Source organism: Haloarcula sp. CBA1115, from assembly GCF_000827835.1.
Lineage (GTDB): Archaea > Halobacteriota > Halobacteria > Halobacteriales > Haloarculaceae > Haloarcula > Haloarcula hispanica.
On sequence record NZ_CP010529.1, the window covers coordinates 1735194 to 1846630 of the forward strand.

General features: G+C 64.3%; 114 protein-coding genes, 3 tRNA genes, 3 rRNA genes, 1 other RNA gene and 1 pseudogene (1 of these 122 only partly in view). 67 read left to right on the forward strand and 55 right to left on the reverse strand.

Annotated features, from left to right (window positions below; genetic code table 11):
• On the forward strand, nucleotides 1-852 hold the 3' portion of the coding sequence (locus SG26_RS08620) for an ORC1-type DNA replication protein (RefSeq protein ID WP_008307001.1). It extends 276 nt beyond the left edge of the window; 852 of the gene's 1128 nt are visible here — the last part of the coding sequence; the start codon falls outside the window, past its left edge; the stop codon is at nucleotides 850-852.
• A gap of 43 nt (nucleotides 853-895) precedes the next feature.
• Here the strand turns inward: SG26_RS08620 and SG26_RS08625 are convergent, their stop codons facing one another.
• On the reverse strand, nucleotides 896-1681 hold the full coding sequence (locus SG26_RS08625; protein WP_050037362.1) for a hypothetical protein: 786 nt from the start codon (nucleotides 1679-1681) through the stop codon (nucleotides 896-898).
• Between the two features lie 167 nt (nucleotides 1682-1848).
• Here SG26_RS08625 and SG26_RS08630 point away from each other — a divergent pair, with 167 nt between their 5' ends.
• Nucleotides 1849-2235: a RidA family protein gene (locus SG26_RS08630; protein ID WP_050007590.1), complete on the forward strand. Its 387-nt coding sequence runs from the start codon at nucleotides 1849-1851 to the stop codon at nucleotides 2233-2235.
• A gap of 41 nt (nucleotides 2236-2276) precedes the next feature.
• Here SG26_RS08630 and SG26_RS08635 read toward each other — a convergent pair whose 3' ends face one another.
• Nucleotides 2277-3746, reverse strand: coding sequence for an MATE family efflux transporter (locus SG26_RS08635; RefSeq protein ID WP_050037363.1), 1470 nt, complete (start codon nucleotides 3744-3746; stop codon nucleotides 2277-2279).
• 84 nt (nucleotides 3747-3830) lie between these two features.
• On the opposite strand from SG26_RS08635, the gene SG26_RS08640 reads away from it, so the two are divergent.
• On the forward strand, nucleotides 3831-4277 hold the full coding sequence (locus SG26_RS08640) for a MaoC/PaaZ C-terminal domain-containing protein (protein WP_014039161.1): 447 nt from the start codon (nucleotides 3831-3833) through the stop codon (nucleotides 4275-4277).
• Here SG26_RS08640 and SG26_RS08645 read toward each other — a convergent pair.
• Complete coding sequence (locus SG26_RS08645; protein ID WP_014039162.1) at nucleotides 4267-4512, reverse strand: ferredoxin; 246 nt, start codon at nucleotides 4510-4512, stop codon at nucleotides 4267-4269. The two genes, SG26_RS08640 and SG26_RS08645, sit on opposite strands and share 11 nt — an antisense overlap.
• 116 nt (nucleotides 4513-4628) lie before the next feature.
• Here SG26_RS08645 and SG26_RS08650 point away from each other — a divergent pair, with 116 nt between their 5' ends.
• From SG26_RS08650 to SG26_RS08670, 5 genes are all read left to right on the forward strand, one after another.
• Nucleotides 4629-7025, forward strand: a complete 2397-nt coding sequence (locus SG26_RS08650) for an ATP-dependent DNA helicase (protein WP_050037364.1) — start codon at nucleotides 4629-4631, stop codon at nucleotides 7023-7025.
• Nucleotides 7025-7552, forward strand: coding sequence for a KEOPS complex subunit Cgi121 (gene cgi121, locus SG26_RS08655; RefSeq protein WP_050037365.1), 528 nt, complete (start codon nucleotides 7025-7027; stop codon nucleotides 7550-7552). The genes SG26_RS08650 and cgi121 overlap by 1 nt, the downstream gene beginning before the upstream one ends.
• A gap of 37 nt (nucleotides 7553-7589) precedes the next feature.
• Nucleotides 7590-7877 (forward strand): hypothetical protein, encoded by a 288-nt coding sequence (locus SG26_RS08660; RefSeq protein ID WP_050037366.1) that lies wholly within the window; start codon nucleotides 7590-7592, stop codon nucleotides 7875-7877.
• A complete protein-coding gene (locus SG26_RS08665; RefSeq protein ID WP_050037367.1) occupies nucleotides 7874-9178 on the forward strand; it encodes an NADH-dependent flavin oxidoreductase in 1305 nt (434 codons plus the stop codon). Before SG26_RS08660 ends, SG26_RS08665 begins: the two co-directional genes overlap by 4 nt.
• A 76-nt stretch (nucleotides 9179-9254) precedes the next feature.
• Nucleotides 9255-10097 carry an alpha/beta fold hydrolase gene (locus SG26_RS08670; RefSeq protein WP_050007573.1) on the forward strand — a complete coding sequence of 281 codons (843 nt, stop codon included), beginning with the start codon at nucleotides 9255-9257 and terminating at the stop codon, nucleotides 10095-10097.
• Here SG26_RS08670 and SG26_RS08675 read toward each other — a convergent pair whose 3' ends face one another.
• Nucleotides 10098-10643 (reverse strand): MaoC family dehydratase, encoded by a 546-nt coding sequence (locus SG26_RS08675; protein ID WP_008306979.1) that lies wholly within the window; start codon nucleotides 10641-10643, stop codon nucleotides 10098-10100.
• A gap of 300 nt (nucleotides 10644-10943) precedes the next feature.
• On the opposite strand from SG26_RS08675, the gene SG26_RS08680 reads away from it, so the two are divergent.
• From SG26_RS08680 to SG26_RS08700, 5 genes are read left to right on the forward strand one after another with little or no spacing between them, the layout of a single operon-like run.
• A complete protein-coding gene (locus tag SG26_RS08680; RefSeq protein ID WP_050037368.1) occupies nucleotides 10944-11246 on the forward strand; it encodes an AbrB/MazE/SpoVT family DNA-binding domain-containing protein in 303 nt (100 codons plus the stop codon).
• 7 nt (nucleotides 11247-11253) lie between these two features.
• Nucleotides 11254-11811 (forward strand): hypothetical protein, encoded by a 558-nt coding sequence (locus SG26_RS08685; RefSeq protein ID WP_050037369.1) that lies wholly within the window; start codon nucleotides 11254-11256, stop codon nucleotides 11809-11811.
• A gap of 45 nt (nucleotides 11812-11856) precedes the next feature.
• Nucleotides 11857-12402, forward strand: coding sequence for a poly(R)-hydroxyalkanoic acid synthase subunit PhaE (locus SG26_RS08690; protein WP_050007575.1), 546 nt, complete (start codon nucleotides 11857-11859; stop codon nucleotides 12400-12402).
• Between the two features lie 3 nt (nucleotides 12403-12405).
• Complete coding sequence (gene phaC, locus SG26_RS08695; protein WP_050037370.1) at nucleotides 12406-13830, forward strand: poly(3-hydroxyalkanoate) polymerase subunit PhaC; 1425 nt, start codon at nucleotides 12406-12408, stop codon at nucleotides 13828-13830.
• Between the two features lie 39 nt (nucleotides 13831-13869).
• On the forward strand, nucleotides 13870-14331 hold the full coding sequence (locus SG26_RS08700; RefSeq protein ID WP_014039172.1) for a TIGR00725 family protein: 462 nt from the start codon (nucleotides 13870-13872) through the stop codon (nucleotides 14329-14331).
• A gap of 8 nt (nucleotides 14332-14339) precedes the next feature.
• On the opposite strand, the gene SG26_RS08705 is transcribed toward SG26_RS08700, so the two are convergent.
• From SG26_RS08705 to SG26_RS08720, 4 genes are all read right to left on the reverse strand, one after another.
• Nucleotides 14340-14564, reverse strand: a complete 225-nt coding sequence (locus tag SG26_RS08705; RefSeq protein ID WP_014039173.1) for a hypothetical protein — start codon at nucleotides 14562-14564, stop codon at nucleotides 14340-14342.
• A 304-nt stretch (nucleotides 14565-14868) separates the two neighbouring features.
• Nucleotides 14869-16551 carry a thermosome subunit alpha gene (gene thsA, locus SG26_RS08710; protein ID WP_008306969.1) on the reverse strand — a complete coding sequence of 561 codons (1683 nt, stop codon included), beginning with the start codon at nucleotides 16549-16551 and terminating at the stop codon, nucleotides 14869-14871.
• A gap of 146 nt (nucleotides 16552-16697) precedes the next feature.
• Nucleotides 16698-17693, reverse strand: coding sequence for an ATP-binding protein (locus tag SG26_RS08715; protein WP_044951571.1), 996 nt, complete (start codon nucleotides 17691-17693; stop codon nucleotides 16698-16700).
• Between the two features lie 154 nt (nucleotides 17694-17847).
• Nucleotides 17848-18822, reverse strand: coding sequence for a DUF5784 family protein (locus tag SG26_RS08720; protein ID WP_050037371.1), 975 nt, complete (start codon nucleotides 18820-18822; stop codon nucleotides 17848-17850).
• A gap of 154 nt (nucleotides 18823-18976) precedes the next feature.
• Here SG26_RS08720 and SG26_RS21570 point away from each other — a divergent pair, with 154 nt between their 5' ends.
• Complete coding sequence (locus SG26_RS21570) at nucleotides 18977-19150, forward strand: DUF5786 family protein (RefSeq protein WP_175055150.1); 174 nt, start codon at nucleotides 18977-18979, stop codon at nucleotides 19148-19150.
• Here SG26_RS21570 and SG26_RS08725 read toward each other — a convergent pair.
• From SG26_RS08725 to SG26_RS08735, 3 genes are read right to left on the reverse strand one after another with little or no spacing between them, the layout of a single operon-like run.
• The gene (locus SG26_RS08725; RefSeq protein WP_014039177.1) at nucleotides 19137-19871 is read right to left on the reverse strand and encodes a hypothetical protein; all 735 of its coding nucleotides are present in this window, start codon (nucleotides 19869-19871) and stop codon (nucleotides 19137-19139) included. The two genes, SG26_RS21570 and SG26_RS08725, sit on opposite strands and share 14 nt — an antisense overlap.
• The gene (locus SG26_RS08730; protein ID WP_050037372.1) at nucleotides 19868-20806 is read right to left on the reverse strand and encodes an NAD(P)H-binding protein; all 939 of its coding nucleotides are present in this window, start codon (nucleotides 20804-20806) and stop codon (nucleotides 19868-19870) included. Before SG26_RS08730 ends, SG26_RS08725 begins: the two co-directional genes overlap by 4 nt.
• A gap of 54 nt (nucleotides 20807-20860) precedes the next feature.
• The gene (locus SG26_RS08735; protein ID WP_044951575.1) at nucleotides 20861-21847 is read right to left on the reverse strand and encodes an SDR family oxidoreductase; all 987 of its coding nucleotides are present in this window, start codon (nucleotides 21845-21847) and stop codon (nucleotides 20861-20863) included.
• A 110-nt stretch (nucleotides 21848-21957) separates the two neighbouring features.
• On the opposite strand from SG26_RS08735, the gene SG26_RS08740 reads away from it, so the two are divergent.
• Nucleotides 21958-22161, forward strand: coding sequence for a hypothetical protein (locus SG26_RS08740; RefSeq protein WP_008306949.1), 204 nt, complete (start codon nucleotides 21958-21960; stop codon nucleotides 22159-22161).
• 4 nt (nucleotides 22162-22165) lie between these two features.
• Here the strand turns inward: SG26_RS08740 and SG26_RS08745 are convergent, their stop codons facing one another.
• Nucleotides 22166-23149 carry a CPBP family intramembrane glutamic endopeptidase gene (locus tag SG26_RS08745; protein WP_014039181.1) on the reverse strand — a complete coding sequence of 328 codons (984 nt, stop codon included), beginning with the start codon at nucleotides 23147-23149 and terminating at the stop codon, nucleotides 22166-22168.
• 101 nt (nucleotides 23150-23250) lie between these two features.
• On the opposite strand from SG26_RS08745, the gene SG26_RS08750 reads away from it, so the two are divergent.
• The 3 genes from SG26_RS08750 to SG26_RS08760 are packed head-to-tail and all read left to right on the forward strand — an operon-like array spanning nucleotide 23251 to nucleotide 24216.
• A complete protein-coding gene (locus tag SG26_RS08750) occupies nucleotides 23251-23595 on the forward strand; it encodes a winged helix-turn-helix domain-containing protein (RefSeq protein ID WP_050007576.1) in 345 nt (114 codons plus the stop codon).
• Between the two features lies 1 nt (nucleotide 23596).
• Nucleotides 23597-23926, forward strand: a complete 330-nt coding sequence (locus tag SG26_RS08755) for a hypothetical protein (RefSeq protein ID WP_050037373.1) — start codon at nucleotides 23597-23599, stop codon at nucleotides 23924-23926.
• Nucleotides 23923-24216, forward strand: a complete 294-nt coding sequence (locus SG26_RS08760; RefSeq protein ID WP_050037374.1) for a hypothetical protein — start codon at nucleotides 23923-23925, stop codon at nucleotides 24214-24216. Before SG26_RS08755 ends, SG26_RS08760 begins: the two co-directional genes overlap by 4 nt.
• A gap of 56 nt (nucleotides 24217-24272) precedes the next feature.
• On the opposite strand, the gene SG26_RS08765 is transcribed toward SG26_RS08760, so the two are convergent.
• Complete coding sequence (locus tag SG26_RS08765; protein ID WP_004516469.1) at nucleotides 24273-24467, reverse strand: cold-shock protein; 195 nt, start codon at nucleotides 24465-24467, stop codon at nucleotides 24273-24275.
• A gap of 161 nt (nucleotides 24468-24628) precedes the next feature.
• On the opposite strand from SG26_RS08765, the gene SG26_RS08770 reads away from it, so the two are divergent.
• A complete protein-coding gene (locus SG26_RS08770) occupies nucleotides 24629-26356 on the forward strand; it encodes an ATP-dependent DNA helicase (protein ID WP_050037375.1) in 1728 nt (575 codons plus the stop codon).
• A 184-nt stretch (nucleotides 26357-26540) separates the two neighbouring features.
• Here the strand turns inward: SG26_RS08770 and SG26_RS08775 are convergent, their stop codons facing one another.
• From SG26_RS08775 to SG26_RS08785, 3 genes are all read right to left on the reverse strand, one after another.
• On the reverse strand, nucleotides 26541-27641 hold the full coding sequence (locus SG26_RS08775; protein ID WP_050037376.1) for a class I SAM-dependent methyltransferase family protein: 1101 nt from the start codon (nucleotides 27639-27641) through the stop codon (nucleotides 26541-26543).
• Nucleotides 27634-28785: a 60S ribosomal export protein NMD3 gene (locus SG26_RS08780; protein WP_050037377.1), complete on the reverse strand. Its 1152-nt coding sequence runs from the start codon at nucleotides 28783-28785 to the stop codon at nucleotides 27634-27636. The genes SG26_RS08775 and SG26_RS08780 overlap by 8 nt, the downstream gene beginning before the upstream one ends.
• 90 nt (nucleotides 28786-28875) lie before the next feature.
• Nucleotides 28876-29769 (reverse strand): NAD(P)-dependent oxidoreductase, encoded by an 894-nt coding sequence (locus SG26_RS08785; RefSeq protein ID WP_050037378.1) that lies wholly within the window; start codon nucleotides 29767-29769, stop codon nucleotides 28876-28878.
• A gap of 127 nt (nucleotides 29770-29896) precedes the next feature.
• Between SG26_RS08785 and htpX the strand changes: the two genes are divergently transcribed.
• The 3 genes from htpX (at nucleotide 29897) to radA (ending at nucleotide 32938) form a co-directional block, all read left to right on the forward strand.
• A complete protein-coding gene (gene htpX, locus SG26_RS08790) occupies nucleotides 29897-30775 on the forward strand; it encodes a zinc metalloprotease HtpX (RefSeq protein ID WP_050037379.1) in 879 nt (292 codons plus the stop codon).
• A gap of 362 nt (nucleotides 30776-31137) precedes the next feature.
• Nucleotides 31138-31755 carry a hypothetical protein gene (locus SG26_RS08795; protein ID WP_014039190.1) on the forward strand — a complete coding sequence of 206 codons (618 nt, stop codon included), beginning with the start codon at nucleotides 31138-31140 and terminating at the stop codon, nucleotides 31753-31755.
• A 133-nt stretch (nucleotides 31756-31888) separates the two neighbouring features.
• Nucleotides 31889-32938, forward strand: a complete 1050-nt coding sequence (gene radA / locus SG26_RS08800) for a DNA repair and recombination protein RadA (RefSeq protein WP_050037380.1) — start codon at nucleotides 31889-31891, stop codon at nucleotides 32936-32938.
• Nucleotides 32939-33363: 425 nt separating this feature from the next.
• Here the strand turns inward: radA and SG26_RS08805 are convergent, their stop codons facing one another.
• Both SG26_RS08805 and SG26_RS08810 read right to left on the reverse strand, forming a co-directional pair.
• A complete protein-coding gene (locus SG26_RS08805; protein ID WP_050037381.1) occupies nucleotides 33364-34416 on the reverse strand; it encodes an aldo/keto reductase in 1053 nt (350 codons plus the stop codon).
• Nucleotides 34417-34440: 24 nt separating this feature from the next.
• Nucleotides 34441-35454, reverse strand: coding sequence for a CPBP family intramembrane glutamic endopeptidase (locus tag SG26_RS08810; protein WP_014039193.1), 1014 nt, complete (start codon nucleotides 35452-35454; stop codon nucleotides 34441-34443).
• A gap of 138 nt (nucleotides 35455-35592) precedes the next feature.
• On the opposite strand from SG26_RS08810, the gene SG26_RS08815 reads away from it, so the two are divergent.
• From SG26_RS08815 to SG26_RS08830, 4 genes are all read left to right on the forward strand, one after another.
• The gene (locus SG26_RS08815; RefSeq protein WP_050037382.1) at nucleotides 35593-36498 is read left to right on the forward strand and encodes an acyltransferase; all 906 of its coding nucleotides are present in this window, start codon (nucleotides 35593-35595) and stop codon (nucleotides 36496-36498) included.
• A 51-nt stretch (nucleotides 36499-36549) separates the two neighbouring features.
• Nucleotides 36550-37257, forward strand: a complete 708-nt coding sequence (locus tag SG26_RS08820) for a hypothetical protein (protein ID WP_050037383.1) — start codon at nucleotides 36550-36552, stop codon at nucleotides 37255-37257.
• Between the two features lie 73 nt (nucleotides 37258-37330).
• Entirely contained in the window at nucleotides 37331-38017 is a 687-nt protein-coding gene (locus tag SG26_RS08825; RefSeq protein ID WP_050037384.1) for an ATPase domain-containing protein, read from the forward strand.
• Nucleotides 38014-38424, forward strand: a complete 411-nt coding sequence (locus SG26_RS08830; RefSeq protein ID WP_050037385.1) for a hypothetical protein — start codon at nucleotides 38014-38016, stop codon at nucleotides 38422-38424. Before SG26_RS08825 ends, SG26_RS08830 begins: the two co-directional genes overlap by 4 nt.
• A gap of 110 nt (nucleotides 38425-38534) precedes the next feature.
• On the opposite strand, the gene SG26_RS08835 is transcribed toward SG26_RS08830, so the two are convergent.
• Nucleotides 38535-38822 (reverse strand): DUF2795 domain-containing protein, encoded by a 288-nt coding sequence (locus SG26_RS08835; RefSeq protein ID WP_079980817.1) that lies wholly within the window; start codon nucleotides 38820-38822, stop codon nucleotides 38535-38537.
• Nucleotides 38823-38968: 146 nt separating this feature from the next.
• Between SG26_RS08835 and SG26_RS08840 the strand changes: the two genes are divergently transcribed.
• The 3 genes from SG26_RS08840 (at nucleotide 38969) to SG26_RS08845 (ending at nucleotide 40533) form a co-directional block, all read left to right on the forward strand.
• Complete coding sequence (locus SG26_RS08840; RefSeq protein ID WP_050037386.1) at nucleotides 38969-39745, forward strand: PHP domain-containing protein; 777 nt, start codon at nucleotides 38969-38971, stop codon at nucleotides 39743-39745.
• A 54-nt stretch (nucleotides 39746-39799) separates the two neighbouring features.
• Nucleotides 39800-39964, forward strand: a complete 165-nt coding sequence (locus SG26_RS21575) for a DUF6757 family protein (RefSeq protein WP_014039200.1) — start codon at nucleotides 39800-39802, stop codon at nucleotides 39962-39964.
• A gap of 101 nt (nucleotides 39965-40065) precedes the next feature.
• A complete protein-coding gene (locus tag SG26_RS08845; RefSeq protein WP_050037387.1) occupies nucleotides 40066-40533 on the forward strand; it encodes a cupin domain-containing protein in 468 nt (155 codons plus the stop codon).
• 23 nt (nucleotides 40534-40556) lie between these two features.
• On the opposite strand, the gene SG26_RS08850 is transcribed toward SG26_RS08845, so the two are convergent.
• The 7 genes from SG26_RS08850 to SG26_RS08875 form a co-directional block, all read right to left on the reverse strand.
• The gene (locus SG26_RS08850; RefSeq protein ID WP_050037388.1) at nucleotides 40557-41273 is read right to left on the reverse strand and encodes a type 1 glutamine amidotransferase; all 717 of its coding nucleotides are present in this window, start codon (nucleotides 41271-41273) and stop codon (nucleotides 40557-40559) included.
• Between the two features lie 172 nt (nucleotides 41274-41445).
• On the reverse strand, nucleotides 41446-41583 hold the full coding sequence (locus SG26_RS21580; RefSeq protein WP_004516449.1) for a hypothetical protein: 138 nt from the start codon (nucleotides 41581-41583) through the stop codon (nucleotides 41446-41448).
• Nucleotides 41584-41657: 74 nt separating this feature from the next.
• Nucleotides 41658-41843, reverse strand: coding sequence for a hypothetical protein (locus SG26_RS08855; protein WP_050037389.1), 186 nt, complete (start codon nucleotides 41841-41843; stop codon nucleotides 41658-41660).
• 6 nt (nucleotides 41844-41849) lie between these two features.
• Complete coding sequence (locus tag SG26_RS08860; protein ID WP_044952113.1) at nucleotides 41850-42644, reverse strand: aldo/keto reductase; 795 nt, start codon at nucleotides 42642-42644, stop codon at nucleotides 41850-41852.
• A gap of 118 nt (nucleotides 42645-42762) precedes the next feature.
• Nucleotides 42763-43746 carry a Gfo/Idh/MocA family protein gene (locus SG26_RS08865; RefSeq protein WP_050037390.1) on the reverse strand — a complete coding sequence of 328 codons (984 nt, stop codon included), beginning with the start codon at nucleotides 43744-43746 and terminating at the stop codon, nucleotides 42763-42765.
• Nucleotides 43747-43776: 30 nt separating this feature from the next.
• Nucleotides 43777-45072, reverse strand: coding sequence for a hypothetical protein (locus SG26_RS08870; protein ID WP_050037391.1), 1296 nt, complete (start codon nucleotides 45070-45072; stop codon nucleotides 43777-43779).
• A 107-nt stretch (nucleotides 45073-45179) separates the two neighbouring features.
• Nucleotides 45180-45467 carry a zinc ribbon domain-containing protein gene (locus SG26_RS08875; protein ID WP_004590026.1) on the reverse strand — a complete coding sequence of 96 codons (288 nt, stop codon included), beginning with the start codon at nucleotides 45465-45467 and terminating at the stop codon, nucleotides 45180-45182.
• Between the two features lie 166 nt (nucleotides 45468-45633).
• On the opposite strand from SG26_RS08875, the gene SG26_RS08880 reads away from it, so the two are divergent.
• Nucleotides 45634-46071: a DUF6735 family protein gene (locus SG26_RS08880; protein ID WP_050037392.1), complete on the forward strand. Its 438-nt coding sequence runs from the start codon at nucleotides 45634-45636 to the stop codon at nucleotides 46069-46071.
• 9 nt (nucleotides 46072-46080) lie between these two features.
• A complete protein-coding gene (gene nucS, locus SG26_RS08885) occupies nucleotides 46081-46800 on the forward strand; it encodes an endonuclease NucS (RefSeq protein ID WP_014039208.1) in 720 nt (239 codons plus the stop codon).
• 84 nt (nucleotides 46801-46884) lie between these two features.
• Here nucS and SG26_RS08890 read toward each other — a convergent pair whose 3' ends face one another.
• Nucleotides 46885-47136 carry a HalOD1 output domain-containing protein gene (locus SG26_RS08890; protein WP_014039209.1) on the reverse strand — a complete coding sequence of 84 codons (252 nt, stop codon included), beginning with the start codon at nucleotides 47134-47136 and terminating at the stop codon, nucleotides 46885-46887.
• A 120-nt stretch (nucleotides 47137-47256) separates the two neighbouring features.
• Here SG26_RS08890 and SG26_RS08895 point away from each other — a divergent pair, with 120 nt between their 5' ends.
• Complete coding sequence (locus SG26_RS08895) at nucleotides 47257-47973, forward strand: helix-turn-helix domain-containing protein (protein ID WP_023843070.1); 717 nt, start codon at nucleotides 47257-47259, stop codon at nucleotides 47971-47973.
• Nucleotides 47974-47982: 9 nt separating this feature from the next.
• On the opposite strand, the gene mutS is transcribed toward SG26_RS08895, so the two are convergent.
• On the reverse strand, nucleotides 47983-50757 hold the full coding sequence (gene mutS, locus SG26_RS08900) for a DNA mismatch repair protein MutS (RefSeq protein WP_050037393.1): 2775 nt from the start codon (nucleotides 50755-50757) through the stop codon (nucleotides 47983-47985).
• A 125-nt stretch (nucleotides 50758-50882) separates the two neighbouring features.
• Here mutS and SG26_RS08905 point away from each other — a divergent pair, with 125 nt between their 5' ends.
• Nucleotides 50883-51272, forward strand: coding sequence for a hypothetical protein (locus SG26_RS08905; RefSeq protein WP_014039212.1), 390 nt, complete (start codon nucleotides 50883-50885; stop codon nucleotides 51270-51272).
• Nucleotides 51273-51446: 174 nt separating this feature from the next.
• Complete coding sequence (thsB, locus tag SG26_RS08910) at nucleotides 51447-53126, forward strand: thermosome subunit beta (protein ID WP_050037394.1); 1680 nt, start codon at nucleotides 51447-51449, stop codon at nucleotides 53124-53126.
• A gap of 362 nt (nucleotides 53127-53488) precedes the next feature.
• On the opposite strand, the gene SG26_RS08915 is transcribed toward thsB, so the two are convergent.
• Complete coding sequence (locus SG26_RS08915; RefSeq protein ID WP_050037395.1) at nucleotides 53489-54364, reverse strand: hypothetical protein; 876 nt, start codon at nucleotides 54362-54364, stop codon at nucleotides 53489-53491.
• 76 nt (nucleotides 54365-54440) lie between these two features.
• Between SG26_RS08915 and SG26_RS08920 the strand changes: the two genes are divergently transcribed.
• Complete coding sequence (locus SG26_RS08920; protein ID WP_050037396.1) at nucleotides 54441-55436, forward strand: ornithine cyclodeaminase family protein; 996 nt, start codon at nucleotides 54441-54443, stop codon at nucleotides 55434-55436.
• Here SG26_RS08920 and SG26_RS08925 read toward each other — a convergent pair whose 3' ends face one another.
• The 3 genes from SG26_RS08925 to SG26_RS08930 are packed head-to-tail and all read right to left on the reverse strand — an operon-like array spanning nucleotide 55437 to nucleotide 56057.
• Entirely contained in the window at nucleotides 55437-55658 is a 222-nt protein-coding gene (locus SG26_RS08925) for a hypothetical protein (RefSeq protein ID WP_014039216.1), read from the reverse strand. It lies immediately after the preceding gene.
• A 46-nt stretch (nucleotides 55659-55704) separates the two neighbouring features.
• Nucleotides 55705-55872 (reverse strand): hypothetical protein, encoded by a 168-nt coding sequence (locus tag SG26_RS21585; protein ID WP_014039217.1) that lies wholly within the window; start codon nucleotides 55870-55872, stop codon nucleotides 55705-55707.
• Nucleotides 55872-56057 (reverse strand): hypothetical protein, encoded by a 186-nt coding sequence (locus tag SG26_RS08930; protein WP_014039218.1) that lies wholly within the window; start codon nucleotides 56055-56057, stop codon nucleotides 55872-55874. Before SG26_RS08930 ends, SG26_RS21585 begins: the two co-directional genes overlap by 1 nt.
• A gap of 198 nt (nucleotides 56058-56255) precedes the next feature.
• Here SG26_RS08930 and SG26_RS08935 point away from each other — a divergent pair, with 198 nt between their 5' ends.
• On the forward strand, nucleotides 56256-57647 hold the full coding sequence (locus SG26_RS08935) for a HAMP domain-containing sensor histidine kinase (protein ID WP_050037397.1): 1392 nt from the start codon (nucleotides 56256-56258) through the stop codon (nucleotides 57645-57647).
• Between the two features lie 153 nt (nucleotides 57648-57800).
• Nucleotides 57801-60488: a leucine--tRNA ligase gene (leuS, locus tag SG26_RS08940; RefSeq protein WP_050037398.1), complete on the forward strand. Its 2688-nt coding sequence runs from the start codon at nucleotides 57801-57803 to the stop codon at nucleotides 60486-60488.
• Nucleotides 60489-60517: 29 nt separating this feature from the next.
• Here leuS and SG26_RS08945 read toward each other — a convergent pair whose 3' ends face one another.
• From SG26_RS08945 to pheA, 3 genes are all read right to left on the reverse strand, one after another.
• On the reverse strand, nucleotides 60518-60970 hold the full coding sequence (locus tag SG26_RS08945) for a peroxiredoxin (protein ID WP_050037399.1): 453 nt from the start codon (nucleotides 60968-60970) through the stop codon (nucleotides 60518-60520).
• Between the two features lie 2 nt (nucleotides 60971-60972).
• Nucleotides 60973-61380, reverse strand: a complete 408-nt coding sequence (locus SG26_RS08950; protein ID WP_050037400.1) for an Hsp20/alpha crystallin family protein — start codon at nucleotides 61378-61380, stop codon at nucleotides 60973-60975.
• Between the two features lie 61 nt (nucleotides 61381-61441).
• Nucleotides 61442-62257, reverse strand: coding sequence for a prephenate dehydratase (pheA, locus tag SG26_RS08955; protein WP_050037401.1), 816 nt, complete (start codon nucleotides 62255-62257; stop codon nucleotides 61442-61444).
• Nucleotides 62258-62481: 224 nt separating this feature from the next.
• On the opposite strand from pheA, the gene SG26_RS08960 reads away from it, so the two are divergent.
• A complete protein-coding gene (locus tag SG26_RS08960; RefSeq protein WP_023843073.1) occupies nucleotides 62482-62814 on the forward strand; it encodes a DUF4234 domain-containing protein in 333 nt (110 codons plus the stop codon).
• Nucleotides 62815-62879: 65 nt separating this feature from the next.
• Here the strand turns inward: SG26_RS08960 and SG26_RS08965 are convergent, their stop codons facing one another.
• The 8 genes from SG26_RS08965 to SG26_RS09000 all read right to left on the reverse strand — a co-directional run bounded on the left by SG26_RS08965 (nucleotide 62880) and on the right by SG26_RS09000 (nucleotide 71403).
• The gene (locus SG26_RS08965; RefSeq protein ID WP_014039224.1) at nucleotides 62880-63509 is read right to left on the reverse strand and encodes a hypothetical protein; all 630 of its coding nucleotides are present in this window, start codon (nucleotides 63507-63509) and stop codon (nucleotides 62880-62882) included.
• 141 nt (nucleotides 63510-63650) lie between these two features.
• The gene (lpdA, locus tag SG26_RS08970) at nucleotides 63651-65069 is read right to left on the reverse strand and encodes a dihydrolipoyl dehydrogenase (RefSeq protein WP_050037402.1); all 1419 of its coding nucleotides are present in this window, start codon (nucleotides 65067-65069) and stop codon (nucleotides 63651-63653) included.
• Between the two features lie 39 nt (nucleotides 65070-65108).
• Nucleotides 65109-65417 carry a hypothetical protein gene (locus SG26_RS08975; RefSeq protein ID WP_050007658.1) on the reverse strand — a complete coding sequence of 103 codons (309 nt, stop codon included), beginning with the start codon at nucleotides 65415-65417 and terminating at the stop codon, nucleotides 65109-65111.
• Between the two features lie 145 nt (nucleotides 65418-65562).
• On the reverse strand, nucleotides 65563-67203 hold the full coding sequence (locus SG26_RS08980; protein ID WP_050037403.1) for a dihydrolipoamide acetyltransferase family protein: 1641 nt from the start codon (nucleotides 67201-67203) through the stop codon (nucleotides 65563-65565).
• A gap of 3 nt (nucleotides 67204-67206) precedes the next feature.
• A complete protein-coding gene (locus SG26_RS08985; protein WP_050037404.1) occupies nucleotides 67207-68205 on the reverse strand; it encodes an alpha-ketoacid dehydrogenase subunit beta in 999 nt (332 codons plus the stop codon).
• A complete protein-coding gene (gene pdhA / locus SG26_RS08990) occupies nucleotides 68202-69308 on the reverse strand; it encodes a pyruvate dehydrogenase (acetyl-transferring) E1 component subunit alpha (RefSeq protein ID WP_050037405.1) in 1107 nt (368 codons plus the stop codon). The genes SG26_RS08985 and pdhA overlap by 4 nt, the downstream gene beginning before the upstream one ends.
• Nucleotides 69309-69480: 172 nt before the next feature.
• Nucleotides 69481-70410 (reverse strand): lipoyl synthase, encoded by a 930-nt coding sequence (lipA, locus tag SG26_RS08995; RefSeq protein ID WP_050037406.1) that lies wholly within the window; start codon nucleotides 70408-70410, stop codon nucleotides 69481-69483.
• A gap of 159 nt (nucleotides 70411-70569) precedes the next feature.
• Nucleotides 70570-71403, reverse strand: a complete 834-nt coding sequence (locus tag SG26_RS09000; protein ID WP_050037407.1) for a bifunctional 2-polyprenyl-6-hydroxyphenol methylase/3-demethylubiquinol 3-O-methyltransferase UbiG — start codon at nucleotides 71401-71403, stop codon at nucleotides 70570-70572.
• 187 nt (nucleotides 71404-71590) lie between these two features.
• Between SG26_RS09000 and SG26_RS09005 the strand changes: the two genes are divergently transcribed.
• A complete protein-coding gene (locus SG26_RS09005; RefSeq protein WP_050037408.1) occupies nucleotides 71591-73960 on the forward strand; it encodes a DEAD/DEAH box helicase in 2370 nt (789 codons plus the stop codon).
• 205 nt (nucleotides 73961-74165) lie between these two features.
• On the forward strand, nucleotides 74166-74405 hold the full coding sequence (locus SG26_RS09010) for a hypothetical protein (protein ID WP_225306736.1): 240 nt from the start codon (nucleotides 74166-74168) through the stop codon (nucleotides 74403-74405).
• 270 nt (nucleotides 74406-74675) lie between these two features.
• Here the strand turns inward: SG26_RS09010 and SG26_RS09015 are convergent, their stop codons facing one another.
• Complete coding sequence (locus SG26_RS09015) at nucleotides 74676-75332, reverse strand: HAD family phosphatase (protein WP_014039234.1); 657 nt, start codon at nucleotides 75330-75332, stop codon at nucleotides 74676-74678.
• A 117-nt stretch (nucleotides 75333-75449) separates the two neighbouring features.
• Here SG26_RS09015 and SG26_RS09020 point away from each other — a divergent pair, with 117 nt between their 5' ends.
• The 5 genes from SG26_RS09020 to pheT all read left to right on the forward strand — a co-directional run bounded on the left by SG26_RS09020 (nucleotide 75450) and on the right by pheT (nucleotide 82788).
• Nucleotides 75450-76172 carry a topoisomerase DNA-binding C4 zinc finger domain-containing protein gene (locus SG26_RS09020; protein ID WP_050037409.1) on the forward strand — a complete coding sequence of 241 codons (723 nt, stop codon included), beginning with the start codon at nucleotides 75450-75452 and terminating at the stop codon, nucleotides 76170-76172.
• A gap of 263 nt (nucleotides 76173-76435) precedes the next feature.
• Entirely contained in the window at nucleotides 76436-77470 is a 1035-nt protein-coding gene (gene endA / locus SG26_RS09025) for a tRNA-intron lyase (protein WP_050037410.1), read from the forward strand.
• 141 nt (nucleotides 77471-77611) lie between these two features.
• Complete coding sequence (locus SG26_RS09030) at nucleotides 77612-79261, forward strand: tryptophan--tRNA ligase (protein WP_050038263.1); 1650 nt, start codon at nucleotides 77612-77614, stop codon at nucleotides 79259-79261.
• 273 nt (nucleotides 79262-79534) lie between these two features.
• Complete coding sequence (locus tag SG26_RS09035) at nucleotides 79535-81046, forward strand: phenylalanine--tRNA ligase subunit alpha (RefSeq protein ID WP_050037411.1); 1512 nt, start codon at nucleotides 79535-79537, stop codon at nucleotides 81044-81046.
• Nucleotides 81046-82788: a phenylalanine--tRNA ligase subunit beta gene (gene pheT / locus SG26_RS09040; protein ID WP_050037412.1), complete on the forward strand. Its 1743-nt coding sequence runs from the start codon at nucleotides 81046-81048 to the stop codon at nucleotides 82786-82788. Before SG26_RS09035 ends, pheT begins: the two co-directional genes overlap by 1 nt.
• Nucleotides 82789-82833: 45 nt before the next feature.
• On the opposite strand, the pseudogene SG26_RS09045 reads toward pheT, so the two are convergent.
• The 3 genes and pseudogenes from SG26_RS09045 to SG26_RS09055 form a co-directional block, all read right to left on the reverse strand.
• Nucleotides 82834-83312: pseudogene (locus SG26_RS09045) on the reverse strand (RDD family protein).
• Nucleotides 83313-83351: 39 nt separating this feature from the next.
• Nucleotides 83352-84404, reverse strand: a complete 1053-nt coding sequence (locus SG26_RS09050) for a quinone-dependent dihydroorotate dehydrogenase (protein WP_050037413.1) — start codon at nucleotides 84402-84404, stop codon at nucleotides 83352-83354.
• Nucleotides 84405-84509: 105 nt separating this feature from the next.
• Entirely contained in the window at nucleotides 84510-84707 is a 198-nt protein-coding gene (locus SG26_RS09055) for a hypothetical protein (protein WP_004516407.1), read from the reverse strand.
• A 248-nt stretch (nucleotides 84708-84955) separates the two neighbouring features.
• Between SG26_RS09055 and SG26_RS09060 the strand changes: the two genes are divergently transcribed.
• The 7 genes from SG26_RS09060 to SG26_RS09090 all read left to right on the forward strand — a co-directional run bounded on the left by SG26_RS09060 (nucleotide 84956) and on the right by SG26_RS09090 (nucleotide 92953).
• On the forward strand, nucleotides 84956-85264 hold the full coding sequence (locus SG26_RS09060) for a non-histone chromosomal MC1 family protein (protein WP_004516406.1): 309 nt from the start codon (nucleotides 84956-84958) through the stop codon (nucleotides 85262-85264).
• A gap of 660 nt (nucleotides 85265-85924) precedes the next feature.
• Nucleotides 85925-87396 (forward strand): 16S ribosomal RNA (locus SG26_RS09065).
• Between the two features lie 105 nt (nucleotides 87397-87501).
• Nucleotides 87502-87573 (forward strand) — tRNA-Ala (locus SG26_RS09070).
• A gap of 201 nt (nucleotides 87574-87774) precedes the next feature.
• Nucleotides 87775-90704 (forward strand): 23S ribosomal RNA (locus tag SG26_RS09075).
• A gap of 135 nt (nucleotides 90705-90839) precedes the next feature.
• Nucleotides 90840-90962, forward strand: a 5S ribosomal RNA gene (rrf, locus tag SG26_RS09080).
• The 16S, 23S and 5S rRNA genes sit together here with 2 tRNA genes alongside, the layout of an rRNA operon.
• Nucleotides 90963-91350: 388 nt before the next feature.
• Nucleotides 91351-91426, forward strand: a tRNA-Cys gene (locus SG26_RS09085).
• Nucleotides 91427-91840: 414 nt separating this feature from the next.
• Nucleotides 91841-92953 (forward strand): DUF5305 domain-containing protein, encoded by a 1113-nt coding sequence (locus SG26_RS09090; RefSeq protein WP_050037414.1) that lies wholly within the window; start codon nucleotides 91841-91843, stop codon nucleotides 92951-92953.
• Between the two features lie 10 nt (nucleotides 92954-92963).
• On the opposite strand, the gene SG26_RS09095 is transcribed toward SG26_RS09090, so the two are convergent.
• Nucleotides 92964-94178 carry a hypothetical protein gene (locus tag SG26_RS09095; protein ID WP_079980818.1) on the reverse strand — a complete coding sequence of 405 codons (1215 nt, stop codon included), beginning with the start codon at nucleotides 94176-94178 and terminating at the stop codon, nucleotides 92964-92966.
• 92 nt (nucleotides 94179-94270) lie between these two features.
• The gene (locus SG26_RS09100; RefSeq protein WP_218587540.1) at nucleotides 94271-94798 is read right to left on the reverse strand and encodes a hypothetical protein; all 528 of its coding nucleotides are present in this window, start codon (nucleotides 94796-94798) and stop codon (nucleotides 94271-94273) included.
• 163 nt (nucleotides 94799-94961) lie between these two features.
• Here SG26_RS09100 and SG26_RS09105 point away from each other — a divergent pair, with 163 nt between their 5' ends.
• The 3 genes from SG26_RS09105 (at nucleotide 94962) to SG26_RS09115 (ending at nucleotide 97443) form a co-directional block, all read left to right on the forward strand.
• Complete coding sequence (locus SG26_RS09105) at nucleotides 94962-95585, forward strand: hypothetical protein (RefSeq protein ID WP_175055151.1); 624 nt, start codon at nucleotides 94962-94964, stop codon at nucleotides 95583-95585.
• Nucleotides 95586-95746: 161 nt separating this feature from the next.
• Complete coding sequence (locus tag SG26_RS09110; RefSeq protein WP_050007652.1) at nucleotides 95747-96307, forward strand: hypothetical protein; 561 nt, start codon at nucleotides 95747-95749, stop codon at nucleotides 96305-96307.
• Complete coding sequence (locus SG26_RS09115; RefSeq protein WP_050007651.1) at nucleotides 96304-97443, forward strand: LamG domain-containing protein; 1140 nt, start codon at nucleotides 96304-96306, stop codon at nucleotides 97441-97443. Before SG26_RS09110 ends, SG26_RS09115 begins: the two co-directional genes overlap by 4 nt.
• An 8-nt stretch (nucleotides 97444-97451) precedes the next feature.
• Here SG26_RS09115 and SG26_RS09120 read toward each other — a convergent pair whose 3' ends face one another.
• Nucleotides 97452-98597, reverse strand: coding sequence for a signal peptidase I (locus SG26_RS09120; RefSeq protein ID WP_014039248.1), 1146 nt, complete (start codon nucleotides 98595-98597; stop codon nucleotides 97452-97454).
• 175 nt (nucleotides 98598-98772) lie between these two features.
• Nucleotides 98773-99186, reverse strand: a complete 414-nt coding sequence (locus SG26_RS09125; protein WP_014039249.1) for a hypothetical protein — start codon at nucleotides 99184-99186, stop codon at nucleotides 98773-98775.
• 79 nt (nucleotides 99187-99265) lie between these two features.
• On the opposite strand from SG26_RS09125, the gene SG26_RS09130 reads away from it, so the two are divergent.
• The 4 genes from SG26_RS09130 (at nucleotide 99266) to SG26_RS09145 (ending at nucleotide 101228) form a co-directional block, all read left to right on the forward strand.
• Nucleotides 99266-99574 (forward strand): hypothetical protein, encoded by a 309-nt coding sequence (locus SG26_RS09130; protein ID WP_050037417.1) that lies wholly within the window; start codon nucleotides 99266-99268, stop codon nucleotides 99572-99574.
• A 111-nt stretch (nucleotides 99575-99685) separates the two neighbouring features.
• Entirely contained in the window at nucleotides 99686-99865 is a 180-nt protein-coding gene (locus tag SG26_RS09135) for a hypothetical protein (RefSeq protein WP_014039251.1), read from the forward strand.
• 49 nt (nucleotides 99866-99914) lie between these two features.
• Entirely contained in the window at nucleotides 99915-100247 is a 333-nt protein-coding gene (locus SG26_RS09140; RefSeq protein ID WP_014039252.1) for a hypothetical protein, read from the forward strand.
• Between the two features lie 111 nt (nucleotides 100248-100358).
• Nucleotides 100359-101228 carry a hypothetical protein gene (locus SG26_RS09145; RefSeq protein ID WP_014039253.1) on the forward strand — a complete coding sequence of 290 codons (870 nt, stop codon included), beginning with the start codon at nucleotides 100359-100361 and terminating at the stop codon, nucleotides 101226-101228.
• Nucleotides 101229-101266: 38 nt separating this feature from the next.
• Here SG26_RS09145 and SG26_RS09150 read toward each other — a convergent pair whose 3' ends face one another.
• From SG26_RS09150 to SG26_RS21590, 4 genes are all read right to left on the reverse strand, one after another.
• The gene (locus tag SG26_RS09150; protein ID WP_023843081.1) at nucleotides 101267-101494 is read right to left on the reverse strand and encodes a hypothetical protein; all 228 of its coding nucleotides are present in this window, start codon (nucleotides 101492-101494) and stop codon (nucleotides 101267-101269) included.
• A 198-nt stretch (nucleotides 101495-101692) separates the two neighbouring features.
• Nucleotides 101693-101766 (reverse strand) — tRNA-Lys (locus SG26_RS09155).
• Nucleotides 101767-101800: 34 nt separating this feature from the next.
• On the reverse strand, nucleotides 101801-102478 hold the full coding sequence (locus tag SG26_RS09160) for a hypothetical protein (RefSeq protein WP_050037418.1): 678 nt from the start codon (nucleotides 102476-102478) through the stop codon (nucleotides 101801-101803).
• 128 nt (nucleotides 102479-102606) lie between these two features.
• A complete protein-coding gene (locus tag SG26_RS21590; protein ID WP_175055152.1) occupies nucleotides 102607-102753 on the reverse strand; it encodes a hypothetical protein in 147 nt (48 codons plus the stop codon).
• A 271-nt stretch (nucleotides 102754-103024) separates the two neighbouring features.
• On the opposite strand from SG26_RS21590, the gene SG26_RS09165 reads away from it, so the two are divergent.
• The 8 genes from SG26_RS09165 (at nucleotide 103025) to SG26_RS09195 (ending at nucleotide 111270) form a co-directional block, all read left to right on the forward strand.
• On the forward strand, nucleotides 103025-103366 hold the full coding sequence (locus SG26_RS09165; protein WP_050037419.1) for a hypothetical protein: 342 nt from the start codon (nucleotides 103025-103027) through the stop codon (nucleotides 103364-103366).
• 92 nt (nucleotides 103367-103458) lie between these two features.
• Entirely contained in the window at nucleotides 103459-105222 is a 1764-nt protein-coding gene (locus SG26_RS09170) for a nitrite/sulfite reductase (RefSeq protein WP_050037420.1), read from the forward strand.
• Nucleotides 105223-105549: 327 nt separating this feature from the next.
• Nucleotides 105550-106024: RNase P RNA component (rnpB, locus tag SG26_RS17040), an RNA gene on the forward strand.
• Nucleotides 106025-106085: 61 nt separating this feature from the next.
• Nucleotides 106086-106697, forward strand: coding sequence for a hypothetical protein (locus SG26_RS09175; RefSeq protein WP_014039258.1), 612 nt, complete (start codon nucleotides 106086-106088; stop codon nucleotides 106695-106697).
• Between the two features lie 49 nt (nucleotides 106698-106746).
• A complete protein-coding gene (gene uvrB / locus SG26_RS09180; RefSeq protein WP_050037421.1) occupies nucleotides 106747-108807 on the forward strand; it encodes an excinuclease ABC subunit UvrB in 2061 nt (686 codons plus the stop codon).
• 177 nt (nucleotides 108808-108984) lie between these two features.
• Nucleotides 108985-109590, forward strand: coding sequence for a precorrin-6Y C5,15-methyltransferase (decarboxylating) subunit CbiT (cbiT, locus tag SG26_RS09185; protein WP_050037422.1), 606 nt, complete (start codon nucleotides 108985-108987; stop codon nucleotides 109588-109590).
• Nucleotides 109587-110384 carry a cobalt-factor II C(20)-methyltransferase gene (locus tag SG26_RS09190; RefSeq protein WP_050037423.1) on the forward strand — a complete coding sequence of 266 codons (798 nt, stop codon included), beginning with the start codon at nucleotides 109587-109589 and terminating at the stop codon, nucleotides 110382-110384. Before cbiT ends, SG26_RS09190 begins: the two co-directional genes overlap by 4 nt.
• Nucleotides 110377-111270, forward strand: coding sequence for a cobalt-precorrin-4/precorrin-4 C(11)-methyltransferase (locus tag SG26_RS09195; protein WP_050037424.1), 894 nt, complete (start codon nucleotides 110377-110379; stop codon nucleotides 111268-111270). Before SG26_RS09190 ends, SG26_RS09195 begins: the two co-directional genes overlap by 8 nt.
• Nucleotides 111271-111437: the final 167 nt, after the last annotated feature.

Sequence of the window (111437 nt, forward strand, 5' to 3'; positions counted from 1 at the left end):
CAGATGGACTCGACGCGCTATGCCGTCTTCTCGCGCCTGTTCGCCGAGATATTCGACTACGAACCACCGTCCTCGGGCATCTCCTTCAAGAAATTGTTCTCACAGATCACCGACAAACTGGTCGAGGAAGACGAGGTACTCGTCGTCGCGCTGGACGACGTGAACTACCTGTTCTACGAGAGCGAGGCCAGTGACACGCTGTACTCGCTGTTGCGCGCCCACGAGGCCCACTCCGGCGCGAAAATCGGCGTTATCTGTGTCTCCTCGGACCTCGAACTGGACGTCATCGACGCCCTCGATACCCGCGTCCAGTCCGTGTTCCGCCCGGAGGAGGTGTATTTCAACCCCTACGGACAGGCCGAAATCGCGGACATCCTGGGCGAGCGCGCCGACCGGGGGTTCAACGAAGGTGTCGTCGGCCCCACGGTGCTGGACCGCGTCGCCGAACTGACCGAGGAGCAGGGCGGGGACCTCCGGGTCGGTATCGACCTCCTGCGCCGGGCCGGGATGAACGCCGAGATGCGTGCCTCCCGCTCTGTCGAAACGGAGGACGTCGAGGAGGCCTACGACAAGTCCAAATACGTCCACCTCTCCCGCCGGTTGCGGGAACTGTCGGATTCGGAAACCGCGCTTGTGGAGGTCATTGCCGCCCACGACGGCCAGCAGGCCGGCGACATCTACGACGCCTTCTCCGAGCAGACAGACCTGGGTTACACCCGGTACTCCGAGATCATCAACAAGCTCGACCAGCTCGACATCATCGACGCCGACTACACCAACGTCGAGGGTCGCGGTCGGTCGCGGGAGCTGACGCTCAACTACGACGCCGATGCGGTGCTGGAGCGACTGTAATACAACGTCGGAAAACGTATTCTATCGGCAAAACGGAACCGAGTCAGTCCATCTTCTCGAACGTCGTTTCGGCCCACTGGACAGCGTAGTCAGCGCCGTACTCCAGATAGGCGTCGGTGTCGAGCGCGGCAAACGGCGCGGGCAGGTCGAGTCCGTGCTTGACGCCGCTACAGGTGAGTTCGGCGGCCGCGGCGAACTCCGTCTGGCCCTGGGCGATTTCGCTGGGGAGGTCTTCGAGGCGGGGCTGGAGGCGCTCGCCGGCATCCTCCCATGCCGCGTACAGCTCGGGGTAGTCGTCGGCCCAGTCGGCGAACTCCGCGCGGGTCTGGAGGCCCAGATACGCTGTGTACACCGCCGATGCGAGCTGGTACCGGGCGTTGGCGTCGAGGTGGTCCTCGGTGGCGGCCACGAACTCCGGGTAGCGCTCGCCGAAGAAGCCAAGGAAATGCTCAGGTTCGTCGAGACTGACCTCGACGAGCGCCTCGGCGATGAGAAACGAGACGAAGTCGTCCGGTGAGGTCTCCAGCCGCGGCTTGACAAACACGCAGGGCGGGACTGTCTGGTGTGTCCAGGCGACACCGCCGTCCCCCGGTATCCCGATAGTCAGGTCGCTGCCGATGTACTCCTGTAGTACCTCCGGGGCTGTGGTCGGCAGCCACGCACCGTCGTAAGAAATCTGGTCGAGGCTGTCAGTCACCAGCAGGAGTTCCTCGGCGACTGCGGGGTCCAGCGTCTCGAAGTCACGGTCGCAGTTCAGTACGAGTGTCTCCGGGGCGTAGGCCGCACGTACTGCCGGCAGTTCGCCGGTCAGTGAACGCTCGGTGAACATCTACGCCGAGAACAGGACGAGGTTGATGACGATGCCGATTGACAGCAGTGCTGACACGCCGATTGTTCCGAGGACGATTTTCGTGGCCTTGCTCATGCCAATGAGTATCTCGGGCCGGACATTAAAACTTGAGAAACGATTTTCGGGGTCCAAAGTGAGTGTTGAGTATGCGCCGCGAACGCACTTCGACGGGCACCGTCTGGGAACAGCAGGTTGGCTACTCGCGGGCGATACGCACTGGCGATACCGTCCGTGTCGCCGGCACCATCGCTACGGATGACGGCGGGGAGGTCGTCGCGCCGGGAGACCCGTACGAACAGACGAAACACGCCTTCGGTATCGTCGAGGACGCGCTCGCTTCTCTCGACGCCGCTATTGAGGACGTGGTCCAGACCCGGATGTACGTCACCGATATCGACGACCAGGAGCGGGTCGGCGAGGCCCACAGCGAGTTCTTCGGCGACGTGCGCCCCGCGGCGACGATGGTCGAGGTGAGCGGACTGGCAACACCCGAGGCCGTCGTCGAGGTCGAAGCCGTCGCGCAGGTCGAGTGACGCGGTCGACAGCGGGCCGGTGTGGCTGATAGCCTCCGGCGTCAGTCGTCTATCGCACCGACGCCCGACCGTCTGGCGACGTCGCGCCACCCGCCGGACCAGAACCGGCCCGCGTTGACCGCGGCCTTCAGGTAGAAGTCGCCGACGAGCGCAGCGAAGATTGCGGGTAGTCCGAGTCCGAGGCCCGGCGAGACGGCGATGTCGAGAACGGGAACTGTCACGATGAACGACGATGGGAGGGCGAGCGCGGCCACCGGGAGCCGGTAGCAGTAGCCGCCCAGAAACGTCCCGTACAGCGGCCAGCGGGTGTCACCAGCGCCACGAAGGCTGCCCCGCATCGTCCGGGAGATGGAGAAGCCGGCGACGAGCAGGCCGAAGACGCGGACGAACGCTGCCGCCAGATCGGGGTAGGCCGTCCCGAACAGGGCGACGATAGGGCGGGCAAACACCACGAGCAGGACCGCCGCGACGAGCTGGACGGCGAGCGCGACGCGAAGCGTCTGCCAGCCGTAGGCGGTCGCTTCCCGCTCGTCACCGGCCCCCAGCGACTGCCCGACCAGCGTCGACGCGGCGGTCGCATAGCCCCATGCTGGCATCAGCGCCAGCAGCATCACCCGGCGGCCGATGGCGTAGGCCGCGAGCGTCGGCGTCCCCAGCACGCCGAGGATGAACAGGAACGGGAAGCGGGCGAACGTCTGGAGCAGTCGCATTCCGGACAGCGGGAGCGCGACGCGGACGATTTCGCGCATGAGGTCGGCGCTGAACTGCGTCCCGCCGGGCCGGAGCGTGACGACGTAGCGCCCGGACAGCAACAGCCCGAGGAAAATCACCGCCGCGAGCGTGTTGGCGATGGCCGTGCCCCACGCCGCGCCGGCGATACCGAGTTCGGGGAACGGGCCGACGCCGAAGATGAGGACAGCGTTGAGCGCGACGTTCGTCGGCAGCGTGAGCAGGCGGACGTACATCGGCGTCTTCGTGTCGGCGCTGCCGGCCAGCGCGCGGGCGGCGACCATGCTCCAGAACCGCGGGGCCAGCGACAGCATCACGATAGCCAGATACGTCGCGCCGAACCGGATGGTCGCCGGATCGTCGGTGAGAACCCCCACCAGAAGATCCGGATAGCGCCAGCAGAGCGCCGACAGCGGGATGGAGATGAGCAACGCGATCCACAGCGATTGCTTGACAGCGAGGTTCGCGCGCTCGGGCTGGTCGGCTCCCTGCAGCCGTGAGACGACGCTTATCGTCCCGGAGGAGACCGCCAGCGAGAGCCCGAACCCGACGAAGTAGTACTGGAAGCCGAGTTCGAGGCCGGCGATAGCTGCGTCACCGAGCGCCAGCCCGACCATCAGGAAGTCGGCGAGGCGCAGCAGGATCCGGAGCCCGCCGGTGACCATCACCGGCGCGGCGAGATCTGTCGCGGCAGTCGCCTTCTCTCGGTCGACGAGCCCTGCACTGGCCAGCAATGCCGGGAACGCAGTCAGAAGACGACGGAGGCGACCACCAGTCGACATCGCTCTGACCTGGGAAGTCCAGCCCCCTGTGGGTTTCGGGACGAGGCCATAGACTTTTCTCCCGTAACGCCGACAGGCCAGCACATGCCTTCCGTCGAAGCCGGCGAGACGTTCACCGAGACGCGGACGTTCCAGCCCGAAGATGTCGACCAGTTCGCCGCCCTCTCCGGAGACGACCAGCCTCGCCACACGGAGCCTGACGGAGATGGTCGGCGGATGGTTCAGGGGCTGCTCACCGCGTCGCTGTTGACCAGTATCGGCGGCGACCTCGAAGTGCTCGCCTCGCAGATGGACCTGCAGTTCCAGCGCCCGGTGTACACCGGTGAGACGCTAGTCTGCGAGCTGACGGTAGTGAACGTTGACCCACGTCCCGACGCCGGCGTCGCTCTCGTGGGCGACGTGACCGTCCGGCGCAGCAATCGCGGCGACGAACCCAGTCAGGCCGACACAGCCGCGGCGAAATCGACCGATGGCGACACCGCTGACACCGTCGTGCTCGAAGCGACTGTCGAGGGAATAATCAGGGAATGAGCTGTTCGCCGTCGTCGTCGTAAATCGTGATGGCGTCGACCGGACAGGACCGGGCCGCGAACTTCGCGTCCAGTTCGGCGTCGTCGGGGACCTCCCGGACAAACACGTCCTCCTCGCGTTCCTCGCTGTCCGCCAGCACCGCCTTGCCGGCGTCCTCGTCGCGCTCGAAGGCGTCCCACTCGGCGACACACTGGAACATCCCGATACAGGTGTCGTAGTCGTACTCGACTCGCATACCTCGTGTTGGCCGCTCGCGGGCAAAGGCGTTCCCCCTCGGTGCTCGATCCGCCAGTGAGTCGATGCGGTTGCAGTGCGACAGTTTAAATCGGGGCAGGACCCAAGCGGGGTGTAATGGACGTTGCGGACCTGCCGGGCGTGCCCGAGTGGCTCCCGGACCACCTGCGCGACGACGGCATCGAGGAGCTGTATCCGCCCCAGGCCGAGGCTGTCGAGGCCGGCGTCACCGAGGGGGAGAATCTGGTCGCGTCGATTCCGACGGCGAGCGGAAAGACCCTCATCGCCGAGCTAGCGATGCTTTCATCGGTTGCTCGCGGCGGGAAAGCGCTGTACATCGTTCCACTGCGAGCGCTGGCCAGCGAGAAGCAGGCCGACTTCGAGGAGTTCGAACAGTACGGCCTCGATATCGGCGTCTCGACGGGGAACTACGAGTCCGAGGGCGGATGGCTCGCCGACAAGGACATCGTTGTCGCCACCAGCGAGAAAGTGGACTCGCTGGTCCGCAACGACGCGCCCTGGATCGAGGACCTCACCTGCGTCGTCACCGACGAGGTCCATCTGGTCGACGACGGGGAGCGAGGGCCGACACTGGAGGTGACGCTGGCGAAACTCCGGCGGCTCAACCCCGACCTGCAGACCGTCGCGCTGTCGGCGACCATCGGCAACGCCGAGGCGCTGGCGACGTGGCTCGATGCGGGGCTCGTCGACTCTGATTGGCGGCCTATCGACCTCCAGAAGGGGGTCCACTACGGGCAGGCGCTGCACCTCGAAGACGGGAGCCAACAGCGGCTTTCGGTACAAAACAACGAGAAGCAGACGGCGGCTATCGTCCGCGATACGCTGGAAGACGACGGGTCGACGCTGGTGTTTGTCAACTCCCGGCGTAACGCCGAGGCGGCAGCGGGCCGGCTAGCGAACACGGTTCGGCCCCACCTCAGTACCGAGGAACGGGACCAGCTGGCCGACATTGCCGAGGAAATTCGGGATGTGAGCGACACGGAGACGAGCGACGACCTCGCGGACGCCGTCGCGGACGGGGCGGCGTTCCACCACGCCGGACTCTCCCGGGGCCACCGCGAACTCGTCGAGGACGCCTTCCGAGACCGGCTGGTGAAGGTCGTCTGTGCGACGCCGACGCTCGCGGCCGGCGTCAACACGCCCTCCCGGCGCGTTGTGGTCCGCGACTGGCGGCGCTACGACGGCTCGGCGGGTGGGATGGCCCCGCTGTCCGTGCTCGAAGTCCATCAGATGATGGGGCGGGCTGGCCGCCCGGGGCTCGACCCCTACGGCGAGGCGGTCCTCATCGCGTCCAGCCACGACGAAGTGGACGAACTGTTCGAGCGCTACGTCTGGGCCGACCCGGAGCCGGTCCGGTCGAAACTCGCGGCCGAACCGGCACTGCGGACTCACATCCTCGCGACGGTCGCCTCTGGCTTCGCACGCTCCCGCAAGGGACTGCTCGAGTTCCTCGAACAGACGCTGTACGCCAGCCAGACCGACGACAGCGGCCAGCTCGAACGCGTCGTCGACGACGTGCTCACGTACCTCCAGCGCAATGACTTCTTAGAAATCGAAGCTGGCGAACTCGACGCTACCTCGCTGGGCCACACCGTCTCGCGGCTCTATCTGGACCCGATGAGCGCCGCGGAAATCGTCGACGGCTTGCGCGACTGGGAGCGGGGAGCAAGCGACAGCACGTCGGCGAGCGGGTCGCCGGCTGACGCGCAAGCGGAACCGCCGGCTGACAGCGGCTTCACGACCGCTAGTGAACTGGCCGAGGACGCTGACGAGGACGCCGACAGGGACCCCGACGATATCTCCGCGCTGGGCCTGTACCATCTCGTCTCGCGGACGCCGGATATGTACCAGCTGTATCTCCGCTCGGGCGACCGCGAGGAGTACGAGATGGAGCTGTTCGAGCGCGAAGAAGAGTTGCTCGGCCCCACGCCGTCGGAGTTCGAGGAGGGCCGCTTCGAGGACTGGCTCTCGGCGCTGAAGACCGCCAGACTGCTCGAAGACTGGGCCACGGAGGTCGACGAGGCCACCATCACGGACCGGTACGGCGTCGGCCCGGGCGACATCCGCGGGAAGGTCGAGACGGCCCAGTGGCTGCTCGGGGCCGCTGAGTCGCTGGCCAGCGAGGTCGACCTGGACGCCGCCCGGGCCATCAGCGAGGCCCGCATCCGCGTCGAACACGGCGTGCGCGAGGAACTGGTTGACCTGGCCGGCGTCCGCGGCGTCGGCCGCAAGCGCGCCCGGCGGCTGTTCCAGGCCGGCATCACCGACCGCGCACAACTCCGGGACGCGGACAAAGCCGTCGTGCTGGCGGCGCTCCGGGGCCGCCGGAAGACGGCCGAGAACGTCCTCGAAAACGCCGGCCACCGGGACCCGTCGATGGAGGGCGTCGAGCCCGCGCCCGACGTGGAGGTTGACCTCGACGACGGTGCGGATACCGACACGAACGCTGAAACGACAGCCAACGAAGATCAGTCGAGCCTGGGTGATTTCTGATGCGGGTCGTCGAGGGCACTGCCGATATCGACGACGTGGAGGCGTTCGTGGAGACGCTCAGTGCAATCGGCGACAGCCACGGCGTCACAGTGCAGGCGTTCGACGCCCGCTACGTCGTGGACCGGGCCCACCTCGAACTGGCTGTCGAACTCGCAACTCGTGCCCACGACCGGGGCGACGCCATTGCTGAGGATTTCGGCGTGGAGATCCTGCTGTACGCGGCCGGTCGCCGCCAGATCAACCGCGCGCTGACGATGGGCGTCAGCAAGGGGACCTGTCCCGTCGTCGTGGCCGTCGTCGACCCCGACTCTGGAGATACGCACGAAGGAAATGAGGGCGATGACGCTATCGCGGCAGCTGTGGACGAGGTCCGTGACCACCTCACGCCCCGGCCGACGCTTGGCGCGTACGACGAAGACCGCGTCCGGTCGTTCTTCGACGTGACGGACACCGAGCTCGCAGCGACGGCGGGCGGGATTCCCGATGCCGTTCGGGAGCGCGTCGCGTTGCTTCCGGTCGAAAAGTAGCGATAGAATTTTGACGATCTCTGTGCCATTCCCACACATGGATCCACAGCGGACGGCACGGCAGCGGGCCAGCGAACGTGCCCGCCGGGTCAAAGCGTCGGTCGACCGCACCACCGGCGGGGCCGCGTACCCGGTCCGCGTGGAGGAACTGGCAAACGAGTACGGCAGCGCCGACCCGCCCGCCGAGGACCTCTCGGCCGCGCTCGCGGGCAGCACCGACGGCGAGTTCGACTCGCCGACGGAGGTCCGGGCGGCGGTTCAGCAGGTGACACCACAGCACTGCGGTCGTACTGTGGCAACGTTCGACGAGCGCGAGCAGTCGTGACCGCGCTGGAGACGCCGCTGTCTCTCGGTGGCGTCGAGGTCTCCCACCGGCTGTACCGCGCACCGGTACTGGAGTGTGCCGGCAACGGCGAGGCCGCCGTCGACACGCTCATCGACGAACTCGAACCCACGGCAGCCTCCGGTGTCGGCCTCCTCTTTCAGGGGGCGAGCATCGTCACCGACCGCGGCGGCTGTGCCGCGCCGAACATGACGCGGGTCCACGACCCCGCCTTCGTCGAGCGGCTCGAACGGCTCACCGGGGCGATTCACGACCACGGCGGTCGAATCTTCCTGCAACTGGCCCACGGTGGTCTCCGGAGCATGGCGACGTGGCACACCGAGTACCGCCGACAGCACCCGGACCAGCGCCAGCTCGCCGTCAGCCGCCCGCCGTGGCAGCTCCAGATGCTTGACCGGCTTGGCCTGATTTCGCTCCAGCCGGATGTGCTCTCGACAGAGGAGGTATGGGCCCTGGCCGAGCAGTTCGGGCGCTGTGCCGGCTACGCCGTCGAGGCGGGATACGACGGCATCCACCTTTCTGCGGCGAACATGAGCCTTATCCAGCAGTTCCTCTCGCCGTTTTACAACCGTCGGAACGACCAGTTCCGGGACGGCGTCCGCTTCCTCGAAGCAATCCACGACGCCGTTCGGGAACACGCCGGCGACGTGCCGCTGGTCACGAAGGTCCCAGCTGAGACCGCTGCGCCGAGTTTCGTTCGACGGCATCTCACTCGGAGGGATGGCGTGGCTATCGCGACGCGAGCGGCGGCTATCGGCTATGATGGTCTCGTTCCGGTCGAGGTGTCCCCGTTCTGGGACATGAGCATTGTCCGTGGTGCGTTTCCGGACCGGGCCTGGGACGCGAGTGACCTGCAGGACGACTACGCAGCAGTCTTCGGCGGCCGACTACGAGCGCGTGCCGTTCAGTTGCTTAATCGCCTGCAAGCCTGCCGTTTCAGCCGCGACCCGGGGTGGAACGCCGACTTCTGCCGGGCGGTCCGCGAGCGCGTGGACGTGCCGGTTCTGCTGGAGGGCGGACTTCGGACGCGGGCCGACTGCGATCGGTTCCTCGGAGCGACTGGAACCGTCCCCGCCGCCGATGCGGTCGGAATGGCTCGCCCGTTCTACGCGGAGCCGCGGCTCGGCGCTCGCCTGCTCAAGGGCGCAGACGCGCTGTGTGAGAGCTGTAACAACTGCACTGTCCCGCAGGTCACCGGCGAACCGGGTCGCTGTCGGACGCCGGCTATCGTCCGCGAGCAGGCTCGACTCCGGCGGGACGGCGCCTACGAGCGACCCGAGTGACCGATTTCGGACGCTCCCGCCGTGATAACTGGGCGGATACAAAGGCTCATACGCCCTCGGTCCCGAACGAACGCCGATGACGACAGGGATTTCGTCCGAGCGCGTCGAACTGTCCGTCGACGGTGAGGACGTCGATATTCACTACCGGACCGGCGGCGAGGGGCCGCCTTTGGTGTTTCTCCACGGCATCGGGCTGGACGCCGCGACAGTTTCGTGGCGTCACGCACTCCCCGCACTCGCGCCGGAACGGACGGTGTACGCACTCGATCTGCCGGGCCACGGCGACAGCGACAAGCCAGACCGCGCGTACACGACCGACTATTACCTTGAGACCGTGGCCGAGTTCATCGACGCGCTCGGTATCGAGGAACCCGCGCTGGCCGGCCTTTCGATGGGCGGCGCAATCGCGCTCGGACACGCGCTTGACGGCGGTCCGGTCGAACGGCTTGTATTAGTCGACAGCTACGGACTGGGTTCCGACGCCTACTGGCGCACAGCGGCCAGCAGCGTCTTGCAGACACCGATACTCGGAAATATGCTCTGGCAGGGTGTGGGATCGTCCCAATCGGCGATCAGAAACAGTCTCCGAAGCATGGGTCCCGGGGAGCCACCCCAGCAACTGGTCGAGGACGTCGACAGCGCCGTCGACCGCCAGACCGTCCGGGCGATGCGGCGCTGGCAGCGCAGCGAGTTCCAGTGGTGTGGCTTCCGGACCGACTACTCCGACCGGTTAGCGGAAATAGACGTGCCGACGATGTTGATTCACGGGGCCGTCGACCCACTGCTCCCCCGTCGGTGGTCCGAGCAGGCGGCCGGGACGGTCACTGATAGCACGCTGAAAATCTTCGAGAACTGCGGGCACTGTCCGCCGCGGGAACACCCCGACCGTTTCAACCGGGCCGTTCGAGCGTTCTGCTGACTATTCTGGCAGGTCGTCGATGAGGACGACCGCTTCGCCGTCGATGACGACTTCGTCGTCTGCGAGGACGCGCGTGGTTAGCCGGTACTGTTCGTCGCCGAGGTCCTCGACGATCTCACACTCGGCAGTGAGTCGGTCGCCGATACGGACCGGGTTGTGGAACTCCAGGTCCTGTGAGAGATAGATCGTCAGCCCAGGCAGGCGTGCCAGGGCCGCGCTGATGAGGCTGCCGACGAGCGTCCCGTGGGCGATGCGGCCGCGGAAGCGCGTCTGCTCTGCGAACTCGTCGTCCAGGTGAAGCGGGTTCGTGTCGCCGCTCGCGGCGGCGAACTGTTGCACGTCGTTCTCCGAGATCGTCTTCGTGAAATCGACGTGGTCGCCGACGCCGAGGCGGCCCGGGTGGTCTTCGGAGATCGAGACGTGCCACTCCGGGAGGTCTTCGTCCGGCTCGATACGGTCTGCGGGCGTGACGCCGTTCTCGTCCTCCTGCTGGACGCCGAACGCAGCGAACGCTGCCCGGTTAGCTGCAACGACGCTGTTGAACATATGTGACGATGTTTCAGTCCATGTGTCTAACAGCGGGTTTCGTGGCGATTCAGAACTCATCTGTTCTGCTAATTTATTGGTCGGAGTATTAAACCTTGGTGTTGGTTTCGCCTCAGATGTCGGTAAATACCGTCTAACGGGCGTCAGACGTGTATTTGGGGTTGAAGTTATCGGTGCTACAGAGCGTAGCACGTCCCTCGACGCTCCTCAATCGGTAATACCATTCTCTACCAATCAATGGTATTCAATGGGTTTCAGCGGAAAGTTTATATTGTTGAGGAGAGTACATGTAGTTGACCGATGGCCGACGAGGATGATGGCCTGCTGTGGCCTCCGATGTTCAAGGGGATGCAACAGGCAAGCGAGAACGCGATGGAACAGCAACAGCAGCTGATGAAACAGATGTTCGCCAGCGGTGGCATGCCGAGTTTCGATATGAATCAGCTCGGTGCCATGAGCCAGATGGCGACGTTCAAGACCCGCGTGCAAAGCGGGGGTCGGATCAGCATCCCCGATGCGGAGCGAGAGGCGCTGGGCATCGACGAAGGCGATATCGTTCAAGCCGTCGTCCTCCCGGTCACTAACAACAACAACAGCGAGTAATCCAACAATGGTAGACTACACAACCCCCGTCACGACAGCGTTCGAGATGCAGCGTACCACGATCGAGCAGAGCCAGAAGGCGCTCGAACAGAGCGTTTCCTTCCAGAAGAACGTCAACAGCGCGGTCATCGACAGCCTCGACACGCAGGAGTCGGCACAGCGCCGCGGCGTCGAGCTTCAGCAGACCGCGTTCCACAGCTACCTCGACGCGATGGCGTCGACGATGCCCGGCATGACCGAAACCGTCGAACAGATCCGCGAGACCGTCGACGAGCAGTTCGACTTCCTGCTCGAGAACCACGCCGAGATATTCGACAACATGGAAACGGAGCTCGAAGAGGGCGCTGACACCTACGACGAGATGACCGACGAGTACGTCACCGCCGTCAACGATCAGGTCGATATGCTCGTCGAGGCCCACGAGGAACTCGAAGCGCAGTCTGTCGAGGCCGCCGAGCAGTTCGGCGAGCAACTCGAAGAAGTGCAGGAGCAGGTCGAAGAGATTCAGGAACAGGTCGAGGAAGTGCAGGCCGAAGCCGCCGACGCTGTCGACGTCGAAGCGTAAATACGACAGTCGGTTTTTTTGTGCGCCCGCCGCCGAGGTACTATTATGAGTAATACAAACGACATTCAGGAGGAATGGACGGAGATGGTTGAGGAGATGAACAACGCGGTCGCTGACTCGATGGAGCAGAACATGAAGGCCCAGGCGGCCTTCGTGGAGTCGTGGGCCGACGCCGTCGAGGACACGATTCCCAAAGAAGAGGACCTTGCCGACGGGATGGATGGCTACAACCGCGCCTACGAGGAGTGGATCGACGCCGCCGAGCAGATGGTCGAGCGCTCGACCGACGCCGCACAGGGCGAGGACGTCGACCCCGCCGAGTTCCGTGATATCTGGCTGCAGTCCGCCAACGAGGCGTTCAAACACGTCATGGGAACCTCGGCCTTCGCGGCCGCCAACGGCCAGCTCGTCGAGTCGATGATGGAGATGCAACAGGAGGCCGACGACCTGAGTCAGGACGCTCTGGAGCAGATGGGTTTCCCAACGCGCAACGATGTCGACGAAGTTGCTGAGCGGCTCATCGAACTGGAGCGCCGTCAGCACGCGGTCGAACAGAAGCTCGACCGCATTCTCGAACACATGGAAGAGTAACTCATGTCCAGTAACCCGTTCAATCCGTTCGAGGCCGCGCTCAACTGGCAGCGCAAGACGCTGGAGAACATGACCGACGCCGCCGAGACCAGTCAGATCGCCGACGAGCGACTGGAGCTGATGGAGTCCGTCGAAGTCGGCCAGACGCCCAGCGACGTCGTCTACGAGGAGAACAAGCTCGAACTCCTCCACTACGACGCCGAGGCCGCCGGCATCGAGGTCGCCGAGGAGGACAAGGAAGCCGTGCCGATTCTCATCGTGTACGCGCTCATTAACCGGCCGTACATCCTCGACCTGCAGGAAGAGCGGTCGGTCGTCCGACGCCTGCTTGAGGCAGGCCACGACGTGTACCTCATCGACTGGAACGAGCCGTCGCGGCTCGACCAGCACCTCACGCTCGATGACTACGTCAACCGATACATGGATAACTGCGTCGACGTGGTCCGCGAACATTCCGGTCAGGACGCGATCAACATCCTCGGCTACTGTATGGGCGGCACGATGTCGGTGATGTACACCGCGCTCCACAAGGAGAAAGTCAACACCCTGGGCCTGATGGCCGCTGGGCTGTGCTTCGATCACACCGGCGGCGTCCTCGAAGAGTGGGGCTCCGAGGAGTACTACTCCCCGCAGGACGTCGTCGATACGTTCGGCAACGTCCCCTCGGACATGCTCGACATCGGCTTCGCGCTGATGGACCCCGTCGAGAACTACGTCACGAAGTACATCCGGTTCGCGGAGAACATGGAGAACGAGGGCTTCGTCGAGAACTTCGGCCGCATGGAGCAGTGGCTCGGTGACGGTATCGACGTCGCCGGCGAGGCCTACGTTCAGTTCCTCGAAGACGTGTATCAGGACAACAAACTCTACAAGAACGAGCTTGAGCTCAACGGCAAGCACGTCGACCTGGACAACATCGACATGCCCGTCCTCCAGCTCATGGGCGAGTACGACCACCTCATCCCGCCGGAGGCCTCCAAGCCGTTCAACGACGTCATCGCCAGCGACGACACGCGAACCATCGAGTTCTCGACGGGCCACATCGGTCTCTCCGTCTCGTCGTCGACCCACGCTGACCTCTGGCCCGAGGTCGCCGAGTGGTACTCCGAGCGCAGCAAGGGGAGCGAGGAAGTCGACATCGAGGTCGAGTCCCCTGAAGACGACACAGTGGACCAGTCGGAATCCACTGATATCGAGGTTGACGCGACTGACGATGTCGATGCCGACGCTACCGAGGACGACGCCGACGCAGCCGACGAACCCGCCGACGTCGATAGCGTCTCCGGTATCGGCCCCACCTACGCCGAACGGCTGCACGCCGCCGGCATTCACAGCGTCGCGGACCTGGCCGAGTACGACGCGGCCGAACTGGCCGATATCGCCGAAACCACCGAATCCCGCGCGCAAGACTGGCTCGACCAACTGTAATCCGGCGGCGTTTTTCTGTTTCCCGTTGCACGACCAGCTATGCGCGTCTCGGTCATCGGCGGCTCGACAGTTACCGACGAACAGTACCAACAGGCACGCGAGGTCGGGAAACTACTCGGTGAGCACGGCCACGACGTCGTCTGTGGCGGTCTCACGGGTGTGATGGAAGCCGTCTGTCGCGGTGCGAGCGAGGCGGGCGGTCACACTCTCGGTATTTTACCCGGCGAGCGCCGGGCCGACGCGAACGACTACGTCCAGACAGCTATCGCGACGGGGATGGGAAACGCCAGAAACGTCCTCGTCGTGATGAACGGCGCGGCCGTCATCGCCGTTGACGGCGGCACCGGAACGCTCTCGGAACTCGGCCACGCCCTCGACATAAATCGCCCAGTCGCCGGGCTCGGTACCCACCGCCTCGACGGCGTGGCCGACGGCGACGCCATCGAACACGTCGACACCCCTGCCGAGGCTGTCGCATACGTTGAGTCTGCCGTGCAGTAGCCGTCGTTTCAGTCGAGTAGCCGTCTCAGTACCGCCGCAACAACGAGGTTCCCAACGCCAAGCAGCCTGACCCGACGATGGGCCCCGTCCTGTGGCGTGAACTCCACCGACAGCACCCAGCGATAGCCCAGCCGCGCCAGCGACAGTAACAGCCCCGGAACGAGCAGATGAAGCGCGCCCGCTAGTGCTGTTCCGACCCACAGCAACCGCCGTTCGGTCCGTGTCAGGTCCATACCGACTCAAAGGGATACGTCGGTTTGACCGTGGCGTCTACTTCGTGATAGTAGGATTCTTAGGGGCGAGACGGCGTTCACCGCGGCTACGCTATCGTCATAGCGTCGTTATCCACCTATACTGAAAACAAAAATAGAGAATCGCACCGATTCTTCACGAGGTCGACGGGCGAGGCAGGCATCCGCGGCCGAAGGCCGCGGTTCTCGGAATCGCCGCTTTGCGGCGATTCCGCCTTTTTCGCCCACGTTTTTGCGCGGGGGTTGAGGGCGCGAAGCGCCCGAGGCCCCTGCGCAAAAAGGTGGCTTACATCATGCCGCCCATACCGCCGCCCATGCCGCCCATGCCGCCGCCCATTCCGCCGGGCGCGCCGCCTGGGCCGCCGGGTCCGCCTTCGTCCTCGTCGTCGTCGCCCTGGCCACCCTTGAGGTCGCCAGCAGCGATGACGTCGTCGATGCGGAGGATCATGACGGCTGCTTCGGTTGCGCTTTCGACGGCCTGGGTCTTGACACGGAGGGGCTCGACGACGCCGTCCTCTTCCATGTCGACGACCTCACCCGTGTACGCGTCAAGCCCGGAGGTGACTGCGCCACCGTCGTGCTTGCTTCGGAGGTCGACCAGCGAGTCGATCGGGTCGAGACCGGCGTTCTCCGCGAGAGTGCGCGGGATGACGTCGATGGCATCGGCGAAGGCCTCGACGGCGAGCTGCTCGCGGCCACCGACGGAGTCGGCGTGGTCTCGGAGACCGAGGGCGAGCTGCGTCTCGGGGGCACCGCCGCCGGGCAGGACCTTGCCGTCCTCCAGCGTAGCGGCGACGACGCCGAGCGAGTCCTCGATGGCGCGCTCGACTTCGTCGACGACGTGTTCGGTGCCGCCGCGGAGGATCATCGTGACAGCGCGGGCGTCCTCGACGTCCTCGACGAAGATGCGCTCGTCGCCGGCGATGTCCTTCTGGGCGACGGAGCCGGCGAAGCCGAGGTCGTCGGCTTCGATGTCGTCGATGTTCGAGATGATGCGCGCGCCGGTCGAGCGCGAGAGCGCTTCGATGTCGGACTTCTTGGCGCGGCGCACGGCCAGAATGCCTTCCTGAGCGAGGTAGTGCTGGGCCATGTCGTCGATGCCCTTCTGGCAGAAGACGACGTCAGCACCGGCTTCTTTGAGCTGATCGACCATCTCCTTGAGCTGCTCTTCTTCCTGGTCGAGGAACTGCTGGAGCTGGTCGGGGTCGGTGACGTTGACTTCGGTGTCGAGTTCCGTTTCCGGAACCTCGATGGCCGTGTCGAGCAGGGCCACGTCGGCGTCCTCGACGGCGAACGGCATGTTGTCGTGGACGCGTTCCTTGTCGACGATGACGCCTTCGACGAGTTCGGACTCATCGGTTGCGCCGCCGACGACGGTTTCGATCTGGATGTTGTCTGTGTCGACGCTGCCGTCGTCGTCGACGACGGACTGTGCGGCGCGAACGACGAGTTCGGCGAGGATGTCCTTGGAGGACTCCGCGCCCTTGCCGGTCATCGCCGTCGCGGCGACCTTTTCGAGGGTCTCCGTGTCGTCGGCGTCGACGTCGATGGCGTTGTCCTCGAGAATCTCCTTGGCCTTCTCTGCGGCCTGGCGGTACCCCTGAGCCAGGATGCTGGCGTGGATGTCCTGGTCGAGGAGTTCCTCGGCCTTCGAGAGGAGTTCGCCGGCCATGACGACCGCCGTGGTCGTGCCGTCGCCCACTTCGTCTTCCTGGGTCTGGGCGACCTCAACGATCATGTTGGCGGCGGGGTGCTCGATGTCCATCTCGTCGAGGATGGTGACGCCGTCGTTCGTGACGACGACTGAGCCCGAGTTGTCGACGAGCATCTTGTCCATGCCCTTCGGACCCAGTGTCGTCCGAACGGCCTCGGCGACGGCCGTCCCGGCCGTGATGTTCATCGACTGCGCGTCCTTTCCGGATGTCCGCTGGGACTCCTCGGAAAGTACAATCATGGGCTGGTTGCCCATCTGCTGTTGAGCCATAGTCAAACGATGATTGAATGTGATTCTATATAAAAGCTGTGGTGCCGGACGCTGTATCGCCCGACTACATGCCACACTCGTCGGTGTGATACCGTATCACGTAGGTGGTTTATATACCCTTTCAGGGGCGCTCAGCGGCCCATTCCGAACCGCCGGTGGCGCAGTTCGGGGGTAATCTGGATGCGAGAGATGTCCTGGCCGGTTCGGTACCAGACAAACGCCGCTCTGGTGAACAGTTCGCGACACTCGATGCGGACCTCACGGGGGTTGCCCTCGGTCCGCTCGTGGATGTCCTCGATTGCGGCCCGCGTAAACAGGTCCGGGGCCTGCCCCTCGTAGGGGTCGCCCCGGAAGTACGCCAGCGAGCGAGCGGCGTACTCGGCCACGTCGTCCGGCGAGAACGGGTCGATGCCCTCGTAGTAGCGAAGCCGTGAGTCGAGCGTTCCCCGGATCTCCGCCACCCGCCGCTTCCCCTCCGGTGTTCCGGTGAGGAACAGCCGGACGCCGGCGTCGCCGGCCACCTGCAGCGGCGACAGCAGGTCCGCCTCCAGCACCTCGATTTCGTCGACGACCAGCAGAAGCGTCTTGCCGTCCTCGCGTACGCGACGGACGATTTCGTGGACGGCGTCTTTCGCTTCAGCGGTCGCCCACGGAATCCCGTCTCGGACCTGCGAGTAGTTGCGCTGGTCGATGGAGTAGCCCGCGGCGTAGGCGGCGGTTAGCACCGTCTGGTACAGTTTTCGCGGCGTCGTCTCGCGTGGATTGTCCAGATGCGTGATGACAAAGCCCTCGTGTTTCGAAAGGTCACGCAGGACGATTTCCCGGAAGGCCGTCTTTCCGGTGCCGTAGGGACTCACTAATCCGATGTGCTGGTCCTGCAGGAGCCAGGACGTGACCTGATTCAGCATCTCGGTGTCGTGGCGGACGTACAGCGGCTCGGGCATGTGGTCCAGCCCGGCTTCCTCGGTAAACGGGAGGTCTGTCACGGTATCGGCGGTCCCGCCCAGCGCCTCGCCGAAGGCCAATAGTCGCTGTTCGACCTCCTGCAACTGGTCCAGTAACACGCCGGCGGTGGCGCTCTCGGAACGTTCTTCTTCCTCGGACCGGAGCGATTCGAGCCGGTCCATTACCTCGGAAACCGACTGACCCGCGCCGCTGGTCCCCGATTGCTCTGTGTCGTCCACCACGGCTATCTCTCTCAGTGTTGCCCGTCCGGCGCGTTATATGTTACGCCCCGAATTTCGGGGAAGATAACGCGACCTACCGTCAGTTGCGAACTGACTACAACGGGAGCGGGAACGGAACCGAGCCGTAGGCGTACCCTTCCATGCTGCCGTCCGGCCGGGCGCGGAAGACGATGGTCGGCGAGTAGCCGACATCGGGCTGTTCGCCGTAGACCCGCCGCCAGTCGTCGTCCGGGAAGGAACTGCAGTCGACGACGAGGACGGCTCCGGGGTGGGCCGCTAGCTGGTCGCGAGTCTTCGCGTCACCCGATGCTTTGACCGCGGCGATACCGGTGTTGACCTGCCGTCGGGACGGCGGCCGTGGGCGGGTGACCTCCACGAGCGTGTCCTCGACTCGGAAATCGACGGAGTGGCCCGAGTTCAGTTCGACCTCGGGTCTGATGTCGTTGCCCGCGTCGACGAGCAGTTTGGCGACGTTGAACTCGCCCATCGTCGCTCGCATCCGCGAGAGGTCAAAGCCCTCGCTGGTCCCGAGTTTGCTCGCCATCGTGTAGCGGTAGTCGTCGAGTTCGCCAGTCGCGAGGAAGTCGTCGTAAAACGCCAGCCCGTCCGCCCGGTCGGCGTCCGGGAAGCCGCTGGCGTGGTCCCGGAAGAACGTCCGTGTCGACTCCCGGCCGTCCTTCGAGAGAAACACGGGCAGGAAGAAGTGCGCCAGCGTCTCGTACTCGGTGAGCCACGGGTCCTCCACCTCTAACTGGGCGAACAGCTCACGCTGGACCCACTCGCTAATCTCGTCGGGCACCTCGTCGAACGTGTACTTCTCCGTTCGCCACAGCGTCTCCGGGGTCTCGGTGTTCCCGACCCAGTACGCGCGCTGGCCGTTCCAGCAAAACAGCGCCAGATCGCCGTTGTCCATCTCCAGTCGGCGCGCGGCCCACCCCTCCGGCGGGGCGAACCACGGACCGTTCATCGTCGCACCGAAGGTGTTCTGCAGCGGTGTCAGCAGGTCTGTCCGGACCCGCTTCTCGCTCCATCGCTCGTTCGACCGTCGCAGACGTAAGGGACCAGCCACAGGGCCGTGTAGACGGTCAGTGGTCTTGGGCGTTCCGCCCTATCGAGACACCCCGGTTCGGACTGCTCGCACACTCTGTAGGTCGTGTGGTACGGTTTCTGGGACCACCGTTACATTGATAGTCACTACCAGCCAAGTTTCACCGTGGTAACCTATGTCGATGGGAGCGTACGACGACGACGAACACGAACGCCGTGAACGCAAGAACAGCGAGGTCGACCTGTCGGAAGACGACGACCGGAGCACGTACCACGGGAGTGTTGACTACGACGGTGACGAGTCGACAAAAGAGCTGCTCGACCAGTTCAAGCAGATCAACTCTGACTGACGGCGGCCGTTCTCGACCGGTAGCGCAATAGCCCGACAGAGGCGGCCGTCACGGCTGTGACGGCTATCACATGGCCGACCAGCGCCGCGAGCAGTACCGGCTGGTCAAGCACGAACGGAACGAGCACGAGCTGGAGGACGCCAAAGCCCCAGATCTCCAGGTCGGCCCGGATGAACACCCGCGCCGTCTCGGGGTCGAACCGGTAGCGCGCTGATCGCCACAGACCCGTGACGCTGGCCCACCAGCCCGTACCGATACGGTAGCTCACGTCCCAGAGGATGAGTAGGGTCAGATACACCACCAGTACCGGCGGCTCCGACCCGAACAGTTGGCCCAGAAGTGGCGTCGAGCTGACCTGCGGGTCGAAGACGAACAGGTGGGTGAGCAACGCCACGTACGCGAGGACGGACAGCACGACCTCGACGTTCGAGGCGAACAGCAGCGCGCGGTAGGTCGGTGGAACGTCGATACGGCGGATAAGCGTGCTGATTCGGAGCATCTCGGCGCTTCCGATGGTGGCGACGAACACGACGACCGTTCCGGCGATTGCGGCGCTCCAGACCTCGTAGTACCACGACAGAGCGACGATGGCGACCTCGAAGATGAGGAGCTGTATCGCCATCGCTGCCCACGTCGGTAGCCGAATCCCCGGCAGCGCGCCGATGATGCTCTCGTACACCCACGTTTCGCCGTATTCCGGACGGGCGCTATCCCCGCTCATCTGCCTGCACCACCCGTGGCCGCGGCCGCCTGCGCCGTTTCGCGACTCCGCGGTTCACTGAGGGCCAGCCTGACCGCGTCCGCGAACGGCGTCAGGTCGACGGCGAACTGTGCCTGAGCGGCCTCGGTGTCCGCGACCACTGGCGTCTTCAGCCCGTGGATGAGCGGCCGGGCGACGCTCGATGGCACGTCGGTCAGTAGACCGACCCAGTACGCAGACAGCTTCGGCGTCAGCACCGGTATCGGCACGATTTTCGGCTCGCCCGTGCCCATGATTCGCCCTGTCCGCCGCAGTATCTCCGCGTAGGTCAACACCTCCGGGCCGCCAATCTCGTAGGTCTCGCCGGCCGTCTCCGGCGTGTCGAGCACGTCGACCAGGTACGCGATGACGTCGTCGATAGCGATTGGGTGGCAGTCCGTGCGCACCCAACGCGGCGTCACCAGCACTGGTAGCCGCGTCGTCAGTTCGCGTATCATCCGAAAGCTCGCTGAGCCCGCGCCGATGATGATGGCCGCCCGGAACGTCGTCAGGTCGTACTCGCCCTCCTTGAGGAGGAACTCGACTTCGCGGCGCGACCGGAGGTGCTCGGACAGCGTCTCGTCGTCCTCGCCGAGGCCGCCGAGGTAGACGACTCGGTCGACGCCGGCCGCGTCGGCCGCCCGACGGAAGTTCCGCGCAGCGCGCCGGTCCCGCTCGGCGTAGTCGGTCCCGGCACGCATCGAATGGATGAGGTAGTACGCGACGTCGATTCCGGCGAGGGCGGCGTCGAAACTGCCCGCGTCGAGCAGGTCGCCTGTCGCCACGTCGACGCCGTCGGGCGGGGCGTACTCGCTCGGGTCGCGAACGAGCGCGCGGACGCTGTGGCCGGCCGCGAGGAGCGCCGGGGCGAGGTGGCCCCCGACGAACCCCGTCGCACCGGTCACGAGGACGTGCATACCCTTCCTGCAGGACGGGACGGGGTTAAAACCGTGGCCTGTTCGTGTCGCCCGTCAGGACTGTCGAACGAGCGGCTCGTACCAGTCGCGGTTGTCGCGGTACCAGTCGATGAACTTCGCGACGCCCTCCCGGATGGTGTGGTCCGGGTCGTAGCCGAGCAGTTCCTCGGCGCGGTCGGTCGCGGCGTGGGTGTGTTCGGCGTCGGCGTCGTGGCGTTCCTCGTAGACCAGGTCGAGATCCGGGTCGATCTGGTCCCGGATCTCCGTCGCGAGCGTCTTGATCTCGATGTTGTCCGTCGAGCCGATGTTCACGGCCTTGCCGTCGGCGGCGTCCTCGTGAAGCAGCGTCATGTTTGCGTCGATGACGTCTTCGATGTAGGTGAAATCGCGCGTCTGCGTGCCGTCGCCGTAGATGACCGGCGGCTCGCCGTTGTGACACCGGGAGACGAAATTCGAGATGGCCATGTTCGGGCGCATCCGCGGGCCGTAGACGGTGAAATATCGCAACGCGACGGCGGGCAGGTCGTACACCTCGCTGTAGGCGCAGGCGTAGCGCTCGGCGGCGAGCTTCGACGCGCCGTAGGGTGAGACGGGCGTCGTGGGGTGTTGCTCGTCGTAGGGCAGGTACTCTGGCTTGCCATAAACGGAGGAGGAGGACGCCATCACGAACCGCTCGATGCCCTCGTCGCGGCAGGCGTCGAGGAGGTTCAGCGTGCCGTCGACGTTGACCTCGTCGTATTTGCGGGGGTTCTGGACGCTCGGGCGGACGCCGGCCTGGGCGGCCTGGTGGTAGACGTAGTCGGCGTCGGCGACGAGGTCCGTCACTAGCTCCGCGTCACGCACGTCGCCCTCGATGAACTCGTAGCTCCCGTCGCTGTTCCGGGCGGCCGCCTGTCCAGCTTCGATGTTGTGTTGCTTGATATCCAGATCGTAGAACGGGTCGCGGTTGTCCAATACGACCACATCGTGGCTGTCGGCGGCGAACCGCTGTGCCAGGTGGCCGCCGATGAACCCGGCACCCCCTGTGACCAGTATTTGCATTATCTGGACGGTGGCCATCGGACGACAAAAGTATGTCGAGAGTTAACTGTACTGAACTGTTCGAAGGGGCCAGCTACCTTGAAGTGTATACAGCGCATAAAAACTCGCTAATGGCCTCTAGAGCCTGCGACGGGTGCGATACGAACGTTTCGATAGCCGGCGGCATCGCCAACATCTGGTCGCAGGAGTCCAGACCGACCGAGGGAATCGTCCTCGAACTCGGCGACGACACCGAACACTTCCTCTGTTACGACTGCATCGACCAGCTTCCCGACGACCGCGAGGTGACGGCGGCGGACGTGGCCGCCCTCTAAGTCGTCACGTCTCCCGTTCGAATCCGGGCGTCCACCGCGTCACGCGCTCGTCGATTCCAAGGCGGCCGTCGCGCCAGCGGAGAAACGTCAGTAGCAGGAGGCCGCCGACGACCACGAAGAGCGAGTAGACGATCCCTTCTTCGCCCACCCAGCGTGCGGGGCCGACGATATCGACTGCGATTAGCTCGGGCGTCCGTTGTGAGTGGCCGAGACCGAACACCGCGCTCTGGGTGAAATTGTACCAGGCGTGAAAGCCGATCGGGAGGGCGAGGTCGCCGGTGAGGACGTACGCGCCGCTCAGGACCAGTCCGGCGAGCAGGTAATAGCCGTACTGGCTCGGGTGGTCGACCTTCCCGCCGTGCAGGAAGGCGAAGACGAGCGAACTCGCGAGCACCGCCACGCCGACCGCGGCCCACCGCGGGACGGGCCCGTCGGCCCCTTCGGCGAGGTTCTTCAGCATCGCCCCGCGGAAGACGATCTCCTCCCACGCCGACGCGAGGGCGACGTAGGTGAAGACGACGGCCATCGCCGGCAGAAACGGGAGATCGCCGGCTCCCTCCGCGACGCCGACGACAGTGGCCCAGCCCACGCCGACTGCGACGGCGAGCGCGCCGGCATTGATCACGGTCGCTATCGCCCCGCCGACGGCGAATGACCGCCACCAGTGACGGTCGAGCGACAGGCCGTACTCGCCGACAGGTCGGCGGTCGAGGACCCGCGCGCTGACGAACACCGTGGCGACGAGGACTGCCCCGATCCCGGCCGCTTCGAGCGGTTCTCGGATGGGGTGCGTGAATCGGGCCCGAACGACGCTCTGTAGCGCCGCGAGGGCGAGAAACGACAGTACCGCCGGGAGAACCGCACGCAGTGGCGCTCTGAGCCTGCCGTCCGCGCTGTTCCAGATCGGCCAGACGAGGCGAGAGACAGTCCGCTCGACGACGCTCGGGGTCGTCCGGCTGTCTCTTTGCTCCGGTGACTTCGGTGGCATGTCCGGACGACCGGCCGGGACCGACGTATCACCGCGGGCACTGCTTCTGATTCGGAAGCCAGTGGACCGATTTTATTGCGTCTCGCTCGCTTTCAGCGAGCATGGACGCGGTCGGCGACGATGAACTGCTCGCGCTGCTCGAAGACGAGTACGCGCGGGCCATCATCGCCGAACTCACCACCGGACCGATGTCCGTCTCCGAACTCTGTACGGCCTGCGAGATGTCCGACCCGACGGCGTACCGCCGCCTCGACCGACTGGAAGCCGCCGACCTCGTCGCCGAACGGCAGGCCGTCGACCCCGACGGACACCACTACAAGCGCTATGTCGCGACCGTCGAGGACGTGACCGTCACGTTCGCCGACGGGTCGTACGACGTGGCTGTCACGCGGTCCTCGTCGGACCCGGCGGACCGATTCACCGACCTGTTCGAGGGGCTGTCCTGAGATGTTCGCGACGCTACTGCAGATACGCACGGGTGGGACCGATCCGGAAATTGCGCTGGCCGTCGTCGCGCTGTCGATACTCTCCGTCTTGCTCTCGGCCGCCATCGCCGTCGTCCTCGTCCGCGGCTATCGTCGCGGGCCGGGTCGGACGGGCATGCTGACGCTCGCCGTCGGGCTTCTCCTGCTCACGACTGTACCGGAGATCCTCCGCATCGCGCTCCCCACGGCCACCGGCGTCGGTGTCGTCGGGCGCTCGCTCCTCGTGAGCGCCTGCGAACTGCTCGGGCTCGGAACGATCCTGTGGACCGTCTACGGGGGTGAGTCGTCGTGACGGTCCCGTTCGACCTGCTCGCGCCGGACGCCGTCGCGGAACTCTCGCGAGCCCTGACGGCCGTCGTCGGACTGTTCGTCGCGTCGCTGGCCTACCGGGGCTACCGGCGCAACGATGCGCCGAAGATGTGGTGGCTCGCCGTCGGAATCGGGTCGCTGACCGCCGGCGTCTACGCCACTGCCACCATCGCTGTCTGGGCGGGCGCTGGGGCTGGCATTGTGTTGCTCGTCAGGGGTCTCGTGACCGTCGCAGGGCTCTGTGCCGTGCTGTACGCGCTGTTCGTCGAGTGACTTCAGATAAGAACAAGTGTCAGATGTGGTCGCCCAAAGGCGACCGGAAATCTGCCTTAGTTGCGGACGACGTTCGTCGCGCGGGGGCCCTTGTCGGCCTGTTCGATGTCGAATTCGATCTCCTCGCCTTCTTCGAGGTCAGGGCCGCCAACGTCTTCCATGTGGAAGAAAACGTCATCGTCCGCGTCCTCAGTCGAGATGAAACCGTAACCGCCTGTGTCGTTGAAGAAATCAACCTTACCGTTTGCCATTGCAAATATACGTACAGGGGGTATATGTATAAGAGTTCCGAGAGTATCAGTACCACGACCGTGTGCCTGTGAACACGACACACCCCCGTCATCTCGGCTAGCCGCCGACGCTCATCCAACGACAAGAAAGGTTTAGGCCGCCTCGTCCGTTGCTTTCTCGCGTGTACCCCGCGCGGATTACCGACGAGTTCCCGGCCCCGTCCTACCGGGGCAACCAGAAGCAGGCCCTCGCTGACATCCGTGCGGCCTTTGAGAGCGGCAAGGACGTGGTCCTCGTTCGCGCGCCGACTGGGAGCGGGAAGTCCCTGCTCGCTCGGGCTATCGCCGGCTGTGCCCGGACCGCGGGTGAGGCCGCCCCGGAACAGGTCGTCGACGCCTACTACACGACACCGCAGGTCTCCCAGCTGGACGACGTGGCCGAGGACGCTCTGCTCGAGGACCTCTGTGTCATCCGCGGGAAGAACAACTACGACTGCATCCTCCCCGGCGAGACGGACACGCCGGTGAACCAGGCCCCGTGCGTGCGCGAACGGAAGTTCGACTGCCAGGTCAAACACCGCTGTCCGTACTTCTCGGACCGCGCCATCGCCTCGAACCGCCGCATCGCCGCGATGACACTGGCCTATTTCATGCAGACCGCCGGCAGCGACGTGTTCGGCAAGCGCGACGTGGTCGTTATCGACGAGGCCCACGGCCTGGGCGAGTGGGCGGAGATGTACGCCACCATCGACCTCTCGCCGCAGTCCATCCCGATGTGGAACGACATCGACGTGCCGGACATCGACGGCCTGGACGAGGCCGTCTCCTTCACTGAACGGGTCGAACACCTCGCCGAGCGCCGGGTGAAGGAACTGCGGAACAAGGCGGAACTCACCGGCGACGAGGTGGCCGAACGTGACTCGCTGAACACGCTCCGACAGGACCTCGGGTGGTTCCGCGAGGACTACACCGACACCGAGAGCGCGACCACCTGGGTCGTCGACCAGGCCGACGGCGAGAACGCCCCGGTGACGATCAAGCCGATGAACCCCGAGCGCTACCTCAAACACACCGTCTGGGACCGGGGCAACCGCTTCGCTCTGCTGTCGGCGACCATCCTCAACAAGGAGGCGTTCTGTGCGAACGTCGGTCTGGATCCCAGTAACGTCGCGCTCGTCGAGGTCGGCCACACCTTCCCCGTCGAGAACCGGCCGCTGTACGACGTGGCCCAGGGGAAGATGACCTACGAGCACCGCGACGACACGCTGCCCGACATCGCCCGGACCGTCGTTCGCATCATGGCACAGCACACGGACGAGAAGGGGCTCATTCACTGCCATTCCTACGCTATTCAGGAGCAACTGAAGGACCTTCTCGACGACTTCGGCGTCGGCGCTCGCGTCCGCACCCACGATAAAGACGGCCGAGACGGGGCGCTGTCCGCCTGGAAGCGCAGCGACAACCCCGACGTGTTCCTCTCGGTGAAGATGGAGGAGGCCCTCGACTTGGAGGGCGATCTCTGTCGCTGGCAGGTGCTGTGCAAGGCCCCCTATCCAAACACCCGCGACTCCCGCGTCGCCCGACGGCTCGAAGACGACCAGTGGGGCTGGTACTACCGGACGGCACTGCGGACGGTCATCCAGGCCTGTGGCCGCGTCGTCCGCGCGCCCGACGACTATGGCGCGACCTACCTCGCGGACACGTCGCTCCTGGACCTGTTTGAGCGCGCCGAGCACGATATGCCCGACTGGTTCCGTGCGCAGGTCGACCGCCTCTCAGCGCCCGACCTGCCACGGTTCGCACCGGACCAGGCGCTTTCTGCGCTCAGTTCGGGGACCAAACGCCGGCACGACCGCTCGCGCTCGCGGTCCGGGGACGGCAACCACCCGCTGTCGGACGTGTGGGACTAGAAGAAGGCGAAGGCTAACCCGTAGACCACCGACGACCCGACCATCAGACCGACGAGAATGATGGCGATAATCTGCTGTCTGTCCATGCCGTTCCCTTGACTACTCGCCTAATTAGGCGTTACGACCGTCTGCCCGGGGCATGCTACCTGTTCTCACTTGTCTGGATTGCGTGCGTAAAGACGCCCTACTGCACCCGAGCGTCGACGACAACGTGGGCGACGCCCTCGCTGTACTCCTTGACGCGTTGGGTATCCAGAATCTCGACGTCCCGGCCGGCCTCGGTGGCGGCCGCCTCCAGTCGCTCGATGGGACGGTCGAACACGAGCGCGTCCGGCGTGGCCTCGTGCATGTGGAGGACGCCGCCGGGCGTGAGCGCGTCGAGCGCGCTGTCGAGGTACTCGTGGGAAGCGTCGGGCGGAGCCCGACTGTCCTCCGCGCGCGGCGCGGAGGCCTCGTAGTATCCCATCACGATTCGGTCGGCGCGTGCCTCCTCGGCGAAGCCCGGAACGACATCCCGGCAGTCGGCCCGGTAGGGGTGGACCCGCTCGTCCACATCGTTCAGCATGACGTTCTCGACCAGAAAGCGAAACGCCGTGGGATTGCGCTCGACGGCGGTGACCTGCGCGCCGGCACGGGCCATCGGGAGCGTGAAGTAGCCGATGCCGGCGAACATGTCCAGCACCCGCTCGTCTGCCGCGACGATGTCGCCCATCCGCGCCCGCTCGGCCTTGTTGCCGGGCGAGAACATAACCTCGGCGAGGTCCATCGCGTAGCGCGTGCCGTGTTCGGTGTGGACCGTCTCAGTGTCGCCGTCGCCGGCGATGACTTCGACGCTGGGTTCGCGGTGCTCGCCGGAGATGCCGTGACGGGCCAGCACCGTTTCGGCCTCGCCGTGGAGCGCCAGCAGCGCCTCGCCGACTTCCGCCGGCCGAGGGCTGTCGCCGATGTCGACCAGCACGACGGAGCCGAGGACGGCCCAGGAACTCGGCGCGGCAGCGATCTCCTCGTCGCTCCAGCCGCGCTCCCGGAGGTGGTCATCGAGCGTTCGGAGACGGCGCTCGCCGACCTGCCGGACGACCTCCCGGAACTGCGTCTCCTGTGGCGGAGCCGTCACCGGAACCGCGACGCTGTCCGCGGTCCACTCGGTGATGCTTCTGGTATCGTCGTAGACGCCCTCGGCCCGCAAAGATTCGATAGCGACTTGCGAGCGAGGCTTGGCGACGACAGCGGCTAGCTGCTGGTCGTCCGTCTCGCTCGACTCGCGTCTGGCTCCGTCCTCACTCATCGGTATCCGTGTTGTCTCCCTCGGCCGGGAGAATGTGCAACCCGGCGTGGCTCTTCAGCACCGGAACTTCGTCGGTGTCGGTGTCGGTGTCGAGGTAGTCCGGCCGCGGGACGGTCTTGCTCTCGAAGGTTTCGGGGTCTAACACCTGGACGGCGTTGTCGTCCTCGACGGCGACGAGAGTGGTCGTCTGGGCGTCCTCGCGGAACCCCAGGCGGCGGGCGTCGGGCGTTTCGCCCTCTTCGAAACTGGCCTCGTAGTCTTCGCCCGTCGTCAGGCGGACGCCCTTGAGGTTCCCCTGCACCGAACGGACCAGCACCGGCCCGTCGCCGTCCTCCGGGTCGATGACCTCGCCCTGTCGGTAGCGGGGCAGGCGGACGGCGTAGGTCATCCGGTACAGCTCCTGGCCGTCCTCGTCCTCGGAGATGAGACGCCGCGAACCGGAGTAGGAGCCCCCAAGCTGGGCGGTGATGCGCTTGGCGATGCCCAGCCCCATCTGGTTGGTCGAGATCTTCATGTCCAGCCCGTCGTCGACGGACTTCGTCTCGGTGATGAAGGCGTTGCGGTCGCCGGTCGCTTCACGGGCGGCGATGTACTCTTCTGCGATTTCTTCGGCCCGCTCGCGCTCGTCGTCGGTCGGGTCGCGCCCGTCGGCCCGCACCTGAACGATGCTGGCGAATGACCCGCCGGCGATCTTCCCGCAGCGCTTGCACGTCTGCCGGGAGATGCGGACGGGGACGGTCACTTCCTCGGTGACTGGCGTTCCGCGGATGACGCCGGAGAACTCCGCGTGCATCCGGATGTTGTTCTTGTCGAGTTGTTCGGGGGCGACCTGCCAGGCAACTGACTGGGCGTCGACGTGGATACCGAGCGCCTCGCTGACCTGCTCGACGGCGATATCGGTGTAGTCCTCCGCGCCGATGTCGACCCAGCGGTTTCCCTTGTGGACCGCGCCGCACCGCGAACAGACCCGAACCTGGATGGTGTCGGGGGCGTCCACCAAGTCGAACTCCTCGAAGTAGCAGGCGTCACAGAGGACGTGCTCGGAGTTGCGCTGGCCGCCGGCTCCAGCCAGCTCCGGGCGCTCGTCGGTGCCCTCCGGTATTTCGTCACCGCAGCGTGGACAGAACTCTCCCGACCGGCTCATTACCGGCCTTACTGTACTGAACTGTTTAAGCCGTGTGTTCCGCCGCCGCGGCAGGACGCCGTCGGCAGGTCCAGCACTGCTCCCAAGCGCTCACTCACCCGTGAGGGTCGGCGCTGCAATGTCGGCGTCGACGGCCTCACGCCAGTCGTATTCCGGCTCCCAGTCCAACAGGCCCTGCGCTTTCGCAGTTGAGAGCGCCGACTGGTCGTCGTCCAGTTCACACTCTGCGGGAAGCTCCCCCCACTGCTCTTCCACGAGGTCAGCCGTCGGCCGGCCGACGTAGTTCTCGGCGGCGGCGACGTTGAACGCTTCGTGACCGCCGATGTCGGCATCGAGCGCCGCCGCAACTGCTGTCGCCACGTCGCGAACGTCGACATACGACCAGCAGTTGCCCGCACCGTCGGCGAGGTCGCCCGTGGCCACGTCCCGGCAGTTGTACTCGCCGGGGTACTGAATCCACGACGGGCGGATTGATGCCACGTTGACGCCGTCACGCCGGACGACCATCTTCGCTACTTCTTCGCCGGCGACCTTCGACGTGCCGTACGGGTCCTCCGGCGCAGTCGGATGTGCCTCGTCTATCGGGAGATACGCCGGGAGCGGCGTCTCCTCGGCGAAGGCCAGTCCGTAGGCGCTCTCCGAGGACGCCCAGACGACGTCCGCGCCGGCCCGACCCGCCGCGTCGACGACGTTGTACGTCGCGGAAACGTTGGTGTCGAACACTCGCGTGCCCGCGTGGCGCTCCGGCGCCGGCAACGCGGCCCAGTGGACGACGGCGTCCGGCTCGACCTCGCTGAACAGGTCACGGACCTCGACGCCCTCAGTCACGTCGACGGCTTTGAAATCGATGTGCTCCCGCGTCGGGACCTCCCAGCCTGGGTGGTCCAGGTCCACGCAGACGACGTGGTACTCGCCGGCGAGGTGGTCACAGATCCAGCGCCCCGAACGCCCGAGCCCGCCAGTGACGACGACTGTGTCGCTCATGCATCCAGTTGTTGCCCTGAGAGTAAATGTGTGTGGACAGTTGCCCCGCTGACGGTCCTCTGGCCCCGACGTGTGGCACTTTCCCACGATAGCGAGGTTTTAGAGTGTCGACCGTCTATCACTGGGCATGGAGTGGCAAACAGACTGGGGGCTCCGAGGCCGAATGGCCCTGACGATGTTCCTGCTGTTCGCGCTGTACATCGTCTTCCTCGGAGTGCTCGTTGTGGCTTTCGAGAACCTCGCGCTTATCGTGGTCGTCATGGGACTGTTCCTCGGTGCGCAGTTCTTCTTCAGCGACAAGCTCGCCTTGTATTCGATGGGAGCCCGGACGGTCGAACCGGAAGAGTACCCCGAACTCCACCGGACTGTCGACCGCCTGGCTCAGCAGGCCGACCTCCCGAAGCCGAAGGTCGCCGTCGCCGACTCTCGGGTGCCCAACGCCTTCGCCACCGGCCGGTCGAAAGACAGTTCGGCCGTCTGCGTGACGACGGGCATCATGGACACGCTCGATCAGGACGAACTGGAGGGCGTGCTGGCCCACGAGCTGGCCCACATCAAGAACCGCGACGTGATGGTGATGACCATCGCGTCGTTCCTCTCGACGATTGCCTTCCTCATCGTCCGGTGGGGCTGGCTGTTCAGCGGCGGCCGCGAACGTGGCGGCCAGCAGGTACCGGTCATCGTCGCCATCCTCATCTCGCTGGTCGTCTGGGTCATCTCGTTCCTCCTGATCCGGACGCTCAGCCGCTACCGCGAGTACGCCGCCGACCGCGGCGGCGCGATGATTACCGGCAAGCCCGCCGCCCTCGCCAACGCGCTGATGAAGATCGACGGCCAAATGGACAAAGTTCCGAAGGAGGACATGCGCGACCAGGCGGAGATGAACGCCTTCTTCATCATCCCCATCGACGTCGGCTGGATCGGCCGCCTGGCCAGTACCCACCCGTCGACGGAGAAACGTATCGACCGCCTGCAGGACCTCGAACGCGAACTCGAAGGCCGCTAGAAATAGCTAGTTTTCTGACTGTCAGGTATGACGGAGTGTGCCGTCTCGCAGTAGCTACTGCATAGAGCCAGAAAGCCCCGAGACGCTGGGCTCCTGTAACTCTCACGGCTCGCTTCGCTCGCCGTTCGAGTAGTCGCGGCGCGGAGCGCCGCACACTCGCTGCGCGCTTCGCTCATTCCATTCGCTCCAGTGCTTACGTCGTCTCGTACGCCCAGCGTCTCGCCCCTTTCAGTCCCACCGTTTCGGCTGCTCAATCAGCTACAGGGCGGGGTTTTCTGGCTGTTCTACTACCTGTTCCTGAATCCGACTCCTCCCGCCAGAGACACAAACCACCTTGGTCCCCGGCCCGTAGAGGCTCGCATATGGGATTGCTCGACGGACTCAAGAGCGTCCTCGGGGTGAAAGCCGAGGCCGACGCGACACGCGACGCCGACCCCGACGACCTGTTCGGGATGAGTACCGCCTACGTCACGATGGAGGCCGACCTGGGGTACGAGCCGACCGGCGAGGCGGCACTGTGTTTCGCCGACGTCGACAGCACGGACTTCCAGGACGCCGTCGACGAGGTCGAATCTATTCTCGACGCCGGGATGGTCGAGACGGGCACGCGGGCGACCTTCGAGACCGACGACCACGGCTACCAGTGGGTCGTGTTGCACGACGACGACTTCGAGGACCTGCTCACGTCGATTCACTTCGCCGCGGACACGCTCGTCGAGCGGCGCTACGGGTCGCGCCTGCTCGCAGCGCTGTTCGCGTTCGAGCACGCGCGCGAGAACCAGACTGTCTACTGGGTGTACTCGTTCCGCCGGGGCGCGTACTACCCGTTCGCGCCGGACCCTCACGACAGCCACGAACGCAACACGTCCGCGGAGTTCAAACTGGACAGCAACCTCAGCGACGAAATTACCGTGGAAGGCGACAAGGAGTACTGGTATCCGCTGTGGCCCGACCGTCCCGGCTACCACCCCTGGGAGTAGGACGACGCGCTCTTTCCCCTTTCCCATCTAAAACTCCCGATTCCGTCCCGAACGACACCGCTGCCGTCCCACACTTTCACTTTCACTCTGGTGTTAACGAGGCTTTATACCCCCGGACGCACAAGGCACGTCCATGTCCGCAAGTGAGGACCTCGAAGAGCTGCCGGGTGTCGGTCCGGCGACAGCAGAGAAACTCGAAGACAACGGCTACGATTCATACCAGGGGATTGCGGTCGCCTCCCCCGGCGAACTGTCGAATACGGCCGACATCGGCGAATCGTCGGCGGCAGACATCATCCAGGCTGCCCGCGAAGCAGCTGATATCGGCGGTTTCGAAACCGGCTCAACAGTGCTCGAACGCCGCGAGCAGATCGGGAAGCTCTCCTGGGGCGTCGACGAGGTCGACGACCTGCTCGGCGGCGGCGTCGAGACCCAGTCCATCACCGAGGTGTACGGCGAGTTCGGGGCCGGCAAGTCCCAGGTAACCCACCAGCTCTCGGTCAACGTCCAGTTGCCGGCCGAACACGGCGGACTGGAAGGCAGCGCCATCTTCGTCGACTCCGAGGACACGTTCCGACCGGAGCGTATCGAACAGATGGTCAAGGGCCTCGCCGACGAGGTACTGGCAGACACGATGGTCCTCCACGGCATCGTCGAGGAGGGGGACGACGCAGACCCCACCGATGAGGACCTGCTCGATGACCTCGTCGCCTCCGTGCTGGAGAAGATCCACGTCGCGAAGGCGTTCAACTCCAACCACCAGATCCTCTTGGCCGAGAAGGCCCAGGAGATCGCCAGCGAGAGCCAGGACGACGAGTTCCCCGTCCGCCTGCTCGCCGTCGACTCGCTGACCGCCCACTTCCGCGCCGAGTACGTCGGGCGTGGCGAACTCGCCGACCGCCAGCAGAAGCTCAACAAGCACCTCCACGACCTGATGCGGGTCGGCGACCTCAACAACACCGCCGTCGTCGTCACGAACCAGGTCGCCTCCAACCCGGACTCCTTCTTCGGCGACCCGACCCAGCCCATCGGTGGCAACATCCTCGGCCACACCTCCACGTTCCGAATGTACCTCCGCAAGTCCAAGGGGAACAAGCGCATCGTCAAACTCGTCGACGCGCCGAACCTCCCAGACGGCGAGGGCGTCATGCGCGTCGAAGAAGACGGCCTGCTGAACGAGTAGCCCGAGTCCTAAGGACTACTACCGACGCGACGATTCCAGACTTTTTCTCCGGCGGTTTTCGAGACCCGCAACAGCGTCCGCCCGAACTGGCATGTGGACTGCTCCCGCGCCTCGAACCCCTTCATTTCATCTCGAACCGCCTTCCGTCCCGCGTCTTGCGGCCGTCAGACGCACCGTGGTGAATGTGAAACTTCGCCACCCCAACCGCAAGACGGCGGTACATCTCCTGTCGAAACAGAGGGGTAACAGCCGGGAACCGACAGACAGCTGTCTGGTCGTCGATGTTCTCCAGGGGTCAGTTGTCGACTGGAGATGTCAGAGTCCAACCGCCATGTTTGGACGGTACGAAAGTCGGTGGACAGCGAGAAAATCAGTCGCCCGCTGATCTGCCGTGGCCTGTGCGTCGGCGCTCCGACACCTCGCCGTCAGTCCCCGGCAGATTTCATCCCGGTCTCTTCGAGGTCCGCACCGCCGACCGACGAGCGCAGGGCGTCCATCCCGTCGTCGCGGTCGATACCGAAGTTGTCCCGGTACAGTTCCTGCACGCGGTCGTACTCCTCGTCGCTGAGCGGCGGCGTATCGGGCGCGCCGGCCCACTCGTCGATGTCGGCGTTCGTCCGGAACGTCGGGGTGACTGACGCCACCTCGTCGTTGTAGAGGAGCCACTGGATGGCCGCCTGGCCCATCGTCCGTGCTCCGTCACGTTCTAGGAACCGGATTTCCTCGACTTTCTCCCAGCCGGTTTCGTACCACTCGCTCGGCCGGTGGGAACGGTGGTCGCCCTTGCCGAGTTCCGTCTCGGGGGTCACCTGCTCGTTCAGCAGGCCCGAGGAGTGCGGGACACGAGCGAGTACCGACGTATCGGCGTCCTGCTCGCGGATGGTGTCGATGAAATGCTGGCCGGGAGTCTGCTCGAAGAGATTGAAGACGGTCTGGAGCGCATCGAACTCGTTTGCGACCGCGGCGTCGCCCTCGGCGAGCCAGCCAATAGAGGGGCCGAGCGCCCAGCCGATGGCCTCGACTTTCCCTTCCTCGCGGAGTTCGTCCAGCGCCTCCAGCACGTCCTCGTCGACCTCGTCGACGTTGGCGTTGTGGAGCATCAGAAGTTCGACGTGGTCCATGCCGAGGCGGTCGAGAGAGCGGTCGACGGCGGTGTGAACCCACTCGGGCGTGACCTTCTTCGGGAGTTCGCCGTGGCCGGCCTGGGGGTTGTTGTAGAAGTCGTAGCCGATCTTCGTCGAGACGGTGACCTCGTCGCGGTGTTCCGCCAGCGCCTCGCCGATGATCTCCTCGCTGTCGCCGTGGCCGTACACGTCGCCGGTGTCGAAAAACGTCACGTCCTCCGCGAGTGCGTGCTGGACCATGTCGATAGCATCGTCGCGGGTGCGGTCGCCCCACCAGTCCGTGCCGACGACCCAGGCACCGAATCCGACTTCCGAGACCTCGACGCCGGAGTTTCCGAGTGTCGCGTATTCCATACCCGTTGTAGCGGCGCTGTCCACTTAGCCGTCTTGGTTTGCGGTGTCGGACCGCGTCCGAATCCGGAGCTCGGGGGTGGCGATAGCATCGAGCAGTTCGACCGTGCCGTACTCGCGGTGGACCCACCAGTATAGCGCGGCTCCGCCGACGCCAAGCAGCGGGAGCGCGATGAGGCCGCCTTCGGGGCCAAAGTTGCCGCCGGTCACCAGCGTCGGGCCGGTCGCATCGGTTGAGAGCAGGGAGACACCCATGCGGAGGCCGCTCACGGGGAAGCCAAGCAGTGCCAGCGTGTAGTTCCAGGCGACGTGGAAGCCGCTGGCGACCCCGAGTCGCCCGGTCAGGACGTAACACGCACCGAGCAGGAGGCCGTAGAGGGTGATGTTGGTCACGCTGAGCAGCGACGCGCTGGGGTTCGTCCAGTGGAGAACGCCGAATAGCGCGCCGGTCAGCGCCGTCGCGGCGATGACCGCGCGGCGCTTCCCGACCCAGCCAGCGAGCCCCTCGGCCGCATTCGTCAACAGGTAGCCACGGACGAGCACTTCCTCTGCAGTCGCCTGGACGATGAAGAACGCTCCCAAGAGGAGGACAGCGACCGGCGGTCCGAACGCGGTCAGTGGGAGCGGCCCGCTGTCGACGGTAGCGAAGATGACGCTGACTTCCACGAACCCTGCGCCTAGCTCGACAAGCAGGACGAGCGTGGGAAGCCCCGCCCCGAGCGCGAGGCCGAACGCAGCGTCGCGCCACCACTGTCGGTCGAACCCTAACCCGTAGTCAGAGAGCGTCCGTCGGTCCAGCAGATAGCCGAGTACGACAGCGACGGTGGTTCCGGCCGCAAAGAGCGCAATCTGGCGCGCAACTGCGACCGCTGGCGTCACGCCCACCACGGACGACACCACTGCGACCACTCCTGAGAGCAGAACGAGGCCGAATCCGGCGAGAAACACCCACAGCGTGACCCGCCACGGCGCTCGCAGCCGGCGCTCAGAGGGATTGACGATGTAGCGCCGTATCTCCATGATGAAATCCGACCTGACCATGTCGTCGTCTGGAACGGCGGCGTCTTAACTGTGGCTTGCTCGCCGAATTCCGTGGTATACGGTGTCGTGACACGGGTGTTACTGGGTAGGTTTCAGGTAACGGAAACCCCTATCTGCCCGCGAAGCCACGTACTCGACATGACGAAGCGTCACGTGTCGCTGCCACCGCTCGCTGAAGAGGGGCTCAGGGCGTTCATCGACGAGGTCGACGAGCGCCTTTCCGGTGACGAGGACACCTGCGATGTTGTCACTGACGTGTTGGTCGACCTCCACGGCGACCGGGACGCCTACGAGCGCTGGCAGGACGGCGCGGATATCTCCCCGGCCGAGCGGGTCCGGCTTCAGGGCTATGACCCCTGTAACACGACCCTCGAAAGCGAGTACTACGCCGAGAAAGACGAGGAGCGGTTCAAACGCTCGAAGCACCTCCAGTGGCTCTGGCGGCAGTTCGACGCGACGCCGATGGCGGACAACGTCGAGTTCGCGCTCCGGTTCCGGCGGATGCTCGCCGACCACCTCTTTGACTCCTGTGGCGAGGGCTGTCGCTTCTTCAAGGGTATCTCCTTTACCTACGGCCACAACATCGAGGTTGGTGACAACGTCGTGGTCCACGACGACGTCCACCTGGACGACCGCGGGAGACTCACTATCGGCGACCGCGTCTCTATCTCCGATGACACCCACGTCTACAGCCACGACCACGACGCCGTCGACCAGACCCACGTCGACAACTACCACACCATCATCGAAGACGACGTGCGCCTGACCTACGACTCGATGGTTCGGGCCGGCGTCAAGGTCGGGGAAAACGCCATCCTCGCGGCGAAGTCCATCGCCGGGAAAGACATCCCCGCCCATCACGTTGCTGCCGGCACGCCGGCGAAATCCCTGACTGTCAAGGACGGCTGGGAGTCCGTCGCGGAGCCAATCGAGGGGGCGAACGTCGACCGCCGTGCCGAGCGGCAACTGTCCGTTGACCTGCCCGACAATCTAGAACAGTTCGACGAGTTCCAGCGGGACCTCTCGCCGCCGGACCGCCAGTAGCCGGTGCGGCCACGCCGGCAGTCCTTTTGCCGCACCGACCGAACCTCTGGTATGCGAAGCGTCGCCATCAACATCGGGGCCAACACGAACGAGCCCGGCTTTCGCGGGCCACTGTTCTCCGACGGCTCCTTCGAATACATCCCCATTCCCGAGTCGAAACCGACCAGCGAGCCCGTGCCGACCTACGACGACCTCGACCTCCAGACCGACGTTTCTGCGGTGGCCGACCGCCCGGTTCACTTCGACCCGGAGTTCCCGGAGGCCGGCGGCGAACGCTACACGTACGGTGACGAACACGGCGTGAAGGCGGGGCCGCTCTCGGAACTGTCGACCGGTGACTACCTGTTTTTCTATGCGACGCTGTCGCTGGCCGACGAGCGCCCGGGCTGGGCGTCGCCGGAATGGGGTGCCCACGTCATCGGTCACTTCCGGCTCGCCCGTGACGCGGTGTCCGGCGAGGCGTACCGCACCCTCCCGTCCGAGGAACAGGCCCAGTTTGCCTCGAACGCCCACGTGAAACGCGACCCCTTCGACGCTCGCGTTCTCATTCGCGGCAACGCCGACGAGTCACGACTGTACGACACGGTCGTCCCGCTGTCGGCACCGAGCGGCGGCACCGACGCGAACGAACTGGTCACCGAACTGTCGTCTGACTCGGGGAAGGGGCCGTGGTGGCGGCGGCCGATGCGGTTCGACGAGGCTGGCACGGAGCGACTGCTCGAACTGGCCGATAGCAACCCCAGCGCTATCGAACGCTGACGCAGCCGAATGAGTTATCACCGGTGAAAATAGAAGGTGAAAGCATATGTCCAGACGGACTCAGGTAGCTGATATGCGTCTCTCTAGTGGGGTCCCCGGCTTCGACGAACTCATTGAGGGGGGGCTACTCCCGAATCGTCTTTATGTGGTCAGCGGCCCGCCGGGCAGCGGGAAGACTACTTTCTGCTCACAGTTCATTACACAGGGCGTCAAGGAGGGCGAGACGTGCCTGTACGTGACGATGCACGAGACCAAGACGGAGTTGATGCAGGACATGGCCGGCTACGATTTCGGGTTCGACCGAGCCATGCAGTCAGATGCCATCCAGTTCCTCAACCTCGTTACCGAGAGCGGGAAGCGAACAATCACCCAGTTCGGTAGCGAGGGTGGCCTGACGAACCGACTCGTCGCCTACATTAGACAGAACGACATCCAGCGGGTCGTCATCGACTCGACGATGCTGTTGCAGCACTTCATGAACGACGTCGAAGACGAGATTACGGGCTTTCTCTCCGCGCTGAAACAGACGGACGCGACGACGTTGCTCATCTCCGAGATGACTGACCCGTCCTCCTACAGCGACGAACACTACCTCGCCCACGGCGTGGTTTTCTTCCACAACTTCCTCGAGAACGGGAGCATGACCCGCGGCGTTCAGGTTATCAAGATGCGTGGCACCGCCATCGACTGCGATATCCGCGAAATCACCTTTTCTGACGCCGGACTGCAGGTCCATGCTGATCGGAAAGTGGAGACATGAGCCGCTACGAGCGTGAGTTCGGCACCGACTGGGAAACTCTCGACAAAGACGAGGCCACCGACCGGGCCTACGCCATCGGTGTCGCCGAGCGCCTCGGGGAGTACAACCGCGAGGAACTGGAAGCCATCTACGCCGAGATGAACTCGGCGTACCACAAGAGCATGGTCGAACTCGCGTACGACGAAGGACGCAACGAAGCGAAGGAAGCGGCAGAGACGACCAGTGCCGACCGGGACGCCCTCTGGGCTGACCTGATTAACGGCGAGAAGACGTACATCGACGAAGACGACGTGCCGACCGGCGGCCGCGACGGCCTGCCGTCGGCTCTTGACTCCTCGGAACTGCTGGATAGGCAATCAATCGACAGCACTGACGCCGTCGATAAGCCGGACTTTCTCGACCGGTAGAGTCCACACGTGCGTACTTACTGACTCTCGATAGCGCTGCTGCTCGCCTGTGTAAAACGATGGAGACGGGAAACCCGTCTAGAGCTGGGACCGCAGGCCGTTCTGGGCCGTTAGAAAGAGACTTGGTCCGGCCCGTCTTCGCCCATGCAGATCGGGTCGCGGTCGGAGTAGCCCTTCCGGCCGATGGCCTTGCTCGACACGCCCGAGAACGCCGCGAATTCAGCGTCTTCCGCGCTCTCGAAGGTTTCCGGGGCCGACCGGCTGAGCGCGTCGCCCAGGCGTTCGGTGCCGTTTGGCAGTTCGAGTTCCATGTCACCGTCGGCCTCGATGATTTCTTCGGCGGAAACCGGGTAGTCGTACGATTGGAAGGCGTCCGTTGCGTTGCTTAGCATTCGCATGTCTACCGAAAGTTCATGGTTCCTAATAAACCTTCACTATAGATAATCATAATATCCCTTAATGCGTATAAGGAACCCGCGTTTCGTGTACCCATGGCACACGATTTGACCAGAAGCGGCTTGCTGCTGGGGAATGTGGGAGAAGTATGGTTGTCGCTGACTTGCACGTACACACGACCCGCTCCGACGGGACGCTCTCCGTCGACGAGGTCCCGGCCGCTGCGAGACGAGCGGGTGTTGAGGTCGTCGCCGTCACGGACCACGACCGACTCCAGCCTGCACTCGACGGGCCCGTCACCGAACGGGACGGTGTGACGCTGCTCCACGGTATCGAACTCCGCGTCGAAACCGGGACCCAGCGACTGGACCTGCTGGGCTACGGCGTCGACCCGACCGACGAACTCCGGGCCGAGTGTGAGCGCATCCAGCGGAACCGCCGCGAGCGCGGCGCGCGCATCATCGAGTGTGTCGAGGACCGGTTGGGCGTCTCGCTCCCCGTCGAACCGCGTGACGGCCTGGGTCGCCCCCACATCGCCCACGGGATCGCCGAGGTGTCGGATCACACCTTCCAGTCCGCATTCGACGAGCTAATTGGCGACGACTGTCCCTGTTACGTCGCCCGGGAGGTCCCGTCCTTCGAGCGCGGCTGTGCAGTCCTCTCGGACGCGTGCGGGCTGGTCGGCCTCGCCCATCCGTTTCGATACCCCGATACGGCGGCCGCGCTGTCCAAGTGTGCGTCGCTCGATGCCGTCGAACGGTGGTACCCCTATGGCCGTACGGTCGACGACAGCCTCGTCGACGACGCTATCGAGCGATACGACCTCGTGCCGACGGGCGGCAGCGACGCTCACGGCGAGACGCTGGGTGACACCGGTCTGGACGCCGCCGCCTGGGGCAAGGTAGAAACAGCGCTCAGCGTCTGACAACCGGCAGACGGAACCCGAGGGTTCAATGTCGTCCGGGGCTACTATTCAGGTATGCAGTGTCACTACTGCGACCGTGAAGCCGACATCGCCGTCGAGAGCGACGGCATCAAGGTCGGTGTCTGCAAGACGCATTTCCGTGAACAGATGGCGGAACTGGAAGACGCCGACTGGCTCGAAGACCTCGACGAAGAACTCGACATCGACCGACGCGAGTGACCGACGCTCCGTTTTGCTGCTTCTGCCGTGGCGTGCCCCAGTGGCACCGATGTGACTCACCCTGACTAACGGTTAAGGACTGTCCGCTGTACATGGCAACTATGGAGAAAGTCAGTCTCGACGCCGTCGAGTCGCGAATGGGGCCGGCGTCAGTCAAGCGGGCGCTCGCCGGGCCGCTCGGCACCGACGCCATCGCGCTGAACTACTACGAACTGGCACCGGGCGAGTCCTTCGGCTTCGGCTACCACCGACACCCGGACCAGGAGGAGGTGTTTGTCGTTCAATCGGGCACAGCGACGTTCGAAACGGAGGACGGCGACGTGCGCGTCGGAGCCGGCGAGGCCATCCGCTTTGCCCCCGGTGAGTGGCAACGCGGCCACAACGAGGGCGACGAGCGCGTCGTTGCGCTTGCGCTCGGCGCGCCACAGGAGATGGGCGACACGGACATGCTTCGGCACTGCGAGGAGTGTGGCGGTCGCACGCACAACTACGTCGAGATGACGGACGACCGGGACGCGCTGGTGACACGCTGTGAGGAATGTGACGCCGAGACCGGCCGGTTCACCTGACCGTCAGAAGGTACTTCGACGGCTTAGTCATCGGAAGCAGCGGCGGTGCCGGTCGCGTCACCAGTCTGACGCGCGGCGAACTCGGTGAAGTTGTCGAACAGTCGCTTGGCCTCGCAGGCGGCGCGGTAGTTCTCCTCCGTGACGCCGTCCAGCACCGCCTTGATGCGCTCGTCGGAGAGTTGCTCGTCCTTGCCTTTCGTCACCGTCTCGGCCGTCCTGGGGTCGTACTCGGGGTGGAACTGCACCGAGAAGACGTTCCCCTTCCGGAACCCGTGGACGCCGTAGTCGTTCTCGGCGAACGTGGTCGAACCCGGCGGCACCTCGGCGACACGGTCCGAATGCGTCGTGAAGACGGTAAACGACTCGTCGACGCCGGTGAGCAGTTCGTTCTCGCCGTCGTGTTCGACGGTTCGGTAGCCGATCTCGTACTCGTCCATCGCCTCGACGGTCCCGCCGAGCGCGTGCGCCAGCAGTTGGTGGCCGAAACAGACGCCCAGGAACGCGATGTCGCGGTCGACCGCGTCGGTCACCCAGGATTCGAGGTCCCGTATCCAGGGCTCGTCCCAGTAGACGGACGCGCGGCTGCCCGTGACCAGACAGCCGTCGAACGCGAAGGTGTCGGGCAGTTCGCGTTCGGTCACGTCGTATTCCACGAGGTCGGCGTCGAGTTCCCGCCGGAAGTTCCGGCGGTTGTCATCGCCGTCGTGGGCCGCGTTCAGTAGGGCGATCCGTGGCCTCATTACCAGTATGCAGCGGCTCAAACGGTAAAAACGTACGTACTGACGGTAGTGATTGCCGCTCACAGTGACGGGACACCGGCGTCAAATCGACCACGGATACAGCGGCTATCGGAGATAACTGGCCATTCGGAACTGTCTCGCTACGGGGCGTCGACGACTGCGATACGTGCGTTTACGTCTGGTCCGCTTCCGGGTTGTTCGTCCGCCGATAGGAGCCCACCATCTTCCACAGCGTGTCGTTGAAGTCGTCGTTGTTGGCTTCGCTCTCGATCTGCCGGTACAGGTTTTCCGAGACTTCGATACGGGGCATCAAGTGCGTATAGAGAGCGGGAGTAAATAAATCTCCGCTGACACGGAATCGAGTAAAAGCTTCAACGACCTCCTCTAGGGGCCATATAACCATCTGGCACCGAAAGAGACGAACCAGGCCATCCAGACGCAGAATATGACCAGCCACGTCCCGTACTGGACTGTCGGGTTCGGAACCAGGACGTACGCCAGGACAAGCAAAGCGGCAATGCTCGCCGCGGCCGTGGCGTCCCAGCGGTCCAGTGCGGGCGGATCGACCATCTGGGACTACTGTGAAATGCCGTAAGTATCGTTGTCCCAGTCGTTGACGCCGGTGTCGTAGACCGCCTGCTCGCGTTCGATGGCATCGATTCGCTCGCGGTCGGCGGCGTCGAGTTCCCAGTCGAACAACGCGAGGTTCTGGCGGACGTGCTCGGGAGAGGAAGACTTCGGTAGCACCACCACGTCGTTCTCGACCGCCCACTTCAGGATAATCTGGGCCGGCGACTTGTCGTATTCCCCGGCTAACTCCTGAATCACGTCGTCGGCGAACACCTCGGTCCGACCCAGCGGCGCGGCCGCCTCGACGACGGTGTCAGTGTCGCGGCAGAACTCGACGACTTGGTCCTGGGTGTTCCAGGGGTGGTACTCGATCTGGTTGACGGCGATGGGCACGTCGGCGACGTGCTGAGCGGCCCCGAGCTGGTACGCGCTGAAGTTCGAGACGCCGACGTTGCGGATCTTCCCCTGGTCGTGGAGCGTCGCCATCGCGTTCATCGTCTCCCGGATGGAAGTCGCGGGGTTTGGCCAGTGGACGAGATACAGGTCGAGATAGTCAGTCCCGAGGCGGTCGAGCGACGCCTCGCAGGCCTCGATGACGGACTCGTAATCGAGGTGCTTGGGCAGCACCTTCGACGTGAGGAACACGTCCTCGCGGTCGTAGTCGGCCAGGGCCTCGCCGATTTCGGCCTCGTTCCGGTAGCCTTCGGCGGTGTCGACGTGAGCGTAGCCCGCATCGAGCCCCGCTCGAACGGACTCCTGTACGGTGTCGCCGTCGATGTCCCACGTCCCGACGCCGACCATCGGCAGTTCGTCGCCACTCGGAAGCGTCACTGTTGGGGGTGTCACAGTACGTGCCTCATCCGCCGCAGTCAAAACCGTTTCGCGCTCATCGTGTCGTGGCACACGCCCGATTTACGTTTCACTCGGGACTGGCGATGTCGACCGGCTGGCCGGTGTCCGCGCTCCGGGCCAGCGCGTCCATGGCGCGCATGTTCCCCAGCGTCTCGGCCCGGTCGATGGGCGGCGCTTCGCCGTTCTCGACGGCGTCCGCGAACGCCTCGACCTGCAACTGATAGTGGTCCACCGGGTCGAACGTCTCTGTGACCTCGCGGCCGTCGACGCTGTACGTCAGCGAGACTGACTCGTCGTGTTCCGGGCCGAAGCAGTTCGGCGCTTCGAGCCAGCCGTCGTCGGTCTCGACCCGGTAGTACTCCCGTCTCGGTCCGTCGAACCCGCAGGAAACCGAGGCGACCCCCCCGTCGTCGTACGAGAGGACGCCGCTGAAGTTCGTGTCCACGCCGCTGTCCCGGGAATCACGGGCATGGGCAAACGCCCGGTCCGGCTCGCCGAGGAAGCCCCGGGCCGCGCTGACGGCGTAACAGCCCACGTCCATCAGGCTCCCGCCGGCCAGTTCCGGGTCCAGCCGGATGTTACTGGCGTCGCCGAGCGAGAACTTGAACGACGCGTCGACGGTGTGTACCTCGCCAAGTTCGTTTTTGACGATTTCCCTTGCCCGCCGGGTCCGCGGGTGGAACTGATACATGAACGCCTCCATCAGCGTGACGCCCTGTTCGGCACAGTAGTCGAAGAGGTCCACTGCCCCGGCAGTGTCGACGGTCAGTGGCTTCTCACAGAGCACGTCGAGCCCGTGGTCGGCGGCCCGCTGGCTCCACTTGGCGTGGAGCGCGTTCGGAAGCGGGTTGTACACCGCGTCGATATCCGCCTCGGCGAACATCGTCTCGTAGTCGCCGAAGGCACTGTCTATATCGAGGGCCTCGGCGACCTCGCTGGCACGGTCCCGGGTTCTGGAGCTGATCGCCGCGACCGTGTGGTCCGACTTCTGGATGCCCGGAATCACGTCCTTGCGTGCGATTTTCGCCGTCGAAATAATGCCAAAGCGCATACCGATACCCGACTCTCCGTTGATAAACAATTACCGACCTTTCGCTTCTGACTCGACGCTGACTTCCTGTTCGGATACGGCGGCCAGTCCGTCCGCTGGCGGCTCGCGTCTGTCGGGCACGAGTTCGGCGGCCACCTCGCGTGCGCGCTCGAAGTGGACCGCCGCACCGTCACACGCGGCCCCGGCACTCTCTCGCTTTGACTCGTCGCTGCCCTCACGCAGCGCCTCTTGCCCCGCTTCACGGTGTGCATCGACCAGTTCGACGGCGATGTCCGCGAGCGCCTGTCGGAGCGACGCCCGGTCGCCGTCGAAGCGGCGGTCACGACCCCAGTCCAGTTCGTACGCCGTCCGGTATCGGTCGAGGGCGGCTTCCCAATGTGTGGCCCGCGCTGCCGGGTCCGTCGCGGCTCTGGCCGCGCCCGCAGCCGCCTGTGCCGCGTCGACCGGGGCCGACAGGAGTTCGGCGTATTCCGCCTCGACTGCGTCCCGTGCGTCCGTGATGGCTTCTGCCGACGGCTCCGGTGCCGTTACCGCCAGTGCTCGTTCGTACTCGACGCTGGCCTGTGCGTACGCATCCGCGGCCCGCTCGTACGCCCGGTCCTCCCACGCGTGCCGGGCCGCGTCGCGGTGCTCCTCGGCCGCCCTGACGTGCCGTCGGCGCTGGCTGGTGTCGATCTGTGCTTGCGTTGACTGGAGGCGTGCATCGATGGTCGCTGTCGCCCCCTCCCCCAGCGATTCGACCCGTTCCCGTCCGCTATCGAGTGCCTCCTGTGCGGCCGTGATGTGCGTGGCTGCTGCGTCGGGATTCGCCGCCTCCAGTGCCGCCGTTGCAGCCTCGACCTGGGATTCAGCCCGGTCAAGCTCGGTCAGCGTGTGCGTCCAGACCTGTGTGGTTTCGTCGACGAACGTCCGTACTGGCGCTAGATCGCCCTTGCATTCGAACGCCCAGCGGTCTTCGTCGACGGTGACGATTTCGAGTGTCGACGTACGGAGCCCCGACTGACAGTGTACGGCCACAATGTCTTCGTAAGGGAGCGAAATGGTCCGGTCGCCGTTGTCGTCGCCGACGACGAACACGACCCGGATGTTCGTTGCAAGCAGATACGCGCGGTAGTCGCCGGCCGGCGTGAGCGACTTGTCGTTTCCCCGGCCAGCGACGACGCCGGACCGGTCGTTGTACGCGAGATATCGTGGCGTCTCTGCCGCCCGTAGATACTGCCCCAGCGGCTGCTCGAGCCGGCGTGTGCGTCCGAACAGCCCGTCGGTGTTCGCTCGCTCGAATATCGCCGGTCGACCCGAGGAGCGTACGTCGATAACGGTTTCCACAGTCTACCCCCGTTCGTCAGTATATTCAAATATATATTCGGAGAAATAAATACTTTGGCCGACAGCAGCGCTCAATCCGGTTGATTCGACCCCGGCCTTGTAAACGGTCAGTACGGCTGGCTTCGATCCGTCGGCTGACGCTGCGGGCTCCCGCTCGTCAGGTCGGCGACGCACTGCCGGCAGAACTGGTAGTCCTGCTCGTTCCTCGCCCCGCAGTGGGGACAGTCGATGGATTCAGTGCTGTCGTCGGTGGCGCTGCCACGGCGCCCTTCGGTATCGCCCTGCCCGGTCGCACCGGCGGGGTCACCCCGGTGCCGGTACGCATACAGCATGGTCAGGACATGGAGCCCCACGAGAAGCGCGATAGCGCCGTAGAGCCACTCGCTCACCATCATATGTAATGATACGTGAACGTACTACTTGAGGGTTGTGCTGGGTTACCAATGGTCGGTGGTTTCGGTTACGCTGGCGGGCACTCGATAGGGATCCTGTAGGCCAGCGTTCAAATAGGACCACGGAGCCACGGAACCCCATGCCCGCTTACACGCTCGGTGGTCCCTGATGGGTCGTCGAACGCTCGTCGCTGTCACCCGTCCCGACGGCCGCTACGACTGCCGCATCGCACACTGGGGCGTCGACGCCGACCCCATCACGCAGTCCCGGCCGCTGGGGAACGACTGGACGGCGTCGGCCGTCCTCGCTGCCATCGATGCTACCTACGACCAGTTGGTCGTGCTCGACGGGCCGGTCCGGACCTACGCCGTCTGCTGGCTCGACCCGACGCTGTCGGATCTCGACGATATCGTCCTGGCCCGCACTGACGACCCGGATGCGCTCCGGACGTGGTGGGTCGACCGCAAGGACGAGGCCTGTCGCGCCCTCGACAGCGAAGGCTGCGACCCGGCAACTGTTCGGCGCGCCCTACTCGCGTCGCTCCGAAACCACGCTTCGTCCGTCCACTGCCCCGACGACGCGTCCTTTTTACGCGGGGACCGCTAACCGCCACCCGTGACCGCCGTCGAGACGCTGACCTACCCCGACCCCGCTGACGCGCTGGACCTCGCGTCGCGCAACGCCGACCGCGGCGCGCTGGTGACGCTCGTCGGCACCTGTACGGTCGAGTACGAGGGCCGAGCGGCCAGTTCGCTGGGGCTCGGCGACCGCCATGTGATGCTCAAGCCCGACGGGGCCGCGCTGGTCCACACCGACGAGGGCCAACAGCCGGTGAACTGGCAGCCGCCGGGCTGTGAGCACAGCATCAGCGTCGACGACGGCTCGCTGGTCGTCCGCTCCACGCGGTCGACCCCCGAGGAGTCGCTCGAAGTGGCCTTTGAAACGGTCGCCCACGCCGCCGCCTTCGACGTGACCGACTCCAAGGACCTCGCACTCACCGGCACGGAGGCCGATCTGAAAGACCGCATCCTCGACGAGCCGGCGCTGGTGGAGTCGGGCTTTACGCCGCTTGCGACCGAACGCGAGACCCCCGCCGGCGCGGTCGACATCTACGGCGAGGACGCCGACGGCCGGACGACGATACTCGAACTCAAGCGCCGGCGCGTGGGTCCCGACGCCGTCGGCCAACTGGGTCGGTACGTCGATGCCCTGGAGCGCGACCTGCACGCCGACACCGAGGTCCGAGGTATCCTCGTCGCTCCGTCGGTGACCGACCGAGCGCGTCAGTTACTCGCCGAGAAAGGGCTGGAGTTCGTCTCGCTCGAGCCGCCATAACCGCTATTTTCTCCTCTTCTCTGGGAGCTGTCAGTCTCGCGCCCGTACTGACTGCCGCTGTCGTCACACGGTTGGATGACGCAGTTATCCGTCTACAGTAACCGTTCCATCGGTGTCAACGACCACGCGGTAGCCGCTGTAGTCGAACGCCACATGACCGTCGGTGTTCGAATCAGCGATGCACGTCGTCAGTGCATCCGGATTGATACTATCGGCCAGTGGGGGGAGCGTCTCGACCGGCCGTCTCTCCGCGGTCGCGACAGCGCGAACGACTGCCGTGACGATGGACTGGTCGGCGCCGTGGACTTCTATAACGGTTGGTGATATTCCGGACACGGTTCTCTGACCTCATGTTGTATTTGTCTTGTAGATGTAAAGTTCAGTGTGGCTAGCATAGTAAACGCCGAAACACGATATATGCCAACACTCTTCACAGTATGCCAATTACATTTACCTATGTCCCAACAGTCTGGTAACGGCCGGGCGGTCACCCGCGTGGAGTTTGCCCTCTCTGATGGGTCGTATCCCTTCGTCTCGGTGTCTGCAGCCGAATCGTGTTCCGTGATTCTCGAAAAATGTCTCCCCCAGACAGACGACACGTACGCCGAGTTTTTTTCGGTCGAGGGTGCTCGCCCCGGCCGGCTTGTCGAACGCATTGAGGACGAAAACGGCGGTACGGCGCGGGTGATTGAGTGCACCAGCGACGGTGGGCTCGTCGAAATCAACGTGCGGGACAACTGTCCCGTTGTCTCGCTTGCGGACGCCGGGGCAGTACCACAGACCGCCCGGAGCGTCGATGGACAGGGGACTATCGTAGCCGATGTCCCGAGCCAAACCGATACGGCCGCGGTTATCGATTCGTTCCTGACGGCCCACTCGGATGCCGAACTCGCGGCGAAGAAACAGCGCGAGTCCATCGTGCCGCTGTTCGGGTTCCAGAACTACGCGTCCCACACCGAGCCACTGACCGACCGACAGCAGGAGGTTCTCGCGACGGCCCACGAAGCGGGGTACTACAACTGGCCCCGCGGGGCGACGGCCGCGGACTTAGCTGAACTCCTCGACATCTCGGAGCCAACGCTGCACAAGCACTTGCGGGCCGCCGAACAGAAACTCGTCGCGACGATGTTCGCCTGCCCGCACGACGAACGGGCCACTGCCAGCGATAGCTGATCGCGGCTGTTATTCAAGTCGGTCCTGCAGGTCCGCGAGCGCGTTCATCGCCTCGATGGGCGTCATCGTCGCCACATCCAGCGACGCCAGTTGCGCTGCCACGCCCGCCGGCAGTTCGGCCTCGGGAGTCGACCCGTTCGTCCGAAGCGCCTCCTGTGTGTGGCCGTCCGCTCCACCCTCGCTGGCCGGGGCCACCGCTGTTCCGTTTTCCGTCGGTCCTATCTCCGCGGCGGCGGAATCCGTGTCGGAGTCAGCCGTCTCGGCATCTGTCAGGAGGTCCCGCGACCGTTCGACGACGGATTCGGGGACGCCGGCCATGCTCGCCACTTCGACGCCGTAGGAGGCCGCCGCGGGACCGGGTGCGAGTTCGTGGTCGAAGCGCACGTCGTCGTCCTTGCGGCTGGTCTCGAAGTGGCGGTTGGTCGCGCCGGGCAGCGCCGCGGCGACGGCCGTCAGGTCGTGGTGGTGGGTCGCGAACAGCGTGTACGCGCCCACCTCGTCGTGGAGATGCTCGGTGACGGCGCGGGCGATAGCCAGCCCGTCGGCCGTCGACGTGCCGCGGCCGACCTCGTCCAGCAGGACTAGCGAGTCTTCGGTCGCTGCGTCCAGAATCGTCGCCAGTTCGGTCATCTCGATCATGAACGTCGAGCGGCCGCCGGCGATGTCGTCGCTGGCCCCGACGCGGGTGAACACTCGGTCGAGAATCGGGAGGTCGGCCGCCTTCGCGGGGACGAAGCTCCCCGCCTGTGCGAGCAGGCAGATCAGCGCGACCTGGCGCATGTACGTCGATTTCCCGCTCATGTTCGGTCCCGTGACGACGGCGAGGAAGGGCTGTATATCGTCCGCGGTGACACCGTCGTCGCTTCCGTCTCTGCTCGCTCGGACTGGCCCGCTCCCGAGATGCGTGTCGTTGGGGACGAAGGCGTCCTCGGTCCGCTCGACGACCGGATGGCGGCCGGCGGTGATGTCGATGCCGTCGCCGCCGACGGTCGGCCGGCAGTAGTCGTACTGCGCCGCAACCTCGGCGAAGGAGACCAGCACGTCCAGGCGGGCGAGACGGTCGGCAAGCGCCTGCACGCGCTCGGCCTCGTCGGCCACCTCGTCCCGGACCGCACAGAACAGGTCGTACTCCAGGTCGTCGGCCGCGCTCTCGGCGCGCAGAATCTCGTCCTCGCGCTCTTTGAGCGCTGGCGTGTAGTAGCGCTCGCTGTTTTTCAGCGTCTGGCGTCGCTGGTAGTCCTCGGGGACAGCATCGAGGTTGGCGTTTGTCACCTCGATGTAGTAGCCGTGGACGGAGGTATGCCCGACCTTCAGCGAGTCAATGCCGGTGCGCTCGCGCTCGCTCGCTTCCAGTTCGTCGATCCATTCCTTGCCGGACTGCTCGGTCGAACGCAGTCGGTCCAGTTCCTCGTCGTAGCCTTCGCGAATGACGCCGCCCTCGGTCACCTGCTGTGGCGGGTCCGGGCGGATCGCCGCTTCGATTTCCTCGCGGGTCTCGGTCAGCGGGTCCAGCGTGGCGTGCAGGTCCGCGAGCAGGCGGGCGTCGGCGTCGGCCAGATGGTCCCGGATGTCCGGCACGACCGACAGTGTGGCGGCCAGCGACCGGAGGTCACGGGCGTTCGCCCGGCCGCGAGAGACACGCGAGATGAGCCGTTCGAGGTCGTACACCTCCGCGAGCAGGTCCGAGAGCCCTTCGCGGGTCGCCGGGTCGCGCTGGAGTTCCGCGACCGCGCCGTGGCGGGCCTCGATGCGGTCCGCATCGAGCAGCGGCCGGCGGAGCCAGTCGGTCAGTTTCCGCCGCCCTAGCGCACAGGCGGTCTCGTCGACCGTGTCCACGAGCGTTCGGTTCTCGTGGCCCCGGACCGAGCGCCGTTCGAACAGTTCGAGGCTCTCGACGGCGACGGCGTCGAGCAGCATGTACTCCCGCGGGTCGTACCGCGTGAGATGGTTGAGGTAGTCGAGCGTGCCGGCGGGGTCCACGTCCGCGTCGACCGGTTCGCCGTCGGGGCCGACCGCGCCGCTGCTGCCGCGGGTGTACTCAGCGTAGGCCAGCAGGCCGCCACAGGCCCGGATTTCCGCGTCGCCGGCGAGCAGGCGCTCCGGCGGGCCGAAGTACTGCCCCACGCGGTCCTCGGCGCGCTCCCGGTCGAAGGCGGCCGCGTCGTAGCGCGTCACCAGACAGGCCGGACCGAACACGGCGTCCCGATCCACGTCGACCTCCGGCCCGACGATGGCTTCCGCCGGGCCGAACCGGCTGAGTTCGTCGGCGACGGCGCTTTCCGAGCCGACACTGGTCGCGTAGCAGTCGCCGGTCGAGATATCCAGTAGCGCCAGCCCGTATCGCTCGCCAGCGGTCAGGGCGGCGACGTAGTTGTTGTCCGCCCCGCCCAGCAGTTCGCTCTCCGTGAGTGTGCCGGGGGTGACGATTCGCGTCACCGCCCGCTCGACCACGCCGCTGACCTCGTCGGGGTCCTCGACCTGGTCGGCGATGGCGACCCGGTAGCCCGCGTCCAGCAGCGTCTCGACGTAGGACTCGGCGTTGTCGATGGGGATGCCGGCCATCGGGTACTCGCCGGTCGAGTCCTCGCGCTGGGTCAGCGTGATCTCACACAGCCGGGCGACCCGCTGTGCGGCCGCACAGAAGGCCTCGTAGAAGTCCCCGACCTGAAAGAGGACCAGGGCGTCGTCGTACTGCCGGCACAGCTCGTAGTACTGTGCCATCATCGGCGTCAGGTCCTCCTCGAGCTCGGCCATCTTCTCTGGCGGGCCAAGCGCAGCGTCCATACCGATGGGCAACAGCCGGCCACTCATAGGCGCTCCGCTCTCCTGTGCGTGCTCTGTTCGCTCTGGGTGACACTGCGACCGCAACTGACCACTGATTTTTATACCGCCCGGGAGACGTAACCCGTATGTCACGTCGTGCCAACTACGCGCTCTGTCAGTTCCAGCAGCTCCTCGGTCCGTCGGCGGACTCGCTCGACGTTCCCTGGGCCGAGTACACCGGTGATTCGACCGATCCGGTTTCCTTCGACATCCCCACCTCGTCACCGGATGACCCGTACGTGCAGATGCAGGTGTTCGACGTCGAGGACTTTGACCACGAGATCGTGGTCAACGGCGAGGCGCTGTCGGGGTTCGACATCGCGCCTGGCGAGGGGTGGCAGCTCTGGATGGACACGATTGCGCCCGAGCGACTGCACCTCGGCAAGAACACGATCCAGTTCCGACGGGACACCGACTCGAAGGACGCCTTCGTCGTCGGGTCGGTCACGGTCCACTGGACGGAACCCGTCGAGTGAATATATAAACAGGTCGTCGCTCGCTTGATGGGGCGTGCCAACAGCTACCATTACCGACGGACCGTACTCCCTCTGTCTGGTGGTTTCACCTGTTCTGGCTGTCTCAACGGGTGACCGACGAACGTCCCATAACCCATACTTTTATATAGAACCACATGCAATCTTCGCTTGATTATGAGCCAACGCCAGATGCAGGGCCAGCCGATGATCATCCTGGGAGAGGACTCCCAGCGGATGAAGGACAAGTCTGCACAGGAACACAACATCTCGGCCGCTCGCGCGGTCGCCGAGTCAGTACGCTCGACGCTCGGCCCGAAGGGGATGGACAAGATGCTCGTCTCCTCGATGGGCGACGTGACCGTCACGAACGACGGCGTCACCATCCTCTCGGAGATGGACATCGACAACCCGACAGCCTCGATGATCGTCGAGGTTGCCGAGACACAGGAAGACGAGGCCGGTGACGGCACCACCTCTGCCGTCGCCATCGCAGGCGAACTCCTCAAGAACGCCGAGGACCTCCTCGAACAGGACATCCACCCGACGGCGATCATCAAAGGGTTCGACATGGCCGCCACGCAGGCCAAGGACGAAATCGCGGATATCGCCACGGAAGTCGACCCCGACGACGAGGAACTCCTGAAGAAAGTCGCCGAAACCTCGATGACGGGCAAGGGCGCGGAGCTCAACAAGGAACTGCTCGCCCAGCTCATCGTCGATGCGGTCAACGCCGTCACCGTCGAGGCCGAGGACGGCTCCGTCATCGCCGACCTCGAATACCTCAACATCGAGACCCAGACCGGCAGCTCCGCCGGCAACTCCGAGCTCCTCGAAGGCGCAGTCATCGACAAGGACCCGGTCCACGAGGAGATGCCGACCGAAGTCGACGACGCCGACGTCCTGCTGGTCGACACGGCCATCGAACTCGACGAGACCGAAGTCGACGCGCAGCTCTCCGTCGACGACCCGAGCCAGCTCCAGAACTTCCTCGACAAGGAAGAAGAGCAGCTCAAGGGGATGGTCGACCAGATCGCCGACACCGGCGCTGATGTCGTCTTCTGCCAGAAGGGCATCGACGACATGGCCCAGCACTACCTCGCCGAGAAGGGTATTCTGGCCGTCCGCCGCGCCAAGAAGTCCGACATCGAGTTCCTCAAAGAGGTTCTGGGTGCCCGCATCGTCTCCGATCTCGACTCCGCGAGCGCGGAAGACCTGGGTCACGGCTCTGTCACCCGCGACGACGCCGAAGGCCTGTTCTACGTCGAGGGCAGCGGCGACGGAGCCCACGGCGTCACGCTCCTGCTCCGTGGTTCGACCGACCACGTCGTCGACGAACTCGAACGCGGCGTCACGGACGCGCTCGATGTCGTCGCGTCCACGGTTGCCAACGGCAGCGTCCTCGGTGGCGGCGGCGCACCTGAAGTCGAAGTCGCCCGCCGGCTCCGCGACTACGCCGACAGCGTCGAAGGCCGCGAACAGCTCGCTATCGAGTCCTTCGCCGACGCGCTGGAGATCATCCCGCGCACCCTCGCCGAGAACGCTGGTCTCGACAGCATCGACACGCTCGTCGACCTGCGCGCCGCCCACGAGGACGGCGATGTCAGCGCCGGCCTGAACGTCTTCTCCGGTGACGTCGAGAACACGCTCGACACCGGCGTCGTCGAGCCAGCCCACGCCAAGCGACAGGCGATCTCCTCGGCTGCAGAGGCCGCGAACCTGGTCCTCAAGATCGACGACATCATCGCTGCCGGCGAGCTCTCGACCTCCGGCGGCGACGAAGGCGGCCCCGGCGGCCCCGGTGGCGCCCCTGGCGGTATGGGCGGCATGGGCGGCGGTATGGGCGGCATGATGTAGGAGACGAGCGGAGCGAAGTCTCCGAACGAGCGAACGGACGAAGTCCGTGAGCAAAGCGAGGGGCCGAACGAAGTGAGGGGCCCTCGAATAGTGAGCGGCGAAAGCCGCGAACAGCGAGGTTCTGAGCGGAGCGAAATCTCCGAACGAGCGAATCGCCGTTTGCGGTTCGGTTTTTTTGCGATTCTGTAACGCGCCGAGTCATCCCAGCGTGTATATCGAGACGTGAAACCGGAGAAACAGTTAGGTACGTCTCTGCGAAGTATCGACTGTCCCGGTCCGTTTGGTGGGACGGACTGGTGACAGCGGGTGGGGGCCTCTCTCCGTTTTGTGACTGATTCGACGGCGTCCAGCCGTCGCTCGCGTCATTCGGGACGCGCTGTTCGGTTTCGATGGCGTTCGGTCCGCTGTCGGTCTTCGAACACCACGTCCGTCGTTCCGAGGTCGCTGTAGCGGAGAATCTCGGTCACTCTGTGGGTATCCGTTCCGTTCACGACCGTGTACTGGAGCGCGTAGCCTCGGACGATGCCGTTGGGCGTCACGGTCGCCGAGAGGGAGACGTTGGTCACACGGTCGACGGGACGGGTGGCAACCGCGCTGTCGTCGGCCGACCCGGTTCCTTTGATGCGATACAACGGAACGCCGTACAGTTGCTTGATGACCTCGTCGCCGGGGCGGATGGATGTGATGTTAGTGGCGGAAAGCAGCGCTATGAGACGCCCGTTGAACGTGGGTTCGAAGAACAGCGCGGCCCGAGGTGGGCGTGGCGGGCCACCGATACCGCGGCTGTCCGCGACTACTTCCGCCGACGTCGACCCGTTGACGGTCGTCCGACTGAGCGCGCGGCCGTCCCGCCAGGTGCTATGGATCTCACGCGCTGTCACACTCTCCCCGGATATCGTTCGGGTGGCCGTGTACGACTCGTAGCCCGCGCTGACGCTGGCACGGGTCCGGACGCGGCTGTGCAGGCCGCTGCCGTTCATGACGGTCCTGGTGTGGTGGACGCGATAGGAGGTGTTCGAGAGCTGGGCGACGTGGGCGCGGCCGAGCGCGGTGGCGTTGACGACGCGGTCGCCGACGACGCCCGGGGCGCGTTGCGCCGGACTCGTCGGTGCGTCTGCAGTCGGGACTGGAGCCGGTGTCACCGTCTCCCTGGCGGCCGAGCCGTCCCCGAACAGACCGGTACATCCGGCGCTCAGCAGACAGAGACAGACCGCGGCAATCGCCACCCCGCGACGCATACCCGTGACTGGTCGTGTGGCGATATAACCCCTGTGACGGCGGAGGGCTGAATATTGTCGAGTGTCAACATACCATATGCAGACGCTACTTCTCGGCGCGGACGCGGTCGAGGACCACGCGGCGATGCCGGCAGTCATCGACGCAGTCGCCGCGGCCTTCGCCGCCGATGCCAGGGAGAACACCATCATGCCGGCCAAGTCATACGTCGACCTGCCGCAGTACAACGGCGACTTCAGGTCGATGCCGGCCTACGTCAACGCGGAAACGTGGGACGCCGCCGCGGTCAAGTGGGTCAACGTCCATCTGGACAACCCCCGCGACCACGACCTACCGACCGTCCTCGGGACGCTCATCTACTCGGACCCCGAGACGGCGTTCCCGCTGGCCGTGATGGACGGCACAGTCCTGACGCGCCTGCGGACCGGGGCGGCCGCGGCGGTCGCCACCGACCATCTCGCCGTCGCCGACGCGGACTCCCTTGGTCTGGTCGGGGCTGGCACGCAGGCGTACACGCAACTGGACGCCATCTCGTCGGTCCGGGACATCGAGACGGTGGTCGTCGCCGACCGGGACGCGGAGAAACAGCAGGCGTTCGTCGACGCCTGCGCCGACCAGTTCGACGTACGTGCGGGCAGTATCGAGGACGCCGCCGGCTGTGACGTGCTGTCGACGATTACGCCCGTCGAGTCGCCCATCGTCAACCGGGAGTGGCTCGGCGAGCGCACGCATATCAACGCCATTGGTGCCGACGCCGCCGGCAAGCAAGAACACGACGAACGCACGCTGCTGGACGCGAAACTCGTCATCGACAACTACGAACAGTGCACCCACTCCGGCGAGATCAACGTCCCGTGGGGCGAGGGCGTCCTGACTGATACCGACCTCCACGGGGAGCTCGGCGACATCGTCGCGGGCACCCTCTCGGGGCGGACCGACGACGACGGCATCACGCTCTTTGACTCGACGGGGCTGGCCATTCAGGATGTCGCGGCCGCCCACGTCGTTTATCAGAACGCAAGCGATGACGGCGACGGGACGCCGTTCTCGCTCGTCGACACCGACACGTCCTGATTACGACGAGGGCGTGAGCATCTCGGTCACTTTCGAGATGCCCCAGACGATGATGATAAACGGAAGGAGCGGCATCAGCAGGACGAACAGGCCGGCGAGCATCCCCCAACCGATCACGTCCATCCCCTCGTTGGGACGGCTACGCGTCCCCGGCGTGACCGACCGGAGCGGTGCCGGCAGTCGTCCGCTGTCCTTCGTGTCGTCGTCAGGTGATTCAGACATACTTTCTCTTGCACTGAAACGTGTATAAGCCTAGGCCCCGGTGTAACTACATTGCGCCGGCAACGCCGCTACCGATTGCGGCCCCGCACTCGCCACAGGCCACGAGGTAGAAGCGTTTGGAGGCGGTGAAGAAGCCGGTCGTCGAATCCATGTCGAGGAACTCTACATCGTCCTGGTCGGCCATCTCCGCGTCGCATTCCGGACAGTGGACCATCAGGCCGCACCTCCGTTGGACTTTGCGCCGGCGACGCCGCTACCGATAGTGACGCCACAGGCCGCGCAGTTGGCGGTGTAAAAGCGCTTGGAGGCTTTAATCAAGCCGGTCTTGGCGTCTACTTCGACGAACTCGATGTCGTCGGCCGTTTCCAGCGAGGTCTGGCAGTCAGGGCAGTGTACCATACACTCCCGACACCAGCCGAGACCGGCAAAAATCTTGTGTGGGGCGCCGCTCTCTCGGCCGGAGTACCGGCGACGCTATCGGCTCGACAGTCCGGGCGACATCGCTGCACTGGCAGTCCTGAGCGGCGTCTGGCCTTCGAAACACCCGAAACAGTGACAGTCCACCACACGCAATAGTTTGCTCACTGGGAACGCACCATGGGTAGCAAATCTGTGCTCGTCGTCGCAGCCGACAGGCTGGATACTGGGACTCTCGAATCCGCTCTCGCTGAGACGCCGGCTTCGATCACGTACCTGTCGGACCTCACAGACCTCTTTGACACGCTCACCCATTCGGTGTTCCACGCTCTCGTTCTACCCGAAACAGTCGACGGCCAGTCCGGAACCGATATCGCGTACGGCGTCAGGAAGCTGTTTCCCGACCTGCCGGTGATCGTCGCTGGCGAGGACCCGGCGGCGGTCCCGGATACCCTCGACGTGACGGCTGTCGAGGCGTCGACACGTCTCGAAGACACCGTCGCCGAGGCCCTCCGGGACAGTCTCGACGCTGAGCCACCGACTGTTGCCGGACGCCCGCCGTCCCCGATGGAGACGCTGTTGCTCTCCCTGTTCAACGAGTTGCCGGACCACCTGTACGCGAAAGACGAGCAGGCACGACACGTCCTGATGGGTCGGGGGTTCAACGAGCCGACCGACCGGCTTGGCCTCACCGACGTCGAGGTCCCGGAACTGGCCGATGAACACGCGAGAGCGGCCCTGCGTGATGAGATGGACGTCATCGAGGGCGACACGGACCGGATCGAAGTGGAGGAGTTCCTCGATCTCGACGCGTCGTACGTCCGCACCCGCAAGATGCCGTGGTACGATTCCGCTGGGAACGTTCGGGGAATCGTCGGACACACTCAGGATATCACGGAACGAAAGCTCCGCGAGCACGCGTTTCGCCGCCAGCACGAACGGATGGTGAAAGTCGCACTCGTGGCGTCTCACGAGCTTCGAAACGAACTCCAGATCGCCTACGGGCGACTCGAAGAACTGGCTGACTGTGACGATTCGACCGCCGACATCGAGGAGTCGCTCTCCCAGATCTCGACGATTATCGATACCGTGGTCGAACTCTCCACGAGCGATCCGAATGGCTCGAGCCAGCGCGACGAGATCGAACAGGTCCCGAAGCGAAAACACGTCTGGCTCTCCCGTCTCAGTCGGGAGGTGTGGGACACCCTCGCCGGCAGTGAGGCGTGCCTGACTTTCGACGGGGACACCCGCATTGTCGCCGATCAGGAGTCCGCCGGGCTGTTGCTCCAGATACTGTTCCAGAACGCGCTCGAACACGCTGGCCCGTCGGTTACCGTCACCGTCGGTACGACGGCCGACGGCTTCTTCGTCGCCGACGACGGCCCGGGCATCGATGTCGAACCGCCGGAGCGCGTGTTCGACGCGGGCCACACCGCTGTCCCGGAGAACACCGGATTCGGACTCTACGTCGCTCGCCGGGTCGCCGCGGACCACGGCTGGACGATCTCCATGTCCGAGAGCGAGTCGGGCGGCGCTCGATTCGACATCGGCAACGTCGACTGTCAGGCATAGCGGGCGGCTGGTCGACCTGTGGCGACGTTACCGCTCTGTGGTACGCCGGTCCCCCGGATTCACATCCATTCGGCTTGTGGGCTCGTGCGGCGGCCCCTGATAGCCTCCCGAAGGGAAAGGTATAGCACGGTCGCTGCCGGATGTTCCGATATCATGACCACGACCGGTGAGGAACGCGAGCGGGGGTTCGATCACACGGAGATCGAACCCAGGTGGCAGCGCACGTGGGACGAGGCCGACGTGTTCCGGATCGACGACGACGAGAGCGACCCGGAGTACGTCCTGGCGATGTTCCCCTACACCTCCGGGAGCCTCCACATGGGCCACGTCCGGAACTACACTATCACGGACGCCTACGCCCGCTTCGAGCGGATGCGCGGCGAGAGCGTCCTCCACCCGATGGGGTGGGACTCCTTCGGCCTCCCGGCTGAGAACGCCGCCGAGGAACGCGACACCAACCCGCGGGACTGGACGATGCAGTGCATCGACTCGATGCGCGACCAGCTCACTGAGATGGGCTTTGGATACGACTGGGACCGCGAACTCGCGACCTGTGAACCCGACTACTACCAGTGGAACCAGTGGCTGTTCAAACAGTTCCGCGAGGAAGGGCTGGTCGAGCGTCAGGCCGCCGAGCTGAACTGGTGTCCCTCCTGTGAGACTGTCCTCGCCGACGAGCAGGTCGAGGGCGAAGAAGAGCTCTGCTGGCGCTGTGACACACCAATCGAAGCCCGCGAGATGGACCAGTGGTTCTTCACCATCACCGACTACGCCGAGGAACTGCTGGAGGACTTAGACGACCTCGACGGCTGGCCGAACAACGTCCGGGAGATGCAGCGCAACTGGATCGGCAAGCAGGCGGGCGCGAGCGTCGCCTTCGAGGTCGGCGACTACGGCGAGGTCGACATCTTCACGACCCGCCTTGACACTATCCACGGGGCGACGTTCTTCTCGCTGGCTCCGGGCCACCCTGTCGCACAGGAAATCGCCGAGGGCAACGATGAAGTCGCGGAGTACATCGAAACGGCCGAACAGGCCGACGAGGACGAACTCGACGTGACCTCCGGCGTGTTTACCGGCGAGTACGCCGTCAACCCCGCTACCGGCGAGGAGATTCCCGTCTACGTCGCCGACTACGTGCTGACCGACGTGGGGACGGGCGCGCTGTACGCCGTGCCGGCCCACGACGAGCGCGACCACGAGTTCGCCGAGGCCCACGACATCGACATCGTGCAGGTCGTCGAACCGACCGACGACGCGGACGCTGACCCCGAAGACATCGACGTGCAGGAAGCAGCCTACCCCGAGGACGGCCTGCTGGTCAACAGCGGCGAGTTCGACGGGCTCAGTAGTAACGAAGCCCGCGACCGCTTCGTCGAGGAGTTCGACGGCGAGCACCGCACGGAGTACAACCTCCGCGACTGGGGTATCTCCCGCCAGCGCTACTGGGGCACGCCAATTCCGATGATCCACTGCGACGACTGTGGCTACGTCGAGGTCCCCGACGAGGACCTCCCCGTCGAACTGCCGGAGTTCGTCCACACCACCGGGAACCCGCTCGACGCGGCCGACGAGTGGAAACACGTCGACTGCCCCGACTGCGGGGCCGACGCGGTGCGGGAGACGGACACGATGGACACCTTCGTCGACTCTTCGTGGTACTTCCTGCGATACACTTCGCCAGAGATGGCGGATGCCCCCTTCGACGCCGAGCGGGCCAGCGACTGGATGCCGGTCGACCAGTACGTCGGCGGTATCGAACACGCCGTGATGCACCTGCTGTACGCCCGCTTCTTCACGAAGGTGCTGGACGACCTCGACATGGTCGACGGCGTCCGCGAACCCTTCACCAACCTCACGAACCAGGGGATGGTGCTGGGCGAGGACGGCAACAAGATGTCGAAGAGTCTGGATAACGGCGTCTCACCTCAGCGCATCATCGAGGAGTACGGCGCGGACACGGCCCGGCTGTTCATCATGGAGGCCGCCCAGCCAGAGAAGGAGTTCGCCTGGAGTCCTGAGGGTGTCCAATCTGCTCATAGCTTCCTCCAGAACGTGTACACGCTGGTTTCGGAATACGCCAACGGCGAGGCGGAGACAGCCACAGACTTGGCGAACGGTGACGACATCGCGGACTACGTCGCCCGCGAAATCGACGCCACCGCGGCGAACGCGACGGCCGAGTTCGAGGACTTCCGCTTCAACCACGCGCTCCAGGCCGTGCGGGAACTGGTGTCGCTGCTGCGCCGCTATCAGGAAGCGACCACCCCCGATGCCGACACCTTCGAGCGCGGGCTGGCGACGGCGGCGAAACTGCTCGCCCCGGTCGCGCCCCACGCCGCCGAGGAGATGTGGGCCGAACTGGGCCACGACGACCTCATCGCAGAGGCCGAGTGGCCGGCTGCTGAAGCCCCCGAAGACTACGAGATGGAGCGCCGGCTGGTCGAGAACACCCGCGAGGACATCCGCGATATCGTCGACACGGTCGGCATCGAGGACCCACAGACCATCACGCTCGCCGTCGCGCCCCAGTGGAAGCACCGCGTGCTGGACCTCGCTCGGAACGCCGACGGCAACGTCGTCGGCACCGTCATGCAGGACGAGGACCTGCGCGAGCAGGGCGAGGCGGCCGCGGACTTCGCCAAGGAACTGGCCGGCCGCGCGCAGTCGCTGGACGAGCAACTGCCACCCGAGCGCGAACAGGCGGCGCTCGAACGTGCCGCGTGGCTCGTCGAACGAGAGTTCGGCGCCGACGTAATCGTTCAGGGACCAGCGGAAGCGGACCCCGACCTCGTCGGCAAAGCCGGCCCCGGTCGCCCGGCCATCGACATCGACGAGTAGCCCGTCGGCGTGCTATCGCTTTCTGAGCCCTACTCGGCCCTGACCAGGCCGGTGTCAATGAGGTCCTCGAAGACGCTCGCCGCGTGGCCGTCGGGGCCGACCCGCTCGTAGACGGCGACGACGCGTTCCTTCGCGATGACGTACGTCGTCCGCTGGCTCCGCCTGTCGACCAGCGGCACGTCGAACGCTTCACACAGCCGTCCCTCGGGGTCGGCTAGCAGGTCGAAACTGATGTGGTTCTTTTCCGCAAAGTCACGGTGACTCTCCACGCCGTCGGTCGAGACGCCATACACTGAAACGCCGGCGTCCTCGAACCGGTTTGCGTGCTCCTCGAACTGCTCCGCCTCCGTCGTACACCCCGGCGTGTCGTCTGCCGGATAGAAGTACAGCACCGTCGGCTGCTCGAAGGCGGGCTGGACCGGGTTTCCGTGCTGGTTCGTCGCTCTGATCGTCGGCACGTCCGTGCCGGGTTCGAGTACCATCGTCAGTTTACGGGGATATCCGTCCCGTTATCGTCCTCGCTGTGTCCGACCTTCGCCAGCCGAACGGTGAGGACGCCGTCGTCGTAGCTCGCGGTGGTCTCATCGTCGTCGACGGCTTCGGGGAGGCGGACCGACCGGCTCAGTGACTGCTGGCGGCGCTCGCGCTGGACGTACTGGCCGTCAGTCGACTCTTGCTCCCGGCTCGACGTGGCGCTGATGGTGACTTCTCGGTCCTCGACGAGCTGGACGTCGATGTCGTCGCTGTCGTAGCCCGGCAGGTCCGCGTGGACGACGAAGGCGTCGCCCTCGTCGACGACATCCACTGGAATAGCGCCCATGTCGACGCCGAATTGCTCTCCCAGCATATCGAACGCGCGCTCGATCTCGCTGAACGGATCGCGGTCAGACATACACGGGGGTACACGGGCCCGGGACTTAACGCTTGAACGGGGCCGGCGGTGTCCCGCTGACTCAGTTGACGACCGTCTGCGAGTCGTACGACCCCAGCCGGCGGACCCAGCCCTTCTCGGCGATGTCTTCGATGTCGGCGAGGGCGTCCTGCGTGCGCTGCTCGTAGAGGCCGGCCGAGATGTCGATGTGGAAGACGTAGTCGCCCAGGCGCTCGCCGCTGGGCCGGGACTCGACGCGGGTGAGGTTGATGTCGCGGGCTGCGAACGGCTCCAGCAGTTCAAGCAGGAGGCCGGGGTAGTCGACGTCGGGGTAGACGATGAAGGAGGTCTTGCCGCCGGCCTCGCTGCGCTCGCTCGTCGGTGCGACGACGACGAAGCGGGTGGCGTTCGAGGACTGGTCCTGGATGTCCTCGGCGAGCACCTTCAGTTCGGTCCCGTTGGTCGCGTTCTCGGGGTGGCCGATAGCGGCGATGTCCGGGTCGCCGCGGGCGCGTTCGACGCCGCGGGCCGTCGACGCGACGGCCTCGACGTTGACGCCGGGGTAGTGCTCGTCGAGCCAGCCGCGACACTGGGCCAGCGCCTGGGCGTGGCTGGCCACCAGCGAGAACGACTCGTCCTGTGCGAGCAGCGCGTGGCGGATCGGCGTGATAATCTCCTCGACGACGGCAACGTCGTACTCCGCGAAGGCGTCGAGCGATTCGGTGACGGAGCCTTCGATACTGTTCTCGACGGGGACGACGCCGCGCTCGGCCTCGCCGCTGGCGACGGCTTCGACGATGGCGGTCACCGACTCGGAGAAGGATATCTCGTCGTCGGTGACTGCCTGTGCGGCGCGGTGGGAGTAGGTCCCCTCGGGACCCAGGGTAACAGTGGTCATACCCGGGGTACAGCGGTGGGAACCAAAAGAACCGTGGTCATCGGCAAGCGCTGTGCCGGGGCGGTCGCGGTATCCGTCTGACGCTGTCTCGGTGGCGTCAGCCGCCGTTCAGGACAACCGTGCCAGGTCCTCGTCAGTGCCGTGCCAGACAGGCACCCGTCCGACTGCTTGCGAATCTACAGCGGGTGTACTTTTTTCAGCAAGCGTGAGCGAATAGCGACTGTATGTCAGCATCACCGCAAGTGACTGACGCAACCGCGTTCGAAGACGGATCGCTCGGCCTGCAGGTCGTCCTGTTTGTCGTGACTGGAACGCTCTATGGCCTGTACTGGCTGTACAAGACCGCCAAGCAACTCGATGCAGGGACAGACCAGAACCTGACTCCTATCTTGGCAGTCATTCCTCTCGTAAACATCATCGGGATCTGGCAGATCTCAAACGCGGCGGAAGCCGTCACCGACCAGAGTGGTGTGGTCCTGTTCCTGCTGTTCGTCGTCTTCGGTCCCATTTCGTGGTTCTTGATACAGTCAGGTATCAACGACGTTGCGACTAACTGACGGCGTCCTCGACTTTTCACGGACGTGGAATTTCGCCACTGCTGTATCGCTACCGGTGACACTCCTCACTCGTTGCTACGGTGGAACAGCGCGAGGTGAACGAGAAGGTATCGCGAGGCGTAAAAAACCGTCACGCTGGCGACGAAGGCGAGCAGCGAGACCGTTGCAACCGACAGGCCGAACCCGGAGTCGACGAACGGGTTTCGACCCGTGAACGCGACGTATGCGGACACTGCGTCACCGCCGCCAAGCCCCACAGCGAACAGGCAAAGCGAGAGCACGATTGCCAGTCCGCCGGTCCCGAGGCCGACGTAGCGCGCGAAGTCCTCGGCGTTGAGCGCCGCGTGCGCCTGTCGCTCAGTCAGCGGGGCAAGCCGGACTCGGTAGAGGACTGACCCGACGAGCAACGTCGCACCGAACAACTGCAAGAACCCGCCGAACAGCCCGAGCAACAGCACCTTCGGCGAGGCGACGGCGGGGTCAACTGCCGGGAGAAACGCCGCGGTGCTGTCCGGATACAGACCGTAGATCGGTAGTAACAGTGCCAGCGCACCAAGCAGGGCGCTCTGGAGTGCGAGCGTCCGCGGGACAGTCTGTCTGAGATACGAGTGGCGTTCATAACGGAGTCGCTCGTACGTCGACCCCGAAATGATCGCCTGGGCGATGGTATCGTCGGGCTCTGAGTCAGTAGACATATCTTACCGGTTCCTAGTCACCGACAGTTTACTCAATCCACAATATAACCCTTTTGCACGGCGCAAGATTCTGTCTCTCTGTCAGTAAACACCCACAGAGTTGTGTTTGACTGGGCCTTCGTGAACCAGCCCCACACGTTCTCAGCGCGTGTGAACGGCTTCGCCGCGTGCCGCCGCGGCCGCCTCGTGGACCGCTTCGGAGAGCGTCGGGTGCGTGTGGATCGTCCCGGCGATGTCTTCAAGCCGCGCGCCCATCTCGATACCCAGCCCGAGTTCGGCGATAAGCTCCGACGCTTCCGGGCCGACGATCTGTGCTCCGAGCAGGAACTCCTCGTCAGCATCAGCGACGACGCGAACGAAGCCCTCCTTCTCGTTGACCGTGAGCGCGCGGCCGTTGGCCCGTACCGGCATCTGCCCAGTGACCGGGTCGAAGCCCGCCGCCTCGGCCTCGCTCTCAGTCATCCCGACGGTGGCGATTTCGGGGTCGGTGAACACTGCGGCGGGAATCGCCTGATGGTCGAACGCGGCGGGTTCGCCGGCGGCGGCTCTCGCAGCGACCTCGCCTTCGGCCATCGCCTTGTGGGCAAGCATCGGCTCGCCGGCCACGTCGCCGACTGCGAACACCGACTCGTACGCCGTCCGGCACTGGTCGTCGGTCGGGATGACGCCGTTCTCGTCCGTCTGGAGGTCGATGTTCTCCAGCGCGAGCGTGTCCGTGACCGGTTCGCGCCCGACCGCGACAAGACATTTCTCGGCGTTATACTCGGTGACCGCGTCGTCTTCGTCGACGGTCTGGACGCGAATGCCCTCCTCTGTCTCGTCCCAGTCGTCGGCCGCCTCGCCGAAGTTGAAATCGATACCCAGGTCCTCGGCGCGGTCCCGAACGACCGTCGCGATGTCGTCTTCGTAGCCGGGCAACACGTCATCAAGCATCTCGACGACCGTGACCTCCGCGCCCAGTTTCGCGAACACCGTCGAGAGCTCCATGCCGATGTAGCCCGCGCCGACGACGAGCAGCTTCTCGGGGACCGATTCGAGCGCGAGCGCGTCCTTCGAAGAGAGGATGTGCTCGCCGTCGAACTCGAAGCCGGGGACCGCCATCGGTCGGCTCCCTGTCGCAACGATGGCGTGTTCGAACGACAGCGACTCCGAGCCTTGCCCATCGCCGCCGTGGGCGACCCGGACCGTCCCGTCGTCGACGAACTCGGCGGTCCCCTCCACCAGATTGACGCCGGCGCTCTCACACAGCGACTCGACGCCCCGTGTCAGCCGTGTGACGACGCCGTCTTTCCACTCTGTCATCCCGGCCATGTCGACGGCCGGGTCCGCGAACACACCCATCGATTCGGCCTGCCGGGCGTCGTGGGCGACGTCCGAGGCCGAGATGAGCGCTTTCGAGGGGATACAGCCGTGGTTCAGGCAGGTCCCGCCGTAGGCGTCCCGCTCGACGAGCGTCGTGTCCAGTCCCAGTTGCGCGCCCCGGATCGCGGCGACGTAGCCGCCCGGACCGCCGCCGATAACAAGCAGTTCGGTTCCCGTAGTGACATCTCCGACGACCATACCGGTGCCTCGTCCGGGTCCGTGAAAAGCTATCGCCCTTCACCTCGCTGTCGTGTCTCGCGTGCGCCGGCGATACAGATAATAGCCGACGACCGGTACCGACACCGCAAACGCCGGGAGCAGTGTCGATCCCACCCCGTGGACGATGCCGGCGAGCGCATACAGCGGTGTCGGGGACCAGTCGCCGTCGGTCCGCCGGAGCTGTCGACTGTCGAGAAAGAGGCCGACCGTGAGAAGCAGGCTGAACAGCACACTCGCCCAACTGGCGAGGACGGTCAGAGCAAACGCGCCGAGGAACGTTCCGAGACTCGCTTCACCGGCCGACCCTGACGATATGAACAGGTCCATCGACAGCCGGGAGAGGGCCATACACCCCGGCGGCAAGACGAACAGCGCGGCTAATCCGTACCAGATCCATGTGTCTCTCGTGGAGGGCATCACCAGCCCTGTCGTTCCAGTGACCCGTTTCGGTTTCGATTGCGAACCCGAGCGGCTACTCTAACAGGAGTCGCGTCGGGTCCGCCAGGTACTCCTTGAGCGTGTTGACGAAGCGTGCGGCGTCTGCCCCGTCGATGACGCGGTGGTCGATTGCTAGCGAGAGCGGGAGCGTGGGTTTTGCGACGACCTCGCCGTCTTCGGCCACCGGCCGCTCCTTCAGCGCCCCGATCCCGAGAATCGCCGTCTCTGGGACGTTGATTATCGGGCTGGCGTACTCGCCGCCGATGGCCCCGAAGTTCGTGACGGTGAACGTCCCGCCCTGCATCTCCGACCGCTCGATGTCACGCTCTCGGGCCCGCCCGACGAGGTCGTTGATCTCGTCTGCGAGTTCGACCAGGCCCTTCCCGTCCACGTCGTCGACGACCGGCACGACCAGTCCGTGGTCGGTCGCTGCCGCCACGCCGATGTTGTGGACGTCTCTGTAGACGATTTCCTCGTTTTCGGTGTCCAGGGCCGTGTTGAGCACCGGGTGCTGGTCCAGCGCCGCGGCGACGCATTTCACCACGAAGGGCGTGTACGTCAGCGTGACGTCGCGCTCCTCGGCGAGCGGTTGTAGTCGCTCGTGTGCCTCGACGAGGCCGGACACGTCGACCTGGTCGTGGTGGGTCGCGTGGGGCACCTCTCGCCGGGATCGAGCCATCTGTTCGCCGATGGACCGACGGACGCCACGGTACGGTTCGCGGCGCTCGCCGTCGCCTGTCTCGACGGCTGTCGTTTCGGCCCCAGCGCCGCCCGCCTCGGCTGCCGTTCCCGCCGCACCACCTTCGGCGCTGACAGCTTCGGCATCAGCCGCCTGCGCGGCCTGTTGTGCCTCCGCGTACGTCCGAACGGCCGACTCGTCGACGTAGGGCTGGCCGTCCCGGGTCTGGTCGGTCGGGACGGCGTCGATGTTCACGTCGAGTTCGCGGGCGGCCTTTCTGGTTGCCGGCGTCGCCAGCGTCTGGTCGCGATTGGCGGCCGCCTGTCCGTCACCGGAGACACTTCTGACGGCTGACTTGACAGCATTCCCGTCGTCTGTGTCCGCATCGTCGACCTGCGAAACTGCTGTGGTCGGGCCGTCCCCGTCGTCGGACGCCTCCGAAACGACCGACGTGGGGCCGTCGTCACTGTCAGCCGTCTCATCGGCTGACGCCGTGGCCGCCTCGACGTCCCCCTCGGTGACGCGACCGCCCGGCCCGCTCCCGTCGACGGCCGCGATGTCGACCCCCTTCTCACGGGCGAGTCGGCGAACGCTCGGCGAGGCGAACACGCGGCCGTCGGCCGTGCTTGCGTCCGACTGGTCCGACGCATCGGCCGCTGTGGCTTCGCTCGCAGTGTCGTCGGCTACTGCCTCTGTGGTAGCTTCTGCCGATTCGGCGTCGGCCGCACTGCCAGCCGCCGCGTCGGCCGCTTCGGCATCGCCCGCCTCGTCGATAGTGATGAGCACCTCGCCGGTCTGTACCATCTCGCCGACTTCGGCGTGCAGTTCCTGCACGACGCCGTCGACCGGCGACGGCACGTCGACGGCGGCCTTGTCGGTTTCTACCTCCGCGAGGACCTGATCCTCGGTGACGGCGTCGCCCGGCGAGACGTGCCAGGTCAGCACCTCACCCTCTGCGACCCCTTCACCGAGGTCCGGGAGATTGAACTCGAACATGCGTCAGAACTCCACTGCCTCTCTGATACCGTCTTTGATGCGGGCGGGTTCGGGGAGGTAGTAGTCCTCTAAGGCGTACAGCGGGTAGGGCACGTCGAAGCCGGTCACCCGCGTAACGGGGGCCTCCTGATACAGCAGGACTTCCTCCTGAATGGTGGCGATAATCTCGCCGGCCAGCCCACCGGTCTTGGGGGCTTCGTGGACGACAGTCGCTCGCCCGGTCTTCTTGAACGACTCGACGATGGCGTCAGTGTCCATCGGCGACAGCGTTCGCAGGTCGACCACTTCGGCGTCGATGCCCTCCTCGGCCAGTTCCTCGGCGGCTTCGACCGTCGGCCGGGTCATCGCGCCCCAGGTGAACACGGACACGTCGCTCCCCTCACGACGGACCTTCGCCTCGCCCAGTTCGACCGTGTAGGGGTCGTCGGGGACCTCCTCGCGGAACGACCGGTAGATGAGCTTCGGTTCGAGGAAGATGACGGGGTCCGGGTCCCGGATGGCCGCCGTCAGTAGCCCCTTCGTCTCCTTCGGCGTCGACGGGACGACGACTTTCAGCCCCGCCTCGTGGACGTAGAACGCCTCCTTGGATTCGGAGTGGTGTTCCGGCGCGCGGATGCCGCCGCCGTAGGGCGCGCGAACGGTGAGCGGGCAATTGTATCGGCCGCGGCTCCTGTTCCGAAGTCGGGCGGCGTGACTGACAATCTGGTCGAACGCGGGGTACATGAACCCGGAAAACTGCATCTCCGGCACCGGCCGGAGCCCGTAGGCGGCCATGCCGATAGCCGTCCCGACGATGCCGGCCTCCGCGAGCGGCGTGTCGATGACCCGCTCGTCACCGAACTCCTCGTGGAGTCCCTGTGTCGCCCGGAAGACGCCGCCATTCTTCCCGACGTCCTCGCCCATCACGACCACGTCTTCGTTCCGTTCCATCTCGCCGTAGAGGCCGTCACGAACGGCCTGTACGAGCGTCAAGCTCTGTGTGTCTGCGTCCTGCGTACTCATTCCAGTAGCACCTCGTCGCCGTGTCGTTCGCGCAGGTCTTCGAGGTAGTCCAGTTGCTGTTCGAGTCGCTGTGGCATCTCCGCGTACACGTCCGCGAACATCTCTTCCGGTTTCGGTCGCTCGGTCGCCTCGGCCTCGTCGATAGCTGCAGCCACCTCCTCCTGAACCGATTCGTCGATGGCGTCGACCCGCTCGTCGTCGAGCAGGCCCCGGTCCCGGAGGAACGCCTCCATCCGCGGAATCGGGTCTTTCTGCTTCCAGTGCTCGACCTCGCTGTCGTCGCGGTACACCGACGGGTCGTCGGCGGTCGTGTGCGCGCCGAAGCGGTACTGCACTGCCTCGATCATCGTCGGGCGGAGTTCACCCTCTGGTGGGTCGTGCGCCTTGTCGACGGCCTCGCGGGTCACCTGATACACCGCCAGCGGGTCCATTCCGTCGACCTGGACGCCGTCGAAGCCGTAGGCGTTGGCCTTCTGGGCGAGCGTCTCGCTGGCCGACTGGCGCTCCCGTGGCACCGAAATCGCCCACTGGTTGTTGTTACAGAAAAACACCGCTGGCACATCGAACACGCCAGCGAAGTTCAGGCCTTCGTGAAAGTCGCCCTCGGAGGTCGCACCGTCACCGAAGTACACGAGGGCAGCGGTGTCATCGCCCTTGAGTTTCGATGCCCACGCGGCCCCGGTCGCGTGTGGGATCTGCGTCGCGATTGGGACCGCAAACGAGAACGCCTGAACGTCTTCCGGCGGCGAATTACCCGACTCCGACCCCATCCAGTACAACAGGTCGTCCGACAGGGGCCATCCCTTGACGTACATCGCGAGATGTTCTCGGTAGCTCGGGAAGGCCCAGTCGCCGTCTCGCAGCGCGAAGGCGCTGCCGACCTGCGAGGCCTCCTGTCCCGACATTGGGGGGTAAGTCCCCATCCGGCCCTGCCGTTGCAAACTCACTGCCCGCTGGTCGAAGTGCCGGCCAAGTTTGAGATACCGGTACATCTCCACCAGTTCGTCGTCCGAGAGGTCCGGCACCGTTGCGCCGTCGACCACTGTCCCGTCTTCATCGAGAATCTGTACCCTGTCCGCTGGGTCGCGCTGGAGGACACTCATAGAAACCGCCTCCGTCGAAGTGGCATACAACGACTGTTCACTCGCACTACCTTTAGAGCTTTCGCGGGGCTGAAAAACATCTCCGACGTAGGTATTACTGGGAATATGGGTGCCTAAGACATTCTGAGCCGGTTTAAATTCTGCCCAATTTATTAGTGATAACTCCGATGTATCAGTTGTCAGCGCGCACTTTCGCCCGCGCCTCGTCTGCACTCTGGCCCTCACGCAGGACGCTCTCGACGAACAGTTCGCCGGCCCGGTATGACGACCGAACCATCGGTCCCGAGGCGCAGTACAGGAAGTCGAATTCCTCCTCGGCGACCCGCTGCCAGGTGTCGAAGGCGTCCGGATGGACGTACTCCGAGACCTCCAGATGCGAGCGGGAAGGCTGGAGGTACTGGCCGAAGGTGACCACGTCGACGCCGGCCTGCCGGAGGTCCGACAGCGTCTGGTACACCTCGTGGGCGTACTCGCCGACGCCCAGCATCAGGCTGGTCTTGCTGTAGCAATCGCTCTCGCGGTCGACCTGCCGAAGCACCGAGAGGGACTGCTCGTAGCCCGCCCGGCGGTCCCGGACTGGCCACTGGAGCCGGTCGACTGTCTCGATGTTGTGGGCGATGACATCCGGGCCGGCGTCGATGATCTTTCGTACAAGGTCCGGTTCACCCTGAAAATCGGGGATGAGACACTCGACGAGGATTGACGGGTCACGCTCTTTGATGGCCCGGATCGTCTCGGCGAAGTGGCCCGCGCCCTGATCGGGCAGGTCGTCGCGGTCGACGCTGGTCAGCACCACGTAGTCCAGCCCGATCTCCGCGACGGCGTCGGCCACCTGTTGTGGCTCGTCGGGGTCTAACGGGTCCATCCCGCCTGTCTCTACGTCACAGAAGTTACAGCCCCGCGAACAGCGGTCGCCCATTAGCATGAACGTCGCCGTCCCCGGTCCGTCGCGCCCACTCCAGCACTCTCCGAGGTTGGGGCAGTTGGCCTCTTCACAGACCGTGTTGAGGTTGCGGTCCCGGAGCGTCTGCTTGATATCGGTGAACCGCTCGCCCGACGGTGGCCGCATCTTCAGCCAGTCAGGCTTGCGCGAACGACTCATTACCCGGAGTTAGGTTCGCCCGGTCAAAAACGTGCGGGGGTCGCGTGTTCCGTCACCCACTGTGTGGACGGACCATCGGACGAGTAGGCAGCCCAGACGAAGCGACCGCCACTCGCTCGTGTCCCCACGAGTACACACTCTACTGTCCGCGTGGCCGACTCACGCCCGGCAGACGGCAAGCATGTGTGCGGACATGTCGACGGCGGTCCGGTCCGTACGGAGTTCGTCGACGAGCGCTCGCACACCGGCCCGCTGGTGCGCTGACAGTTCGTCAGCGGTTCCCCGGAGCGGGGCGGCGGCGAGTACCGACGCGAGCCCTTCCAGCCCGACCAGCGTCTCGACGGTCACTCCGCCCGCCTCTAACAGCGCCTCGAACTCGTCGGCGCGGAAGAAATGGGTCTCGGTGAACGCCGCGTCGTGCCCGAGTTGCGCCACGAAGGGGCGGTCGTAATCGCCCGTCTCGGCGAGTTCGGCCGCATGGACGAGGTGTTCCGACTCGCCGACCAGTGAGAGTACCAGCCAATTGAGCCGCCCCATGACGGAGGCGAACACCGGACTCCCGGCTTTTGTTACCCGACGGACCTCCCGTACGGCGGCTGCCCGTTCGTCAGCGTCGAGTATATGCGAAAGCGGCCCACCCAGACACAGCGTCGCGTCGAATACGTCCCGTTCGAACCCGAGGTCGCGCACGTCGCCCGCCCCGACGGTCACCCGCTTCTCGTGCCCATGCTCGGCGATTTTCTCCCGCGCGATAGCCCGCTGGCCCTCGCTGGGATCGACGAGCGTGACGTCGTACCCCTGTTCGGCCAGCCAGACGGCGTACCGACCAGCCCCGCCGCCTACGTCGAGGACGTGTCCCGTGTCGGGGAGGTTCGCTTCGAGCTGTGCAACGGTCCCCGACCACTCCAACTGCCCGTGTAGCGTGGCTGTCAGGCGGTCCCACTCGCTCTCGTCGTTCTCGTCGTAATAGTCCTCGGGGTCACTGATAGGCACGCTTTCGGACTGTCAGCCGGCCGGGTTAATTCTTGGCCAGCAGTGTGGGGCGCTCACAACGACCAGCCACACGGCGACCCCGCAAATGTGGCCACGTCTCACCCGCTTTCGCTCCCCCATAGAAACGCCTTTGCCGTCGCGGAACTGCGACTGTGACGTGTCATCCAGAACCGACAGCGAGCCGACTGTGGCGGTCGCGGAGGTGCTCCCCGAGTTTGCCGACGCCTTCCCGTTCGAGGAGTTCAACCGGATGCAGTCGGCGGCCCTGCCGGCCCTGCTGAACCGCGACGACAACGTCGTCGTCAGCGCGCCGACGGCCAGCGGGAAGACCGCGCTGGCGGAACTGGCCATCTGCAAGACGCTCGCCGAGGACGGGACCGCGCTGTTTCTCGCGCCGCTACGCGCGCTCACCAACGAGAAGGAGAGCGAATGGGAGCGCTTCGAGGACCTGGGCTACTCCGTCTACGTCGTCACCGGCGAGCGGGACCTGAACCCCCGCCGCGCCGAGCGGGCCGACATCCTCGTGATGACACCGGAGAAGGCCGACTCGGCCACCCGGAAACACGAGACCAGCCGCTACTCTTTCATCACTGACGTGGACTGCTGTGTCATCGACGAGGTCCATCTGCTCGATTCGGACCGGCGGGGGGCGGTGCTCGAAGTCACCGTCTCGCGGCTCCGCCGGCTCTGTGACCCGCGGGTCGTGGCGCTGTCGGCGACGATGCCGAACATCGACGACGTGGCCGACTGGCTTGATGCCCCCGACGAGACGACCTTTGCTTTCGGCGAGAAGTACCGACCCGTGCCGCTGAACGCTGACGTGAAGACCTACTCCCACGGCGAGAACGCCTTTGCCGACAAGTACCGGCGGCTCTACCGGGCGCTGGACCTCGCCGAGCCACACATCCGGGAGGAGGGTCAGGCGCTCGTGTTCGTCTCCTCGCGCCAGGACACGGTCCAGGCCGCGAAGAAGGCCCGCGACGAAATTGTCGAGCGAGATATCCCGATGGGTGCACGCGGGGACTACGATTTCCACAACGACGCCGCCGACCTCTCGAACGACACGCTCCGCCAGTCCGTGCTCGACGGCGTAGGCTTTCACCACGCCGGCCTCGCGCGCGAGGACAAGAACAAAGTCGAGCAGTGGTTTAAGGAAGGGAAGATTCAGCTCCTCTTCTCGACCTCGACGCTCGCGTGGGGCGTGAACCTCCCCGCCCGCTGTGTCGTCATCCGGGACACGAAGCTCCACGACCCGCTGGAGGGCGAGGTCGACATGAGCCCGCTCGACGTGCTCCAGATGCTCGGCCGCGCGGGTCGGCCCGGCTACGACGACATGGGCTACGCCTGGGTCGTCTGTGACCGCTCGGACGCCGACAAGTACCGCCGCCTGCTCCGGGACGGCAAGGAGATCGAGTCACGGCTCGCGGCGGAACTCGACGCCCACCTGAACGCCGAAATCGCGCTCGGGACCATCGACGACGTGGACGACGTGATGGACTGGCTCTCCACGACTTTTTACTATGCTCGCTCGCAGTCGGCCCCCAACGAGTATGACGCCGGCAGCGATCTCCGAAACCGGGTCAGTGACACGCTTTCCGCACTCGTCGACGAGGGTTTCGTCGAACAGGACGGTCTCAACGTCGAACCGACGCGGCTCGGGCAGCTAGCCTCGAAGTTCTACCTCCGGCTCTCGACCGCGCGCCGGTTCGCGGACGTCGCCGAACGGTGTCAGGACGCCGCCGACCCGGACTCCGCTGTCTCCGTTGACGCGGACGACCTGCTGACCGCGGTGGCCGGCGCGACGGAGTTCGACAGCGTCAGCGCCCGCTCCGACGAGGAGGACGCTGTCCACGCGGTGCTGGGAGACAGTGTCGACGACAGTCTCGACGCCGGCCAGCGGAAGGTGCTTGCCATCCTCCGCTCGGGCATGACCGGGACGACGCCCACGGAACTCAAAAGCGACGCGTGGGTCATCCGCCAGAACGCCCTTCGCCTGCTCGCGGCGATGCGGGAGTTCGTCGACACGCTCGGCCCGGCCCGCTACGCGAACCTCGCCTGCCGGGTCGAAGCCAGAGTCGAACACGGCATCAGCGCCGACGCGGTGGGGCTGACGGCCATCGACGGCGTCGGCAGCGGCCGAGCGGGCAAACTCGCCGCCGCCGGGCTCACGTCGCCCGCCGACGTGGTCGAAGCCGGCGAGGACGGCCTCGTCCGTGCCGGACTCTCGGACGGCGTCGCCGAACAGGTGCTCGCGAACGCGCGGGAACTCCCCGTCATCAGTATCGACTGGGGCGATTTCCCCGGGACAATCGCGCCCGGCGACAACGACATGCGGGAGGTGACGGTCAGGAACACCGGCGGCAGCGCCCGCGCGGGCCTGCGAGTGACGGTTAACGGGCGCGAGATGACCGCCAAGCCGTCGTATCTCGGCGAGGCCACGCTTCCGGTGGCCGTCTTCGGCGCGGACGCGGACGAACTCACGTTCACCGTCGAGGTCGCGTTCCCCGCGCTGCCGCTCCCGACGATTACCGAAACCCGATCCGTGCTGGTCCGGTAATCGACGTTTCGACTGTCTCTCTGAAACGCGCTCAGATGGCTCGGTAAAATTTACAAAGCTATCTAAAAGCGTTACAGCACTCCGTGAAATATCGTTGAAAGGTGCTGAAATCCGGTTAACATTCCGAAAAGAGCACGAATTATCCCCAAGGGTCTGGCGTTTATATGGGGGTATGGGTTCTTACGAAGAAGTGAGGAAGCCCACAATGTCCAGTGCATCGCCCTTCCGTTCCCCGATGGAAGCCGCCCCCAGTAGCCTCATCCTCCGGTCACTCACTCGTCCCTTGCAATTCATCGCGTTCTGGCTGGCTATCGTCACGCCGCTGGCATATCCGCCGCTGCTGCTGGGCGGGCTGGACAGTCAGAGCTTCCTCATCTTCGTGGGTGTCGTTGCCCTCAACGTCTTCGGCCTGCTGGCAGGCCGAGGATACGGTGACCCCGCCTGACCTGGCCGGGTCTTTCCCCTCCACGCCGGCATTTCACGCTGTTTCGTGACGCTCGAATCTCTGCACACCGTACTAATACCCGAACAGTATCGCTTCCCGGTCTCCGGCCCAGTTCTGTATCGGATCGCTATTACCCACCGCTCCTGATACTGCCGGCTGTACGTCTGTGACGAATATCGCCACTTCGGGGTGGCGAATCTCTTGAAATAGTTACAGCCGGAGTATGAGTCTGCCCTCTCTCCGCCCCTGCAAACAGACTATACTCGGCTGTTATACACCGCCTAACAGCACCTCGTGCAGTGTCGCGGCGTCGTCCGCGATCTCGTGGACCATCGACAGGTCCGTCTCATCGCCGTCGCCCCGGAATCCGACGGTCGTCATCCCGGCGGCGACGGCGGCGCGTGCACCCGCGGTGGAGTCTTCGACGGCCCAGCAGTCCTCGGGCGCGACGCCGAGTTCTGCCGCGCCTCGCTCGTAGATGTCCGGTTCCGGTTTGCCGGGGCCGTCGATGTCGCCGGCACTGATGGCGACGTCGAACTTCGAGAGGAGGTCGAAGCGCTCGTCGGCCACGTCGATCCAGGCCCACGGCGCGGAGGTCGTCAGCGCCAGCGCCACGCCAGCGTCCCGCAGGTCGTCCAGTAGCTCGTGTGCCCCGTCGAGGACGGTCGCCTCTTCGCCGTAAATCCGCTCGCCGTGTTTCTCGAACAGACTCTCGAATACCTCACGGCTGATTTCGAGGTCGTACTCGGCATCGAGGTCCGGATACACTTCCCGGTAGTTCCGACCGGTAATGGCGGCGACAGGGATGTCGTCGTTCGGTGCGGCCGTCGGAAGAATGTCCTCGCGCTGGGCACGGACCCAGTGCTCTTCGGATTGGACGAGCACGCCGTCCATATCGAAACAGACTGCAGCCGGTGGTTCGCTCATTGCCCCCCTGTCGCTCGGCGACGGCTTTGGCTGTTCCGACTCCGGCAGCGGTGACCGTTCGACGGGGCCCTGTCGCCGACTGAGGGTTTAAGTACCGGAACCCGGCCAGGTTGGCCCATGCACGACGGAACCCGTGTGATAGCTGGCGAATGTACGACCGTTTTCGAGGGAACGCGCGAGCGGGAGCAGCGCGGCGACGTGCTCGTCGTCGTCAAGCCGGACAATACCGTCCTCGTTCATGATGCTGAAGGGTATCAGCCGATCGCGTGGCTCACGCGCGCCGAAAGCGTCACCATCGACGACGGGGCGGTGACCGCCCGCGACGGCGACGAACTCCTCCGGGTGGTCCCTCACGAGGAACACGGCAGTGCCCGCTATCCGGCCTCGAACGCTGGTGTCCCGGTGCGTGACTGCCCCGACTGCGCCGGAACGCTGGTCCGCACCCGAAGCGATGTCACCTGTACTGGCTGTGACGCCGCCTACGGAATTCCGAGCGATGCCGCGGTCACCGGCGGCCGCTGTGACGACTGCGGACTCCCCACGCTTCGGGTGGAACGCGGGCGGGCGTTCGAACTGTGCCTTGACCGGGATTGTGACTCGCTGGACGACGCTGTCACCGCGGCCTTCGACCGCGAGTGGGACTGTCCCAACTGCGACGGTGACCTGTTGGTGCTCCGCCGCGGCGGCCTGCTCGCCGGCTGTGAGCACTACCCCGACTGCGACACCGGCTTCTCGATGCCGTCCGGCGTCGTCGTCGGCGACTGTGACTGTGGCTTGCCGCTGTTCGAAACTGCCGGGGGAACGCGGTGTCTGGACAGCTCCTGTTCGGAATTGGGGTGAGGTTTCAAGCCTGTGTTTGCTGGGGGTACAGTTCTGAACCTCCTGAGAGTCTACTTAGCCAGTGTTGCCCAACCGACACTGGGTGGGAATGAAAGGGGCGAGACGCTGGCGGAAGGCGGCTGGTTCAAGCACCGCAGCGAAGCGAGGAGCGCAGACCTGCCCCCGACTCCAGCGTCTCGGGGCTTTCTGGCCCTTTGTGTCCGCGACTGTGAAAACAGACCTGACCCGCAGGGGCTTTGTCGCCGCGGGAGCCACGTCAGAGCATGGAACTGACGCTCGACGGTGATGTCGTGCGGGCCGGCTACGAGGCGCGCGAGCGGTTCTACGACTCGCGCGGCTACGGGAAGGTCCGCAACGGCGACATCGACCTGTCCCCGGTGGAGGCCGCACACCTCCTCTACCGCGGAGATATCGAGAGCATCGACGGGATGGACTTCCGCGCGTTCCTCGGGTCGGCGGCCGTCTCCGAGGTCGATTTCGCCGTCTACAAAGACCTGCGGGACCGCGGTTTTTACCTCACGCCCGCCCGCGAAGGATGGGTCGACGACGCCGCGGGCGCGGACTTCGTGGTCTACCCGCGGGGAAAGGGGCCGTGGGACAACGAAGTGGCCTACCGCGTCCGGGTTATCGGCGAGCGTGATACCGTCGACGCGACGGCCCTGGGCGGCTGCGTGCTGGCGGTCGTCGACGAGGAGAGCGAAGTGACGTACCTCGATACCGACCGACGCGAGGTCTCCGGGACCAGCGACGCCGCCGTCCCAGCGACGGCGGGTGAACTGCTCGGAGAGCGGGTGGTGTGCTGGGAACCGCCGGCGGAGCTGTACGATCAGGCATTCTACGGGCAGCAACTCGGCGACGATGGCGCGGTCCAGCTCTCGCTCGTGGAGGCCGCGTATCTCGCACAGGAGGGGCTGCTCACGGTCGATGGCGGGGCCGACGCTGTCGTCGGGCGGGGTCGCGAGGTCGAGGGCGACCGCTTCGACCGTCGGCTGGCCGTCTATGCGGCTCTGCGAGCGAGCGGCGTCGCTCCGAAGACCGGCTTCAAATTCGGCGCGGACTTCCGGACCTACGCCGACGTCGAAAGTGCCGAGAACCTTGGGCACTCAGAGCTACTGGTGCGGGTGCTGCCGGCCGACCACCGCTTCGAGCCGCGGGACCTCGCGCTGGACGTTCGCCTGGCCCACGGCGTCCGGAAGACGATGGTGTTCGCTCTCACGGCGGACGGCGGCGACGGTAGTGGCGATAGCGGCAACGGCAACGATCTCGAGTGGATCGCCGTCGAGCGGCTGACGCCCTGATCTGGTCGCCACTTCACCGGCCGGTGGTCATTCATTTGTTCCCTGATACGCCGCTCTGTGTGGCGCACCGAAACGAACCCTTTTTGCGCCGACCGGAACCAAAGCACCTGTAACGTGGCTCACCGCGAGCCGACCACATCCATGACAACGGACGACTCCCACCACGACGACGCATCGCCCGACGAGGACCGCCGCCAGTCGGGCGGAACGTGGCGGGAGCCTGACGCCCGCTCCGGCGGCGAGTCGGTGCTACCGGACGGCGGCACTGAGGCCGAAGGGGCCGACGAGGCGACGCTCGACCCCTGGGGCTCCTCGACTATCGCCGACTACCGCAAACTGTTCGAGCAGTTCGGCATCGAGGCGTTCGACGAGGTGCTCCCCGAAGTTCCCAATCCCCACTACCTGATGCGGCGGGGCGTCATCTTCGGCCACCGAGACTACCGACCGGTCGCCGAAGCGATGCGCAACGACGACCCCTTCGCCGCGCTGTCGGGGTTCATGCCGACCGGCGACCCCCACATCGGCCACAAGCTAGTCTTCGACGAAATCATCTGGCATCAACAGCAGGGCGGGGACGCACATGCGCTCATCGCGGACCTCGAAGCTCACAGCGCCCGCGGGCTGTCCTGGGACGAAATCGACGAGCACGCGACGGACTACGTCCTTTCGCTGCTTGCGCTCGGATTCGACCCCGATGAGGGGACGCTGTACCGCCAGTCCGACAACCGCGAGGTACAGGACCTCGCGTTCGAACTCGGCGCGGAGGCGAACTTCTCGGAACTGCAGGCCATCTACGACTTCGACGGTGAGACCGACGTCTCCCACATGCAGTCGGTCGTCACCCAGATGGCGGACATCCTCTACCCGCAACTGGACGAGCCCAAGCCGACGGTCATCCCCGTCGGCCCGGACCAGGACCCGCATATGCGCCTGGCGCGGGACCTCGCCGCGCGGATGCGGTACTTCGGCGTGACGGAGGCCTTCGCCAGCTTCGAGGCCGACGCCGTCGAGCGGACGCTGCTCCGGCAGGCCTACGATGCTCGGGAGGAGTACGCCGAGGACGTCGACCGGCCGCGGTGTGGCGAGGCCGCCGACTGGCTGCGCGACCACCAGCCAGCGCCCGCCGACGCCCGCGAGTCCGTCGTCGCGAAACTCGACGAGGCAGGAAAGGAACCGCTCCGACCGCGGATTCGGTTCCTTGACCGCAACGCCACCGACGTAGCCTTCGAGGCCCTCATCGAAGCCATCGACGGCGAGAAACGGGTGTACGACGAGCACATCGACACGTTCGACCTGGACCACGCCGAGGCTGAGGAGCTGGCTCGCCAGGTCGAACTCGACAACGGCGGCTACGGGTTCCAGCCGCCCTCGTCCATCTACCACCGGTTCATGACCGGCCTCACCGGCGGCAAGATGTCCTCGTCGATTCCGGCCTCGCACATCTCGCTGCTGGATGACCCGGAGGACGGCTACGACAAAGTGAAATCGGCCACCACCGGTGGTCGCTCCACAGCCGAGGAACAGCGCGAGAAGGGCGGGAAGGCCGACGAGTGCCCGGTGTACGAGCTGTACGCCTACCTGCTCTCGGGCGACGACGACGAGTTCGCCAAAGAGGTCTACGACGAGTGTGTTGGCGGCGAACGGCTCTGTGGCGGCTGCAAGGAGCAGGCCGCCGAACTGATGGCCGAGTTCCTCGAAGACCACCAGGAGAAACGCGAAGAGTGGGAGGACAAGCTCGACGAACTCGATATCGACCTCGACTCCGACCGCGCGCCGACGACCGCGGACTGAGAACCGAGCCGAGACACCCCGTCTCGTGTCGAGACGAGTACACGCACAACGCTTTTAGCCGCTAATCACAATCGCTCAGATATGGCACCCGAATCCCACCCAGGCGTCGCTCGTCAGCCACTCGACAGTCCGGGGTTCGGCTTCTTCTTCGCTGCCTGATCGTGTGTGGACTCTGACGGCGTCGAGAGGCGAGGTCAGACGAAACCGCGAACAGGAAGTGAGAACCGTTAACTGAGCGACCCGCGGTTATCCCCACAAGACCGAGACACCCGTATGAAACGACCACAGGCACAGGTGGCCGTCCTGCAGGCCGCCGACGCACAGGAAGACAGGCGTATCGACGACGTGGCTGCGGAGGCTGACATCAAGCCGGAAGCGGCCACCAGAGCGGCGTTCGAACTCGAATCCGACGGGCTGCTCGCCGTCGCCGAGGAAACGCTGGAACACTACGAACTCACCGAGGAGGGCGACCAGTACGTCCGGGAAAGTCTGCCCGAACAGGACCTCTACGAGGCGGCCGTTGACGCCGGCGCTGCCGACAACCCGGTCCAGATGGGGCAGGCCATCGGCGCGTCCGGCCTCGAAGGCGGCGCGGTCGACATCGCGCTCTCGAACTACGCCCGCAAGGCTTACGGTGAGATCGACAGCGGCGAAATCACGGCCAACCCGGACGCCGACCCCGGGTCAGACCCCGAGATGCTTGCACTGGAGGCGGTCGCCGACGGGCGCGTCGAAGACGCCGACGCGGACGCGCTCGACCAACTGGAACGGCGCGGCCTCCTCGACGTGCGAGAGGAGACTGTCCGCTCGGTCCGGCTCACCGACGACGGTGTCACCGCGCTGATGGAGGGCGTCGAAGCCGCCGAGACCGTCGACCAGCTCACCCCGGAACTGCTCACCAGCGGCGAGTGGGAAGACGTGGCGTTCACCGAGTACAACGTCGAGGCCGACGCCGAGGACGTGAGCCACGGCAAGGAGCACATCCTCCGCCAGACGGCCAATCGCGTGAAGGACACGCTCGTCGGCATGGGCTTCTCCGAGATGGAGGGCCCCCACGCCGACGCCCAGTTCTGGATCAACGACTGCCTGTTCATGCCACAGGACCACCCGGCGCGGACCCACTGGGACCAGTTCGCCCTGGAGGAGCCAGAGGAGATCGGCCACCTCCCCCCGGACCTCGTCGAGCGGGTCCGCTCGGCCCACAGGGACGGCGTCGGCCCCGACGGCGAGGGGTACCACTCGCCGTGGACCGAGGACATCGCCCGCGGGATGGACCTACGGGGCCACACCACCTCGCTGTCGATGCGCTATCTCTCGGGCCATCAGGTCGGCGAACTCGACCCGCCCGAACGCTACTTCAGCGTCGAGAAGGTGTACCGCAACGACACCCTTGACCCGACACACCTGCTTGAGTTCTTCCAGATCGAGGGCTGGGTGATGGCCGAGGACCTCTCCGTGCGGGACCTGATGGGGACGTTTACGGAGTTCTACGAACAGTTCGGTATCACTGATCTGGAATTCAAGCCCCACTACAACCCCTACACGGAGCCGAGCTTCGAACTGTTCGGCACCCACCCCGAGACCGGCGAGGTCGTCGAGGTCGGCAACTCCGGTATCTTCCGCGACGAGGTGCTCACGCCGCTCGGCGTCGACTGCGACGTGATGGCGTGGGGCCTCTCGCTCGAACGACTACTCATGCTCATGTATGGCTTCGAGGACATCCGCGACGTGCACGGGACGCTCTGTGATCTTGAACTGCTGCGGGAGACGGAGGTGATGCGCTGATGCCGGTCGTCGACGTCGACCCCGATGAACTACGGTATCTGACTGGGCACGACGAAAAAGACGACGACGAACTCAAGTCGGACCTGTTCAATCTCGGGCTGGAATTCGAGGGCTGGACCGAGGACGACGAGTTCCAGCTAGAGTTCGCGCCCGACAGACTCGACCGCCTCTCCGTCGAGGGGGTCGCGCGGTCGCTGCGCTACCACTACGGCGACGACCGCGGCGTGGAGGTCCCCAACACGAACAGCGCCGACTGGAGTATCGAGGTCGAGGACCAGCCAGACGAGCGCCCCTATGTCACCGGCGCTATCGTCCGCGGCCTGGATATGGACGAAGCGGCGCTGGAGTCGCTCATCCAGCTGCAGGAGAAGCTCCACGCGACGATGGGCCGCAAGCGGGCGAAAGGCGCGATTGGGGTTCACGACCTGACGATGTTGAAAGGCGACTCGGTCACGGACGAGACTGGCAAGTCTATCACCTACACCAGCGCCGACCCGGACGAGGCGACGTTCGTCCCGCTGGACGCCGACGCGGAGATGACCCCCAGCGAGGTCATGGCGTCTCACGAAACCGGCCAGACCTACGGCGACCTCGTGGCCGACTTCGACCGCGTCCCGGCCATCTACGACGCAATCGGCCTGTTCTCGTTCCCGCCGGTCATCAACGGCCGCCGGACCGAGGTCAGCGTCGACTCCCGGGACCTGTTCATCGAGATGACCGGGACCGACCAGTGGACCATCGACCACATGTGCAACATCGTCTGCTACGCGCTCGCCGCCCGTGGCGGCCAGGTCGAGAAGGTCGACGTCTCCTATGCCGACGATGCGCCCGGTGAGTACGCTGGCAAGACGCTGGAGCGACCGGACTTCTCGGTCCGGACGAAGACGGTCACGCACGACCGTATCGAATCCATTCTCGGCGTCTCACTGGACAGCCGCGAGGTCGTCGACTACGCCGAGCGCGCTGGCCTCGACGCGAGCGAAACCGACGCCGACGACGGCGTGGCCTACGAGGTGGAGATTCCGCCCTACCGCGTCGACGTCATCCACCCGCTGGATATCATCGACGACATCGGGCGGGCGCTCGGGTTCAACAGCCTCGAACCGACCTACCCCGACGTATCGACGGTCGGCGGCCGCCACGAGCGGTCCCGGCTTGAGGACGCCGCCCGCGACGCTCTGGTCGGGCTGGGCTTCGAGGATTTGCTGAACTTCCACATGATAAACGAGGCCGAGAACTTCGAGCGAATGGGCCTTGACCCCGACAACCCGGACGGGGATGTCGTCGGCCAGACCGACCCGGTCACCATTCAGGAGCCCTACAGCGAGGACTACACCATTCTCCGGACGTGGGCGCTCCCGTCCATCATGATGGTGCTGGAAAACAACACCCACCGGAGCTACCCGCAGGATCTCGCCGAGATCGGACTGGCCGCCGGTCTCGACGACTCGGAGAACACCGGCGTTGCCGAACACCGCACCGTCGCGGCCGCGCTCGCGCGCACGGACGCTTCCTACGAGGATGCGAAGGCTCGCCTCCAGGCGCTCGCCGACGCCTTCGACAAGGACCTCGAAACGCCGCCGACCACGCATCCATCGTTCATCGGCGGCCGCGTTGCCGAAGTGGTTCTCGACGGCGAGCCGGTCGGCGTTATCGGTGAAATCCATCCGAAGGTGCTCGTCGAACACGACCTGGAACTACCTGTGGCTGCGTTCGAGTTCCGGTTAGACGCGCTGGAATAGCTTCGACTGCGAGCGGAGCGAGCGTCCAATTCTCTCCGCGCTGCTCTACTTGTCGCTCGGGTACACGTACTCTACGTCGCTCGGTTTTCCTGTGGCCTCTTCGTCGGTTTCGACCACGATGGTCGAGGAGAGCTTGTTGAACAGCCGCAGCCCTTCTTTCTCGTAGGCCAGCCAGCCCACGAGGATGTCGATGGGAAGCAGGAACGCCTTCCCGAAGCTCTCGATGGCTGCCGTCCCGTAGTCGATGGCGTCGCCGCGTTCGTCCGTCACGGCGATGTTCATCACCATTTTGCCCGCCGACTGACCCTGCCGGCCTTCGAGGGCCGTCCAGTAGATGAACAAGCCGAGGCCGTTCAGGCCGATGGCTGGGGTGGTAACTGAGAGCCCCGGGTCAGGAGCGAAAACACGCCAGCGGCCTCACCCAGTGCGGAGAGGACGATACCGACGAGCAGGACGTCGAGGAGCCAGGCGAGAAAGCGGTCGTCCCAGGCGGCGATGTGGTGGGTGCGGGGACTGTCGCCCATGCCGGCGGTTCGCTGCAACCGTACTTCAAGATTCGCTGGTTACAGGTCCGCGCCGACGGCGTCCTCGACCGAGTCGAAGCCGTCCTCCGCGAGCAGGTCCAGCAGTCCCTCGTTGATTTCGCGGGCGATGGACGGGCCGCGGTACACCAGGCCGGTGTACAGCTGGACGAGTGAAGCCCCAGCGCAGATCTTCCGGTATGCGCCCTCCGCTGTCGAGACGCCACCGACGCCGACGACGGGCACGTCGACACGCTCGGCGACGAACCGTACCATCTCAGTCGCCTGATTTTCGATTGGCTTCCCCGAGAGGCCGCCCGTCTCGACCGCGTTCGGCGAGCGCAGACTGGCGGGCCGTTCCGTCGTCGTGTTGGTCGCGACGACGCCGTCTAGGTCGAGTTCAGTCACCAGATCAAGTGCATCCTCAACTGCCGGCTCGGGGAGGTCCGGCGAGAGCTTCACGAGCAGCGGGGCCGCGCCAGCGTCCTGTAGCTCACTGAGGATCGCTTCCATCGCGTCGCGGTTCTGGAGCTCCTCGAAGCCCTCCGAGTTTGGACAGGAGACGTTGACGACGAAGAAGTCCCCGCCTTCGGCGACGTGTTCGTACGTGGTCCGGTAGTCGTCGGGGGCCTCGCTCGTTCCGACTTGTTCCGTCTTGGCGATGTTGACGCCGACCGGGAACGGCGCATCGACGTTCTTCAGTCGCTCGCCGATGACGATGGCCCCGTCGTTGTTCAGGCCCATTCGGTTGATGATGGCCTCGTCCTCCCTGAGCCGGAACATCCGCGGGCGGGCGTTGCCGGCCTGTGGCTCGGCCGTGACGCCGCCGACCTCGGCGAAACCGAAGCCGAGCGACGCCAGCGCTCCGGGGATGGTCGCGTTCTTGTCGAAGCCGGCCGCGACCCCAACTGGGTTGTCGAAGGTCTGGTCGAACGCCTCCACTGCGAGTCGGTCGTCAGCGACGGTGTAGCGGTCGGCCATCGCCTCGGCGACCCGCGTTCCGTCGACTGCCTCCAGCAGTCGGTGGACGCTCCGGTTGGCAGTTTCGGCTGGCAGTGAAAACAGGAGTGGTTTCGCGATATCGTAGGGTCTCATTGTGATGGTAGTCCGGTTGGCCCGAAAAACAGTGGTGACCGGTTGATATCGGGCGATGGCTCCGGCATCTCCGCCCGGTGGCACTGTGTCACCGTCGATGGTGCCTCAAAAGTCGTGTTCGACCTCTTCGGGGTCGGCCTTCTGGATGATAATCTTGTTGTCACGGACGCGGACGAACACCTCGTCGCCGATCTCCATCCCGGCCACGGCCAGCTCGTCTTCGTGAATGTTGATATGTACGTTGTGGTACTCGCCGTCCTCATCTTTGGCGCCACTCGGGCTGAGCTTCTTCTTTCGCACCATCGCGCTATCCTACTCCGCACTTCACCGCAGGATACACTTAAGTCTACCGTGCCGCCGGCCGCTGGCTGGTGGTTTTGTGGACGCGCGTGACGATTTCGACCCGAATATTCGGCTTGAACTGGCCGGTTTGCTGGTTTGAACCGGTACGTGATGGCTTCAATTTATAAAGGTACCCCCCGACGGAGGGCGGATTGGGGGGTATATTTATGTTCTGCCATGTGCTGAATTGGCATGGAGCGGTGAAATCCATGGCACCCGACAGTGACAAGCGCAACTTCGCACTGCGCGAAGACGGTGACGAATCGAGCGTCTTCTCGGGCGGAACACCTCGACAGGCTGCGCTGAAGGCAGCACGTCGACTCGAGCCGGCCGACGGTGAAGATCAGGCTGACCCTGAGGAGATACGACTACGGGAGAAAGGAACCCACAAAGTCCACATCTACGAGGCGTGGGCATGGGTCGAGGAAGCACCCGACGACAAACCCGACTGGATGCCCGGCGACATCACGAAAGGGAACGTCTCGAAGCAGGGCGTCGAACACCTAGACGAGATCTAGGTCGCATTCCCGACATTTTCGGTGCAACGCCCGGCCGGTAGCGGCTGCTGTAACTGTTCGTGCGCGCGCGGAGTCGACGTCTGTTTCGGCGTCCCATTCCCGACACGCCGTACTGACCGTCTGCAGTCGTGTGCAACACTCTCCCCCGTGTAATCTTGTCCCGTAGGCGACTCCCTTCGACGGGGTTAAGTGTGGCTCACCCATCGGAATGAAATGCGAACGCGGACAGGGGCCGACGCCCCCGAACGAACGCACTCGTTCCGACGCCCTTAAGTGTAACAGGGCATTCGGAATGAACGCGAAGGTCGCTCGCGTCGTGCGGTTCGACGCGAGCCCCATCCGATGCCCTTAAGTGTAATAGGGCACTCGGAATGAACGCGAACGACGTTCGGTCGGGGTGTTGAACCCCTGCCGACACGGACCAGGCGGGATCGACTCGCCAACGAAACTCGAAGCCTTTATGATGGCTTCGAGACAACAATCAGGTCCGAAGAAATGAGGATTCCACCCCTGCGGTCCGCCGTCAAGATGGGATCTGATGTTAGCCCTGATAGTTCGGTGACACTCGGTCGACGGGTGTCCTCGAACACCCTTCGATAGCGACCACACCCATTATATGGGTGTGATCCCGCCTAACCCCCCGGCATTGTGCCGGGATACATTCCGGTTGATCCTGCCGGAGGCCATTGCTATCGGAGTCCGATTTAGCCATGCTAGTCGCACGGGCTTAGACCCGTGGCATATAGCTCAGTAACACGTGGCCAAACTACCCTACAGACCGCGATAACCTCGGGAAACTGAGGCCAATAGCGGATATAACTCTCAGGCTGGAGTGCCGAGAGTTAGAAACGTTCCGGCGCTGTAGGATGTGGCTGCGGCCGATTAGGTAGATGGTGGGGTAACGGCCCACCATGCCGATAATCGGTACGGGTTGTGAGAGCAAGAACCCGGAGACGGTATCTGAGACAAGATACCGGGCCCTACGGGGCGCAGCAGGCGCGAAACCTTTACACTGCACGACAGTGCGATAGGGGGACTCCGAGTGCGAGGGCATATAGCCCTCGCTTTTCTGTACCGTAAGGTGGTACAGGAACAAGGACTGGGCAAGACCGGTGCCAGCCGCCGCGGTAATACCGGCAGTCCAAGTGATGGCCGATATTATTGGGCCTAAAGCGTCCGTAGCCGGCCGGACAAGTCCGTTGGGAAATCGACGCGCTCAACGCGTCGGCGTCCAGCGGAAACTGTCCGGCTTGGGGCCGGAAGACCTGGGGGGTACGTCCGGGGTAGGAGTGAAATCCCGTAATCCTGGACGGACCACCAATGGGGAAACCACCTCAGGAAGACGGACCCGACGGTGAGGGACGAAAGCTAGGGTCTCGAACCGGATTAGATACCCGGGTAGTCCTAGCTGTAAACGATGCTCGCTAGGTGTGCCGTAGGCTACGAGCCTGCGCTGCGCCCTAGGGAAGCCGAGAAGCGAGCCGCCTGGGAAGTACGTCTGCAAGGATGAAACTTAAAGGAATTGGCGGGGGAGCACCACAACCGGAGGAGCCTGCGGTTTAATTGGACTCAACGCCGGAAATCTCACCGGTCCCGACAGTAGTAATGACGGTCAGGTTGACGACTTTACCCGACGCTACTGAGAGGAGGTGCATGGCCGCCGTCAGCTCGTACCGTGAGGCGTCCTGTTAAGTCAGGCAACGAGCGAGACCCGCACTTCTAGTTGCCAGCAATACCCTTGAGGTAGTTGGGTACACTAGGAGGACTGCCGCTGCTAAAGCGGAGGAAGGAACGGGCAACGGTAGGTCAGTATGCCCCGAATGGACCGGGCAACACGCGGGCTACAATGGCTCTGACAGTGGGATGCAACGCCGAGAGGCGACGCTAATCTCCAAACGGAGTCGTAGTTCGGATTGCGGGCTGAAACCCGCCCGCATGAAGCTGGATTCGGTAGTAATCGCGTGTCAGAAGCGCGCGGTGAATACGTCCCTGCTCCTTGCACACACCGCCCGTCAAAGCACCCGAGTGGGGTCCGGATGAGGCCGTCATGCGACGGTCGAATCTGGGCTCCGCAAGGGGGCTTAAGTCGTAACAAGGTAGCCGTAGAGGAATCTGTGGCTGGATCACCTCCTACTGATCGGGATCAGGCCTCTGGCCTGACCCACCTTTCGGTGTTCGAGAACTCCGTCGACCGGGCACCTATGAACTATCAGGGCTAACAACCGTGCGGATCTGCCGGGCCCATAGCTCAGCGGGAGAGCGCCGCCTTTGCAAGGCGGAGGCCCTGGGTTCAAATCCCAGTGGGTCCATACGACGTGCCAGCCCCGAACCGTGCCCCTTAAGTGTGGGACGGCGATGGGATATGGTACGACGACAGATGCACCAGGTCGGGTGAAACCGCGCCTGGGAAGGGTCGATTCGCCCACCATCTCCACCTTGGGGGCGAGTATGAAACCGTGTGTACGTGCGATCCAGGCGTCCACTGGACTCGTTCAGTTGAACGGGTCACAACGACGTTGGCTACTATGCCAGCTGGTGGATTGCTCGGCTCAGGCGCTGATGAAGGACGTGCCAAGCTGCGATAAGCTGTGGGGAGCCGCACGGAGGCGAAGAACCACAGATTTCCGAATGAGAATCTCTCTAACAATTGCTTCGCGCAATGAGGAACCCCGAGAACTGAAACATCTCAGTATCGGGAGGAACAGAAAACGCAACGTGATGTCGTCAGTAACCGCGAGTGAACGCGATACAGCCCAAACCGAAGCCCTCACGGGCAATGTGGTGTCAGGGCTACCTCTCATCAGCCGACCGTCTTCACGAAGTCTCTTGGAATAGAGCGTGATACAGGGTGACAACCCCGTACTGAAGACCAGTACGCTGTGCGGTAGTGCCAGAGTAGCGGGGGTTGGATATCCCTCGCGAATAACGCAGGCATCGACTGCGAAGGCTAAACACAACCTGAGACCGATAGTGAACAAGTAGTGTGAACGAACGCTGCAAAGTACCCTCAGAAGGGAGGCGAAATAGAGCATGAAATCAGTTGGCGATCGAGCGACAGGGCATACAAGGTCCTGTAACGAATGACCGACGCGCGAGCGTCCAGTAAGACTTACAGGAAGCCGATGTTCTGTCGTACGTTTTGAAAAACGAGCCAGGGAGTGTGTCTGTATGGCAAGTCTAACCGGAGCATCCGGGGAGGCACAGGGAAACCGACATGGCCGCAGGGCTTTGCCCGAGGGCCGCCGTGTTCAAGCGCGGGGAGCCATGTGGACACGACCCGAATCCGGACGATCTACGCATGGACAAGATGAAGCGTGCCGAAAGGCACGTGGAAGTCTGTTAGAGTTGGTGTCCTACAATACCCTCTCGTGATCTATGTGTAGGGGTGAAAGGCCCATCGAGTCCGGCAACAGCTGGTTCCAATCGAAACATGTCGAAGCATGACCTCCGCCGAGGTAGTCTGTGGGGTAGAGCGACCGATTGGTGTGTCCGCCTCCGAGAGGAGTCGGCACACCTGTCAAACTCCAAACCTACAGACGCTGTTTGACGCGGGGATTCCGGTGCGCGGGGTAAGCCTGTGTACCAGGAGGGGAACAACCCAGAGATAGGTTAAGGTCCCCAAGTGTGGATTAAGTGTAATCCTCTGAAGGTGGTCTCGAGCCCTAGACAGCCGGGAGGTGAGCTTAGAAGCAGCTACCCTCTAAGAAAAGCGTAACAGCTTACCGGCCGAGGTTTGAGGCGCCCAAAATGATCGGGACTCAAATCCACCACCGAGACCTGTCCGCACCCGTTACAGGGTGATCGAGTAGATTGGCGCTCTAATTGGATGGAAGCGGGGGCGAGAGCTCCTGTGGACCGATTAGTGACGAAAATCCTGGCCATAGTAGCAGCGATAGTCGGGTGAGAACCCCGACGGCCTAATGGATAAGGGTTCCTCAGCACTGCTGATCAGCTGAGGGTTAGCCGGTCCTAAGTCATACCGCAACTCGACTATGACGAAATGGGAAACAGGTTAATATTCCTGTGCCACTATGCAGTGAAAGTTGACGCCCTGGGGTCGATCACGCCGGGCATTCGCCCGGTCGAACCGTCCAACTCCGTGGAAGCCGTAATGGCACGAAGCGGACGAACGGCGGTATAGGGAAACGTGATTCAACCTGGGGCCCATGAAAAGACGAGCATAGTGTCCGTACCGAGAACCGACACAGGTGTCCATGGCGGCGAAAGCCAAGGCCTGTCGGGAGCAACCAACGTTAGGGAATTCGGCAAGTTAGTCCCGTACCTTCGGAAGAAGGGATGCCTGCTCCGGAACGGAGCAGGTCGCAGTGACTCGGAAGCTCGGACTGTCTAGTAACAACATAGGTGACCGCAAATCCGCAAGGACTCGTACGGTCACTGAATCCTGCCCAGTGCAGGTATCTGAACACCTCGTACAAGAGGACGAAGGACCTGTCAACGGCGGGGGTAACTATGACCCTCTTAAGGTAGCGTAGTACCTTGCCGCATCAGTAGCGGCTTGCATGAATGGATTAACCAGAGCTTCACTGTCCCAACGTTGGGCCCGGTGAACTGTACATTCCAGTGCGGAGTCTGGAGACACCCAGGGGGAAGCGAAGACCCTATGGAGCTTTACTGCAGGCTGTCGCTGAGACGTGGTCGCCGATGTGCAGCATAGGTAGGAGTCGTTACAGAGGTACCCGCGCTAGCGGGCCACCCAGACAACAGTGAAATACTACCCGTCGGTGACTGCGACTCTCACTCCGGGAGGAGGACACCGATAGCCGGGCAGTTTGACTGGGGCGGTACGCGCTCGAAAAGATATCGAGCGCGCCCTATGGCTATCTCAGCCGGGACAGAGACCCGGCGAAGAGTGCAAGAGCAAAAGATAGCTTGACAGTGTTCTTCCCAACGAGGAACGCTGACGCGAAAGCGTGGTCTAGCGAACCAATTAGCCTGCTTGATGCGGGCAATTGATGACAGAAAAGCTACCCTAGGGATAACAGAGTCGTCACTCGCAAGAGCACATATCGACCGAGTGGCTTGCTACCTCGATGTCGGTTCCCTCCATCCTGCCCGTGCAGAAGCGGGCAAGGGTGAGGTTGTTCGCCTATTAAAGGAGGTCGTGAGCTGGGTTTAGACCGTCGTGAGACAGGTCGGCTGCTATCTACTGGGTGTGTTATGGTGTCTGACAAGAACGACCGTATAGTACGAGAGGAACTACGGTTGGTGGCCACTGGTGTACCGGTTGTTCGAGAGAGCACGTGCCGGGTAGCCACGCCACACGGGGTAAGAGCTGAACGCATCTAAGCTCGAAACCCACTTGGAAAAGAGACACCGCAGAGGTCCCGCGTAGAAGACGCGGTCGATAGACTCGGGGTGTGCGCGTCGAGGTAACGAGACGTTAAGCCCACGAGCACTAACAGACCAAAGCCATCATTCATACGCACTGTGACTCATTCACCGACGATTTACTCGTCGCTGACCGAGTCCAGGCGCAAACTGGATCGCACGTAATCACACGGTGGAAAAGTTGATCGAGACTGGTGCTTTCGTGGTTCGATTCCACGACTCGACGTTAGGCGGCCACAGCGGTGGGGTTGCCTCCCGTACCCATCCCGAACACGGAAGATAAGCCCACCAGCGTTCCGGGGAGTACTGGAGTGCGCGAGCCTCTGGGAAACGCGGTTCGCCGCCACCATTCATACTTACATAGCCCACTCAGGAGAGGTATCTCTCCCGAGTGGGCTTTCTGTATTTGTACAAACCGAGAGCTACGTGGCTGGATCGAGAGTTCGCAGACTTGTGAAGTCGAATTGAACGAATTCACAGCACTCCTCGACGGTGTCGCACCTGCTGTCTGTCGAGATGGTCCGAGCGGATCTTGACGATGTACGGCTCGTGTATGCCGTTAATTCCGCCGCGGGTCGCACTACTTGCCAACGCGAGCAGTTTGGTTCTTTGGACGGGGACAATCATCAATCTACAGTACTATCCCGGTCGAGGGAACGGTGATCTGGATCAGGCAGAGAGTAATGGCTAATCGAATTCGCTACGCTTAAACGACCGAGTTGACTACCTCTATTCGCGCCAAGGTGGCAGAGTCTGGCCTAACGCAGCGGCCTGCAGAGCCGCCCATCGCCGGTTCAAATCCGGCCCTTGGCTTCCTCGTCTCTTACACCCCCGAGAAGTGCCGGTACGTAACTGTTACCTGCCTTTCTCTATAGACTCGACGTTGTGAACTGTTGCTCGAAAACGGTTGCACACAGAATCAAGACTCTATCGAAGAATACAGTACGGGCAGGCCGCTCATGGAATCCGCTTTCGACGGGGCAACGCCCGACCTATCGGGGTCGCACGAACTATAGTAGCCATTGAAAATCAATGCACACCTGATCGCACTGCCGTCGTGCGATCAGTGTGTAAATCGTTTCGATTGTTACTATAGTGTACGGCCACAAACTGGTTCCCGGGACATTCGAAGCTGGAGTTAGCGGAGATGGGGGCGGCGGAGAAAGATGGATGACGCTGCTGACCCGGTATCAACTCTTATTTGTCGGCACCAGTATTACAGTTGCAATGGGGTTGTTGGGACGGGAAATACGGCGGACAGTCGTCGACAACTACGAACTGCTACTGATTTGTCTGATCGCCATCGCTGCGGTTGGCGGATATCTCACGTATACGGGCCACGTTGCTCCGGGAACGGACACGACTACGCGTCAGGTGTCGTCGTGGCAGTCGTCCGGATCGTTCTCCCACAATGCGACAGTTCGCAACGGTACCTCGGCGTTTCCAGAGGGTGAAGTGCTCGAAGATCAACCTGTGTATCTCCGGACGGTCGCCCCCGTATTGGACGGCGCGTTCACGTACACGTACAGCGCCAGCAACGAAAGCGACCTTACGGCCTCGGCTGACGTGTTTGTTCAGTATCGCTCCGTCGAATCAACCCAGAACGGAGAGCTCGTCTACTGGGAGGTCAAACGACCACTGACACAAGGCACTGTGCAGTCGCTGGCCGCGGGTGAGCGGCTGACGGTTCCGTTCTCGCTGAATGTCAGTCGCGCAGCCGAAACTGTTCGACGTATCGATTCGGAACACGGCCAGACGTCCGGTCGACTTGAGATGGCGGTGGTCTCTCAGGTGGCTCTTTCGGGGACGCGCAACGGGCAGTCGGTCGACACGACTCGGACGTATCGCCTCCCGATTATCCCGAGGCAGAGCAGCTACCGGGTCGAAAACGCTGGCCCGGTTCCGAACAGTGGTGACCGAACCGTCGAAGCGCAGGTCGAAAAAGCGTATGGACCGATCTGGACTCTCGGTGGCCCAGTGCTCCTGCTTGGTAGCTTTAGTGGTGCTGCTGCCATCGTCTACGGGCGCACGACCGACTATCTCACACTGACCGACGCCGAGCGCCGATGGCTCGCATACAAGTCCGCCCGTGAGGAGTTTGACGATTGGATAACCGTCGGCCGGGCTGATCCAGTCGACGACGACGTCTGGACGACTTCAGTTGATTCGCTCGTCGGGCTCGTGGACGTCGCAATAGACACCGAGGAACGTATCATCGAGTCAGATAGCGATTCTGAACTCATCGTGTACACTGGTGACCGACTGTTTCGGTACGCGCCTCCGCCAGAACCCGGAACTGATTCGACTGTGGGAAACAGTGACGCTGAGACACCGGACTGACCGGATTGTTTTACTGCTTTTCGGTGCCGTCGTCGTCGGCTTGCAGTTCGGGCAGTGCATCGAGTTCTGGGACCAGCCGGTACCCGGTCACCGTGCCGACTGCAGCGGAGAACGCGAGCGCCGCAACCAGCTGCGAGACTGGGCCGAAGCCAGCGCCTGAGGCAGCTGCCACGACAAGAACCGTGAGTACGATTCCGGCAAGACCGATCGCGGTCTCGCGGACAGCGACGCGCCGGAACCGGCGACGGCGGTCACTCGGTTGCGTCTGGAGTACCGGGAGGACATCGTGATATCGCGTCTGCACGAGGTAGTTCGTCACTACGACGAGCAGGCCAGCGATGAACGCCCACGGCCCCCAGCTAATTCCGAATGCCGGCTCGAAGCCGAGCGTGAATCCGTTCGGTTCGGCTGACTGTTGACTTTCGGGTGTCGTCGGCACGGGCTCAGCGCCACCGCCGGCCACGGTTTCGGGTTCTTCTTCGCTGGTGGTGGGCGTCTCAGCCGGTTCGTCGGTCGACGTCCCGACACCAGTACCGCTGCCACCGCTTCCGCCGCCAGCGGCTGTTTCAGTCTCGTTCCCGTCATCGTTTACGGTCTCGTTCGTCGAGTTACTGTCCGTCGGCGTTGGCGTCGGCGTCGTGGGATCGCCCCCGCCCTGCGTACCACTCCCATCATCGTTACTGGGTGGCACACCGCCACCACCGCCACCGGTTGACCCACCGCCGCTCCCACCGTTGCTCTCGTCCCCTTCGGTTGACTGCTGTTCGGGAACAGGGGCGGTGATCGATATCGTGCCAGTGAAGTTGCGCTCCGCTGGCGTCACTGCCAGCCCAAAGCGCACTGATTCGTCGGGCTCCAGCGAGACAGTGTCGCCGGCGACTTGTGCTCCGGTGTCCATCCGGTACATGCGAACTGTTTCCGGCTCGCTGTCCAGTTCGACGGTAGCGGCACTATCAGTCCCCTCGTAGCCCGCAAACCCGACGACGAACAGGTCATCGACGCGGGTCTGACCGTTCGGGAGCACTGGTGAAAGACTGATGCGTAGCTGCCCTGTCTCGTCGTATTCGACGTACTGGTCTCCGTTTACCGTGTCAGCGGGAGCCAAGTAGACGCCGGAGTTCCGGTCGGGTGCAACCTCGTCGCCGTCGATGAAGGCACCTGTCGCCATAGCGGTCCCTGCGAGGAGGACGACCGCTGCCATGACAGCGATGAGAGTGCGATTCATAGTTGGTTGTGTCGTGCCGACTGCGTTGGATCTTCGTGTGTGCCTGTATCTGGGCCTGTTGGTCGGCGGCCAGCGCCGGAATCGCGTTTCACTTACTGCTGGACCGCCTCGACGACGAAGGTCACGTCGCTGATCTCGCTGAGATCGTCGCCATCGACGCCGTTATCTCGGAGGTCGACAACGATGTCCAGTTCCACGGTGTCGCTGTAGCCGCCGTCTGAACTCCCGCCGTCGGGGTCGAGCGTGATAGCCTGGTCCGAGCCGACAATCGAGACGTCAGCGGACCCCTCCCGGAAGTCCAGAACTTCACCGTTTGTGGGGTCATCTCCAACCCCGGTAGTGCTGTCATCAATATAGAGGTTGACCTTGGATTGGCTGTTGTTGTCGACCTCCAAAGCGTTCTCGAAGCTGGTCTTCGCTTGTTCGTTGAGATTCGTCTGTTCGAAGTTGATGATATCAACCGACTCGTTTGTGTCCGTCCCGACGATGCTCGTGGCACCGCTCCCCGGGCTGAACCCCACCTGTGCCGATCCGGTATCGCCGGTGACTTCGAGATTGACGTTCCGGTCTGCTTCGATAGAGGTGAACGCACCGGAACCAAACACCGCACCCGTCCCCACACTGGCCGCACCAATACTAAGGAGAAAGCCACGCCGATTCATTGGAAGCTAGTTCACGGCATAGTGGCTTAGTACTGAACAGCGTTAGCGGCTTCAATGAGTGCTTTAGCCGGGCTAATGCAACAAAATAGTAAGTGGTAACCTCTCGATAAGCGAACTGAACATGAAACTGAACCGTAGAAGCGTACTCGGTCTCATCGGGACAGTCGGTATCGGATCTGGCGCGGCGTTCGGCTCTGGTGCATTTAGCACTGTCAGCGCAACGCGTGAAGTCGAAGTCAACGTCGTTGGCGCTGACGGCAACGGCTCCGAGATCGCAACCGAATTTACTGACGTGCTTGTCGACGCGTCCGCCGATGAGGTTGCGCTTCGGAATAGCAACGACGATCTCGTTACCGACGCTACGACCCTGTTTCCGACGAGTTCTGACTCTCTTACTACCGACGGCGGCACGACTGTTTCGACTGACTACGTAAGCCTCATTGCAAACGACGTATCTGTCGTCTTTGGATACGAGGACGGTGGAACCGACGAACGGCTGATGCCAAACAGTACGTACGACTATGACAGTGGGTTCTTCAAACTGGTCAACAACGACGGAAACTCGACGGCGTTCAACGTTGAGCTGAGTACCGGCAGCGGCCTTCTTTCCGATATCAACGGGAGCGGCGATACCCACAGCGAAGAGGTGTCTGCCGGTGGGGTTTCTGATCTCTCTGCAACCCTCGAAACGGGCGACAGCGCCCAGGAAACCGAAGACCTGACAATCACAATCACTGAAGCATAACGGGTTGGCTCTGCTGTTCGACTCCCTCACCTATCCATGCCCTGCTGCCGGCAGACGCCTGTCCCTGGCGGTGGATGTCTAGCATAGAAAACACAGTTACTTACCATTTACAATCAAATACGAACAAAAAATCTATCAAGTAGTGCAGTCTAAACAGAAACATGGGACAGGTGGGGGTTAGCCGGCCAGAAGAGCGACAGCTATCGCGTGATGACGTATACGACATACTGAGCAACCAACGGCGCCGGTACGCTTTACACGCGATAAAACAGGAGGACGAGTGCGCCGAACTCTCTGACCTTGCCGAGCAAGTCGCTGCGTGGGAAAACAACAAGTGCATTCAGGAGATCACGTCCACGGAGCGACACCGCGTGTACACGTCGATGCAGCAGACACATCTCCCGACGCTTGAACGCGCGGGCGTCATCACGCACGACAACGGGACAGTTACGATGACCGATACAGCTGACAGCCTTGACGTGTATCTTGACGTCGTCCCGGGGGATTCAATTCCGTGGGCGGAGTACTATCTCGGACTCGCCGCTGTTTCGCTAGCGCTCGTCGTCGCTGTCTGGGTCGGTGTCTTTCCACCGTCGGTTCCGTCGCTCGTGTGGCCGACGGTCATCACGCTGCTGTTTCTCGTCTCTGCGGCGTACCACGTCACGGAGACTCGCCGGCTGCAACTCGGCGCAGCCGATAAGCCACCGGAGTTGTCGGAATGAACAAGAAGTGGACCCGACGTGGTGCACTCGCGTTCATCGCTGGTGGGGCAGGCCTGCTCGCTGCTGAAACATCCGGTGTCACTACCATCGACGCAAAGCGGTCCAGTAACCTGAAAGCGACCGACGGCAGCGATGCACTGCTTGGTATCGACATCGGCCCAGTCAGTGGAATGGACGGCCAGCAAGTGACACTGCTAACGCTCACCAACAACTTCGACCAGCAACTTACGAGTGTTCGTGTCAGCCCCGGTCCCGCTCCACCGTTCGAAACTGTCCAGACGCCGAACAGGCTTCTGCCGGGCGAGAGCGGCGATGTCACAACGACGCTCGCCTGTGACTCAGAAGGGAGTACCACTGTCAACCTTGATATCACTGCTACCGGCGACGACCAGCGTATCGAACTGAGCCGATCGGTTTCAGTCGAGTGTCGCGACCCCAAGGTGTCGTGGTGGCACTTCGAAGATGTTAGCAGAACGGATATCCCGGATTCCTGGGCCGCTGGCAACGATGGCGAACGGGAGTTTAGTTTTGACAGGGACCGCGACCGCTTTTATGAACCAGACCTAGCGACATCCAGTCAGGGCCGCGGCGAAGTGCTCAATTTCGATGGTGACGATGCCGTCACCGTTCCTGACGACGATACGCTCGACTTGACTGATGATTTCTCGCTCTCTGCCTGGGTATTCCCCCGAAGCCAGAATGGCCTCACACGACTGTTCAGCAAGTGGAACTCCCGTGGCGACGATAGCTATCAGTTCGGCTTCGGTGGTGGTTGGAAGGGTTCGGACGACAGAGAACTGCTCATCGAGACCACCGACGATAACAAACTCACGGGTGTTTCGCTGACGAAGAACCGGTGGGCACACGTCGTGTGGACCCACGGATCACAGGACAGGGTGTACGTCAACGGGGCGCAAAAGGGGCCGACGTTTTCGCTCCCCGATGCGCAGGCGTCCGAACAACCGCTTCGAATCGGTACAGGACTCAATTCTGGCGGGAACGCTATCTATGGATTCGACGGTGCCATGGACGAACCCAAGGTGTACGACGCCGCGCTCACCGCCGAGCAGGTGAGCAATCTCTACAATTCAAGCACGGCAAGCGCAGGTGGTGGCGGCGGCGATATCACCGGCTGAACCCGCGATCATTCACGCCCAAGCAGGCGGCGTACCTGTCGCTTCAGCGGGACCGACCGGTCTCGGCTCCGCTCGCGCGTTGTTCCGAACCCGAAGGTCGCCCCAACTGCCGCTGTGAGGCTTCCTAACACCAGGAGATTGAACGCCCCGATTGCCACCAGCGGGTGGACTCGGTGCAGTCCCGCGATGACGCCCGGCGGTGCTAGCAGGAAGTATCGATGCTCTTCGACGGTCACGACCGCCTGTTCGCCCGGTGGTGGGGCGGGCACCGACAGCGTTGCCGTCGCGGACCCGCCGCGCTGGACGACAAGCCGGTTACGGTCCATCGCCGCGTCCGGGTGCGATGATTCGAGGATAATGAGCATCGTTACCAGTCCGCCGTTTTCGGCAGTGAACTCGCTTTCGACGGTCTCCCCGGGCGTGACATCCTCGCTAGTGCTGTCGATGGTGACGCTGTGAGTGCCGCTCGGAGCGACCATCGCCGCGTTGGCTGGGACGAGAATCAACACTGCCAGTGCGAGTATAACCGTCCAGCCATTGATGGCGTCCCCGTCGCGCGAACGAGTCCGTTCTCTGGTCCGCTCCTCGCTGGCCCGGAAGCTGTCGACGAAGACGAGCAGAAACAGTCCGAGCCCGATAGAGATGAACAGTCCACTGAGTCCCTGTCCGCTCGTCAGGTCGCTGTTGCCCGGCCCGCCAATCAATACCAAGCCGCTTTCTGCCGCCGTTCGAGCGGAGCTGATGGCGGTGCCGAGACCGGGGAGCCGGACGACCTGTCCGTTGATCTGGAGTGCTGTCGCGACGACTCGGTCGTCCGTGACAACCGGCTCACCTCCGCTCTGGTCTCTGAAGGGGTTGTTGTCCCCTTTCGTGATGTAGCCGCCGTCGGTCTCCGCGACGACCCGGTGTGTCGTCAGTCCGCCGCCCTGTAGCTCGACCGCTTCGAACACGATGACGTCCCCCGGCTCAATCTCGCCAGCGACGGGTGCAGGAACGGCGACGAACGCGTCGCCCGTGTTCAGCGTCGGCGACATACTCCCTGAGGTCACGTACCCCAGCAGGATCGGCTGCCCGAGGAGTTGCCCGATAACGAGGGAGAGAACGACGAGGACAGCAAGCAGGGTGAACGCGTCCTCGACGGCCTGCCGCAGCATACCTGCAGTAGCCGGTCACAGGTTTTCAACCCTCCGAACAGCGGAGCAGTCGACGCAGTCGCTCATTATCCGAAGCGTACGAAATCGGCGCATGTGGTCTCTGCGCGCGACGCACTGTCGTATGGCGACCGCGTGGCAGGCCAGTTCTGGTCGACCATATCACTGACCGTCTCGATCACTCTGTTTCGACAGGGATCGTGTGGACCTGCCGGAGCGGCGCGATGTGTGCTTTCGCCGCCTCGTCCAGTGGAAAGGTCCCGTGGATGTCGGCCGGGACCTGGCCGTGGACGACACGCCCGAACGGCGCGGCGGCGGTGGGATACACCTGCTCGGCCAACCGGGCGACAGGGGCCGCGACATCGAGGCCTTCCAGCGCTTCCTTCACAGCCGCTTCGCCGACGTGAACGGACTCGCCTTCAATCAGGATGAACGCAAACGGCAGGTCGTCGAACTGTGCCTGGAGAAACGCCTGAATCGCGTCGGACTCCCAGGGGACCGGCGTAATGTCCGTGGCACAGCGGGTTACCGTCTCGGCAGCGCGCCGGAACAGGTCGGTACTGCCGTCGTAGACGAGAAGCGACTGAGTCACACCCCATGTACGGGTTTGGGCCGTTTGAACGTTGTGTAGTGTCACAACGGCTTATGCTTCTGTCCCTCTACGTTTCTGTATGGACGCACGGGACGAACCGATGACCAGACTCGCCCGGCGACTCGAAACAGTACTGGAGAGCGCGCTTGCCGATAGCGTGTCGTGGACGGTCACTACTGACGGCCCAGTCGTCGCTCGACTGCCCGACCGCGAGTTCGCGTTCGAGCGGAACGATAGCCCGGATGGGTACCGGTGGACAGTCGTGTTACGCGCGGACGGGGCGGTCGTGAGCAAGTTCGGACCGTTCGAGACGGTCGACGGCGTCGTCGAGCAGGTCGAATCGCTCGTTCACTCAGAGGTTCGGTACACGGTTTGCTGTAACGGCTAACTGTCCCAGCGCCAGCACTACCCATCACGCGAATTCAGCGGCCGCGTTTCGGTCAGCGACACGTCGCTCGTGGGTAATCTCTATACGAACCCCGCACCAACGGATAGGTGTATGAGTTTGCTCAAGAGCAAGCACCTCCTCAACGGGATCGTCTCACTGGTCGTCAGCGTCGGTATCACTGTCTGGCTGGCCGACGACGAGGACGCGCCGTGGAGCCTGACTGACATGGCCATGGCCGTCGCTATTTCGTCGTTCCTGTCCGGCTTTTTCACCAGCTACTTCGCCGACTAACCGGGGAAAACGGGGGAACACCGATGCCGTTCCGGCCCGTCCGACTGGTATGGACAAACCAGAACCCGTCGACGACTGGCCCCACCGCCCATTCTCGCCGACGGAAGCCAGTGCCTTGCTGGAAGACATCGATGGCGCTGTCGCGGTCTGGGTGATGCACCACGACAACGACGTTCGGTCGGCCGTCGTTCTCGATGACGCCCCCGAGGACGCAGTCATCGACATTGTCGTCGAGACCGAGGCTGCCTTCGAAATGTACAGTTACACGAGCGGCGTGTGGATGGACTACGGTACGCAGCGGAAAGACGATCCGGATGCCCCGTCGATGGCAGGGACGCTCGACAGCTACGACGTTCTCGCTGGCGAGTCCGATATAGCCTGATCGATGCGATACATCGACACCGCCGTTACTGGGGCGAGACGCCCCTACCACCCGTCTATCAAGACACTCGAAAAGTAATCATTAAACGGCGCGGCGACTGACCCTCCTGATATGCAACGACGAGCCGCGGCGGCGTACTTCGCGTTCTTCCTCGTTATCAGTGTTGCTGCGTACGCCTACATCGGCGTCGCGGAGAGTCAGCGGCCGGCGGTGTCGCTCGACGCTGACGCCGAACTGACCAACGAGAGTACGTTCACTGTCGACGGAACGGAATACACAGCCACGAACATCCACATGTCCGGCGGCGGCGGTGGCGGCCACGGCGGCGGTGGCGGTGGCAGCATGGCAGCTGACCTCTCTTGGACGAACGAATCGTCACGGTATACCGCGACGCTAGAGCACAACGCCACGACGACCTACCAGAACGATACCTACCGCGTGCACACTGACAGCAACGAGAGTACGGTGACCCTCGAAGAAGAACTCAACGTCAGTGCGCTCCTCGCCGAGGACACCTCGGTCAAGAACACGCTGGCGACCCAGAACGGGACCGAGTACGTAGTCTACCGGTCGAACAACACGCAAGTCCCGCTGAGTGAATGGCTCCCAGAGCCGGAGACGGTGTCGTTCACCACCGGCGATACCTACCCGCACGCGACCGATAGCGGCACCCAGGAGACCACGATCTCCGAAGTGACCGACGACGGCGCGACCCTCGAATGGTTCGCACCGCGCGAGAACACAATCGAACTTTCGGAGGGTGGGAACGTCACGCTGAACGAGCAGCAGTTCTTCACGCACTTCCCAGACCATAGCACCGTCCAGATCGTCCCGATTCAGCAGTACGACCAGTACCAGACGACGCTCGACCAGCAGGACTACTTCCACGAGCGCAAGAACGGCATCTGGGGCGTCTCGATACTCTCGGGCATCGCTGCCGTGCTGATGCTAGGGATGGCGTATATGCCCGTCCGCGGATAACAAGACGTCTGTTTTCGGCTCTGTTCTCGGCGACTGACTTACGCGTCGGCTGCCCAGCTGATGTACGCCAGTCCGACACCGATCAACCCCATCACGACCGCTGCCGCCAGTTGTATAATTACCGCGCCCATCGACGCGTACGTCTGCCACGGCGTGCTGGCAATCGCAGCGAGCGTGGCGACGACGAGCAGTACGCCCACAGTCACGCCCAACGGGCGCAGCGGTTGCGCGAGTGCGCGCTGAATTGTACCGGTATTTCCGTCCATACTGGTGCCATCCGCCGTCTCGGTGGTAAATGAACCGGTCTCGAACTCTGTCCTGTCGCGCTGCTTCTTGTACACAGAACAGCGGGCCGGGCAGGAGTTGAACCACCTGCACTTCGCTCACTACGTTCGCTCGTGCCGTAGTTCAACTCCTTCCTGCCGGTTCACTCACCGACTCGCGGTGCTTGTCGGTTCGTTGCACGGGCCGGGAGGGAGTTGAACCCCCGACCATCTGGTTAAAAGCCAGACGCTCTGCCTAACTGAGCTACCGGCCCTCGCTATTCGCTCGGGGGAGCGGCGATTAAGACCTTACGGTCCGTCGTCGAAGTACGATTCGATAGCCTCGCTGATGACTTCTCCGGGGGAGGCCCCATCGAGTGCGGCCTGCCGGCGGAGTCGACAGTAGGCGTCGCGGCCGAGTTGTGTCCGCAACTCGCCCAGCGCGTACCCGTTTCTGGCGAGCGCCGCGTCCACGGACGCGCCGTCGTTGACACTGCTGGCAACGGACCGGATCTGGCGGACGGTGAGGTCGTGGTCGAGGGCGGCCCACGCCAGCAGGAGGCGGGACTCGCCGGAGACTCTGGCGATGTGTTTGGCCGCCGTCGGCGCAATTTCTCCCTTGGCGACGTGAATACGGACGGACCGCGGGAGGTCGTGCACGCGGGACCACTTCCGGATGAACGAGACCGAGGCTTCGCCACCGGCCCGTTCGGCAGCGGCCTTGTAGGACCCCTCACCACGGACCAGGGCTGCACACGCGGCCGCGCCGCGCAGAATGAACACGTTGTCGTCGGCGCCGGCGGTGTTCTCGGAGAACTTCTCGACCGTTCTGGCGGCGAGCTCGAGGCTCTCGGGGTCGTCGGGATCGAACTCGATGGCCTCCTCGGGCCGCTGGCCAGTGAGTGCCGGGTCCCCGCGGATGACCGGTTTACCGACCGGTGATTCACGGTCGGTCGATGGAACGTAATTGTCGGGCCCCTCAGGCATCGATACGTGCTTGGGGAGCACCGCACAAAAGTATCCCGTACAGGGGTGTCATACAGGCTATTGTAAGTCATTCCGGGATTTTGCCGACCCGGGCCGGCGCAATTAATACGCAGTCACAACAGTCTGTATCAGTCGTCAGAGGCGCTCTCGCGCTCTTCGCTCATGTGCTCCCAGATTTCTGTGCAACCGCAGCCATCCTCGACGTTGTCGAGGTGGTCTGTGGTCGGCTCTTCGCGTTCGGCGCCGTCGTCGTGGGTCTGTTGTGCGTTCGTCATCGTTTCTGTCACAGCAGCGACCTGCGTGGCCGCCGCGTGGTGTCGTACTCCTTCGTAACGCCCCCACTATCTTAAACACGGACTCTCCTGTAAGCTTGGCCCGCACTGCGACTTACAGGCAACATATGTTTGTATCTCGTACAGATCCCACCAAATAGTGGGTCATTATGTTCTGATACACTCACCGCATGACTGCGGTGGATTCGACCCGATCCGGTGATACTTGTGACCGCCGATGCTCTCAGGTATCTCTGGAATCTAATGATATGTAATGACGACCGACGTTCACCAGCTCGACGACGGGGCCTGGATTTCCGTCAACGACTCGCGGGAAGTGAACGTCTCGGACCTGTGGTTGTTGGCTCGAAGCGACTTCTGTGGGTGTGAGACGACGGATTTCCTCGCCGAGGGGTTCGTAAAAGTGGGCGTGGATTACCCGGATATTCAGGCGCGAATAGCCGGTCAGTGTATCGCCTGCGGTGAAAGCGGTGTTACCGACTGGCTGACGGTCGGCCGCGTCGTAGACCCCGATTCCGGCGAATTCTACGGTGTCGTCCACGAGAGCGTCCATTTTCCGGAGAAGCGAAACCGGCTTGCCCGTCCCGATGAATAGGCAACAATTTCTTGTTTCGGGGAGTGGTGGCGACGGTTGACGGCAAAGTGTGTTGTATAAGTCTGTGAGACTTGTGGAAGAACACATTAGCTATGCCCAGTAAAGTCGAGAAATGGAAGGACGAGGTCTACGGTAACGAGATTCGAGAGCATCTGATGGAGTTCGCAGAGAAGGGCTGGGACGCCATTCCGGAAGACGAGCACGACGCCTGGTTCGAGCGCTTCAAATGGTGGGGGCTGTACCACCAGCGTTCCGGCCAGGAGTCGTATTTCATGATGCGCATCGGGACGCCAAACGGCGTCATCAAGCCCGGCCAGCTCGAAGTCATCGGCGAAGTCGCGAAGGAGTACGCGACCGGCCCCGTCGATAACCCCGAGTTCGGCGAGGCCTACTGTGACTGGACGACCCGCCAGAGCATCCAGCTCCACTGGATCAAACTGGAGGACATCCCGGAGATCTTCGAGAAGCTCGAAGCCGTCGGTTTGGGCACCCAGCAGGCCTGCGGTGACTCCTGGCGGAACATCGTCGGCTGTCCCGTCGCCGGCAAGGACAAACACGAGCACGTCGACGCCTGGCCCGTCGCCGAGGACCTCCACGAGACGTTCAAGGGCAACGACGACTACTCGAACCTCCCGCGCAAGTGGAAGGTCGCCATCGCCGGCTGTGACGAAGGCTGTGGCCAGGGCGACATCAACGACCTCGCCTTCGAGCCCGCCGAGAAGGACGGCGAACTCGGCTTCAACGTCCGTATCGGCGGGGGCCTCTCCCGCAAGGAACCGCGCCTCGCCCGCGATATCGACGTGTGGGTGCCGCCGGAGCAGGCCGCCGACGTGGCCCACGGCATGTCCGCGCTCTTCCGCGACCACGGCGACCGCGAGGACCGCTTCAACGCCCGCATCAAGTTCCTCATGGACGAGTGGGGGCCGGAAAAGATGCGCTCGGTCCTCCAGGACGACTACGTCGACTTCGAACTGTCGACCGCCGGCGAGGACATGCGCGACCAGTACAGCTACAACACCGGGTCCCAGGACGGGCACAACGACCACGTCGGGATTCACGAACAGAAGGACGGCAACTACTACGTCGGCCTGAACGTCCTGGTCGGCCGCATGGGCGCCGACGACGTGCTCGAACTCGCCGAACTCGCCGACGAGTACGGCTCCGGCGAGGTCCGACTGACCCAGCGGCAGAACATCATCGTCACCGACGTGCCCGAGGAGAACCTCGACGAGTTCACCAGCGAACCCCTCCTTGAGAACTACTCCCCGGACCCGTCGCCGTTCATGCGCGGTTCTATCGCCTGCACGGGCACGGAGTACTGCTCGCTCTCTATCGTCGAGACGAAGAACCGCCAGGTCCGCTACGCCCGCTGGCTCAAGGACAACGTCGAACTGCCGGAGGACCACAAGGACTTCCACATCCACCTCTCTGGCTGTACGGCCTCCTGTGCCCAGCCTCAGATCGCCGACGTGTCCCTGCGCGGCATGAAGACCCGCAAGGACGGCGAACCGGTCGAGGCGCTCGACATCGGTCTCGGCGGCGGCCTCGGCGACGACCCGCGCTTCGCCGACTGGGTGGAGATGCGCGTCCCGGCCGACGAAGTCCCCGGCGCGATCAAGAACCTCGTCAACAACTTCGAGGACGCTCGCGAGGGCGGCGAGACCTTCCGTGACTTCGTCGAGGATCGCGACGAGGAGACGCTGGCCGAGATGGTCGAGCCCGAGGAGACGGACTACCACGACCCGTACATGCACAACACGAAGATGACGTGGTACCCCTACGCAGAGGACGACGACATGCAGTCCTCGCCTGCGCCGACCGATGGTGCCGGCGAGCCGCTCCCCTCTGACGACTAAGTCACACTGCTGGGCATTCGCGTCTCGACTGTTGTCGAATTGCGCTGTGACCCGCCTTTCTCACACAGTTTCTCCCGACGCTGTGGCCGGGAGCGCGCTCTGTCGCGCGACCCGGGGGAGGGCAGGTCTGCCTGAGGATGAGACACAATTTAAGTCACCGTGAACATACCGCGAGCGAAGCGAGCGGTTTCCCCGGACTCGCCGCGGTGTGGCGAGTCCGGCCTTTTTCGTCGACGTTTTTCAAGGAGTGGTTCGCGCTTCGCGCGAACCCGACGCAGAAAAAGGTCGTTGGTAAGCCTTATTCGCGGCACTGGCGTAGCAGTAAGTGGCAGCGGGAGGCCGGCTCCCGTGGCGCAAGCCATGAGGAAAGTCCCCCCACCTGTCGGACAGGTGACCGGGCGCAAGCCCGGGGCGGGAGACCGTCGGCTCTGGAACAGCAACGACACGTCGTTGCCGGACCGATGAGGTGTGCGAATCCCGAGCGAGGCTGGTCGTGCCCCACCAGACGGTGTGGCACGCGGCCAAAGCGAGGGAGAGTTAACCCACCGAGGGCAGTCGCGACCCGGTGACTCCGGGGCGCGCAGTTGTGGACCACATCCGTGCTCCACCCGTGGGCCGCAGACGCCCCACGCATTCCGTGGGCCGCAAACGCCCCACGCTTCCGGCGACGGACCGATGGAACGGCGAAACCTCACCGGTGCAAGGCCGCGTCGACAGGTAGTCCGACGCCGCGCGCAAGCGCTGGACGTGGCCGCTCAGCCGAATGCTGGCCCGAACAGAAGGGGGCTTACTCCCCGCAGCCATACGAGCCTTCGAGCGGCGGGTCCGATGGTTACAAGCCCGCGCCGGCCACAGGCCAGAGTATGACCGCAGCCGACCTTATCGACGCAGTTCGTGACGACCAGCAGACGGAACTCTCCCGACTGGGCTCCTCGAAGACGCTCTATGCTGACACCCGCGGCGAGATGGAACCGGACGTAGTGCTTTCGGCGGCCGCCGCCCGCGAGCAGGCAGCTCACGACACGTTCGACGCCTGGAGCGACGACGGCCACGACGACGCGGCGGTGCTGTTCGCCGATGCGGCGGGCGAGACGGCTGAGCGCCGCGATAGCATCGACGCCGATCCGGTCGACCGGACGCCGGCAATGCACGGCGTGCTCGCTGACCTCGATGGGACCGTCGAACGCCTCGGCGGCTTCGTCGGCTGGTCGCTCGTCGACAAGAAGGTCAAAGAGCAGTACACCGGCTTCTTCACCGGCCAAGCGGACCCACAGACGGCGAGTACGTTCCGCAGCGCCGGCAGCGACGTGGTGGACCTCCGCGACGAGGCCGCCGAACTGCTCGATGCGGTGTGTGAGAGCGACGACGACTGGGACGCCGCGGAGGCTGCTGCTATCGATGTCATCTCGACGGCTTACGACGAATACTTCGAGACGCTCGAAGATCTCGGCGTGAACCCGAAGCCGGTCTGCTAACGCTTCACGAACCACGCGGCTCAAGTCCGTCCAGCCCGATGTGTGGGTAATGAGCGACACCGGCGGACCACTCTCTATCGACCGACCAGATGTCGACCGCGAGTTCCGTGTCGACGCCCCGTTCGAGCCGGCGGGCGACCAGCCCGAGGCTATCGAAGGGCTCGCGTCGGGCTATCGCCAGGGGATGGACCGGCAGACCCTGCTCGGTGTGACTGGCTCCGGGAAGACAAACACCGTTTCCTGGGTCGTCGAGGAGATTCAGCAACCGACCCTCGTTATCGCCCACAACAAGACCCTCGCGGCCCAGCTGTACGAGGAGTTCCGCGAGCTGTTCCCGGATAACGCCGTCGAGTACTTCGTCTCCTACTACGACTACTACCAGCCCGAGGCCTACGTCGAGCAGACGGACACCTTCATCGACAAGGACGCCTCCATCAACGACGAGATCGACCGGCTGCGCCACTCCGCGACGCGCTCACTGCTCACCCGGGACGACGTCATCGTCGTCGCGTCGGTGTCGGCCATCTACGGCCTCGGTGACCCGCGAAACTACATCGACATGTCCCTCTCGCTCGAGGTGGGCCAGGAGATCGAGCGCGACGACCTGCTCGGTCGGCTGGTCGACCTGAACTACGAGCGCAACGACGTGGACTTCACACAGGGGACCTTCCGCGTGCGCGGGGACACGCTGGAGATCTACCCGATGTATGCCCGCTACGCCCTCCGAGTGGAGTTCTGGGGCGACGAGATCGACCGGATGCTGAAGGTCGACCCGCTGGAGGGCGAGGTCAAAAGCGAGGAACCGGCCGCCCTGCTCCACCCGGCGGAACACTACTCGATTCCCGAACAGCGGCTCCAGCGGGCCATCGACGAAATCAAGGAACTGCTGGACCAGCGTATCAGCTACTTCGAGCGACAGGGCGACCACGTCGCCGCCCAGCGAATCGAGGAGCGGACCACGTTCGACATCGAGATGATGCAGGAGACGGGCTACTGTTCGGGTATCGAGAACTACTCGGTCCACCTCTCGGACCGCGAGACGGGTGAAGCCCCTTACACCCTGCTGGATTACTTCCCCGATGACTTCCTCACGGTCGTCGACGAGTCCCACCAGACGCTCCCCCAGATCCGCGGCCAGTTCGAGGGCGACAAGAGCCGCAAGGAGAGCCTCGTCGAGAACGGCTTCCGCCTGCCGACGGCCTTCGACAACCGCCCGCTCACTTTCGAGGAGTTCGAGGAGAAGACCGACCAGACGCTGTACGTGAGCGCGACGCCGGGTGACTACGAGCGCGAACACAGCGACCAGGTGGTCGAGCAGATCGTCCGACCGACCCACCTCGTGGACCCGGCCGTCGAGATCGCGTCGGCGACGGGCCAGGTTGAGGACCTGTTGGAGCGCATCGACGAACGTGTCGAGCGCGACGAACGGGTGCTCGTCACGACGCTGACCAAGCGGATGGCCGAGGACCTCACGGAGTACCTGGAGGAGTCCGGCGTGAACGTCGCCTATATGCACGACGAGACGGACACGCTGGAACGGCACGAACTCATCCGGTCGCTCCGGCTTGGCGACATCGACGTGCTGGTCGGCATCAATCTCCTCCGGGAGGGGCTGGACATCCCCGAGGTGTCGCTCGTTGCGATTCTGGACGCCGACCAGGAGGGGTTCCTCCGGTCGGAGACGACGCTGGTACAGACGATGGGCCGGGCCGCCCGGAACGTCAACGGCGAGGTCGTGCTGTACGCCGACGAGCGCAGCAACGCCATGCAGTCGGCCATCCAGGAGACCCAGCGCCGCCGGCGCATCCAGCAGCAGTACAACGAGGAACACGGCTTCGAGCCGACGACTATCGAGAAGGAAGTCGGCGAAACGAACCTGCCGGGGAGCAAGACCGACACCGGCGGCATTTCCAGCGACGGCGCGAGCGACGCCGACGAGGCCGCCCGCCAGATAGAGCAACTGGAAGAACGGATGCAGGAGGCCGCGGACAACCTGGAGTTCGAACTGGCCGCGGACATCAGAGACCGCATCCGCGAACTGCGCGAGGAGTTCGATCTGGACGGCGGCGACGACAGCGACGGCGTGCCGGCACCCGGTCCGGAGTTCTGACCCGGAATCTAGACTCTGGTCTGACCCGGGTTCTGGGCACCGCTCTGATACTGCCCGCTCGCGCTGCTGTCAATCGGCCCGCTGACTCGCCCCTGTCCGGCACCGATGCCGCTGTCATCTCGACTTGGATTAATACAACCAAAATTGTTTTACGCGCTACTGCAGTTGTATAGCGTGATGTCCCGCGTCTCGCTCCCACACGATGCGAAGGCCGGTCCCACCAAGCCGGAGGTCCGGGCCGTTCTCGCTAGCAAACTCGCTCTCACCGGGTCCGACCACTTCGCGGAGGTCGGTTCCTGTACCGGCGCCGTCACCATCACGGCGGCGCGCCGGGCCGGGCGGGTCACTGCGCTCGAACGCAAGGGGAACCGACTCGACGTGACTCGCAAGAACCTCGCCGCTAACGACGTCGACGCCGATGTCGAACTGCGTGAGGCCGAGGCCCCGGAGGGCTTGCCGGACGACGCCGACGCCCTCTTCCTCGGCGGGTCGCGCAACTACGAGGCCATCCTCGACCACGCGGTCGAGACCGGTGTCGACCGAATCGTGATGAACGTCTCGCGGCTCGAAGTCGCTGGCGCGGCGACGGAGGCCTTCCGCGAGCGCGACATTCTGGAGGAGGTCGTCCAGTTCCAGGTGAGCCACGGCTACGAACTCGCCGGCGCGACGAGTTTCAACTCGGAGAACCCGGTGTACATGCTCGTCGGCAGCGCCAGTGAGGACGTTGCTGCCGACGGCGGGTCGCCGGCCGAATCTGCGGCGCAGGACGGAGGCGACCGATGACGCTCTACGGCATCGGCCTCGGTCCCGGCCAGCCCGACCTGGTGACCGTCCGCGGGAAGCGCGCCCTCGAATCCGCCGACGTGGTGTACTCGCCGGGGCGGCTCTCGCGCTCGGTCGCGACCGAACACGTCCCCGAGGAGCGCATCGGCGACCTCGACTTCCCGATGACACGCGACGAGGAGAAACTCCGGGCGGCTTGGAAGGACGCCGCCGCCGAAATCGCGCCGACGGCCCGCGACGGCGACGCCGCTTTCGTCACGCTCGGGGACCCGAACGTCTACTCGACCTTTGGCCATCTCCGGCGGACGCTGGCGGCGTTCCACCCCGAGGTCGACCTCGAAGTGGTACCCGGCGTCAGCGCCATGTCGGCGTTCGCGACGGCGCTCGGCGTCGAAATCACCGCGGGGTCAAGCTTAGCGCTGCGTGAGGCCGACCGCGGCGCGTCGCCGACCGGCCCCGATCGGATGATCCTGTTCAAGGTGACCGACGCGCCGGCGACCCACGAGGGGCTGGTCGAGGCCGGCTACGACGTTGTGTACGGCCGCCGGCTGTTCATGGAACAGGGCGAGACAGTTGTCACGGACGACCCAAGCGAAATCGACGAGCGAGACTACTACACGCTGGCCTACGCCGAGAAGCCCGAGACCCGCGTCGAGCAGGCGACCGACGCCTTCCTCGAAGCGGCCGACGAGAGCGGCGTCGTGACCGACGGCGGCGAAAACGGGTCTGGGGCGGTAGTGCGACAGGAGCGCTCCGAAGCCGCCCTCTGTGGCGACGAGGTGAAGCATGACTGAGGACGCTACCGAGGCCGGCGAGACGGATCCACAGACTGCTATCGACTCTGTCGCCGGCAACCGAGACGACCGCGTCTACGAGCACAACGCCGGCGACGAGCAGGAGGGCATCCCATTCGTCGGGGCCGGCCCGGGCAACCCCCGGCTGCTGACCGTCGCCGGCCGCGAACTGCTGGCCGACGCCGACCTCGTGGTCCACGCCGGCTCGCTCGTCAACAGCGAACTGCTGGAGGAGTACTGCGACGACGCCGAGACGGTCTCCTCTATCGGCAAGGACTTGGAGGAGCTGATTCCGCTGATGCGCGACGCCTACGAGGCCGGCGACACCGTCGTCCGGCTCCACAGCGGCGACCCCGCGATTTATGGAGCCGCGCTGGAGCAGATGGACGCGCTCGAACACGAGGGGGTCCCGACCTACATCGTTCCCGGCGTCACCTCGGCGTTCGCCGCCAGCGCGACGATGCGCACGCAGTTGACGCTGAACGAGGTCGCCAACCACGTCGCCTTCACCCGCCCGCAGGGCAAGACACTGGACGAGGACGAGGATCACATCTCCGAGTTCGTCGGCATGGGCGACGTGACGACCTGTATCTATCTGGGAACCCACGCCGTCAGCGAGACGATGGACCGTCTGCTCGAAGACGGCCACGACCCAGAGACGCCTGTTGCGGCGATTTATCACGCTTCCTGGCCCGACGAGGACGTCATCGAAGGCACGATTGCGACCATTGGCGAGAAACTGGAAGACGCGGGGTATCGCGCCTCCGCGATGGTCGTGATTGGGGACGCTGTTGGTGGTGAGGACTACGAGCGCTCCTTCCTCTATGGCGACTGGGCGAACCGTGGAAGTGACTCGACTGACGGAACGCAGGAAGCCGACGACTAGGATGACTCGTCAAATTGGTCAAGCACAATTCGAAAGCCCCCGGTCGCTCCGGTCGAGGGCCTCGCTGTGCGCGCTCGCTTCGCTCGCGTGCTTGCTTCGGCCGTCTTTCCGGAGCGACCGGCCCCTTTCAGTCCACCCGACAGCACCGCGCTGCACCGCGAGCCACA

Coding starts and splice junctions, on each gene's coding strand:
- cbiT (WP_050037422.1), top strand. CDS start 108,985: ATGTCCCGCGTCTCGCTCCCACACGATGCGAAGGCCGGTCCCACCAAG.
- SG26_RS09165 (WP_050037419.1), top strand. CDS start 103,025: ATGACGACCGACGTTCACCAGCTCGACGACGGGGCCTGGATTTCCGTC.
- SG26_RS08840 (WP_050037386.1), top strand. CDS start 38,969: ATGGTTGTCGCTGACTTGCACGTACACACGACCCGCTCCGACGGGACG.
- SG26_RS09135 (WP_014039251.1), top strand. CDS start 99,686: ATGAGTTTGCTCAAGAGCAAGCACCTCCTCAACGGGATCGTCTCACTG.
- SG26_RS09010 (WP_225306736.1), top strand. CDS start 74,166: ATGTCCAGTGCATCGCCCTTCCGTTCCCCGATGGAAGCCGCCCCCAGT.
- leuS (WP_050037398.1), top strand. CDS start 57,801: ATGACCACGACCGGTGAGGAACGCGAGCGGGGGTTCGATCACACGGAG.
- SG26_RS08960 (WP_023843073.1), top strand. CDS start 62,482: ATGTCAGCATCACCGCAAGTGACTGACGCAACCGCGTTCGAAGACGGA.
- SG26_RS08725 (WP_014039177.1), bottom strand. CDS start 19,871: ATGAGCGGGGATAGCGCCCGTCCGGAATACGGCGAAACGTGGGTGTAC.
- SG26_RS09145 (WP_014039253.1), top strand. CDS start 100,359: ATGCAACGACGAGCCGCGGCGGCGTACTTCGCGTTCTTCCTCGTTATC.
- SG26_RS08730 (WP_050037372.1), bottom strand. CDS start 20,806: ATGCACGTCCTCGTGACCGGTGCGACGGGGTTCGTCGGGGGCCACCTC.
- SG26_RS08835 (WP_079980817.1), bottom strand. CDS start 38,822: ATGCGAATGCTAAGCAACGCAACGGACGCCTTCCAATCGTACGACTAC.
- pheA (WP_050037401.1), bottom strand. CDS start 62,257: ATGACCACTGTTACCCTGGGTCCCGAGGGGACCTACTCCCACCGCGCC.
- SG26_RS08820 (WP_050037383.1), top strand. CDS start 36,550: ATGCGAAGCGTCGCCATCAACATCGGGGCCAACACGAACGAGCCCGGC.
- SG26_RS21580 (WP_004516449.1), bottom strand. CDS start 41,583: ATGCCCCGTATCGAAGTCTCGGAAAACCTGTACCGGCAGATCGAGAGC.
- SG26_RS08630 (WP_050007590.1), top strand. CDS start 1,849: ATGCGCCGCGAACGCACTTCGACGGGCACCGTCTGGGAACAGCAGGTT.
- SG26_RS08920 (WP_050037396.1), top strand. CDS start 54,441: ATGCAGACGCTACTTCTCGGCGCGGACGCGGTCGAGGACCACGCGGCG.
- SG26_RS08715 (WP_044951571.1), bottom strand. CDS start 17,693: ATGGACCGGCTCGAATCGCTCCGGTCCGAGGAAGAAGAACGTTCCGAG.
- SG26_RS21585 (WP_014039217.1), bottom strand. CDS start 55,872: ATGGTCCACTGTCCGGAATGCGACGCGGAGATGGCCGACCAGGACGAT.
- SG26_RS08685 (WP_050037369.1), top strand. CDS start 11,254: ATGGTAGACTACACAACCCCCGTCACGACAGCGTTCGAGATGCAGCGT.
- htpX (WP_050037379.1), top strand. CDS start 29,897: ATGGAGTGGCAAACAGACTGGGGGCTCCGAGGCCGAATGGCCCTGACG.
- lpdA (WP_050037402.1), bottom strand. CDS start 65,069: ATGGTCGTCGGAGATGTCACTACGGGAACCGAACTGCTTGTTATCGGC.
- SG26_RS08785 (WP_050037378.1), bottom strand. CDS start 29,769: ATGAGCGACACAGTCGTCGTCACTGGCGGGCTCGGGCGTTCGGGGCGC.
- thsB (WP_050037394.1), top strand. CDS start 51,447: ATGAGCCAACGCCAGATGCAGGGCCAGCCGATGATCATCCTGGGAGAG.
- SG26_RS08895 (WP_023843070.1), top strand. CDS start 47,257: ATGTCCCAACAGTCTGGTAACGGCCGGGCGGTCACCCGCGTGGAGTTT.
- SG26_RS08705 (WP_014039173.1), bottom strand. CDS start 14,564: ATGGACCTGACACGGACCGAACGGCGGTTGCTGTGGGTCGGAACAGCA.
- SG26_RS09020 (WP_050037409.1), top strand. CDS start 75,450: ATGCACGACGGAACCCGTGTGATAGCTGGCGAATGTACGACCGTTTTC.
- mutS (WP_050037393.1), bottom strand. CDS start 50,757: ATGGACGCTGCGCTTGGCCCGCCAGAGAAGATGGCCGAGCTCGAGGAG.
- SG26_RS09175 (WP_014039258.1), top strand. CDS start 106,086: ATGACCGCAGCCGACCTTATCGACGCAGTTCGTGACGACCAGCAGACG.
- SG26_RS08985 (WP_050037404.1), bottom strand. CDS start 68,205: ATGAGTACGCAGGACGCAGACACACAGAGCTTGACGCTCGTACAGGCC.
- SG26_RS09030 (WP_050038263.1), top strand. CDS start 77,612: ATGACAACGGACGACTCCCACCACGACGACGCATCGCCCGACGAGGAC.
- SG26_RS08740 (WP_008306949.1), top strand. CDS start 21,958: ATGGCCTCTAGAGCCTGCGACGGGTGCGATACGAACGTTTCGATAGCC.
- SG26_RS08780 (WP_050037377.1), bottom strand. CDS start 28,785: ATGAGCCGGTCGGGAGAGTTCTGTCCACGCTGCGGTGACGAAATACCG.
- pdhA (WP_050037405.1), bottom strand. CDS start 69,308: ATGAGTGTCCTCCAGCGCGACCCAGCGGACAGGGTACAGATTCTCGAT.
- SG26_RS08980 (WP_050037403.1), bottom strand. CDS start 67,203: ATGTTCGAGTTCAATCTCCCGGACCTCGGTGAAGGGGTCGCAGAGGGT.
- SG26_RS08775 (WP_050037376.1), bottom strand. CDS start 27,641: ATGAGTGAGGACGGAGCCAGACGCGAGTCGAGCGAGACGGACGACCAG.
- SG26_RS08950 (WP_050037400.1), bottom strand. CDS start 61,380: ATGTCTGACCGCGATCCGTTCAGCGAGATCGAGCGCGCGTTCGATATG.
- SG26_RS08925 (WP_014039216.1), bottom strand. CDS start 55,658: ATGTCTGAATCACCTGACGACGACACGAAGGACAGCGGACGACTGCCG.
- SG26_RS08650 (WP_050037364.1), top strand. CDS start 4,629: ATGGACGTTGCGGACCTGCCGGGCGTGCCCGAGTGGCTCCCGGACCAC.
- SG26_RS09140 (WP_014039252.1), top strand. CDS start 99,915: ATGGACAAACCAGAACCCGTCGACGACTGGCCCCACCGCCCATTCTCG.
- SG26_RS08935 (WP_050037397.1), top strand. CDS start 56,256: ATGGGTAGCAAATCTGTGCTCGTCGTCGCAGCCGACAGGCTGGATACT.
- SG26_RS08865 (WP_050037390.1), bottom strand. CDS start 43,746: ATGCGCTTTGGCATTATTTCGACGGCGAAAATCGCACGCAAGGACGTG.
- SG26_RS08645 (WP_014039162.1), bottom strand. CDS start 4,512: ATGCGAGTCGAGTACGACTACGACACCTGTATCGGGATGTTCCAGTGT.
- SG26_RS09090 (WP_050037414.1), top strand. CDS start 91,841: ATGGGGTTGTTGGGACGGGAAATACGGCGGACAGTCGTCGACAACTAC.
- SG26_RS08945 (WP_050037399.1), bottom strand. CDS start 60,970: ATGGTACTCGAACCCGGCACGGACGTGCCGACGATCAGAGCGACGAAC.
- SG26_RS08750 (WP_050007576.1), top strand. CDS start 23,251: ATGGACGCGGTCGGCGACGATGAACTGCTCGCGCTGCTCGAAGACGAG.
- SG26_RS08735 (WP_044951575.1), bottom strand. CDS start 21,847: ATGCAAATACTGGTCACAGGGGGTGCCGGGTTCATCGGCGGCCACCTG.
- SG26_RS08805 (WP_050037381.1), bottom strand. CDS start 34,416: ATGGAATACGCGACACTCGGAAACTCCGGCGTCGAGGTCTCGGAAGTC.
- SG26_RS09110 (WP_050007652.1), top strand. CDS start 95,747: ATGGGACAGGTGGGGGTTAGCCGGCCAGAAGAGCGACAGCTATCGCGT.
- SG26_RS08675 (WP_008306979.1), bottom strand. CDS start 10,643: ATGTTCAACAGCGTCGTTGCAGCTAACCGGGCAGCGTTCGCTGCGTTC.
- SG26_RS21570 (WP_175055150.1), top strand. CDS start 18,977: ATGTCGATGGGAGCGTACGACGACGACGAACACGAACGCCGTGAACGC.
- pheT (WP_050037412.1), top strand. CDS start 81,046: ATGCCGGTCGTCGACGTCGACCCCGATGAACTACGGTATCTGACTGGG.
- SG26_RS09130 (WP_050037417.1), top strand. CDS start 99,266: ATGGACGCACGGGACGAACCGATGACCAGACTCGCCCGGCGACTCGAA.
- SG26_RS08815 (WP_050037382.1), top strand. CDS start 35,593: ATGACGAAGCGTCACGTGTCGCTGCCACCGCTCGCTGAAGAGGGGCTC.
- SG26_RS08875 (WP_004590026.1), bottom strand. CDS start 45,467: ATGATGGTGAGCGAGTGGCTCTACGGCGCTATCGCGCTTCTCGTGGGG.
- SG26_RS09015 (WP_014039234.1), bottom strand. CDS start 75,332: ATGAGCGAACCACCGGCTGCAGTCTGTTTCGATATGGACGGCGTGCTC.
- endA (WP_050037410.1), top strand. CDS start 76,436: ATGGAACTGACGCTCGACGGTGATGTCGTGCGGGCCGGCTACGAGGCG.
- thsA (WP_008306969.1), bottom strand. CDS start 16,551: ATGGGCAACCAGCCCATGATTGTACTTTCCGAGGAGTCCCAGCGGACA.
- SG26_RS08830 (WP_050037385.1), top strand. CDS start 38,014: ATGAGCCGCTACGAGCGTGAGTTCGGCACCGACTGGGAAACTCTCGAC.
- SG26_RS08670 (WP_050007573.1), top strand. CDS start 9,255: ATGACGACAGGGATTTCGTCCGAGCGCGTCGAACTGTCCGTCGACGGT.
- SG26_RS08680 (WP_050037368.1), top strand. CDS start 10,944: ATGGCCGACGAGGATGATGGCCTGCTGTGGCCTCCGATGTTCAAGGGG.
- SG26_RS08855 (WP_050037389.1), bottom strand. CDS start 41,843: ATGGTCGATCCGCCCGCACTGGACCGCTGGGACGCCACGGCCGCGGCG.
- SG26_RS21590 (WP_175055152.1), bottom strand. CDS start 102,753: ATGACGAACGCACAACAGACCCACGACGACGGCGCCGAACGCGAAGAG.
- SG26_RS08700 (WP_014039172.1), top strand. CDS start 13,870: ATGCGCGTCTCGGTCATCGGCGGCTCGACAGTTACCGACGAACAGTAC.
- SG26_RS08635 (WP_050037363.1), bottom strand. CDS start 3,746: ATGTCGACTGGTGGTCGCCTCCGTCGTCTTCTGACTGCGTTCCCGGCA.
- SG26_RS08690 (WP_050007575.1), top strand. CDS start 11,857: ATGAGTAATACAAACGACATTCAGGAGGAATGGACGGAGATGGTTGAG.
- SG26_RS08880 (WP_050037392.1), top strand. CDS start 45,634: ATGGGTCGTCGAACGCTCGTCGCTGTCACCCGTCCCGACGGCCGCTAC.
- SG26_RS08625 (WP_050037362.1), bottom strand. CDS start 1,681: ATGTTCACCGAGCGTTCACTGACCGGCGAACTGCCGGCAGTACGTGCG.
- SG26_RS21575 (WP_014039200.1), top strand. CDS start 39,800: ATGCAGTGTCACTACTGCGACCGTGAAGCCGACATCGCCGTCGAGAGC.
- SG26_RS09120 (WP_014039248.1), bottom strand. CDS start 98,597: ATGCTGCGGCAGGCCGTCGAGGACGCGTTCACCCTGCTTGCTGTCCTC.
- SG26_RS09055 (WP_004516407.1), bottom strand. CDS start 84,707: ATGGTGCGAAAGAAGAAGCTCAGCCCGAGTGGCGCCAAAGATGAGGAC.
- phaC (WP_050037370.1), top strand. CDS start 12,406: ATGTCCAGTAACCCGTTCAATCCGTTCGAGGCCGCGCTCAACTGGCAG.
- SG26_RS08660 (WP_050037366.1), top strand. CDS start 7,590: ATGGATCCACAGCGGACGGCACGGCAGCGGGCCAGCGAACGTGCCCGC.
- SG26_RS09170 (WP_050037420.1), top strand. CDS start 103,459: ATGCCCAGTAAAGTCGAGAAATGGAAGGACGAGGTCTACGGTAACGAG.
- SG26_RS08905 (WP_014039212.1), top strand. CDS start 50,883: ATGTCACGTCGTGCCAACTACGCGCTCTGTCAGTTCCAGCAGCTCCTC.
- SG26_RS08765 (WP_004516469.1), bottom strand. CDS start 24,467: ATGGCAAACGGTAAGGTTGATTTCTTCAACGACACAGGCGGTTACGGT.
- SG26_RS08745 (WP_014039181.1), bottom strand. CDS start 23,149: ATGCCACCGAAGTCACCGGAGCAAAGAGACAGCCGGACGACCCCGAGC.
- SG26_RS08850 (WP_050037388.1), bottom strand. CDS start 41,273: ATGAGGCCACGGATCGCCCTACTGAACGCGGCCCACGACGGCGATGAC.
- SG26_RS09150 (WP_023843081.1), bottom strand. CDS start 101,494: ATGGACGGAAATACCGGTACAATTCAGCGCGCACTCGCGCAACCGCTG.
- SG26_RS09195 (WP_050037424.1), top strand. CDS start 110,377: ATGACTGAGGACGCTACCGAGGCCGGCGAGACGGATCCACAGACTGCT.
- SG26_RS08825 (WP_050037384.1), top strand. CDS start 37,331: ATGCGTCTCTCTAGTGGGGTCCCCGGCTTCGACGAACTCATTGAGGGG.
- SG26_RS09035 (WP_050037411.1), top strand. CDS start 79,535: ATGAAACGACCACAGGCACAGGTGGCCGTCCTGCAGGCCGCCGACGCA.
- uvrB (WP_050037421.1), top strand. CDS start 106,747: ATGAGCGACACCGGCGGACCACTCTCTATCGACCGACCAGATGTCGAC.
- SG26_RS08795 (WP_014039190.1), top strand. CDS start 31,138: ATGGGATTGCTCGACGGACTCAAGAGCGTCCTCGGGGTGAAAGCCGAG.
- SG26_RS09160 (WP_050037418.1), bottom strand. CDS start 102,478: ATGCCTGAGGGGCCCGACAATTACGTTCCATCGACCGACCGTGAATCA.
- SG26_RS09190 (WP_050037423.1), top strand. CDS start 109,587: ATGACGCTCTACGGCATCGGCCTCGGTCCCGGCCAGCCCGACCTGGTG.
- SG26_RS09060 (WP_004516406.1), top strand. CDS start 84,956: ATGGCACCCGACAGTGACAAGCGCAACTTCGCACTGCGCGAAGACGGT.
- SG26_RS08930 (WP_014039218.1), bottom strand. CDS start 56,057: ATGGTACACTGCCCTGACTGCCAGACCTCGCTGGAAACGGCCGACGAC.
- SG26_RS09105 (WP_175055151.1), top strand. CDS start 94,962: ATGAAACTGAACCGTAGAAGCGTACTCGGTCTCATCGGGACAGTCGGT.
- radA (WP_050037380.1), top strand. CDS start 31,889: ATGTCCGCAAGTGAGGACCTCGAAGAGCTGCCGGGTGTCGGTCCGGCG.
- SG26_RS09115 (WP_050007651.1), top strand. CDS start 96,304: ATGAACAAGAAGTGGACCCGACGTGGTGCACTCGCGTTCATCGCTGGT.
- lipA (WP_050037406.1), bottom strand. CDS start 70,410: ATGAGTCGTTCGCGCAAGCCTGACTGGCTGAAGATGCGGCCACCGTCG.
- cgi121 (WP_050037365.1), top strand. CDS start 7,025: ATGCGGGTCGTCGAGGGCACTGCCGATATCGACGACGTGGAGGCGTTC.
- SG26_RS08915 (WP_050037395.1), bottom strand. CDS start 54,364: ATGCGTCGCGGGGTGGCGATTGCCGCGGTCTGTCTCTGTCTGCTGAGC.
- SG26_RS08810 (WP_014039193.1), bottom strand. CDS start 35,454: ATGGTCAGGTCGGATTTCATCATGGAGATACGGCGCTACATCGTCAAT.
- SG26_RS09050 (WP_050037413.1), bottom strand. CDS start 84,404: ATGAGACCCTACGATATCGCGAAACCACTCCTGTTTTCACTGCCAGCC.
- SG26_RS08965 (WP_014039224.1), bottom strand. CDS start 63,509: ATGTCTACTGACTCAGAGCCCGACGATACCATCGCCCAGGCGATCATT.
- SG26_RS08845 (WP_050037387.1), top strand. CDS start 40,066: ATGGAGAAAGTCAGTCTCGACGCCGTCGAGTCGCGAATGGGGCCGGCG.
- SG26_RS08860 (WP_044952113.1), bottom strand. CDS start 42,644: ATGGTCGGCGTCGGGACGTGGGACATCGACGGCGACACCGTACAGGAG.
- SG26_RS09095 (WP_079980818.1), bottom strand. CDS start 94,178: ATGAATCGCACTCTCATCGCTGTCATGGCAGCGGTCGTCCTCCTCGCA.
- SG26_RS08755 (WP_050037373.1), top strand. CDS start 23,597: ATGTTCGCGACGCTACTGCAGATACGCACGGGTGGGACCGATCCGGAA.
- SG26_RS08640 (WP_014039161.1), top strand. CDS start 3,831: ATGCCTTCCGTCGAAGCCGGCGAGACGTTCACCGAGACGCGGACGTTC.
- SG26_RS08975 (WP_050007658.1), bottom strand. CDS start 65,417: ATGGACCTGTTCATATCGTCAGGGTCGGCCGGTGAAGCGAGTCTCGGA.